Source organism: Bacillus sp. SD088, from assembly GCF_017355205.1.
GTDB lineage: Bacteria > Bacillota > Bacilli > Bacillales > Bacillaceae_C > Lederbergia.
This window is the reverse complement of record NZ_JADIJK010000004.1, coordinates 115,344-230,686: the sequence shown is the minus strand read 5'-3', so window position 1 is coordinate 230,686 and position 115,343 is coordinate 115,344. Positions and strand designations below refer to the sequence as shown.

109 protein-coding genes, 1 pseudogene, 1 riboswitch and 2 other annotated features (2 of these 113 cut by a window edge) are annotated in these 115,343 nt (G+C 39.6%); of the genes and pseudogenes, 81 read left to right on the top strand and 29 right to left on the bottom strand.

The window, feature by feature from the left end; genetic code table 11:
* A protein-coding gene (locus IPU53_RS05285) for a gamma carbonic anhydrase (RefSeq protein WP_207448622.1) crosses the window boundary here: on the bottom strand, nt 1–33 show its beginning. 492 nt of this gene lie to the left of the window's left edge; only the first 33 of its 525 coding nucleotides appear in the window; the start codon lies at nt 31–33; its stop codon lies beyond the left edge, outside the window.
* Nucleotides 34–208: 175 nt separating this feature from the next.
* On the opposite strand from IPU53_RS05285, the gene IPU53_RS05280 reads away from it, so the two are divergent.
* Together IPU53_RS05280 and IPU53_RS05275 are read left to right on the top strand one after the other, a co-directional pair.
* The gene (locus tag IPU53_RS05280) at nt 209–1,024 is read left to right on the top strand and encodes an alpha/beta hydrolase (protein WP_207448620.1); all 816 of its coding nucleotides are present in this window, start codon (nt 209–211) and stop codon (nt 1,022–1,024) included.
* Between the two features lie 243 nt (nt 1,025–1,267).
* Nucleotides 1,268–2,332, top strand: a complete 1,065-nt coding sequence (locus tag IPU53_RS05275; RefSeq protein WP_207448618.1) for a tetraprenyl-beta-curcumene synthase family protein — start codon at nt 1,268–1,270, stop codon at nt 2,330–2,332.
* Nucleotides 2,333–2,361: 29 nt separating this feature from the next.
* On the opposite strand, the gene IPU53_RS05270 is transcribed toward IPU53_RS05275, so the two are convergent.
* Nucleotides 2,362–2,964: a class I SAM-dependent methyltransferase gene (locus tag IPU53_RS05270; RefSeq protein ID WP_207448615.1), complete on the bottom strand. Its 603-nt coding sequence runs from the start codon at nt 2,962–2,964 to the stop codon at nt 2,362–2,364.
* A 126-nt stretch (nt 2,965–3,090) separates the two neighbouring features.
* Here IPU53_RS05270 and IPU53_RS05265 point away from each other — a divergent pair, with 126 nt between their 5' ends.
* From IPU53_RS05265 to IPU53_RS05245, 5 genes are all read left to right on the top strand, one after another.
* Nucleotides 3,091–3,381: a YtzC family protein gene (locus tag IPU53_RS05265; protein ID WP_207448613.1), complete on the top strand. Its 291-nt coding sequence runs from the start codon at nt 3,091–3,093 to the stop codon at nt 3,379–3,381.
* A 122-nt stretch (nt 3,382–3,503) separates the two neighbouring features.
* Nucleotides 3,504–3,686 (top strand): hypothetical protein, encoded by a 183-nt coding sequence (locus tag IPU53_RS05260; RefSeq protein WP_207448611.1) that lies wholly within the window; start codon nt 3,504–3,506, stop codon nt 3,684–3,686.
* Nucleotides 3,674–3,979, top strand: coding sequence for a type II toxin-antitoxin system RelE/ParE family toxin (locus IPU53_RS05255; RefSeq protein ID WP_207448609.1), 306 nt, complete (start codon nt 3,674–3,676; stop codon nt 3,977–3,979). Before IPU53_RS05260 ends, IPU53_RS05255 begins: the two co-directional genes overlap by 13 nt.
* Nucleotides 3,980–4,591: 612 nt before the next feature.
* Nucleotides 4,592–5,098, top strand: a complete 507-nt coding sequence (locus IPU53_RS05250; protein ID WP_207448607.1) for a class I SAM-dependent methyltransferase — start codon at nt 4,592–4,594, stop codon at nt 5,096–5,098.
* Between the two features lie 111 nt (nt 5,099–5,209).
* The gene (locus tag IPU53_RS05245) at nt 5,210–6,178 is read left to right on the top strand and encodes a ribose-phosphate diphosphokinase (protein WP_207448605.1); all 969 of its coding nucleotides are present in this window, start codon (nt 5,210–5,212) and stop codon (nt 6,176–6,178) included.
* 71 nt (nt 6,179–6,249) lie between these two features.
* On the opposite strand, the gene IPU53_RS05240 is transcribed toward IPU53_RS05245, so the two are convergent.
* A complete protein-coding gene (locus IPU53_RS05240; protein ID WP_207448603.1) occupies nt 6,250–7,281 on the bottom strand; it encodes a Gfo/Idh/MocA family protein in 1,032 nt (343 codons plus the stop codon).
* Nucleotides 7,282–7,585: 304 nt separating this feature from the next.
* Here IPU53_RS05240 and IPU53_RS05235 point away from each other — a divergent pair, with 304 nt between their 5' ends.
* The 5 genes from IPU53_RS05235 (at nt 7,586) to IPU53_RS05215 (ending at nt 13,284) form a co-directional block, all read left to right on the top strand.
* Complete coding sequence (locus tag IPU53_RS05235; protein WP_207448601.1) at nt 7,586–8,767, top strand: MDR family MFS transporter; 1,182 nt, start codon at nt 7,586–7,588, stop codon at nt 8,765–8,767.
* A gap of 76 nt (nt 8,768–8,843) precedes the next feature.
* Nucleotides 8,844–9,056 (top strand) — a binding site (T-box leader).
* A 117-nt stretch (nt 9,057–9,173) separates the two neighbouring features.
* Nucleotides 9,174–11,588, top strand: a complete 2,415-nt coding sequence (gene leuS / locus IPU53_RS05230) for a leucine--tRNA ligase (protein WP_207448599.1) — start codon at nt 9,174–9,176, stop codon at nt 11,586–11,588.
* Between the two features lie 471 nt (nt 11,589–12,059).
* On the top strand, nt 12,060–12,377 hold the full coding sequence (locus tag IPU53_RS05225) for a rhodanese-like domain-containing protein (protein ID WP_207448597.1): 318 nt from the start codon (nt 12,060–12,062) through the stop codon (nt 12,375–12,377).
* 298 nt (nt 12,378–12,675) lie between these two features.
* A complete protein-coding gene (locus IPU53_RS05220; RefSeq protein ID WP_207448594.1) occupies nt 12,676–12,885 on the top strand; it encodes a hypothetical protein in 210 nt (69 codons plus the stop codon).
* A gap of 216 nt (nt 12,886–13,101) precedes the next feature.
* Nucleotides 13,102–13,284 carry a sporulation protein Cse60 gene (locus tag IPU53_RS05215; protein ID WP_207448592.1) on the top strand — a complete coding sequence of 61 codons (183 nt, stop codon included), beginning with the start codon at nt 13,102–13,104 and terminating at the stop codon, nt 13,282–13,284.
* Between the two features lie 1,033 nt (nt 13,285–14,317).
* On the opposite strand, the gene IPU53_RS05210 is transcribed toward IPU53_RS05215, so the two are convergent.
* Nucleotides 14,318–15,598, bottom strand: a complete 1,281-nt coding sequence (locus IPU53_RS05210; protein ID WP_207448590.1) for an NAD(P)/FAD-dependent oxidoreductase — start codon at nt 15,596–15,598, stop codon at nt 14,318–14,320.
* A gap of 223 nt (nt 15,599–15,821) precedes the next feature.
* Between IPU53_RS05210 and IPU53_RS05205 the strand changes: the two genes are divergently transcribed.
* Nucleotides 15,822–17,435 carry a putative polysaccharide biosynthesis protein gene (locus tag IPU53_RS05205; protein ID WP_207448588.1) on the top strand — a complete coding sequence of 538 codons (1,614 nt, stop codon included), beginning with the start codon at nt 15,822–15,824 and terminating at the stop codon, nt 17,433–17,435.
* 166 nt (nt 17,436–17,601) lie between these two features.
* Here IPU53_RS05205 and IPU53_RS05200 read toward each other — a convergent pair whose 3' ends face one another.
* Nucleotides 17,602–17,940, bottom strand: coding sequence for a hypothetical protein (locus IPU53_RS05200; protein WP_207448586.1), 339 nt, complete (start codon nt 17,938–17,940; stop codon nt 17,602–17,604).
* A gap of 120 nt (nt 17,941–18,060) precedes the next feature.
* Here IPU53_RS05200 and IPU53_RS05195 point away from each other — a divergent pair, with 120 nt between their 5' ends.
* Nucleotides 18,061–18,780 (top strand): pseudouridine synthase, encoded by a 720-nt coding sequence (locus tag IPU53_RS05195; protein ID WP_207448584.1) that lies wholly within the window; start codon nt 18,061–18,063, stop codon nt 18,778–18,780.
* A gap of 155 nt (nt 18,781–18,935) precedes the next feature.
* On the opposite strand, the gene IPU53_RS05190 is transcribed toward IPU53_RS05195, so the two are convergent.
* Entirely contained in the window at nt 18,936–19,154 is a 219-nt protein-coding gene (locus IPU53_RS05190) for a DeoR family transcriptional regulator (RefSeq protein ID WP_207448582.1), read from the bottom strand.
* A gap of 403 nt (nt 19,155–19,557) precedes the next feature.
* Here IPU53_RS05190 and IPU53_RS05185 point away from each other — a divergent pair, with 403 nt between their 5' ends.
* The 7 genes from IPU53_RS05185 to IPU53_RS05155 all read left to right on the top strand — a co-directional run bounded on the left by IPU53_RS05185 (nt 19,558) and on the right by IPU53_RS05155 (nt 26,634).
* Nucleotides 19,558–20,289 (top strand): ATP-binding cassette domain-containing protein, encoded by a 732-nt coding sequence (locus IPU53_RS05185; RefSeq protein WP_242698081.1) that lies wholly within the window; start codon nt 19,558–19,560, stop codon nt 20,287–20,289.
* Nucleotides 20,279–21,451: an ABC transporter permease gene (locus IPU53_RS05180; protein WP_207448580.1), complete on the top strand. Its 1,173-nt coding sequence runs from the start codon at nt 20,279–20,281 to the stop codon at nt 21,449–21,451. The genes IPU53_RS05185 and IPU53_RS05180 overlap by 11 nt, the downstream gene beginning before the upstream one ends.
* Nucleotides 21,452–21,511: 60 nt before the next feature.
* Entirely contained in the window at nt 21,512–22,933 is a 1,422-nt protein-coding gene (pepV, locus tag IPU53_RS05175) for a dipeptidase PepV (protein ID WP_207448578.1), read from the top strand.
* Between the two features lie 13 nt (nt 22,934–22,946).
* The gene (gene dat / locus IPU53_RS05170) at nt 22,947–23,804 is read left to right on the top strand and encodes a D-amino-acid transaminase (protein ID WP_207448576.1); all 858 of its coding nucleotides are present in this window, start codon (nt 22,947–22,949) and stop codon (nt 23,802–23,804) included.
* A 122-nt stretch (nt 23,805–23,926) separates the two neighbouring features.
* Nucleotides 23,927–24,472: an RNA 2',3'-cyclic phosphodiesterase gene (gene thpR / locus IPU53_RS05165; RefSeq protein WP_207448574.1), complete on the top strand. Its 546-nt coding sequence runs from the start codon at nt 23,927–23,929 to the stop codon at nt 24,470–24,472.
* A gap of 42 nt (nt 24,473–24,514) precedes the next feature.
* Nucleotides 24,515–25,462: a nuclease-related domain-containing protein gene (locus IPU53_RS05160; RefSeq protein ID WP_207448572.1), complete on the top strand. Its 948-nt coding sequence runs from the start codon at nt 24,515–24,517 to the stop codon at nt 25,460–25,462.
* A 356-nt stretch (nt 25,463–25,818) separates the two neighbouring features.
* Nucleotides 25,819–26,634, top strand: coding sequence for a phosphotransferase family protein (locus tag IPU53_RS05155; RefSeq protein ID WP_207448570.1), 816 nt, complete (start codon nt 25,819–25,821; stop codon nt 26,632–26,634).
* On the opposite strand, the gene IPU53_RS05150 is transcribed toward IPU53_RS05155, so the two are convergent.
* Nucleotides 26,629–26,907: a YtzH-like family protein gene (locus tag IPU53_RS05150; protein ID WP_207448568.1), complete on the bottom strand. Its 279-nt coding sequence runs from the start codon at nt 26,905–26,907 to the stop codon at nt 26,629–26,631. The genes IPU53_RS05155 and IPU53_RS05150 overlap by 6 nt on opposite strands.
* A 139-nt stretch (nt 26,908–27,046) precedes the next feature.
* Between IPU53_RS05150 and trmB the strand changes: the two genes are divergently transcribed.
* Nucleotides 27,047–27,688 carry a tRNA (guanosine(46)-N7)-methyltransferase TrmB gene (gene trmB / locus IPU53_RS05145; RefSeq protein ID WP_207448566.1) on the top strand — a complete coding sequence of 214 codons (642 nt, stop codon included), beginning with the start codon at nt 27,047–27,049 and terminating at the stop codon, nt 27,686–27,688.
* 94 nt (nt 27,689–27,782) lie between these two features.
* On the top strand, nt 27,783–28,667 hold the full coding sequence (locus IPU53_RS05140) for a YtnP family quorum-quenching lactonase (protein ID WP_207448564.1): 885 nt from the start codon (nt 27,783–27,785) through the stop codon (nt 28,665–28,667).
* Nucleotides 28,668–28,761: 94 nt separating this feature from the next.
* Here IPU53_RS05140 and IPU53_RS05135 read toward each other — a convergent pair whose 3' ends face one another.
* Nucleotides 28,762–29,073: a PepSY domain-containing protein gene (locus IPU53_RS05135; protein WP_207448562.1), complete on the bottom strand. Its 312-nt coding sequence runs from the start codon at nt 29,071–29,073 to the stop codon at nt 28,762–28,764.
* A 209-nt stretch (nt 29,074–29,282) separates the two neighbouring features.
* On the opposite strand from IPU53_RS05135, the pseudogene IPU53_RS05130 reads away from it, so the two are divergent.
* The 3 genes and pseudogenes from IPU53_RS05130 to IPU53_RS05120 all read left to right on the top strand — a co-directional run bounded on the left by IPU53_RS05130 (nt 29,283) and on the right by IPU53_RS05120 (nt 32,420).
* Nucleotides 29,283–29,980: pseudogene (locus tag IPU53_RS05130) on the top strand (ABC transporter ATP-binding protein).
* Nucleotides 29,973–31,619: a hypothetical protein gene (locus tag IPU53_RS05125; RefSeq protein ID WP_207448559.1), complete on the top strand. Its 1,647-nt coding sequence runs from the start codon at nt 29,973–29,975 to the stop codon at nt 31,617–31,619. Before IPU53_RS05130 ends, IPU53_RS05125 begins: the two are co-directional and overlap by 8 nt.
* Nucleotides 31,620–31,703: 84 nt before the next feature.
* Complete coding sequence (locus tag IPU53_RS05120) at nt 31,704–32,420, top strand: dihydropteridine reductase (RefSeq protein ID WP_207448714.1); 717 nt, start codon at nt 31,704–31,706, stop codon at nt 32,418–32,420.
* Between the two features lie 356 nt (nt 32,421–32,776).
* Here IPU53_RS05120 and IPU53_RS05115 read toward each other — a convergent pair whose 3' ends face one another.
* The gene (locus IPU53_RS05115; protein WP_207448557.1) at nt 32,777–33,739 is read right to left on the bottom strand and encodes a D-2-hydroxyacid dehydrogenase; all 963 of its coding nucleotides are present in this window, start codon (nt 33,737–33,739) and stop codon (nt 32,777–32,779) included.
* A 186-nt stretch (nt 33,740–33,925) separates the two neighbouring features.
* Between IPU53_RS05115 and IPU53_RS05110 the strand changes: the two genes are divergently transcribed.
* Complete coding sequence (locus tag IPU53_RS05110) at nt 33,926–34,072, top strand: hypothetical protein (RefSeq protein WP_207448555.1); 147 nt, start codon at nt 33,926–33,928, stop codon at nt 34,070–34,072.
* Nucleotides 34,073–34,383: 311 nt separating this feature from the next.
* Here IPU53_RS05110 and IPU53_RS05105 read toward each other — a convergent pair whose 3' ends face one another.
* Nucleotides 34,384–34,626: a hypothetical protein gene (locus IPU53_RS05105; protein ID WP_207448553.1), complete on the bottom strand. Its 243-nt coding sequence runs from the start codon at nt 34,624–34,626 to the stop codon at nt 34,384–34,386.
* Nucleotides 34,627–34,758: 132 nt separating this feature from the next.
* Between IPU53_RS05105 and IPU53_RS05100 the strand changes: the two genes are divergently transcribed.
* The 5 genes from IPU53_RS05100 to IPU53_RS05080 all read left to right on the top strand — a co-directional run bounded on the left by IPU53_RS05100 (nt 34,759) and on the right by IPU53_RS05080 (nt 39,879).
* Nucleotides 34,759–35,829, top strand: a complete 1,071-nt coding sequence (locus IPU53_RS05100; RefSeq protein ID WP_207448551.1) for a M42 family metallopeptidase — start codon at nt 34,759–34,761, stop codon at nt 35,827–35,829.
* 143 nt (nt 35,830–35,972) lie between these two features.
* Complete coding sequence (locus tag IPU53_RS05095; RefSeq protein WP_207448712.1) at nt 35,973–36,461, top strand: GNAT family N-acetyltransferase; 489 nt, start codon at nt 35,973–35,975, stop codon at nt 36,459–36,461.
* A 71-nt stretch (nt 36,462–36,532) separates the two neighbouring features.
* Nucleotides 36,533–37,759 (top strand): MFS transporter, encoded by a 1,227-nt coding sequence (locus tag IPU53_RS05090; protein WP_313886447.1) that lies wholly within the window; start codon nt 36,533–36,535, stop codon nt 37,757–37,759.
* 191 nt (nt 37,760–37,950) lie between these two features.
* A complete protein-coding gene (locus IPU53_RS05085; protein WP_207448548.1) occupies nt 37,951–39,339 on the top strand; it encodes an NAD-dependent succinate-semialdehyde dehydrogenase in 1,389 nt (462 codons plus the stop codon).
* A gap of 27 nt (nt 39,340–39,366) precedes the next feature.
* Nucleotides 39,367–39,879: a DUF84 family protein gene (locus IPU53_RS05080; protein ID WP_207448546.1), complete on the top strand. Its 513-nt coding sequence runs from the start codon at nt 39,367–39,369 to the stop codon at nt 39,877–39,879.
* Between the two features lie 88 nt (nt 39,880–39,967).
* On the opposite strand, the gene ribH is transcribed toward IPU53_RS05080, so the two are convergent.
* The 5 genes from ribH to IPU53_RS05055 all read right to left on the bottom strand — a co-directional run bounded on the left by ribH (nt 39,968) and on the right by IPU53_RS05055 (nt 44,350).
* Complete coding sequence (gene ribH / locus IPU53_RS05075; protein WP_207448545.1) at nt 39,968–40,435, bottom strand: 6,7-dimethyl-8-ribityllumazine synthase; 468 nt, start codon at nt 40,433–40,435, stop codon at nt 39,968–39,970.
* 12 nt (nt 40,436–40,447) lie between these two features.
* Nucleotides 40,448–41,641: a bifunctional 3,4-dihydroxy-2-butanone-4-phosphate synthase/GTP cyclohydrolase II gene (locus tag IPU53_RS05070; protein ID WP_207448543.1), complete on the bottom strand. Its 1,194-nt coding sequence runs from the start codon at nt 41,639–41,641 to the stop codon at nt 40,448–40,450.
* A 15-nt stretch (nt 41,642–41,656) separates the two neighbouring features.
* Nucleotides 41,657–42,301 carry a riboflavin synthase gene (gene ribE / locus IPU53_RS05065; protein ID WP_207448541.1) on the bottom strand — a complete coding sequence of 215 codons (645 nt, stop codon included), beginning with the start codon at nt 42,299–42,301 and terminating at the stop codon, nt 41,657–41,659.
* Complete coding sequence (gene ribD, locus IPU53_RS05060) at nt 42,282–43,397, bottom strand: bifunctional diaminohydroxyphosphoribosylaminopyrimidine deaminase/5-amino-6-(5-phosphoribosylamino)uracil reductase RibD (RefSeq protein ID WP_313886446.1); 1,116 nt, start codon at nt 43,395–43,397, stop codon at nt 42,282–42,284. Before ribD ends, ribE begins: the two co-directional genes overlap by 20 nt.
* Before the next feature lie 252 nt (nt 43,398–43,649).
* A riboswitch (FMN riboswitch) is annotated at nt 43,650–43,798 on the bottom strand.
* Between the two features lie 111 nt (nt 43,799–43,909).
* Nucleotides 43,910–44,350 carry a YtoQ family protein gene (locus IPU53_RS05055; RefSeq protein WP_207448539.1) on the bottom strand — a complete coding sequence of 147 codons (441 nt, stop codon included), beginning with the start codon at nt 44,348–44,350 and terminating at the stop codon, nt 43,910–43,912.
* 149 nt (nt 44,351–44,499) lie between these two features.
* Between IPU53_RS05055 and IPU53_RS05050 the strand changes: the two genes are divergently transcribed.
* The 7 genes from IPU53_RS05050 (at nt 44,500) to IPU53_RS05020 (ending at nt 50,348) form a co-directional block, all read left to right on the top strand.
* A complete protein-coding gene (locus tag IPU53_RS05050; RefSeq protein WP_207448537.1) occupies nt 44,500–45,012 on the top strand; it encodes a hypothetical protein in 513 nt (170 codons plus the stop codon).
* A gap of 135 nt (nt 45,013–45,147) precedes the next feature.
* Entirely contained in the window at nt 45,148–46,164 is a 1,017-nt protein-coding gene (locus IPU53_RS05045; RefSeq protein ID WP_207448535.1) for a PTS transporter subunit IIC, read from the top strand.
* Between the two features lies 1 nt (nt 46,165).
* Nucleotides 46,166–46,483: a thioredoxin family protein gene (locus tag IPU53_RS05040; RefSeq protein WP_207448533.1), complete on the top strand. Its 318-nt coding sequence runs from the start codon at nt 46,166–46,168 to the stop codon at nt 46,481–46,483.
* Nucleotides 46,484–46,698: 215 nt separating this feature from the next.
* On the top strand, nt 46,699–47,520 hold the full coding sequence (locus IPU53_RS05035) for a DUF1444 domain-containing protein (RefSeq protein WP_207448708.1): 822 nt from the start codon (nt 46,699–46,701) through the stop codon (nt 47,518–47,520).
* Nucleotides 47,521–48,123 (top strand): YtpR family tRNA-binding protein, encoded by a 603-nt coding sequence (ytpR, locus tag IPU53_RS05030; protein ID WP_207448531.1) that lies wholly within the window; start codon nt 47,521–47,523, stop codon nt 48,121–48,123. It begins immediately after the preceding gene.
* A gap of 327 nt (nt 48,124–48,450) precedes the next feature.
* A complete protein-coding gene (locus IPU53_RS05025; RefSeq protein WP_207448529.1) occupies nt 48,451–49,902 on the top strand; it encodes a SulP family inorganic anion transporter in 1,452 nt (483 codons plus the stop codon).
* Nucleotides 49,903–49,928: 26 nt separating this feature from the next.
* Entirely contained in the window at nt 49,929–50,348 is a 420-nt protein-coding gene (locus IPU53_RS05020; protein ID WP_207448527.1) for a universal stress protein, read from the top strand.
* Nucleotides 50,349–50,407: 59 nt separating this feature from the next.
* On the opposite strand, the gene IPU53_RS05015 is transcribed toward IPU53_RS05020, so the two are convergent.
* Entirely contained in the window at nt 50,408–50,872 is a 465-nt protein-coding gene (locus IPU53_RS05015) for a DinB family protein (protein WP_207448525.1), read from the bottom strand.
* A gap of 255 nt (nt 50,873–51,127) precedes the next feature.
* On the opposite strand from IPU53_RS05015, the gene IPU53_RS05010 reads away from it, so the two are divergent.
* The 7 genes from IPU53_RS05010 to IPU53_RS04985 all read left to right on the top strand — a co-directional run bounded on the left by IPU53_RS05010 (nt 51,128) and on the right by IPU53_RS04985 (nt 55,403).
* Nucleotides 51,128–51,880 carry an alpha/beta hydrolase gene (locus tag IPU53_RS05010; protein WP_207448523.1) on the top strand — a complete coding sequence of 251 codons (753 nt, stop codon included), beginning with the start codon at nt 51,128–51,130 and terminating at the stop codon, nt 51,878–51,880.
* Between the two features lie 30 nt (nt 51,881–51,910).
* Nucleotides 51,911–52,408: an NUDIX hydrolase gene (locus IPU53_RS05005; protein ID WP_207448521.1), complete on the top strand. Its 498-nt coding sequence runs from the start codon at nt 51,911–51,913 to the stop codon at nt 52,406–52,408.
* 158 nt (nt 52,409–52,566) lie between these two features.
* The gene (locus IPU53_RS25565; protein ID WP_396019906.1) at nt 52,567–52,662 is read left to right on the top strand and encodes a putative holin-like toxin; all 96 of its coding nucleotides are present in this window, start codon (nt 52,567–52,569) and stop codon (nt 52,660–52,662) included.
* A gap of 249 nt (nt 52,663–52,911) precedes the next feature.
* The gene (locus IPU53_RS05000; RefSeq protein ID WP_207448519.1) at nt 52,912–53,073 is read left to right on the top strand and encodes a hypothetical protein; all 162 of its coding nucleotides are present in this window, start codon (nt 52,912–52,914) and stop codon (nt 53,071–53,073) included.
* A 20-nt stretch (nt 53,074–53,093) separates the two neighbouring features.
* The gene (locus tag IPU53_RS04995; RefSeq protein ID WP_207448517.1) at nt 53,094–53,246 is read left to right on the top strand and encodes a hypothetical protein; all 153 of its coding nucleotides are present in this window, start codon (nt 53,094–53,096) and stop codon (nt 53,244–53,246) included.
* Between the two features lie 296 nt (nt 53,247–53,542).
* Complete coding sequence (locus IPU53_RS04990) at nt 53,543–54,730, top strand: RNA-guided endonuclease InsQ/TnpB family protein (protein WP_207448515.1); 1,188 nt, start codon at nt 53,543–53,545, stop codon at nt 54,728–54,730.
* A gap of 436 nt (nt 54,731–55,166) precedes the next feature.
* The gene (locus IPU53_RS04985) at nt 55,167–55,403 is read left to right on the top strand and encodes a hypothetical protein (RefSeq protein WP_207448513.1); all 237 of its coding nucleotides are present in this window, start codon (nt 55,167–55,169) and stop codon (nt 55,401–55,403) included.
* A 53-nt stretch (nt 55,404–55,456) separates the two neighbouring features.
* On the opposite strand, the gene IPU53_RS04980 is transcribed toward IPU53_RS04985, so the two are convergent.
* Nucleotides 55,457–56,062: a YhcN/YlaJ family sporulation lipoprotein gene (locus IPU53_RS04980; protein ID WP_207448511.1), complete on the bottom strand. Its 606-nt coding sequence runs from the start codon at nt 56,060–56,062 to the stop codon at nt 55,457–55,459.
* 482 nt (nt 56,063–56,544) lie between these two features.
* On the opposite strand from IPU53_RS04980, the gene IPU53_RS04975 reads away from it, so the two are divergent.
* The 4 genes from IPU53_RS04975 to IPU53_RS04960 all read left to right on the top strand — a co-directional run bounded on the left by IPU53_RS04975 (nt 56,545) and on the right by IPU53_RS04960 (nt 61,956).
* The gene (locus IPU53_RS04975) at nt 56,545–59,043 is read left to right on the top strand and encodes a DNA translocase FtsK (protein ID WP_207448500.1); all 2,499 of its coding nucleotides are present in this window, start codon (nt 56,545–56,547) and stop codon (nt 59,041–59,043) included.
* 335 nt (nt 59,044–59,378) lie between these two features.
* Nucleotides 59,379–60,698, top strand: a complete 1,320-nt coding sequence (gene murC / locus IPU53_RS04970) for a UDP-N-acetylmuramate--L-alanine ligase (RefSeq protein WP_207448497.1) — start codon at nt 59,379–59,381, stop codon at nt 60,696–60,698.
* 245 nt (nt 60,699–60,943) lie between these two features.
* Entirely contained in the window at nt 60,944–61,432 is a 489-nt protein-coding gene (locus IPU53_RS04965; protein WP_207448495.1) for a DUF948 domain-containing protein, read from the top strand.
* Nucleotides 61,433–61,452: 20 nt separating this feature from the next.
* Complete coding sequence (locus tag IPU53_RS04960) at nt 61,453–61,956, top strand: YtxH domain-containing protein (protein ID WP_207448493.1); 504 nt, start codon at nt 61,453–61,455, stop codon at nt 61,954–61,956.
* A gap of 282 nt (nt 61,957–62,238) precedes the next feature.
* Here the strand turns inward: IPU53_RS04960 and IPU53_RS04955 are convergent, their stop codons facing one another.
* A complete protein-coding gene (locus IPU53_RS04955) occupies nt 62,239–64,392 on the bottom strand; it encodes a cell division protein FtsA (RefSeq protein ID WP_207448492.1) in 2,154 nt (717 codons plus the stop codon).
* Between the two features lie 364 nt (nt 64,393–64,756).
* On the opposite strand from IPU53_RS04955, the gene ccpA reads away from it, so the two are divergent.
* Nucleotides 64,757–65,755, top strand: coding sequence for a catabolite control protein A (ccpA, locus tag IPU53_RS04950; protein ID WP_207448490.1), 999 nt, complete (start codon nt 64,757–64,759; stop codon nt 65,753–65,755).
* A gap of 175 nt (nt 65,756–65,930) precedes the next feature.
* Here ccpA and IPU53_RS04945 read toward each other — a convergent pair whose 3' ends face one another.
* From IPU53_RS04945 to IPU53_RS04935, 3 genes are all read right to left on the bottom strand, one after another.
* Nucleotides 65,931–67,100, bottom strand: a complete 1,170-nt coding sequence (locus tag IPU53_RS04945; RefSeq protein WP_207448488.1) for an acetoin utilization protein AcuC — start codon at nt 67,098–67,100, stop codon at nt 65,931–65,933.
* A gap of 1 nt (nt 67,101) precedes the next feature.
* Nucleotides 67,102–67,749: an acetoin utilization AcuB family protein gene (locus IPU53_RS04940; RefSeq protein WP_207448486.1), complete on the bottom strand. Its 648-nt coding sequence runs from the start codon at nt 67,747–67,749 to the stop codon at nt 67,102–67,104.
* A 141-nt stretch (nt 67,750–67,890) separates the two neighbouring features.
* The gene (locus IPU53_RS04935) at nt 67,891–68,523 is read right to left on the bottom strand and encodes a GNAT family N-acetyltransferase (RefSeq protein WP_207448484.1); all 633 of its coding nucleotides are present in this window, start codon (nt 68,521–68,523) and stop codon (nt 67,891–67,893) included.
* A 209-nt stretch (nt 68,524–68,732) separates the two neighbouring features.
* Between IPU53_RS04935 and acsA the strand changes: the two genes are divergently transcribed.
* Nucleotides 68,733–70,451: an acetate--CoA ligase gene (gene acsA / locus IPU53_RS04930; RefSeq protein ID WP_207448482.1), complete on the top strand. Its 1,719-nt coding sequence runs from the start codon at nt 68,733–68,735 to the stop codon at nt 70,449–70,451.
* A gap of 506 nt (nt 70,452–70,957) precedes the next feature.
* Here the strand turns inward: acsA and IPU53_RS04925 are convergent.
* Nucleotides 70,958–73,939, bottom strand: a complete 2,982-nt coding sequence (locus IPU53_RS04925; protein WP_207448480.1) for a transglycosylase domain-containing protein — start codon at nt 73,937–73,939, stop codon at nt 70,958–70,960.
* Between the two features lie 133 nt (nt 73,940–74,072).
* Nucleotides 74,073–74,295: a binding site (T-box leader), on the top strand.
* Nucleotides 74,296–74,342: 47 nt separating this feature from the next.
* On the opposite strand from IPU53_RS04925, the gene tyrS reads away from it, so the two are divergent.
* From tyrS to IPU53_RS04910, 3 genes are all read left to right on the top strand, one after another.
* Nucleotides 74,343–75,608 (top strand): tyrosine--tRNA ligase, encoded by a 1,266-nt coding sequence (tyrS, locus tag IPU53_RS04920; RefSeq protein WP_207448478.1) that lies wholly within the window; start codon nt 74,343–74,345, stop codon nt 75,606–75,608.
* Nucleotides 75,609–75,720: 112 nt separating this feature from the next.
* Nucleotides 75,721–76,368: an HD domain-containing protein gene (locus IPU53_RS04915; RefSeq protein WP_207448476.1), complete on the top strand. Its 648-nt coding sequence runs from the start codon at nt 75,721–75,723 to the stop codon at nt 76,366–76,368.
* Between the two features lie 437 nt (nt 76,369–76,805).
* The gene (locus IPU53_RS04910; protein WP_207448474.1) at nt 76,806–77,729 is read left to right on the top strand and encodes a S66 peptidase family protein; all 924 of its coding nucleotides are present in this window, start codon (nt 76,806–76,808) and stop codon (nt 77,727–77,729) included.
* 501 nt (nt 77,730–78,230) lie between these two features.
* Here the strand turns inward: IPU53_RS04910 and IPU53_RS04905 are convergent.
* From IPU53_RS04905 to IPU53_RS04895, 3 genes are all read right to left on the bottom strand, one after another.
* The gene (locus IPU53_RS04905; RefSeq protein WP_207448472.1) at nt 78,231–79,553 is read right to left on the bottom strand and encodes an ABC transporter substrate-binding protein; all 1,323 of its coding nucleotides are present in this window, start codon (nt 79,551–79,553) and stop codon (nt 78,231–78,233) included.
* Nucleotides 79,554–79,817: 264 nt separating this feature from the next.
* Nucleotides 79,818–80,639, bottom strand: coding sequence for a sugar phosphate isomerase/epimerase family protein (locus IPU53_RS04900; protein WP_207448465.1), 822 nt, complete (start codon nt 80,637–80,639; stop codon nt 79,818–79,820).
* A 3-nt stretch (nt 80,640–80,642) separates the two neighbouring features.
* Nucleotides 80,643–81,725 carry an oxidoreductase gene (locus IPU53_RS04895; protein WP_207448463.1) on the bottom strand — a complete coding sequence of 361 codons (1,083 nt, stop codon included), beginning with the start codon at nt 81,723–81,725 and terminating at the stop codon, nt 80,643–80,645.
* 753 nt (nt 81,726–82,478) lie between these two features.
* Here IPU53_RS04895 and IPU53_RS04890 point away from each other — a divergent pair.
* From IPU53_RS04890 to IPU53_RS04820, 15 genes are all read left to right on the top strand, one after another.
* Nucleotides 82,479–83,348, top strand: a complete 870-nt coding sequence (locus tag IPU53_RS04890; protein WP_207448461.1) for a sugar phosphate isomerase/epimerase family protein — start codon at nt 82,479–82,481, stop codon at nt 83,346–83,348.
* Nucleotides 83,349–83,445: 97 nt separating this feature from the next.
* Complete coding sequence (locus IPU53_RS04885; RefSeq protein WP_207448459.1) at nt 83,446–84,426, top strand: Gfo/Idh/MocA family protein; 981 nt, start codon at nt 83,446–83,448, stop codon at nt 84,424–84,426.
* Nucleotides 84,427–84,712: 286 nt separating this feature from the next.
* Nucleotides 84,713–85,795 (top strand): Gfo/Idh/MocA family protein, encoded by a 1,083-nt coding sequence (locus IPU53_RS04880; RefSeq protein WP_207448457.1) that lies wholly within the window; start codon nt 84,713–84,715, stop codon nt 85,793–85,795.
* Between the two features lie 286 nt (nt 85,796–86,081).
* Entirely contained in the window at nt 86,082–87,101 is a 1,020-nt protein-coding gene (locus IPU53_RS04875) for an ABC transporter substrate-binding protein (RefSeq protein ID WP_207448455.1), read from the top strand.
* Nucleotides 87,088–88,122: a FecCD family ABC transporter permease gene (locus tag IPU53_RS04870; protein ID WP_242698079.1), complete on the top strand. Its 1,035-nt coding sequence runs from the start codon at nt 87,088–87,090 to the stop codon at nt 88,120–88,122. The genes IPU53_RS04875 and IPU53_RS04870 overlap by 14 nt, the downstream gene beginning before the upstream one ends.
* Nucleotides 88,122–88,904 (top strand): ABC transporter ATP-binding protein, encoded by a 783-nt coding sequence (locus IPU53_RS04865; RefSeq protein ID WP_207448453.1) that lies wholly within the window; start codon nt 88,122–88,124, stop codon nt 88,902–88,904. Before IPU53_RS04870 ends, IPU53_RS04865 begins: the two co-directional genes overlap by 1 nt.
* A gap of 51 nt (nt 88,905–88,955) precedes the next feature.
* On the top strand, nt 88,956–89,879 hold the full coding sequence (locus tag IPU53_RS04860; protein WP_242698078.1) for an ATP-binding protein: 924 nt from the start codon (nt 88,956–88,958) through the stop codon (nt 89,877–89,879).
* Nucleotides 89,880–89,895: 16 nt separating this feature from the next.
* Nucleotides 89,896–91,812, top strand: coding sequence for an AAA family ATPase (locus tag IPU53_RS04855; protein WP_207448449.1), 1,917 nt, complete (start codon nt 89,896–89,898; stop codon nt 91,810–91,812).
* 222 nt (nt 91,813–92,034) lie between these two features.
* Entirely contained in the window at nt 92,035–95,718 is a 3,684-nt protein-coding gene (locus tag IPU53_RS04850) for a cobaltochelatase subunit CobN (RefSeq protein WP_207448447.1), read from the top strand.
* 361 nt (nt 95,719–96,079) lie between these two features.
* Nucleotides 96,080–96,712 (top strand): DUF1232 domain-containing protein, encoded by a 633-nt coding sequence (locus IPU53_RS04845; RefSeq protein WP_207448445.1) that lies wholly within the window; start codon nt 96,080–96,082, stop codon nt 96,710–96,712.
* 12 nt (nt 96,713–96,724) lie between these two features.
* Nucleotides 96,725–97,684 carry an LCP family protein gene (locus tag IPU53_RS04840; protein ID WP_207448443.1) on the top strand — a complete coding sequence of 320 codons (960 nt, stop codon included), beginning with the start codon at nt 96,725–96,727 and terminating at the stop codon, nt 97,682–97,684.
* 178 nt (nt 97,685–97,862) lie between these two features.
* A complete protein-coding gene (locus IPU53_RS04835) occupies nt 97,863–98,126 on the top strand; it encodes a thioredoxin family protein (protein WP_207448441.1) in 264 nt (87 codons plus the stop codon).
* The gene (gene nrdD, locus IPU53_RS04830) at nt 98,119–100,062 is read left to right on the top strand and encodes an anaerobic ribonucleoside-triphosphate reductase (protein WP_207448433.1); all 1,944 of its coding nucleotides are present in this window, start codon (nt 98,119–98,121) and stop codon (nt 100,060–100,062) included. Before IPU53_RS04835 ends, nrdD begins: the two co-directional genes overlap by 8 nt.
* A 21-nt stretch (nt 100,063–100,083) precedes the next feature.
* On the top strand, nt 100,084–100,740 hold the full coding sequence (locus tag IPU53_RS04825) for a 4Fe-4S cluster-binding domain-containing protein (RefSeq protein WP_242698076.1): 657 nt from the start codon (nt 100,084–100,086) through the stop codon (nt 100,738–100,740).
* Between the two features lie 205 nt (nt 100,741–100,945).
* On the top strand, nt 100,946–101,221 hold the full coding sequence (locus IPU53_RS04820; protein WP_207448431.1) for a CotD family spore coat protein: 276 nt from the start codon (nt 100,946–100,948) through the stop codon (nt 101,219–101,221).
* Nucleotides 101,222–101,285: 64 nt separating this feature from the next.
* On the opposite strand, the gene IPU53_RS04815 is transcribed toward IPU53_RS04820, so the two are convergent.
* Complete coding sequence (locus IPU53_RS04815) at nt 101,286–101,732, bottom strand: DinB family protein (RefSeq protein ID WP_207448702.1); 447 nt, start codon at nt 101,730–101,732, stop codon at nt 101,286–101,288.
* Between the two features lie 310 nt (nt 101,733–102,042).
* Between IPU53_RS04815 and IPU53_RS04810 the strand changes: the two genes are divergently transcribed.
* Together IPU53_RS04810 and IPU53_RS04805 are read left to right on the top strand one after the other, a co-directional pair.
* The gene (locus IPU53_RS04810) at nt 102,043–102,228 is read left to right on the top strand and encodes a DUF6440 family protein (RefSeq protein ID WP_207448429.1); all 186 of its coding nucleotides are present in this window, start codon (nt 102,043–102,045) and stop codon (nt 102,226–102,228) included.
* Between the two features lie 58 nt (nt 102,229–102,286).
* Nucleotides 102,287–102,550 carry an RNase adapter RapZ gene (locus tag IPU53_RS04805; RefSeq protein ID WP_278253236.1) on the top strand — a complete coding sequence of 88 codons (264 nt, stop codon included), beginning with the start codon at nt 102,287–102,289 and terminating at the stop codon, nt 102,548–102,550.
* A 317-nt stretch (nt 102,551–102,867) separates the two neighbouring features.
* Here the strand turns inward: IPU53_RS04805 and rpsD are convergent, their stop codons facing one another.
* Nucleotides 102,868–103,470: a 30S ribosomal protein S4 gene (rpsD, locus tag IPU53_RS04800; RefSeq protein WP_207448425.1), complete on the bottom strand. Its 603-nt coding sequence runs from the start codon at nt 103,468–103,470 to the stop codon at nt 102,868–102,870.
* A gap of 710 nt (nt 103,471–104,180) precedes the next feature.
* Between rpsD and IPU53_RS04795 the strand changes: the two genes are divergently transcribed.
* Entirely contained in the window at nt 104,181–105,578 is a 1,398-nt protein-coding gene (locus IPU53_RS04795) for a sensor domain-containing diguanylate cyclase (RefSeq protein ID WP_207448416.1), read from the top strand.
* 154 nt (nt 105,579–105,732) lie between these two features.
* On the opposite strand, the gene IPU53_RS04790 is transcribed toward IPU53_RS04795, so the two are convergent.
* The gene (locus tag IPU53_RS04790; protein WP_242698075.1) at nt 105,733–106,212 is read right to left on the bottom strand and encodes a GAF domain-containing protein; all 480 of its coding nucleotides are present in this window, start codon (nt 106,210–106,212) and stop codon (nt 105,733–105,735) included.
* Between the two features lie 301 nt (nt 106,213–106,513).
* Here IPU53_RS04790 and refZ point away from each other — a divergent pair, with 301 nt between their 5' ends.
* The 5 genes from refZ to IPU53_RS04765 all read left to right on the top strand — a co-directional run bounded on the left by refZ (nt 106,514) and on the right by IPU53_RS04765 (nt 112,381).
* Entirely contained in the window at nt 106,514–107,167 is a 654-nt protein-coding gene (gene refZ / locus IPU53_RS04785) for a forespore capture DNA-binding protein RefZ (RefSeq protein WP_207448412.1), read from the top strand.
* Between the two features lie 553 nt (nt 107,168–107,720).
* On the top strand, nt 107,721–109,436 hold the full coding sequence (gene ezrA / locus IPU53_RS04780; protein ID WP_207448401.1) for a septation ring formation regulator EzrA: 1,716 nt from the start codon (nt 107,721–107,723) through the stop codon (nt 109,434–109,436).
* Nucleotides 109,437–109,691: 255 nt separating this feature from the next.
* A complete protein-coding gene (locus tag IPU53_RS04775) occupies nt 109,692–110,834 on the top strand; it encodes a cysteine desulfurase family protein (RefSeq protein ID WP_207448700.1) in 1,143 nt (380 codons plus the stop codon).
* Between the two features lie 4 nt (nt 110,835–110,838).
* Nucleotides 110,839–112,047 carry a tRNA uracil 4-sulfurtransferase ThiI gene (gene thiI, locus IPU53_RS04770; RefSeq protein ID WP_207448399.1) on the top strand — a complete coding sequence of 403 codons (1,209 nt, stop codon included), beginning with the start codon at nt 110,839–110,841 and terminating at the stop codon, nt 112,045–112,047.
* Nucleotides 112,048–112,183: 136 nt separating this feature from the next.
* The gene (locus IPU53_RS04765) at nt 112,184–112,381 is read left to right on the top strand and encodes an alpha/beta-type small acid-soluble spore protein (protein WP_207448397.1); all 198 of its coding nucleotides are present in this window, start codon (nt 112,184–112,186) and stop codon (nt 112,379–112,381) included.
* A 69-nt stretch (nt 112,382–112,450) separates the two neighbouring features.
* On the opposite strand, the gene IPU53_RS04760 is transcribed toward IPU53_RS04765, so the two are convergent.
* Complete coding sequence (locus tag IPU53_RS04760; protein WP_207448395.1) at nt 112,451–113,254, bottom strand: NAD kinase; 804 nt, start codon at nt 113,252–113,254, stop codon at nt 112,451–112,453.
* Nucleotides 113,255–113,382: 128 nt separating this feature from the next.
* Here IPU53_RS04760 and sppA point away from each other — a divergent pair, with 128 nt between their 5' ends.
* The 3 genes from sppA to IPU53_RS04745 all read left to right on the top strand — a co-directional run.
* Nucleotides 113,383–114,387: a signal peptide peptidase SppA gene (gene sppA, locus IPU53_RS04755; RefSeq protein WP_207448393.1), complete on the top strand. Its 1,005-nt coding sequence runs from the start codon at nt 113,383–113,385 to the stop codon at nt 114,385–114,387.
* A 135-nt stretch (nt 114,388–114,522) separates the two neighbouring features.
* Nucleotides 114,523–115,038 (top strand): RDD family protein, encoded by a 516-nt coding sequence (locus IPU53_RS04750; protein WP_396019901.1) that lies wholly within the window; start codon nt 114,523–114,525, stop codon nt 115,036–115,038.
* A gap of 79 nt (nt 115,039–115,117) precedes the next feature.
* On the top strand, nt 115,118–115,343 hold the start of the coding sequence (locus IPU53_RS04745; RefSeq protein WP_207448389.1) for a DUF2953 domain-containing protein. Its footprint extends 413 nt past the window's final position; only the first 226 of its 639 coding nucleotides appear in the window; it begins with the start codon at nt 115,118–115,120; the stop codon falls past the right edge of the window.

Sequence of the window (115,343 nt, the reverse complement as noted above, 5' to 3'; positions counted from 1 at the left end):
TCCGTTAAATGGATAAATAGACAAAATAATCATCCTTTCTTTTTTCTACTCTCCTTAGTATATCAAAGAATGTATAGAGACAGGGAAGGTGGAGCAAAATTTATGTAACAGCTTGAATAAGTGACGGTAAGCAAAAATCGTTCATAACCTTTTAAAGCGAGTTATAATAATGATAGACAATTTATATGAAAACATGTGGGGAATGAATATGAAAAAAATTGAAACAGAACAACCTGCTGTTGGGGTAATCGTGATTATTCACGGAGCAATGGAACATCATGGGCGATATTGGTGGTTGATTGAGATGTGGAGGTCTGAAGGATTTCACGTTATCACTGGAGACTTACCAGGGCAAGGTTTAACGACAAGAATGCACAGAGGACATATTGATTCTTTTGATGAATATGTAAATGAAGCATTAGACTGGGTGCAAGCAGCTAAGAGCTATGAGCTTCCTGTTTTCGTTATCGGCCATAGCATGGGGGGATTAACAGCGATCCGTATGCTACAAACAACAGATATCACAGTGGATGGATTGATTCTTTCCTCGCCCTGTCTCGGGTTAAAAGATTATCCATCGATTCCTTTAAATGCCCTTACAGTAGGGTTAAACTGGATTGCACCGGGACTAAAAGTGAATCCTGGATTAAATGTAAACCTCACAACAAGGGATGAAGATGTAAAAGAGAGAACTTTAAATGATGGTTTAACGGTTACGAAGGTTTCCGTACGCTGGTATCGTGAGCTTGTGAGTGCAATGAAATTAGCTTTTGCCCAAATGTTAAAATTCCCCGATATCCCTTTATTGGTTCTTCAAGGCGGGGATGATAAAATTGTGGATAAGCTAGAAGTGTTTGAGTGGTTTAATCATGTGAAGATAACGGAGAAAACATATAAGGAATGGCCTGATTGTTATCATGAAATTTTTAATGAACCAGAAAAGGAGCAAGTTTTCCTTTATGCAAAAAACTTTGTTGAGCTGAGACTGCGTTTTTTGGACTATAAGAAAGATGACTTTTCTTAAGAGTGCTTTGGGGCTGACCAAGGCGCCCTGATCTTTATAGGATAGGAAAGTATAAATTTTGGTTAGTGTTTTGATCTAGCTCCGGCGCCCAGCGACGTACAAACTTTCGGTGCCTGCTTGCGTAAGTCAACATCGATTCACCCTTCGGGTTCATCGTGTTTCCTTTATCTCGTCAGTCCCCTAAAGTTTGTACGTCGCTAAACGGACGCCTTGCGCTTTTCTTAAATAATGAGGTGAAATGGCATGACATTACCAGTAAATCCTGTCACATTGTTGAATCAAGTGTTTCGTCAAGTGTTTCCCATTACTCATCAAGAGTTGAAAGCATGGAAAAATAGAGCGGAGATGATCCCGAATGGAGAATTGAGGAATCAAGCTCTGGCAAGTATTGAGCATAAAACCTTTCATTGTGAAGGTGGCTCGATTATGGCGTTAACCGCATTAGACAAGAAGGAAACGGCGATCCAGTTTATCGTCGCATATCAGACGATTAGCGATTATTTAGACAATCTTTGTGATCGTAGCACGTCTTTAGATCCTGACGATTTTGCCGCCTTGCATGAATCGATGATCGATGCACTCACGGTTGGAGCGGAACCCCGTGATTACTACCGGCACCGAGAAGATCAGAATGATGGCGACTATTTAATAGCGCTTGTGCGGGCTTGTCAATCGATGCTAGAAAAACTCCCTTATTATGAAGAGATAAAGCCCTATCTCATAGAATTATGTAATTATTATTGTGATTTGCAAGTACATAAGCATGTCGATGTTGAAGAACGTGAACAAAGGTTACAAAAATGGTTTGCCCAGCATCAAGCAGAGTGTCCAGATATGAGCTGGTATGAATTTTCTGCCTGTACGGGTTCAACACTCGGGATCTTTTGTTTAGTATCCTATGGTCTCCGAGCGGATTTTCAAGCTAAGCATGCAGAAATGATTCGTAATGGCTATTTTCCCTATATTCAAGGACTGCACATTCTTTTGGATTATTTCATTGACCAAGAAGAAGATCGGGAAGAAGGCGACCTTAATTTTTGTTTTTACTATGCTAACGACGAACAGCTATTTTTGCGTCTCATTCATTTCCTCAGAAAAGCGGATGAACATACAAAATTCTTACCCGATACAAAATTTCATAAATTAATCAACCGCGGCCTCCTAGCCATCTACCTCTCCGACCAAAAAGTAAACAAACAAAAAAAAGTTCGCCCACTCGCCAGAAAAATAATGAAACAAAGCGGCCCAACAGGCTACTTCTTCTATTGGAACGGAAGAATCTATCGCCACCTAAAAGGGGCCAATTAACGGGGCCAGTCCCCCGCGCTGTTAACGCGTTACTGTGGTGGGGGACTGGCCCCATTTTCGTTTTTTCTTTTTTCAATTGCAAGGACAAAGGGGGGATGATTCCGCTGGTTTAGGAAGGCGTAATGGAGGACGTTATAGGCTTCTTGATTGAGTGCGGAAACATATTCAAGTAAGGCGTCGCGCTCTTTAGCGCCACCTTCGTGGCCATGGTAGACAACGAGTATAAGGATGCCACCGATTTTCAAAAGCGGTAATAATTGTTCAATCGCCGAAATGGTTGTTTCCGGTTTGGTGACAATGGTTTTATTTCCTCTCGGTAAATAGCCTAAATTAAAAATCGCTGCAGCTAGCTGTCCATGATGTTCAGTGGGCAGCCAGGAAGCGACGTGCTCATGCCCTGTTTGAAAAAGCTGAACAGAGCCTTCTACATTCTCCGCTAACCGCTTTGTTGTTTGTTCAATCGCCTGTGCCTGTATATCAAATCCGTATACCTGGCCAGCTTCACCGACAAGTTTGGCTAAAAAAACCGTATCGTGTCCATTTCCAACCGTAGCATCCACCACAATATCATCCTTCTGTACAGTCCTTGTCAATAAAGAACGGACATAGGTAAGGATCGTTTCAATTCCCAAAAACATTCAACTCCTCTAAAAATAACCAGTTTCACTAAAAAAATTTTATCATAGAGAATCCCTTTTGAGAACAAACTAGACATACCCGCCTTTTGCGGGAACACTCGGTGAAGGAGAGGATCGGGTATGGCAACGCGACAGTCTGTCGAAAATTGTATGAACCGTTGTGAAGACGCTATTCTTTATGCCAATGAACAGCTGGATGAAGCATTGAGACAGGGATTTTATCAAGATGCGGAATTTAGTGAAGCTCAGGCCGATTTGGAACAAGCAGTGATGGAACTGGAAAAACTCAAAGACAGCTCCAACGCGCAACAACGTGAACAATTAGATCGTACTCGACTGAAAGTCCAACAGTTGCAAAACCAAATGATTCTCCAAAACCAAGAACGTCCTCCATATGGGACAATGATGTAAGAATAGCGCCTTGGGCATGGCTCAAGGCGTTTTAAATTATTTGGATCACGAAGATCTGCTTTTGTATGCGTTGTGGAAACAAGGGAGATCCATTATAATGAAAATAGAAGAGGTGATAAAAAATGTCTGCAAAAGAAGAGATTATTGAAATGATAAAAAATCTCCCAGAGAACGTCACTACAGACAATATAATGGAAAAGTTATATGAGAGAATAAAGATAGAGTCTGCTATCCAACAGTTGGATGAAGGAAAAGGGATTGCCCATGAAGAAGTAAAGGAGAAATTTAAAAAGTGGTTAGGATAGTTTGGTCACCTGATGCCGTAACAGATTTAGAAGATATATCCCAATACATCTCCCTTGACTCTAAGGAAAATGCCACCGTAGTAGTAAGAGGGATTTTCGCCACCGCGGAGTCTGTTTCACTTTTTCCTTTGTCTGGACGAATTGTGCCTGAATTTGAAAAGAAAAGCATTAGGGAAAAATTGTATCAAAGTTATCGGATTATTTATAGGATTAAGAGTTCGGACCACATTGATATAGTAAGGATTTTTCATCAAGCACGAGAATTGAACATTAATATGAACAAAACAACATGATCATAACTTCACTAAATCCCCCAGTTATTGTTAGTTGATCTTGATCAACAAGTTAGACACGCAAGAAAAGCAGTGAATCGACTAACCCCTTATATAAAAAAACATCCAGAACGTCCTTATCTATCCAAAAGAAGCAAATCCTTCAATCTTTTACCTAGTTTCTATAAAAAAATTTATACAGCATAAGTGAATATAACGTATTCTTACAAAAGTAAAAATTAATACTTTTATTTTTCGATCTTCAAAAGGTTTATTATAGAAAATGTAGAAATAGATAATAAGAGCGTGAAGAAGATTTCCTAAGCCTATTGAAGGATTGTCAATGAAGCTAAGCTCTTGTGCCCGCTGTTTGCAAAGTATTCTCCTATTTGTGTGATAGCGAGCAGTGCTGTGGTTATTGATTTTATGGCACAAAATTCTACAACTATTGATGCAAATTCTCTAAGTATCATTGCCTTGGTTAATGAAAGGGGAGCATTAGTGCAAAAAGAACAAAGCGAACGAAATAAATTGGCTTGGGAATATAGAATCTTTTAGGCTCTAGTGGGATTAGAGCAGTGAGTCTTTCTGTTCTTGGAGCAGATGTCACGGTGGTAGACATCTCGGAAGAAAATGGGAGAGTATGCTAAGAAATTGTCCAGTGGAGCAAATGTGAAAATAGATTACATAGTTTCTGATATTTTTAATATCTCTATTGAAAAAATGAGAAATAGCTTTGACATTGTTTTTATGGAATTTGGTATATTACATTACATTTCTGATTTAGATAAATTTGCAAAAAATTCATTTGATTTACTGAAAAATAATGGGAAGTTACTATTGAGAGATTTTCATCCTTTCAACAAAATTGTAGAGATAAACCAAACGGATGGAACTTTAATGTTTAAAGGGAATTATTTTGATAAGGATTTACAAGAAAATCCGATTGCATATGAAAAGTTTTTTTCTGAAAAAGATCGTGAACAATTTCCTAAAACCTATTTACGGAAATGGACATTCTCCGAAATTATTACGTCCTTTGCACAACAAGGTTTTGTAATAAAAAAGATGTATGAAGAGCCTAATCAGAAACACCCATATATACCTGCTAACTATATGATTGTAGCGAAAAAATATTAGTGAGGAGGTTTTCAAATCATACGACCGTTAGGACATACTATATCGCAATGATTTCCAAAAAGGATTGTAAATGTACGAAAATAACTAAATTATAGAGGTAGGCGACGTCAATTGACAAATGCAGACATTAAGATATTTGGTGGTAGTACAGGAACATCTTTTGCGCAAAAAATGTGTGACTACATCGGGAGTGAGTTAGGGAAATCAGAGGTCTTGACATTTTCTGATGGTAATATTTTTGTGAAAATTAATGAAACGGTTCGGGATCATGATGTTTATCTTGTTCAACCCATTGGTCTAAAGCCCAATGATGAGTTTACCGAAATTCTCTTTTGGATGGATGCTTTTAAAAGAGCTAGTGCGAACTCTGTCACGGCGATTATCCCTTATTTTGGTTATGCCAAAGGAGATAAAAAGGATGAGCCTCGAGTTTCGATCAGAGCAAGAGTTTGTGCTGAGTGTATGGAATTGGCGGGAGCGGATCGAATTTTGACAATGGACCTACATAGCCCACAAATTCAAGGTTTTTTCAAAAAGCCTGTGGATCATTTATTTGCCCTTCCAATCCTTTGTGAAGAGATTGAAAGCATGGGGATAGAAGATCTTGTTGTCGTTTCACCTGATGTCGGATTTGCGAAAGAGGCAAGGAACTTTGCCACTACCTTACAAATACCTGTGGCGATTGGTGATAAAATGAGAAAGTCGCATGATGAGAATGCAAAGGTGCTGGAAATTATTGGTGATGTAAAAGGCAAAAATACACTGATTGTCGATGATTTCAGTATCTCAGGCGGAACCTTAGTCGATTTAGCTAAAGGATTGAAGGGAAGAGGAGCCAATAAGATTTATGCCGCATTATCCCATCTAATGCTTAGTGAGACAGCAATTGAAAGAATAGAAAATAGTCCAATTGAATTGGTGATTAGTACAGATTCCGTTGAAAATCCAGCAATCCATTCGCAGAAAATAAAAAGGGTTTCGGTGGCGCCCTTATTTGCAGAAGCAGTTGTAAGAATTCATAACCACGAATCCATTAGCTCCTTGTTTGATAATGACCAACATAAATTTTTAAATCTATAAAAAAGAATTCCTAGCGCTTTTTCAAAGATAATACAATAAAAGGACAGGCCGAAACCTGTCCTTCTCATCAACTACTCGAATGTTACTCGTTCCTTCTTTTTCCCAGAATCATAAATGGCTACGATCATTTTTTGAGTTTTCAATGCTTCTTCGCCTGTAATGTCTGGTTGTGTACCTTCCTTGAGGGCCTCATAGTAATTATTGACTTGTTTAATATGACTTACGCCCCAATAGCTTTTCGCACCACTATTGTAATCAAATGTCTCATTTGGATTATTATCGGCGATAAATTCCCTACCATCATTCAAAGTAACAGTTGCACGGTCACCGACCATTTTGGCGGTACCGTTTTCACAGTGGAGCTCAATTTCAACAGGTGCATCATACGTGTAATAGTTAATCGCATGAAACGCGGTGACCACACCATTCTTATATTTAATGACACCCTCGGCTGAATCTTCTACATCAATAAATTCATGGGCACGGTTACTAATTGCTGCATCTACGTATTGAATGTCATCATCTACAAACCATCTCATTAAATCCATTGTATGGATCGCTTGATCAATAATGACGCCACCGCCTTCTTTATCCCATGTCCCTTTCCAATCACTCTGCTTATAATAGTCATCAGAACGATCCCAAGTGACGGACAATTTTCCAGCTTGAATGGCACCTAATTCACCATTTTCAAGCATGTCCTTAACCAGCTTGGCACCAGGATTATAGCGGTTTTGGAAAATAACCCCTAATGTTACCTCATTCTTTTTGGCTGTTTCCACCATGTCTACCGCATCTTCATAAGCAATCGACATTGGTTTTTCCGTCAAAATATGAATATTTCGTTTTGCTGCTGCAATCGCGACAGGGGCATGTAAGTGATGTGGAAGGCAAATATGAATGACATCTAATTCTTCAGTATCCAACATCTTCTCATAATCCGTATAATAGGCACACTGAAAAATTTCTGCCTTTTCCTTTGCACGATCCCCCTTATTATCACAAACTGCGACAATTTCCGTATCCTCGCGAGCATTGACTGGATACGCATGCATTGGGAAAATTCGCCCACAACCAATAATTCCAACTTTGAATTTAGACATTTTCTGGTTCCCCTTCCTTGTCTGATGAGAACTAGGAATATTATCCTATCTCTTATCAACAATATACCTATAAAAATGTATAAAATCCAATGTTAACTGTAAGATTTTCTAACTTTTTGTCGACTAAGAGAAGTTTGGCAAAATCAAGATTGTTCTGGATATTCTCTTCCTACTTGCTTCTTCAGATTGAATGGAATAGAATGGCTTAGGCACAAAGGGGAAGAGCTTCGGGAACGGCTCTTATAAGCTGGCTTCTGAGCACTGTGTCAGGTAATAAAACAGGATGAAGGAGATGCAACAGGAAATGCCTAAGGCAGTGTGGTTATTAGTTATTGGCATGCTAGTCAGTGTGACAGGGAATTCGTTTTTATGGCCGCTGAATGCCATTTATATACATGATTATTTAGGAAAATCTTTATTTATTGCCGGTTTAGTATTGATGTTGAACTCTGCTGCTAGTGTGATAGGAAATCTAGTAGGAGGGATTTTTTTTGATAAAATTGGCGGATACAAATCGATTCTATTAGGAATCATCATTTCCATCTTATCACTACTTGGAATGACGTTTTGGCATGGATGGCCTTATTATGTAATTTTTCTCACCATTTTAGGACTTGGGGGAGGCATTATTTTTCCTTCCATGTTTGCGATGGCGGGTTCGGTTTGGAAAGAGGGAGGAAGACGGGCGTTTAATGCTGTCTATGTGGCACAAAATGCCGGAGTTGCGATTGGTTCTGCACTGGGAGGAGTTGTCGCCAATTTTTCTTTCGATTATATTTTCCTTGCGAATTTATCGATGTATGTGCTCTTTCTTTTCATCGCCCTATTCAGCTATAAAAATATGGCAGAAGGACAGCTTGGTCAATCTAATGTATTGCAAGAAAGAAGGACAATTCGGGATAAAAGTAAATTTTACGCATTAGGGATTATATGTGTAGCCTACTTTTTAGGCTGGGTCTGTTATGTTCAATGGCAAGCGACGATCTCTTCCTACACCCAGGAAGTCAATATGTCCTTAAACCAATATAGCTTTCTGTGGACGATAAATGGGGCGATTATTGTGCTAGGACAGCCTGTTTTGCAAAAAATATTAAGAAAGGCCGGCAGCCAAAACTTGAAGGGGCAAATGCTCGTTGGATTTGCAATTTTTATGGTTTCCTATGGTGTGGCTGGTATGGCCGACGGATTTAAAGGATTTTTATCGGCAATGATCATTTTGAGTGTAGGGGAAATGTTAGTTTGGCCCGTTGTTCCAACAGTCGCCAATCAATTAGCCCCAAAAGGAAGGGAAGGCTTTTATCAAGGAATTGTCAATAGTACGGCAACAGGGGGACGCATGGTCGGTCCTGTCCTTGGTGGAATGCTTGTCGACTTGTGGGGAATGTCCGTACTATTTATGATCTTGATCTTCTTATTGCTTGTCTCATTTGTTTTATCTTATTTTTATGATCGTCCATTAAAAAAGCAATCTTCACTTGCAGCCTAATGGAACATATCTTTAAAAACTACGCTTGCTATTATGTATATTTTTGATTACAATTGGACATATCTGATTAAAAATACTTGAAACGTGAATAAAGGAATAGTAATGATATCAAACTGTGCAGAGAGTTGGCGGGTGGTGGAAGTCAATCAGGATGAATCATGAACTCACCTTTTAGTTGTATAAGTGAAAGAAGTAGTTTATGCCGTTTTCCGCGTTAAGGATGTATGAGTGAATGCGAAAGCATTAATGTGGGTGGTACCGCGGGAGTTAACAGTCTCTCGTCCCAAGAGGTTTCTTTGGGATGGGGGGCTTTTTCTATTTATCTCGCATTAAAGGGCAGTAGTATACTGATTGAAGTTTCACCTTATCATTAATCGCGTTTTACAAAATGAACGGAGGAAGAAAGATGAGTTTTAACCATAGAGAATTGGAACAAAAATGGCAAGCTTATTGGGAAAATAAGCAAACATTTAAAACAGATGCAAGTCGTGAAGGTGAAAAATTTTATGCATTAGATATGTTTCCATATCCATCTGGTTCCGGTCTTCATGTTGGCCATCCAGAAGGGTATACAGCAACTGATATTTTATCTAGAATGAAGCGAATGCAAGGCTATAATGTATTGCATCCGATGGGCTGGGATGCCTTTGGACTTCCAGCGGAGCAATATGCCCTTGACACAGGAAACGATCCTGCTGAATTTACCAAACATAATATTGAAACATTTAAAAGACAAATCCAAGAGCTTGGTTTTTCCTATGATTGGGATCGGGAAATCAATACAACTGATCCGCATTATTACAAATGGACGCAATGGATTTTTCTAAAGCTATTTGAAAAAGGGCTAGCCTATGTTGATGAAATTCCTGTCAACTGGTGTCCAGCACTGGGGACAGTTTTAGCGAATGAAGAAGTAATTGATGGAAAAAGTGAGCGTGGAGGCCATCCGGTTGAACGCCGTCCAATGAAACAATGGATCTTGAAAATTACCGAATATGCGGATCGCTTGTTGGATGATCTAGAAGAGCTAGACTGGCCAGAAAGCATTAAAGATATGCAGCGCAACTGGATCGGACGATCTGAGGGAGCGGAAGTGACCTTCTCAATTGCTGATTTCGATGAGACGTTTACTGTGTTTACGACTCGTCCAGATACATTGTTTGGTGCAACTTATGCTGTATTAGCGCCTGAACATCCATTCGTTGAAAAAATTACAACTACAGCGCAAAAAGAGCAAGTAGAAGCCTATATTCAAAAAATCAAAGCAAAAAGTGATCTAGAAAGAACGGATTTGGCCAAAGAAAAAACTGGTGTGTTTACAGGGGCCTATGCAGTTAACCCTGTCAATGGAAAACAAATTCCGATTTGGATCGCGGATTATGTTTTGATGTCTTACGGAACTGGTGCAATTATGGCTGTGCCAGCACATGATGAACGGGACTATGAATTTGCTAAAACATTCGCTTTGGAGATTATCGAAGTCGTTTCAGGCGGCGATATTGCCAAAGAAGCATACACAGGCGATGGTCCCCATGTGAATTCTGATTTCCTTGATGGGCTGGGAAAAGATGAAGCAATTTCCACGATGATTAATTGGTTGGAAAAAGAAGAGCTCGGCACGAAGAAGATTACCTACCGTTTACGAGATTGGCTCTTTAGCCGTCAACGTTACTGGGGAGAACCGATTCCGGTTATTCATTGGGAAGATGGTACAATGACAGGTGTACCTGAGGAAGAATTACCACTGATTTTGCCAAAAACCGCTGAGATCAAACCGTCCGGAACAGGCGAATCACCGTTAGCTAATATTTCCGACTGGCTTCATGTGGTGGATCCAGAAACGGGCAAAAAAGGTCGAAGAGAAACAAATACAATGCCGCAATGGGCAGGTAGCTGTTGGTATTATCTTCGTTATATTGATCCTTATAACGATGAGTTCCTAGCTGATCCAGAATTGTTGAAAAAGTGGCTTCCTGTTGATATGTATATCGGTGGCGCAGAGCATGCTGTTCTTCATTTATTGTACGCGCGCTTCTGGCATAAATTTTTATATGATCTAGGGATTGTCCCAACAAAGGAACCGTTCCAAAAATTATTCAATCAAGGGATGATTCTTGGCGAAAATCATGAAAAAATGAGTAAATCAAAAGGCAATGTCGTTAATCCTGATGAAGTGATAGAAAGCCACGGAGCAGACACATTGCGCCTCTATGAAATGTTTATGGGGCCATTGGATGCATCGATTTCTTGGTCAACAACAGGGCTTGATGGATCACGTCGTTTCCTAGACCGAGTTTGGCGTCTATTGATCCAGGATGATGGTGCACTTTCTGAGAAGATTCAGGATACAACTGGCGGCGACCTTGAAAAAGTCTATCATCAAACCGTTAAAAAAGTAACAAGTGATTATGAGCAATTGCATTTTAATACAGGAATTTCTCAATTAATGGTATTCATTAATGAAGGCTATAAAGCAGAAATTTTACCAAAAGCGTATGTAGAAGGCTTCATCAAAATGTTAGCACCGATTTGCCCGCATATCGCCGAGGAAATTTGGGAGAAGCTAGGCTATACAGATACGATCACCTATGAAAAATGGCCAGAATATGACGAAAACAAACTAGTCGATAATGAAGTCGAAGTCGTCGTCCAAATCAACGGAAAAGTCCGCGCCAAACTAAAAGTGTCCCGTGACGCCTCCCGGGAAGAACTTGAGCAAATTGCTCAAGACGATGAAAAAGTTAAACAACAACTAGAAGGTAAAACGATTCGTAAGGTCATTGCCATTCCAGGTAAGTTGGTTAATATCGTCGCAAATTAAGGAAGAAGAGTCTGGGACATAATTAAAACATTAAGCACCAGGGACGAACAATGTATTCCTTTAGCGGAGGAAATATACGTAGACTCCTGTGGGAAGTGAGAGTTCGGCAAGACCCCGGAAGGCGAAGCCTGAGGAAACTTGCCACTCGCCCGCAGAAAGCAAAGTATATTTCCGGAGCGGAGGTATATGCCCTCTAGTAGTACGTCTTTTTCCTTGGTAAAAATCTTGTATTCCACCCTTTTTCTGAAGGTCGAATAGTGAGAAGTTGCGCAAAGTGCATAGGAGCTGCAATGAGCATAGGGAGCGTCACCCCGGCATTGAACCTGCGCAATCTGCTTCACTGACTTGATATTTCATGGAAAATCTGTCTCCCTTCAAGCTAAGTTCCTGAACATGGACTCGTTTGTTTGACTATCCAATCACAAGCACAGATAATAATGGTAGAAACATTTCAATTGAAAGGAAGATTAGATGAGCGAAATCAAGACCATCACCCCAGAAGAGCTACAGAAAGAGCTGGAAGCAGGGAAACAATATAATTTAATCGATGTACGGGAAGAGGAAGAAGTGGCAGAAGGTATGATCTCAAAAGCTGTTCATATTCCAATGGGCCAAATTCCTGAGCATCTTGATGAGCTAGATCCGAACAAAGAATATATAATGATTTGCCGTTCCGGTGGACGTAGTGGCAGAACCTGTGAATATTTGAATGAACAAGGCTACAAGGTCACGAATATGGTTGGCGGCATGCTCAAATGGCAGGGAGAAACAACGCCAAAGGAAAAGTAATATAGGACATGTGAGGGAAATCTCTAAGACTATAGTAGTCTCGGGGATTTCCCTTTTTCGTTCCCTCAAAAAGTGAAACTATTTTGCAATATTTACGTCATTATTAATGAATGTGTTAGGCAAAATTTAAAAGCTAAAGAAGTAGGGATGAAATGATTATAAAGGTACTATTTTGGGGCACGGAGTATGAGGTAAATGAGACCGGCAATTAGCATTAGATGATAAGAGGATTCTATATTGCCTACCGATTGATGGGAGGGGAAATACTTTAGGAATTCTTTCATTAGGAAAAGAACCAATGTTTGAACCACTGGGAGATGAAATATCTCAGCCTGGAAATACATATAGACTGCTTTATCAAGATAAGGCAAACGAGGAAATCTACATAATTGAAAGGAATGATAAAGAAGAGAATATGATTGTTTTGGATAGCAAAAATCTTCATATAAAATCAAAGTTCCCAGTTGAAAATGCTCATTTGTTAGACTTTATCATAAAAATTAATTGATATGTAAAGGAAAGGGTAGCATGCGAAAAACAATCATCTGCTATATAAATGTTTTTCTTTTAGCTGATGTTATGATTATTTGAAGTTCGAAAGATAATCTTGTCCAAATAATATCTGTTGGAATTGTTCTAGGCTATGGTTGTAACCAAAAAATATTTTCTGAATAGTATAAAATCCACTAATATTGGCAAACATGCTAAAAAGGGGTGGAGATAATTGGTACAAGTTAAACTATTTGATTGTGATCATGAACAGGATTTAGAGGAAGAAATGAATGAATTCCTCGAAGAAATTTCTCCTAGGGATGTAGTGGATATTAAATATAACGTCGCGCTGATTGGCGATGCCTCTGGAGAACAAGTCTTTTGTTTCAGTGCATTAATTATTTATAACTCATAAAGCAGGTACTATTGCAGCAGAATAGTCCTGCTTTTTTTTGCCGTTTTAACGAGGACAGAGCTTAAAAGCAGAAGAACTTTAAAAATTCAGCGTGGCCGTGACAAAAAAGAAGGGAATTGCAAAAAAGGGTAACGGCGCCAGCCCCCGCCGTGCCCGAAAAGCAAAGAACGCCGGAAAAGGGTAACGGCGCGAGCCTCCGCCGTGCCCGAAAAGCGAAGAACGCAGCAAAAGGGTAACGGCGCCAGCCCCCGCCGTGCCCGAAAAGCAAAGAACGTCGGAAAAGGGTAACGGCGCCAGCCCCCGCCGTGCCCGAAAAGCAAAGAACGCCGGAAAAGGGTAACGGCGCCAGCCTCCGCCGTGCCCGAAAAGCGAAGAACGCAGCAAAAGTGTAACGGCGCCAGCCTCCGCCGTGCCCGAAAAGCGAAGAACGCAGCAAAAGTGTAACGGCGCCAGCCTCCGCCGTGCCCGAAAAGCGAAGAACGCAGCAAAAGGGTAACGGCGTCAGCCCCCGCCGTGCCCGAAAAGCGAAGAACGCCGCCAAAGGGTAACGGCGCGAGCCCCCGCCGTGCCCAAAAAGCGAAGAACGCCGCCAAAGGGTAACGGCGCGAGCCCCCGCCGTGCCCAAAAAGCGAAGAACGCCGCCAAAGGGTAACGGCGCGAGCCCCCGCCGTGCCCGAAAAGCGAAGAACGCCGCCAAAGGGTAACGGCGCGAGCCCCCGCCGTGCCCGAAAAGCGAAGAACGCCGCCAAAGGGTAACGGCGCGAGCCCCCGCCGTGCCCGAAAAGCGAAGAACACTGCAAAAGGGTAACGGCGCGAGCCCCCGCCGTGCCCGAAAAACGAAGATCCCGGAAAAGGGTAACGGCGTCAACCCTCGCCGTTACCAAAAAGCGAAGAACGCAGCAAAAGGGTAAGGGCGTGCGAGCTCACCGTAACGAAAAAGGGAGAACGCCGCAAAATCGTAAGGGCAAATCTGATCTGTCCTCAGTTCATAAATTGAAAAAGAACAGCTGAACAAACAGCTATTCCTCTATAATCACAGTACTCCTTGCTCACTTCTTTTTCCATAAAGGGCGGCATTCATCCCTGCCAGTCTTCCTGTCACAAGTGCAGCCGTGATGTTATAGCCGCCTGTGTAGCCATAGATATCTAAAATCTCCCCACAGAAATGCAGGCCGGGCGTGAGTTTGGAGGCCATTGTCTTAGGTTCGATTTCTTTTACGGAAACCCCGCCGCCTGTGACAAAAGCTTTTTCCAATGGAAGGGTGCCATTTACTTGGAACGTGAATTGCTTACAGGCTTTGGCGAAGGCGCGCAATTTTTCGGTTGAAAGACTCCCGCAAATCTCCGATGGATCGATTTCACATTGTGTGAATAAAAACAATAAATAACGCTCAGGTAACAAGCCTTTCAGTGCATTTTTAATGCTCTTTTTTGGTTCGTCCTTTTTTACTTTTTGGAGTTGTTGAAAAAGTGCTTCCTCACTTTGGCTAGGCAGTGCGTCAATCGCCATTGTCACTTCAGGCCGCTTTGATTTTTTTAATTGTTTTACAACAAATTGGCTACAACGCAAGGCAGCGGGACCGGAAATGCCAAAATGGGTAAAAATCATGTCCATTTTATGGGTAATCAATGGTTTTCCATTTGGCTTCAGCACACTGAGTGCTACTTCGCGCAGCGACAATCCTTGTAATTGTTTTTCTTTGATGAATCGCTCATTAGAAGTAATCGGCACTTCTGTTGGGAATAACTCTGAAATCGTGTGGCCGGCCGCTTTTGCCCATGGATAGCCATCTCCCGTTGATCCAGTTTGCGGGACAGATGCGCCGCCAGTGGCAATTACCACGGCGGAGGCCACAAGTTTCTTTCCGGATTTTAACAGAACTCCTGCTGTTTTTCCCTGTTCATAAAGTACTTTTTGAACAGGGGTATCTGGCAGCACTTCAACTTCTAATTCACTCATTCGCGATAAAAGCGCATCGACGACGGACTGTGCCCGATTAGAAGCAGGGAACATGCGCCCATGGTCTTCTTCCTTTAATTCAATCCCGAGATTTTCGAAAAAACGAATGATATCTTCGTTATTAAAAACAGAGAAGGCACTATATAGAAAGCGGCCATTGCCGGGAATATGGCGAATAATTTCATCCAAGGGCAAGCGATTTGTCACATTACAGCGTCCTCCTCCTGAGATCGCTAATTTCTTGCCTAGCTTATGACCTTTATCTATTAATAAAACCTTTGCTTTATATTCGGCGGCAGCGATGGAGGCCATTAATCCTGACGGGCCGCCACCGATGACTATAACATCATACATTTTTATCGGCTCACTTTCATGTTCAATTTCTGTCTATATAGGGAATATTCGATCCTTCATTATTTTTGATGACTTTGTGCTTTCTTAAAATACTATGAACAATTTCCAAACGCAACGCTGAACTCATTGTCAAATTCCGTCGATAGCTGTAAACTAAATGGAGAGTGTAGTGATTAAAATTAAAAAAACAAATGAAAATTAAAAATGGAGAGTTCGAGAATGTATGTCATCTAAATTAATTCGTGGAACATTTATATTAACGCTCGGTACAATTTTATCAAAGATATTAGGTCTTTTCTATGTTATCCCTTTTAAAGCGATTATTGGTGGGGAAAGTGCCTATGCGCTATATTCATATGGGTATAATCCTTATACGATCTTTATTAGTATTGCCACAGCTGGTGTTCCAATGGCTGTATCCAAATATATTGCGAAATATAATGCATTAGGTGAATATGAGGTGGGGCATCGGCTATTCCGCTCAGGTTTGATTGTAATGACGCTGACTGGAGTTGTTTCTTTTTTCGTGATGTACGGGTTAGCGACACCGATCGCGGAAATGGTCTTAAAAGGAGCAGAAACGGATTTTACCACTGAAGACGTGGCCTCTGTTGTTAGAGCTGTCAGCTTTGCTTTACTTGTGATCCCAGCGATGAGCTTAATTCGTGGCTTTTTCCAAGGTAACCAATCAATGGGCCCATCTGCTGTATCCACTGTGATTGAACAATTAGCGAGAATTATTTTCTTATTAGCAGGAAGTTTTATGGTCATCTATATCCTGAAGGGGAGTGTTGTGACAGCGATTGGGACGGCGACCTTTGCCGCCTTTATCGGCGGGATTGCCAGTCTTATTGTCCTGCTATGGTATTGGAAAAAACGCAAACCGAAATTAGACGAGCAACGTCTGCAAAGTAAAGGTGACCTCACTGTTTCTCTGGGGAGTATGTATAAGGAAATTCTTATTTACGCTTTTCCTTTTGTGATGGTCGGTATTGCCAATCCATTGTATACCTTAATAGATCAATTTACATTTAACCGAGCGATGGCGGCTGGAAACCAAGTCGTTAATTACTTAGATGCCTACGGAACTTTAACCTTAAACCATAAATTGGTCATTATCCCGGTATCTTTAGCCACAGCTTTTGCCATGACGCTGGTTCCTTTAATTACGGAATCCTTCGTCAATTCAGACCGAAAGATTCTTTTTCGCCAGCTGGATCAGACGCTGCAAGTTTTATTATTTATTACATTGCCTGCATCATTGGGCTTGATGATTTTGGCGGAACCCTTTTATACCGTATTTTATGGCTATTCAGATCTAGGGACAGAGGTGCTAAAAACCTATGCGCCTGTCGCGATTTTATTTGCTTTATATTCCGTAACCGCGGCGATCCTGCAAGGCATTAATGAACAACGTTTCACGATCTTAAGTCTGTTAACAGGAATTCTAATAAAATTAAGCTTAAATATCCCGCTTATCGAAGCCTTTGGTACAGAAGGAGCAATTTATGCAACAACGCTTGGTTATTTCGTTTCGATTGCGATTAACTTAGTTGTGATTAAAATCTTTTCAAAGTATCCATTAAGACTTGTCTATAGAAGAGTGCTGTTAATTATTATTTTTAATGTTGCGATGTTAGTGCCTGTATACTTTGTGTACCTTGGACTTCATTCTATTATGAATCCAGAATCAAGGCTGCAAGGATTATTGCTGATCTTTATTTGCGCCGCAGTTGGAGCGATGATTTATGGCTATCTAGGCTTAAAATCTGGATTGGCTGATCGGTTATTTGGGGAGCGATTGACAAGGTTTAAGAAGAAGCTGGGAATGAATTAAAATCCCTATAACATAGCATAAACGGGCAGTGCTTTACACCTAAAGAACAAGGTGGGCAACTGCCCATAACGATACATATGTGATCAGGATGGGCGTCATCCTTGGGATGAATAGACGAAGAAATAGGATCAATCCGAGTGGATACACTTCCAAAACCTTTTAAGAATTAATAATATCCAGTTTCTTCATATTCTGGTCGACCTGGATGACCTGGAAACCCTGGATGGCCTCCTTGACCTTCCAAGCGCGATACTCTGCGGTCAAGCCGATTAATTTGCCGCTCTAGTCTTCTGACCTGATTTTCTAATTGATCGACTCTCCGATCAAGAGAGGAATGATTTGGCATCCCAGGAAAGAATTTTGCTTGCATTTCATCTTGAGGGTTTTGTGAAAATTCCTCATATGAGGGCTGTTGCGGCATATTCCCTTGAAATTGTGGCATCATTTGGCCTGGAAACGGCATTTGATTAGAAAACGGCATAGGCATTTGTTGGCGAAAACTCATTTATACGTCACTCCATTTCATTATCTCTTCCACCATCAGCCTATGTAGGAGTTTATAAAGCGTATGGGCATGGGCCTAAAGAAATGAAATATTGTATTTTCACAGAAAGGAGGTTTTTTGATGAGAATTGATAAGCTTTTGGCAAATACGGGCTATGGTAGCCGGAAAGAAGTAAAAAAGCTTTTGAAAAGTGGAAGTGTCACAGTGGAAGGGGATATTGTAAAAGATCCGAAAACACAAGTGATTCCTGAACAACAATCGATTTATGTCAATGGAGAAGAAGTTCATTACCGTGAATATATTTATTTAATGATGAATAAACCCGCTGATGTGATTTCGGCAACCGAGGATGTACGTGAAAAAACCGTGATCGATTTATTGCATCCAGATGATGCGGTGATGTCCCCGTTCCCAGTGGGCCGATTGGATAAGGATACGGAAGGGCTATTGCTATTAACCAATGACGGAAAGCTAGCCCATCAACTTCTATCGCCTAAAAAAGATGTGCCGAAAACCTATTTTGCTGTAGTTAAAGGGCTTGTCAGTGAAGACGATAAACATGCCTTTCAACAGGGTGTTATCTTAGATGACGGGTACGAGACAAAGCCTGGGTTTTTAGAAATCTTAAAAGCTGGTGAAAGATCAGATATTGAATTAACGATTACAGAGGGGAAATTCCATCAAGTCAAAAGAATGTTTGCGGCTGTAGGAAAACAAGTCATCTATTTGAAGCGCATTTCCATGGGACGATTGCAGTTGGATGAAGAATTGGCGCTTGGAGAATATCGTGCATTAACAGAAGAAGAAGTAATGCAATTGCAAAATATCGCAATAAAATAACTGCCCTCCATCTATGATGGGCAGTCTTTATTATTTTATAAAGAATAATCAAGAATCTGACAAACATGACACTTTGAATGCTTTCATTTGCTTGGTCAATTGCCCTTAATAACCTGCGAAAGGTCACTGCTTCATAAGCAGACTGGTCGTGGGCGTTATGTTACTTTCACTTTTTTCTTTGTTGTTGTCCATTTTCCGCGTCTCGGGCTACTGATTAGGTCATTGTACTCTAACACATTCAAATCCCTTTGAATGGTGCGAGGAGTGCTTCCAAATTCATTCACAATTTCTCGTGTTGTGACAGTACCATTTTCTAAGATGTATAAGTAAATGGATTTGACCCTGGTAAGCATTCTATTCGTTGACGGTTTCAATAAAACCACTCCCTCATCTTTAATCCCATGGCAGTCGGTTGACATCTTGCCTAGTTAAAGAGATGGTAATTTCCCGCAGACAACTCCTTTTAAATGATGTTCAAAAATGAGGAGCAAAGGCTAAATTCACGACATTCTGTCGCTTCCCTTACACCAGTACTTCCTGTACGTCGCAACGCCTCTATGAGCTACGTCCTGCAGGTCTCCGATAAAAATGACACTCGATGTTTGTTTCTCTAGTCGACGAGCCATTTTAATCCTCTTTGAACAACCACTTTAAGTATATTCTATTTTCAGACACTTACATTTTAACGTATTTATCAAAAAATGAAAAGGGGAAAGTGCTCTTTTTAGTATATTGCGGAACTTTTTAGACATTTATTCGTAGATGTAGAGATAGATCATGATGATAGTAGGGAGTGAGCTTGTGGCGTTATTAGAGGTAAACATACAACAAGCAGGTTATCAACTAAACAAGGGAACAATTACCAATATAGACTTTTCCATTGGACAAGGTGAGTTGCTCGGAATGATTGGAGCAAATGGTGCGGGGAAAAGTACAACGATTAAAGCGATTCTGGATGAATTACCTTTTGTAGAAGGAGAGATTTTAAAAGAGCAAGGGAGGAAGCTTTCCTATATTCCTGAACGCCCTTTATATTATCAAGAACTCACTCTTTGGGAGCATTTCGAATTTGTGGCAGCTGTCGAAGAGTTGGAAGAAGAGACGCTCCACTATGCGAAGGACATATTAAGAAAATTTCGCTTATCCGCCCATCTTCATGAATTTCCTGGGAATTTTTCTAAGGGAATGCAGCAAAAAGGGATGCTGGCGCTGGCCTTATTTACAAAACCAGATTTACTAATCATTGATGAGCCATTTATGGGACTTGATCCTGGATCAACTAAGCTCCTCTTAGATCTTCTAGAAGAAGAACGAAGCAAAGGCAAGGGGATTCTAATGTGTACCCATATTTTGGATACAGCGCAAAGAATGTGTGATTCCTTTATCATTATTGAAAATGGAAGGATGAAAGCGAAAGGGGATTTAAGCGAGGTTTTACAACAATGTGGTGCGGCCGACGGCAGTCTTTATTCATGTTTGGATCTAGAGGATGAAGAAGATGAAGAGTAAAAAGCTGTTTTGGATGAGATTGAAGCAAGGCTGGGAGTATCGGTTTGGTACGATTAAATCGATTATTGATTGGACTGTGTTTGTTTATTTTATCCTGCCGGCAACTGTTATTTCTTTTTTCATTTATCGTTCCTGGTGGATAGAACTGCCCGGCTGGATAGACGGAATGTCGATCCACATGCTCGCATTGTTTTTCTTGCTATTATGGGGGGAACACTTCCACACATATGTGCGGGAAGCCGATCGAATCTTTCTCAGGAAAAATAAAAAGCTGTTCTTGCAATTAAAACAGTGGGGGATTTTCTATTCTTATTGCTTCCAATGTTTGTCTGCTGTGGGACTTGGGATTGCAATTGCCCCATTTTGGTATCAGCATTTCCATCTACATACAAACGATTTTTTTCTTTTTGCTGGACTTTGGGTATCTTTAAAATGGTTGATTATGTCGATAAAAGGGAAATTGAATGTGCAAGTGCGTGGATGGCGAAGTCTGTTTAGAGGCATTCCACTTGTGATGGGAGCCTTGATTATCTGGGAGCTTGGTTTTTGGTTATTTACAAATCAGAATATTGTCTGGCTTTTCCTCCTGATTTTACTTAATACAGGGAGTTCGTTTTTCTTTGTACGCCGACGTTTTTCTTCCGTTCATAATTTTGAACAAGACTTAGCCATTGATGAACTCGAGAAAAATAAATATACGGAAACAATTTTTCAACTTTCAATGGACATTGAAAAACCGAGGTTTTCGAGTAATCGAGCGAAGCCACGACTATACGCACAATCGAACCGATTGTTTAAGAGGCGTAATCAGAAAACGGGCTATTTGGAATTATTTATCAAAGCCTTTACCCGCGATTCACAATATATTTTGCAATACTTTCAGATTATCAGTGTAACTGGAGCAGCGATTGTCCTCTTACCACCCTTATGGTTAAAAATAACGGTCATGATTGCCGGTGTGCTTTTTCTAATCACATGGATTGGGAACGCGTGGCGAAGAACAGTTGAAGAACATCCTTTTGCCAGAAAATATCCTCAGGAAGTCGGCTATTTTCAGGCAAAGAAACTTGTCGCATCAGTATTGCTTATTCCATTTATTATCATTGTTGTCCTGCTCGTGATTGTAAGGTTTTTTCTTCTTACACAAATTCCAAATTTATGAAATACAAAAAAAGGTATATAATAGGGAAAGACAATTTTTAATAAAGGAGTCATGATCAGAATGGCGAAAATAGATTGGAAAGCAGAAGTGGAAAAAAGAAAAGATACCATTCTCGCGGATTTACAAGGACTTCTTCAAATTCCAAGTGTGCTAGACGAGACGAAAGCAACAGCAGAAGCTCCCTTTGGGGAAGCGGTTAAAAGAGCGCTGGACTATATGCTTGAGCTTGGTCAACGAGATGGTTTTTCAACGAAAAATACAGGTGATGTGGCCGGGCATGTGGAGGCTGGTGAAGGACAGGGCTTAATTGGTGTTCTAGGTCATGTTGATGTTGTTCCAGCAGGAGACGGTTGGTCGGATGATCCTTTTTCTGGGGTTGTGAAGGATGGGAGAATCTACGCTAGGGGCGCAATTGATGACAAAGGGCCAACGATGGCCGCTTATTATGGCATGAAAATTGCGAAAGAACTAGGCTTGCCTCTTGAAAAAAGGGTACGTCTGATTATTGGTACCGACGAGGAAAGTGATTGGCGTTGTGTGGATCACTATTTTAAAGAGGAAGAAATGCCAGAAATGGGCTTTGCTCCTGACGCAGATTTCCCCATTATTATCGCTGAAAAGGGAATTGCTGACTTTGATCTTGTTCAAGATGTAAAGGATACGAAAGAGACTAGCGCGCCGATTACCTTGCTATCCTATATTTCTGGTTTACGCTATAATATGGTCCCTGATCATGCTAAAGCGATTCTCGATATTAAAGATGGCAATACAGATATTATTCAAATGTTTGAAGATTTTTTGGATACCCAGGAGCTAACTGGAAAATATTATGTAGAAAGCGGTTATTCGATAATGGAGCTCCATGGTGCAAGTGCCCATGGTTCAGAACCGGATAAAGGCAAAAATGCTGGATTATTATTAGCCAATTTTTTATCTACCCTTACGCTTGATGCGAGAGGAACGGAATATATAAAAGCAGCTGTGGATTTCTTTTTTGGCGATTCACGCGGACGTGCACTTGGTGTTGCGTATGAAGATGATGTTTCAGGTGAACTGACGATCAATGTAGGGAAAATGTCTTATAACGAACATGAAGGCGGACAGTTTGGCATTACGATGCGCTATCCGGTTACTTTTAACCATGAGCAAGGGAAGGAATCGATTCAGAAGGTGTGCAAAGAATCAGGCTTTCAGCTCGGACAGTATACAGATTCTAAACCCCATCATGTGCCAAAGGATTCTCCTCTTATCCAAACATTACAGGCTGTCTATGAAGAACAAACCGGAGAAAATGCGGAGCTATTAGCGATTGGTGGGGGAACCTATGCAAGATCGCTTGATTCCGGAGTGGCTTTTGGGGCATTATTTCCAGGACAACCAGATGTTGCTCACCAAAAGGATGAATATATGGAATTAGATGATCTTTGGCAAGCTACAGCTATTTACGCACAAGCCATATATGAATTAGCAAAAGAAAAGTAAAGGGGATGGTTATATGGGAAAAGTATTGGTGAATGATCAATTAATCGAGCGTACAGAGGCTGTTGTTGACATAGAAGACCGCGGCTATCAATTTGGCGATGGCGTATATGAAGTTATCCGGGTTTATGGTGGTGAGGCTTTTACAGCTGACGAGCATATGGAACGTTTTTTTCAAAGCGCTGAAAAAATCAAAATGGAAATGCCATTCGATAAGCAGCAAATGCTTGATTTCATTGAGCAGTTGATCATGAAGAATCAACTTCAAGATGGATCAATTTACATGCAGGTGACTAGAGGCGCATCAGCTAGAAATCATCTATTCCCAGGGAGTGATATCAAGCCTGTGTTAACGGCTTATACAAAGGAAGTGCCTAGGCCAGAAGATGTGCTTGAGAATGGTGTAAAAGCGATGGTTGCAGAGGATATTCGTTGGCTGCGCTGTGACATCAAAAGCTTGAATCTTTTACCAAATGTTTTAGCCAAACAAGAAGCAACCGAGCAAGGCTGTTATGAAGCGATTCTCCATCGTGACGGAACGGTAACAGAAGGTTCTTCGTCCAATGCTTATATTGTAAAAGATGGTAAAATCACCACACATCCAGCAACCAATTTTATTTTAAATGGGATCACTCGCCAAGTGATTCTGAAACTTTGCCAATCTCATCAAATTCCGATCACTGAAGAGACCTTCCGATTAGAAGATCTAAAAACAGCAGATGAAATCTTTATTTCCAGCACTACCTCTGAAGTAATGCCGATTGTCCAGCTTGACGGTCAATCCATAGGAGATGGGAAACCAGGCCCACTGACAAAAAAATTACAGTCCTTGTTTTTAGAAGAAATTAAAGCAGTAAAAACTCAAAAAATGTAAATGCAACCCGATGTTTAGGAAGAGACTACTAAACATCGGATTTTTCTAAGAAAAGCGCAAACGCCTGTTCAGCGAATGAAAGGATGAACAGCTAATAGACACAAAGCGAAAAGAGGATGATCATGATGGCGGAACATTATTTTTTTGCATTGGCATTGCCAGATCCAATGAAAGAAGAGTTAGCTATATTAAGTAAAAAATTGAAAATTGCTTTTCCTTTTAAAAAGTGGGTCCATCCTGCAGATTATCATATTACATTAGCTTTTCTAGGAGCAGCAGATAAAGGAAAACGGGAGAGAGCGATAGGGGATATTGAGAAGAATCTTTTCGAATTCAGAGCCTTTTCTCTAGAAATAACACATTTGGATACGTTTGGTCAGCGGATTTTTTGGGCAGGGGTAAATAATTCAAAAAATTTATTGGATGTGCAAAAACAGATATATACATCTTGCCAAAATGCTGGTTTTTCCTTAGAAGAACGTCGTTTTCATCCTCATATTACCTTGGCGCGTAAGTGGCCTGGTGAACAGAGGTTAAAGAAGGAAATGTTTAGTGTGTATGATCCTTCCCTCTCATTTTTAGCGAATGAAGTGGTTTTATATCGAACACATCCAGAAAAAACACCAAAATACGAAAAAGTAAAGACATTCTCCCTCTCTCATTCATAATGGGGTATAATGGATGTAATAAGTAAGGAAGGTTATAGATAAATGGCTCAATTATTAAAACTGCAAGACTATGTTTCACGTTATGAAACAGACCTATCGCGTTATCCTTCTCAATTCATTCGTCTAAAAAAACAACAATGGCTCAAAATCAAACAAGCCTGGGAAACCGGGGTGCCTTCTCAAGCAAATTCGGTGGAAATAGACAGTGTTCCTGAAGAGGAGAAAAAATTTCGATCGCTGAAAAAGTTGTTTAAAAGAAAGACAAATGCCATTGAAATTCCAATAGAAGCTTATGATGAAAATAAGACTCCACAAGATAAAGAGGAAGATTTTGATTTTTCAACCCCTCTACATGTACAAACAGAAACGGAATTAAAGCAAAGCTTTCTTGATCATTTATTGCTTTTTCAGTTAAAATGGGCAAGCTCAACCGTAATGGAAAAATCATTTGTTGATCGACGGTTTTATATAGATGAACGATTAAAACATTTCCTCCAACGCTTTCCGGATAATTACTTTCTATTTTATGAACCGATTTTTTTATTGAAAAAAGCACCAGTTGAGCTGGACGTTCTATTGCTCACACCAACTGAAATATGGTGTTTGACGTTTATTGAGCAGTCGAATCAGGCTGCCTATCTTGGGGAAAATCAACATTTTTGGAAGATGAAGGTGAGAGATAAAGAAAAGAAGGTTTTGAATCCTGTGATGTCAGTGAACAGAATGGAGAAAATTGTTAAGAAGATTTTTCAATTGTATGAAGTGGCATTACCGATACGTAAAGCGATTGTATCTCGGAATGGTTTTATTGATTATCCAGATGTTGCAGGGGACATAGCGATTTTAGACCAGCGTACATATGGGGAATGGTTCGAAAGGGCAAGAAAAACACCATCTCCCATTAAGATGATGCAAATCCGAGCGGCAAAGTCGTTATTAGAATATGGGCAAACGACTTCTTTTCAAAGACCAAACTGGGAATCTGAATGAATCACTATTCTAAAGTGAAAAAAGACAAGTTAAAATCAAACTTTCAGCAATTGCCACTTGACGAAAAATGACGATTAACGATAAAATTGGATAATACAGATGGCTATTCTAAAAGATAAGAAAGTATAATTTTGGCTAGTGTTTGGATCTAGCTCCAGACGCCATCGGCTCGAGGTCAAATAACCCGAGACAATGAAAGGCAAAGAACGCCTTTCTTTTTCTCAGAACATTTGCTTGTCGCCGATAAGCAGACGCCTTGCGCTTTTCTTATGAGTCAATAGCGATCTTTTTTTCTTCTAATCAAAAGTTACAGATACGATACTACTATTTGTTGATATAATTGAAGGTGAAATTAGGTGGAACAATTATTGGGGCAGGATTGGGAAATTATACCTGCCGGTGGAGCAACCGGTGAAGCTTTTTTTGCAATCAAAGATAATCAGAAACTGTTTCTCAAACGAAATTCGTCCCCGTTTTTGGCTGTTTTATCAGCAGAGGGGATCGTCCCGAAGTTGGTCTGGACAAGAAGGTTGGAAAACGGTGATGTCGTAACGGCCCAGCAATGTTTAGCCGGTAGAGAATTTTCAGCGGGAGAAATGGCAGGAGAAGAAGCGCCAAAGCTCTTAAGAAAAATACATGAATCAAAGCCACTTTTAAGTATGATGGCGCGGATGGAGAAAAAACCCTATGGACCCAATGTAATGCTTGAGGATATTAAGTTGACATTGGATCAAGAGTTATATGCCAATTCTACGATCAATAGGGCTCTTGCTTTTCTTGAAAAAGAGTGGACAACTATACAATGCAATGATTGGGCTGTTTGCCATGGGGATGTGAATCATAATAATTGGTTGTTTTCCGACAAAGGAGAGACCTTTCTAATTGATTGGGATGGCGCCACGATCGCCGATCCCGCTTTCGATTTAGGAGTGCTTCTACATTGGTATGTCCCGAAAAATAAGTGGTCTCACTGGTTACGTCATTATGGAAGTCCTCTTACCGCGAATCTTGAATGGCGGATGAAATGGTATACGATCGCCCATACTTTATTATCGATTCAATGGCATCAAACAAGAGGGCATTTGTTTGAAGTGAACTATTGGACAAAGGATTTAGACAATTATATGAGAAATGATTATGCTTGTTCTTATCCTCTCACTAAACCTTTATGATAATGTATTGATAACATGCACCCACTGGGAAAGCTGGTCCTGGTGGGCATTTATATGTTGATCAAGATGGCTTGAATTTTTCCCTGTTTGAGAATAGCTATATATATCATGCAAAAGAGGTTCCATTTCCTGGGGCACAGATTGATTCGCAAGTAAGGATTGGATTAACCGTTCTACTTGCTCATATTCTGAGACAGAGCCACAGCAGTCCTCTAAATGATTATTTAAAATATCTTGTAATAAATTGACTTGGTCTTGGTGATTTAAAGACATGCTTCTTCTTCCTTTCCAATGAGTTGCTTGTAGTTTGCGCAGATGAAAAGCCTTTATGCGTTGCTTGATTTTGGGAAAGGACGGGATCAAGTTATTAGTGTTATTTTTAACCATACGAAAATCAGAGGTGTTTAGAAACATGCGTGTAAGGTATAAACCGTGGGCAAAGGAAAAAATTGAACAATATCCTCAATTTGTCATTCCCAACCCACATGATTTTGCAGGCAAATGGGACGAGCTATTCGGGAATAATCAGCCGCTCCATATCGAAGTGGGGACAGGGAAAGGACAGTTTATTTCGGAAATGGCACGCGCACATCCAGATATAAACTATATTGGAATCGAACTGCAACAAAGTGTGATTGTGACAGCACTAGATAAAGTATTGGCAGTGGATGTACCGAATGTAAAATTATTACATACGGATGGTGCTGATCTGCGTAGCTTCTTTGCAGAAGGGGATGTTGGACGGGTTTATCTGAATTTTTCCGATCCCTGGCCGAAAAACCGCCATGAAAAAAGACGTTTAACCCATGAGTCCTTTTTAAAAATCTATGAAGATATCCTTGTGGACGAAGGCGAAATTCACTTCAAAACCGATAACCGTGGATTATTTGAATATTCCCTTGTGAGCTTTTCTCATTACGGGATGAAGCTAAATGATGTATGGCTAGATTTACATGACAGCGATTATAAAGGCAACATAATGACCGAATATGAAGAGAAATTCACGGCCAAAGGCCATCCCATCTATCGCTGTGAAGTACAGTATATGAAATAAACGATTTAAACACATGAAACCATTTAAATGTTCATGTGTTTTTTACTATAAAAAAGCACAAAACATGTTCGGAAGCAAAGGAGGAAAGAATGAGATGGAAAGATTACAAATCGGAGATATCACATTGAGGTGGTTAAATGGTGGAGATACGACTATGGATGGGGGCGCGATGTTTGGAGTTGTTCCCAAGCCTTTATGGTCACGGAAATACCCTGTAAATGAGAAGAATCAAATTGAGTTACGGTGTGATCCGATATTTTTGCAGGTGAATGGGAAAAATATTTTAATTGAAGCGGGCATTAGCAATGGAAAGTTAACGGATAAGCAGAAACGAAATTATGGAGTGTCAGAGGAATCGAAGGTAGAAGAGGAACTAGAAAAGTTTGCTCTCACAGCGGCAGATATTGATCTTGTGCTCATGACCCATCTTCATTTTGATCACGCTTGCGGATTAACGAAACCAACTGCTCATGGGTTTGTTTCAACATTTCCCAATGCAAAAATTTATACCTCGCAAATAGAGTGGGATGAAATGCTCAACCCAAATATTCGCTCGCGTAATACATATTGGCCCGAGAATTGGCAAGCGATCGCCAATCAGGTGATTACCTTTCAAAACGACATTATCTTAGAAGATTGTATCCATATGATTCATACAGGAGGTCATAGCGCTGGCCACTCCATCATTATGATGGAAAGCGCTGGGGAAAGGCTTGTCCATATGGCTGATCTTATGCCAACCCATGCCCATCAAAATCCCTTATGGGTTCTTGCTTATGATGATTATCCGATGGATTCGATCCGTGAAAAGCAAAACTGGATTCCCAAAGCGATTGACTCAGGTGCCTGGTTTAGTTTTTACCATGATGCTTATTATCGTGCCTTGAAGTGGAATAAAACTGGAGACATTATGGCTACATTCGAGCGAGAGCGAGCAGATCAAGGAAAATTACTAAAGGATTTACACAAAAAATCATAAATATCAGTGAAACTTCAATCAGTGAAGGTCTTACTGCTAGTTAATGTGGGAGAAAATGCAGGAAGCACCATCCATTGGTGCCTCCTACCCCTCCTTAAAGAGGATACACGTCCAAAACACTTCCTGTAAAGGCGTCCGCAATAAATTCAAACTGCTGCCGTTCTCCGTCCCGGGTACGCATAATGCCACCACGATATACCTTCGTTTTGATCGCATGTTTTTGATAATCTTCAGGTTTCATCTGCATCCACGATCCGTCAATACTTCCTTCTTGTTTAAAAGCATGCTTAATATCGGCAAGTACCTTTTCACCAGATAAGGGGACTTGTTCTTCCATTATTTTTCGTAAACAATAGCCACCGATTAAGCCAGTAAGAGTTCCAGCAATAAACGATTTCCAATTCATTTTCTGCACCTCCACCTATCTATTTTTTCAGTATACAGGAATCAAGCAAATTCTTCGAGAATTTAATGGGGACTTTTTCTACACAAGAAAAAACTGAGATGTTACCATAGAATTAAGAGATGACGGCTGTTGATGCTGAAATATAAAAATAGAGGGTGAGAATCATTTCCAATTCAACTGAAAAAGTTTTATCTTTAAAAAATTTGACGATGAGTTTTCTTGATAACCATGTCCTTAATGGTATTGATCTAGATGTCTATCGGGGGCAAATTATCGGTTATATTGGACCCAATGGAGCCGGCAAAAGTACGACATTAAAAATTATGCTCGGTTTGGTGGAAGGCTACGGGGGAACGGTTGAAATTTTTGGTGAAGATATTTCTTCAACAGGTCCAGATTATAAAAGAAAAATTGGCTATGTGCCAGAAAGTGCGGATGTTTATGAAAATTTGACAGCTAGTGAATATCTCACTTTTATTGGTGAATTGTACGGAATGGAAGAAAGCCAAGCAGAAAATAAAGCATTGAAACTGATGAAATCCTTTGATTTAGAAGAGGTTTTTCATAAAAGAATATCCTCTTTTTCGAAAGGGATGCGACAAAAAGTATTGATTATTTCTAGCTTGCTGCATGATCCTGACCTTATCTTTCTGGATGAACCATTAAATGGGTTGGATGCGAATAGCGTGATTATGGCAAAGGATATTTTGGAGAAATTGGCATCGAGAGGTAAGACTATTTTCTATTCTTCCCACATGCCGCTGATGGTACTTTTGAAGAATTAAAGGAGCAAAGTAAAGAAGGATCTTTAGAAGGGATTTTCAATCAATTAACAGGGTATAACCAACATCAGGATACAGCAAAACTTTTTGTGGACACTGTGTTGGAAGGGGATAGGGATGACTAAATTTCGTTCCTTAAAAATATTGGATTGGTTTCAACCCCTGTTTACATGGATGAAGATCGACTATAAAATGATGCGAAAAATCCTTGAAATGAAACTAATCATGGATCAAAGGCGGACTCCGACAATTTTTCAAGGAAATCAGAAGGCGAAAGGCAACCAATTTCTCAAAACCTTGGGCATATATGCCTTATATGGCTTATTACTCGTCTTGTTTGTTTTTCTGGATCAATATATGTTCCAGATGAGTATTATCTTTGGGCTAACGATGTTTTTAATGATGACTTCATTGATTGCTGATTTTTCTTCTGTTCTATTAGATATAAGAGATAAGGCGATTTTCCATACAAAGCCACTTGATTCCCGAACGATTAACGCAGCAAAGATGATTCATATCGCGTATTATATGGCTTTTATTACGGGGGCATTTATTTCGGTTCCTGCGATCGTCATGCTCTTTAAGCAAGGAATTGTATTTTTTCTCTTATTTTTAGCAGAAGTCGTGCTGCTAGTTTTATTGATCATTGCGATTACCGCGCTTGTCTATCTCGTGATTTTAAAATTCTTTGGCAGTGATCAGCTAAAAAACCTGATTAATTATGTGCAAATTATTTTATCCGTTGCCGTTGTGATTGGATATCAGATCTTTATCCGGGCCTTTAATATAGTCGATATAAATATATCTTATATGTTTGAATGGTGGCATGTTTTGCTTCCACCAATTTGGTTTGCGGCACCGTTTGAACTAATACTCGGGCACAATCACTCCTTCATATATATCCTTTTGTCAAGTTTGGCCCTAGTGATCCCGTTCATCGCATTAGCGGTTTATATATGGCTAATGCCTAGCTTCGAAAGGAATTTGCAAAAGCTGATGGACGAAACGGGTGAGATAAAAAGATGGAAATTTTCGCTTACACGTTTTTGGTCATCATTGATTTGTTTCGATCAAGAAGAGAAAATGTTCTTTCGTTTCTCCTCAATTATGATGAGTCGGGAAAGGGAATTTAAATTAAAAGTCTATCCTATACTAGGAATGGGGCTAGTATTTCCATTTATCTTTATTATGAATACCCTCATGACTGAGACTGTTGACAGTCTAGCGGATAGTAAAACCTATTTAAATATTTACTTCAGTACAATTATGATAGGCTCAATGGTGCAAATGCTGAAATTCTCGAAAAATGATAAGGGCGGATGGATATTCAAAACTAGTCCCGTGCAGCAGACAAAGAAATTTTATAGCGCAGCACTTAAGACTTTACTTGTAAAACTTTATTTGCCTGTTTATTTACTTATTTCAGTTGTTTTTCTCTATCTATTTTCTTGGGATATTTGGTTAGATTTACTCATTGTATTCGTTACAGCCATTTTGCAAACGGTGCTTGCATATAAACTAATAAATAATGAATATTTTCCCTTTACAAAACCATTTGAATCAGCTCAACAATCGGTGAATACAGCCATGTTCTTCTTGTTAATGTTTCTTGTAGGTGGATTTGTTCTCCTTCATTTTATTGCTCTGCTCATTCCTTTTGGAAAGATCGGTTATTTAATCCTGCTTTTGATAGGAACGATCCTGTACTGGAAAAAAGTTTTTAAGGTGAGCAAAGAGGGGAAAAAGGGACTGAGGATCTCATAATATTCAATATTTAATTGAGAAATATTATCATTTAGTGTATAGTAGATAGTAACAATAAATATGATGGAGTAAGGAGAAGATATGATGCAAATATACTGGAGCAAAATAAATAAGATTGTTGATGAAACTCCTGAGGTTAAAACGTATTTTGTTGACCTTCCGGAAGGCCTTACATGGGAAGAAGGGGCCCACATCCATTTGGCACTGGAAGGCTTTAACGCCGGTGATAAGCCAAACCGCAGCCTGATTCGCCATATGTCCATCTCCACTTTACCGCATGAAAATTCAATCGGGATCACGACACGGATCAGAGAGCAGTGCTCCGAGTTTAAGTCGATTTTAAGAAATCTTGAAGTTGGCCAAGAGGTTGCCATATTTAAAATTCATTCAAATGTGCCGCTTAAAAGAGAAGACAAAAATGTTTATCTGCTGTCATCCGGTGTCGGCCTGGCAACTTTAAGACCACTTGTCCTTGATTATTTCGAACGTGCTGACAACGTCAATCAAATTCATTCCCTGAACATTGATTCGTCAAAAGATTTCTTATTCCCGAATATTTTTAAGTCTGCACCTGATAAGAAGTTCACCTCACAGTTCGTCGATAATCGTCAAGAATACTATGAAGAAGTGAAAAAGCTGGCTGCAGACAAGGATGGTCTCTTCTACATTATCGGCAGTGACGAATTCCTTGTGCAGAATATTGAAGTACTTCGTGAGCAGGGCATCAAGCCGGAACAAATTATGCTTGATAAACATCAACGACAACTGGCTGAGTTCTTACCAGTGGATTTGTCAATTTAATCGAAGTGAAAATCTCCTGATAGTTGTTCCATTGCTTAGGAAATTATAAAAATGTCGCTTGTGGATAACTGTTTACATTGCGGTTGGTGTCTAGCTCCAGGCGCCATCGGCTCGAGGCTCGCAGGAGCGAGTCCATCGGCGTTGCCACAGGACGTGGCGACCTTAGCCGATGTTCCACGAAAATAACCTGAGCTAATGAAAGGCAAAGAACGCCTTTCTTTGTCTCAGAACATTTGCTTGTCGCCGATAGGCGGGCGCCTTGCGCTTTTCTTGCTAATTGAATAAGAAAAGGCACTAACTACCTATTCGTAACTTACGAATAGGTAGTTAGTGCCTTTTCATTATCTAGAAGATTATTAATACCCCTTTTTATAATCAACGACATTTAGATGAGGGGCTTGATGGGTAAGATAATGTTTTAGATTAGGAATAAATATATCCCGGACAACACGCTCGGTATAATGTTCGGTTGCCCCTGCAGTATGGGGGGTGATGACCACATTATCCAGTTCCCATAATGGATTATCTTCCGGTAATGGCTCTACTTCAAATACATCGAGACCTGCACCTGCAATCTCCTTATCTCTCAATGCTTGAAGCAATGCAGTCTGATCGATAATTTGTCCTCTGCCAATATTGATAAGGAGGGCACTGTTTTTCATTTGCTGAAATTGTTTCTCCCCAAACATATGAGTAGTTTCCTTTGTTAGTGGAAGCGTGATTACGACAAAGTCAGATTGTTTGAGCACGTCTTCCAATTGATCAGGTTTATACATGGTATCAATATATTTGTTAGGTTTTCCTGAGTGCCTTACACCTAGCACCTTCATACCAAAGGCTTTGGCAATTTTAGCTGTTTCTTGACCAATGGCACCGACCCCGATTACTCCAACTGTTTTCTCGTGAATTTCTAATGCAAGCCCACCATTCTGCCATTTCTTTTCTTGCTGTTGCCTTACATACGTATCAATCTTTCTCGTTAAGCCCAGCATCAGCGCAAAGATCGTCTCGGAGATAGGATAGGCATGGACACCATTCGCACTAGTTAGCACAACCTCTTTTTGTTGTAGCTTTTGCAATGGTAAACTATTCACACCTGCGCTCCAAGTTTGAATCCATTTGACCTGGTTATTTCTTTCAAGCAAAGTTGATTCCACTGCTTTTTTCCAATGTAATACAACTTCCGCCTTTTCTAAGTCCTCTTGAATACGCTCACTGTCTTTACTTGCAACAATTTTCCAATCAGGCACTACTTGTTTGATTTCTTCTAAAAGGTGGTGTGCTAATTCTAAGTTGATCACCAAGGTTTTTGTCGTCATCGGATCCCTCCTTATATGCTAGTAATAATATTTAATTCTAACTAAAATCGCTTATAAAGAAAAGAAACTGATTCATATGCCATGCGAGGGGCACCGGCTTTGTAAAAATTTTACATAGAACACTTGTTCTTGATAGCTTGTTTTGCTATAATTTAAATATAACCTCCCTGAAAGGAGGTGAGATGAATGGAAAGGTATGTGCTTCTTTTCGTTGCCATTGTGAATGTAGTGGTTGCGGGCATTAACCTTGTAACCGCGCTCATGAATTATCGCAACAGAAAAGAGCCTTCTTCGTCGGCAGCGAAGAAAGGCTCCAGTAACCTTGAGGAATAGGGGGAAACCCCTTTCCTACTCCATCATCTTATGTCTATCATACCTGATTTATGCTGTTTAGACAATGGTAAGATCTAATAAAATGATCAAATTCTAGGATATGGTTTTTATCCTAAAAGTCGGCTCAAATGTACTAAGAACTTCCAAAACATCATTGGAAGTGATATAAATATGGTGCTCTAGCTTGGGATAGTCTTTACTTGTAAAAGGAGAAACGTGATCATGCCATTATATATATTCCGAGTTTTCCATCTTGAATGCATAATAATAGTCTTTGTTTATATTCGCTGTTTCCTTGCGGTTGACATAGGCTAGACATTGCGTGTCCCTTCAGTACCATACCGGAACGACCATACATAATATTCAACTGGAATCGAAAGGTCTATTTGCTTATAGATGATTTCCAGGTGTTGGGCGCCATTTTCTAAGGTAATGTTTAACTCATCTGCTCCAATATTTACATCAACTAATCCAATACTAGAGAGACGTTTTTCTGCCAGGTTGAATTGTAAGAAAGCTTCTGGTTGCCATTCATGTAAAATTTCTTTTGACACTGGGGCTATCCCTCCTATGCTAATTATATTGATTATAAATTATTTTATGCTGAATAAACAAATGAATAGCCAACGAGAAAAAATCGGTTAAAATAGAACTATACATACATTTTTGAAATGGGAGGAAGATTTATGAATCAAGAAACCCTTACGATGTTTAAAACTTTAACAGAGTTACCAGGGATTGCAGGCAATGAACATGCTGTTCGCGATTATATGCGGGGAGAATTAGAACAATATACGGATGGGATTATCCAAGATCGCTTAGGTGGAATTTTCGGTTTCAAACGTGGGGATGAACAAGGGCCGACGATTATGGTCGCCGGTCATATGGATGAAGTGGGCTTTATGGTCACACAAATTACCGATAATGGAATGATCCGTTTTCAAACGATTGGTGGCTGGTGGAATCAGGTTTTACTTGCACAACGAGTTCAGATTGTGACGGCTACGGAAAAGGTGGATGGTGTGATTGGCTCGATTCCACCACATCTTTTAACAGAGGCCCAACGCAGTAAACCGATGGATGTTAAAAATATGCTGATTGATATTGGAGCGGATGATCGCAAGGATGCGGAGCAAATGGGCATTAAGCCTGGGCAAATGATTGTCCCTGTTTGTCCGTTTACCCCAATGGCCAATCCGAAGAAGATTATGGCAAAAGCTTGGGATAATCGCTATGGTTGTGGGTTAGCGATTGAGCTTCTGAAAGAATTACAAGGTGAATCCTTGCCGAATAGACTTTATTCTGGTGCAACTGTGCAAGAAGAAGTTGGTTTGCGCGGGGCGGCAACAGCAGCCAGTATGATTCAACCAGATCTTTTCTTTGCATTAGACGCGAGCCCAGCCAATGATGCTTCCGGTGATAAAAATGAATTTGGCCAGCTAGGAAATGGAGCCCTACTCCGAATTTTGGACCGTTCGATGGTCACCCATAAAGGTATGCGTGAATTTGTGCTCGATACGGCGGAATCAAACAAGATTGCTTATCAATATTTTGTGTCACAAGGCGGCACAGATGCAGGGCGTGTTCATACAGCCAATGAGGGCATTCCGAGTGCTGTTGTGGGAATATGCTCACGCTATATTCACACATCTTCATCCATTGTTCATGTAGATGACTATGCAGCGGCTAAAGAACTACTTATCAAACTTGTCAAAGCCTGTGATCGCACAACTGTAGATGCAATTAAGCAACAATAATTTGTATAACTACACTGATAAGCTCGATTGTGACAATTCAACAATCGGGCTATTTAGTTAGGAAATCGGTATTATACCAACTAGCTTGCTTAGAAGCGCAATCATCATAACACGAAAAAAGAGGGGATTTGGAAGTGGCAATTATGATTAGAAAATATACAGAAGCGGACATACCATATATGATGTCTATATGGAATGAGATTGTCGAGGAAGGTCTGGCTTTTCCGCAAGAGGAGCCATTGACACTGGAGGAAGCAAGGTCTTTTTTTGCAGAACAATCCTATACAGGTGTGGCCGAAGAAAAAGGCGAGATCCTTGGTCTATATATTGTACACCCGAATAACGTGGGGCGTTGCGGACATATTGCTAATGCCTCCTATGGTGTTAAGTCTGGACAAAGAGGGAAACGTATTGGCGAAAAATTAGTTGTTGATTCGTTGGAGGTAGCAGGATCACTGGGCTTTCGAATCATGCAATTTAATGCGGTGGTGGCTGCCAACAAAGGGGCAATTCACCTATACAAGAAACTAGGATTCTCCTCATTAGGCGTAATTCCAAATGGATTTAAACAGAAAGACGGGCGTTATGTTGATATTGTCCCTTTTTATATTGAAATTGAGGCATTGGGATAAAGCCCTTCTTACATTTAAAAATATAGTTTTGTAGAATGATGATGTTTATGATTCTTAGGAGATGGTATTCAGTGGAACAGGCACTTACAACTCGGCAAATTCGTTTGTGGCGTATGGCCATCTATTTTTATTTTGGTCTTTCTGGATTTGCCATGGCATCCTGGGTGGCCCAGACACCAAATATTCGTGATTCATTAGGTGTTTCAACAGCACAGATGGGCTGGATCATTTTTGGTCTTTCTACTGGTTCGATTATTGGCCTTCTTTGTGCAAGTCGTTTAATCACACGCTTTGGCGGTCGTGTCATTATGTTAGTAGGACTAGGGCTTAGTTCCACTGGGTTGATCACTGTGGGAATCGGTAGTTCATGGTTTCCTCATGTATTGATTGTTTTTGGTGGCTTAGCGCTTTTTGGGTTTGGTATTGGGATTTGTGATGTGTCGATGAATGTTGAAGGCACGGCGATTGAACAAACGGTAAAAAAGCCAATTTTGACGAGTTTTCATGCGGTATACAGTTTAGGGACGTTTTTTGGTGCGATGATTGGTTCCGTTGTCAATAATCTTCATGTGCCAATTATCATGCATTTATTGGTTATTGCTTTTACTGTATTCATCTTAATCATTTATTTCTTTCGCTTTATACCGGGAGGATCTGGTCAAGTTAAAAATGAGGATACCAATGGAACGACAGCGAAAGAGAGTCTCTCTGTTTGGAAAGAGCAACGGACGTTTTTGCTTGGCATCATCGTACTAGGAATGGCTTTTGCAGAAGGTTCTGCCGGGGATTGGTTGCCATTAGTCATTGTGGATGGGTATGACAAAACCGCCGCAGCTGGCTCTTTAATGTTTAGTTTATTTGTCGCGACCATGACGATTAGTCGCGCAGTGGGCGATATTCTCTTAGCTAAGTTTGGCAGGGTAGCAATTCTTAGAATCTCCGCCATTTCGGCAGCACTCGGGCTCATGATCGTCATTTTTAGTGGGAATTATTATGCGGCAGCTGTTGGAATTGTTCTTTGGGGATTTGGCTCAGCTTACGGTTTTCCGATTGGTTTATCTGCAGCTGGTGATAATCCACATGGTGTGGCGGCTCGAGTAGGAGCTGTCACAACGGTCGGTTATATGGCCTTTCTTGTTGGTCCTCCCATCTTAGGGGCTATCGCTGAATCAGTCGGTTTACTGCGGTCATTAATTTTTGTACTGATTGGTGTGACAGTTGCTGGATTGCTGGCACAGGCTGCGAAACCAGTTACATCAGATGTGAAGAAAATAGAAGAAAACACATTAGAGCAATAGAATTTTTAAAAATTGGTGTCTGACCCTAGTAGGCAAAATTGGGGATTTGGGCACTTTTTTTATGTAATGATAATGAAACCAGAGTGTCAGTCGCAAATAAATAAAGAGCTCTGATTTCCTTTCGATACGATAATTTTGTTAAAATTAGGGAATATAGAAATAGATGAAACGATTGAAAGGAGTTTTGATTTATGTCAAACATAGATGTCACAAATCCTGCGACTGGTGATGTAATCGAAACACTCAATATGCAAACAAATGATGAGATCGAAGCAGCGATTGCCCGAGGGCATCAGGCCTTTCAAGAATGGGCAAAAGTAGATGCACATGAAAGGGCTAGGCTCATTCTAGCTTGGAGTGCGAAAATACAAGAGAATAAAGAAGAATTAGCGAAATTAATGACTGCAGAAAACGGGAAGCCATTAAATGAAGCAAGAGGTGAAGTTGATTATTCTACCGCGTACTTAGATTGGTATGCGGAGGAAGCGAAACGAGTCTATGGCCGGACCATTCCAGCTAATACTGGCTCAAAACGAATCATTGTGACAAGAGAACCGATTGGCCTTGTAGCAGCCATTACCCCTTGGAATTTCCCAACAGCGATGATGGCAAGAAAGGCCGCACCTGCCTTAGCGGCTGGTTGTACTTTTATTGTTAAGCCAGCATCAGAAACCCCCTTGTCAGGTATGAAATTTATTGATTATGCGCACGAAGTCGGGATTCCGAAAGCAGCGATTCAATACGTCGTAGGAGAAGGAAAGGTCGTTGGTGAAATTTTTACGAGTAGTGAACTGATCCGTAAAATCACGTTCACAGGGTCGACTGCAGTTGGAAAGCAATTGATTGAGAATAGTTCCAAAAATATCCAGCATGTGACGATGGAGCTTGGTGGACATGCGCCCTTAATTGTGGCAGAAGATGCGGATATTGAACTGGCTGTTCAACAAACCGTTGCCGCTAAATTCCGAAATGCGGGGCAAACCTGTGTATGTGCAAATCGAATCATTGTTCATGAAAGGATTTTGGATGAGTTTACGGAAAAGTTTGTGTCGGAAGTGAAAAAACTTGAGGTTGGCAATGGTTTGCAAGAAGGCATTGATATTGGTCCGATTATTAATGAAAAAGGTTATACCAAAATCGTCGAACAAATTGAAGATGCAATTGCAGGAGGAGCTGAGGTGCTAGTTGGCAATCAGTTCCAAGTAAATGAAGAAAAAGGCTGTTTCTTTGTCGAGCCGACCGTTCTAAAGAATGTGACAACAGAGATGACAATTATGCATGAAGAAACATTTGGACCTGTTGCGCCTATTATTGGCTATAAAACATTAGATGAAGCGGTGGAATTAGCGAACGGTACGCCATATGGCTTAGCGGCATATTTCTTCACAAATGATTACCGAGTGGGAAATTATTTACATGATCATTTGCAATTTGGGATTATTGGTTGGAATGACGGTGGTCCATCTGCTGCTCATGCTCCTTTTGGGGGGATGAAGGAAAGTGGACTAGGCCGAGAAGGTGGAATTGAAGGGATTGAACCATATCTAGAGACGAAATATCTGTCGATTGGTGGTCTATAACATTTTGAGCAAGGAAGGTTTATGGGAATGAAAATAGCGGTAGGATCTAGAAACAAAGCAAAATTAACAGCGGTTGAGAATGTTTTACAAGCAACAGAAATAGAGTTTGATATTTATCCAATCGATGCCCTATCTGAAGTAAGTAGTATGCCTTTTTCAGATGAAGAAACAATGAAGGGGGCGATGAATCGCGCGGAATACTGTGCCCGCCAACAAGATATTGAGCTCGGCATTGGCTTAGAGGGAGGTGTAACGGAAACACCGGCAGGCCTCTTTCTAATCAATTGGGGTGCTCTGGCGGCAAGGGATCAGGAAACACTTGTAGCAGGAGGAGCCCGGATTAAGCTCCCAGAGGAAATTGCCGTAAGACTCAGAAATGGCGAAGAACTTGGTCTTGTGATGGATGATTTCTGTCAACGTGAAAACATCCGTCATGGCGAAGGAGCAATTGGTGTCTTTACCAATGGAATGGTCACGCGCGATTTAATGTTTACACATATTATGAAATTATTAGTTGGGCAGTATCAATATCAGTTATAAAGTATGTGAATTAACAAGAAGCCATTTTGCTTCATTGGCAAAATGGCTTCTTACTTGACCAATATATTACGGAACATTTTACTCTGTTTTAGCTAAGTTGTTTCGTCAAATTCGCCATCTCAATGGCAGCTACTGCAGTATCCCAACCTTTATTACCGGCTTTTGTTCCAGCACGCTCAATCGCTTGTTCAATTGTATTAGTCGTGAGAATACCAAAGATCACAGGAATACCAGACTGCAACCCTGTCTGTGAAATACCTTTTGCGGCTTCATTACATACATAATCGAAATGAGGAGTATCCCCGCGGATCACAGTTCCGAGGGTGATAATCGCATCATAATTGCCTGAATCTGCTAGTTTTTTTGCAATAAGCGAAATTTCAAAAGCTCCTGGGACCCAAGCGATATCCACATTTTCTTCTTTGACTCCATGCCGTTTGAATGCATCTTTAGCACCTGATAAAAGTTTGCCTGTAATAAATTCATTAAATCGACCTACGACAATCCCAATCTTTAGATCTGTTCCAATAACATGACCTTCAAATACATTTCCCATACATAATTCCTCCTAAAATATGAATAAATGTCCTAGTTTTTCTTTTTTTGTTTGTAAGTATCGACGATTTTCTTCCTTTATTGGCATTTGGATTGGAACACGTTCGATAATCTTTACTCCACAGTCTTCTATACTCGCAATCTTTTTCGGATTATTTGTTAGCAATCGTATATTTTGAACACCTAATTCTTTTAAAATTTCTGCACTTAGTCGATAATCACGTAAATCTGCTGCAAAGCCTAATTTTTCATTGGCTTCCACTGTATCGAATCCTTGCTCTTGTAAATTGTATGCTTTTAATTTATTGATCAAGCCAATTCCACGTCCCTCTTGCCGCATATACAGCAGTATCCCGCGCCCTTCTTTTTCTATTTGCTCAAGGGCAGCATGAAGTTGGGGGCCACAATCACAACGATGGGAACCGAGGATATCACCTGTCAAACATTCGGAATGAATACGTGCCAATATCGGTTCATCTGTATGCAGGTCACCTTTTATAAGGGCAAGATGTTCCTGTCCTGTTATCTTCTCCGAATAACCAACTAGTCGAAAATGACCATATTCTGTTGGCAGATTAATTTCAGTTTCGCGAATGATTAAAGATTCTTGTTGTTCCCGGTAATCTACCAAATCTTGAATTGTAATCAGTTTAAGGTCTAATTCCTTTGCTATAAGCTGTAAATCTGGTGTGCGTGCCATCGTCCCATCATCATTCATAATTTCACAAATCACTCCGGCTGGTGAATGTCCTGCTAATTTAGCAAGATCGACGGCAGCCTCCGTATGCCCTTTACGTTGTAATACACCGCCATTTTTCGCAATAAGAGGAAAAATGTGCCCTGGTCGAACAAAGTCTTGTGCCCCAGCTTCCTTTTTCATCATTGCTTCGATCGTTTTTGCTCGTTCAAACGCACTAATACCTGTACGGGTAGAACAATGATCAATACTAATCGTAAAGGCTGTTCCATAACCTTCTGTAGGTTGATCAGTCATTAATTTTAATTCGAGCTGTTGCGCTTTTTCCTCTATAATAGGGACGCAGATAAGTCCTCTTCCGAACTTTGCCATTACATTTATCATCTCGGGGGTGACTAGATCAGCTAGACCAATAAAGTCGCCTTCATTTTCTCGATCCTCATCATCCACAACAATCACAACTTTGCCTTTTTGTAAGTCGCTTATGGCATCTTCTATTGAATCAAACATGTTTGTCACCTTTCCTTAAAAGAATCCGTTACGTTGCAAGAAATCTTTTGTCAAACTTTGCTGTTTTTCCTTGGTTTGAAATACCATCTGTTCTACGTATTTTCCCAATACATCACATTCCAAATTGACTACATCCCCGATTTCTTTGTTCACTAATCCTGTTTTTTCTTGGGTATGGGGAATCAGAGAAATGGTCACCTGATTGTCTTCCACTTTAAAAATCGTTAACGAAGTCCCATCCAATGCGATGGAGCCTTTCGGTAATAAATACATCCTCCATTCATCAGGAACAGAGAGTGTCATGTATAAAGCATTTTCCACTTTGGACTTTGAATGCACAACCGCAATTCCGTCCACATGGCCTGTAACAAAATGGCCGCCAAGCCGATCTTGAAGTGAAAGAGCACGTTCTAAATTGACAACACTACCAGTTTTTAATCTTTGTAAAGAGGTGGTGTGAAACGTTTCTGGCATCACATCTACGCTAAAATGATCAGAGGAAAAATGAGTGACCGTCAAGCAGACACCGTTCACAGCAATACTGTGCCCTAGCTCCATATCTTGCAAAATAGTATGAGCTGTAATCTCCAACTTTAGAGATTGTGGTCGGGTTTGAATCTGTGCAATGATGCCAATTTCTTCAATGATCCCTGTAAACATTTTGTTCACTTCCTTTTGGTAAAGCTGTGATTTTGATATCAGGGCCAATCATTTCTACGTTTTCAAATGTGAAAGAACGAGCTTCTGACATGGAAAGTAGATTTTCACCTGTAATCGATGAGAGGGATTGTTTTCCTCCTAATAATTTGGGGGCAACATAGACAATAACCTTTTGGATTTTTTGTAATTTTAAAAAGGCAGCATGTATCGTTGCTCCACCTTCAACCAACAACGTCATAATATTGTGCTTCGCTAATTCATTTAAAATCTCAGGAACAGAAATTCTCTCAGTTGCCAAGCGGACGACTTTAACCTGGCTTCCTTGTTCAAGCTGTTGTTGTCTTTTGCTTGCCGCTTGCTGTCCGCAAAAAATTAGCGTTGTTGCTTCATCGTTTTGCACGATTTGGCTATTGATTGGTGTCCGCAAATGTGTATCTAAAATAACTCGAATAGAATTTTTTCCACCTTGGGGCAATCTGGTGGTGAGAAGAGGGTCATCGTGAAGAATCGTCTGCACACCGACTAAAATCGCATCATGTGCAGCTCGAAGTAAATGAACATCAAGTCGTGCTTGGTCACTTGTGATCCATCTACTATCTCCAGTTGCTGTAGCTATTTTTCCGTCTAATGTCATTGCTATTTTCATCGTAACGTAAGGTTGTTTTGTTTGAATATAGTGAAAAAATGGTGCATATAGTTGGGCAGCTTCTTGCCTGCAGAGACCAACATCCACTTGAATCATGGCCTCTTCCATGCGTTGAATCCCCTTACCTGCAACAAGGGGATTGGGATCTTGGGCTGCAATCCATACATGTTTAATTCCATAAGCTATTACGGCATCTGCACATGGAGGAGTTTTTCCCATATGGGCGCAAGGCTCTAAAGTAACGTAAAGATCTGCGTCACGAGCCTCGTCTCCAGCCATTTGCAGGGCTATCTGTTCTGCATGAGCCTCACCAGCCTTTAAGTGTGCGCCCATGCCGATGACTTGGCCGTTCTTCACGACAACCGCCCCTACAGGGGGATTGGGTGATGTCTGACCCGCAACTGTGCGCGCTAAGGATAAGGCTAACTCCATATAATTTTCCTTTAACACAACCTGTCAACACTCCATTATCAGTATTCCTTACGAACGAATGAAAATAAAAAAGCCCCGCAAACATAGTAACGGGGCTTTTAGACACACTTAAATAAACATAGGTCTACAAATGACTTTCAGCGTTTCTGAATAGCAGCCGTTCAAAAAATAGAGTAAACTTTTTAACTTCCATTTTGAACATGTACTAATAAAACAGAAAACAACTGAATAAATGCTTAAAAAAACGCATAGAAAAATAGACTTTGTTAGATTCTCCTTCTCCCATCCAGACTTTCACTGTCGGTTTTGGAATTTCACCAAATCCACCTTCTGCTTATAAAAAGCATCCGGGTCACGGACTAAGAGCATGATTGCCCATCACCGCCGGTAGGGAATTTCACCCTGCCCCGAAGGAATATATTCGATTACAAAACAGGTTATCATACTGCTTAACAAAGAATCAAGAGGAAAAATAACAAATTTTCCTCGAACTTCTGATTTCTCCCCAAAGGAGATCATGGAATATTCGTTTATTCAAAAATGTAAGACAAAGCTTTTACAGCTTGATCCACATTTTCCACGGTTATATTGGCTTTTTCTGATAACTCTTTTAAAGGATGATGTAATCCTTCTGGCCGAACTAGAATAAGGGGTTTATTCATCGCTATCGCGGTACTTGCATCCATTGCTGTATTCCATTGTCGATATTTCTCTCCGAAAAGAGCGACTACGATATCTGCTTTTTTCAATAAGACCTCTGTGCGCAGGTTATTAAAACTTGAAGCAGCGGCATCACGAAACACGGCATTTGGTTGCTCGCCAAGAATTTCTTCACCAATCCCATCTGAGCGATCATGATCTTCCATGGGTCCAACAAAATCAATGGGGAGATCTAAAGTTTCCGCCTTTTTCTTAATGTCTGACCGCCATTCACTATGAATTTCACCAGCTAGATAAACGATTAATCTCAAACTGATTCCCTCCTTATATGATATAACTTCCATTTTAGCAGTTTCTTGACAGATATGCCTACAAAAGGAATTTCTTGTGAAAGGCTTGTCAATGTATTTTTGTTAATAGTATGATGGAACTAGATTTTTTAGGTCTAGGGGGAAACAAAATGTTTAAAAAAGCGATGACCTGTGCAATGATGCTATGTAGTATGCTACTCATTGCTGCTTGTGAAGCATCCATTGATAAAGAACAGAGAAAAGCTGTAGAACAAGCCGAAAAGGCTTTTGATAAAGAGCCGGAAGAAGCAAATCAAGAGATACAATCGATTGCGTTCTATTTACCTTCTGGCATGTCGATAAAAGATGATAAACCCAATAATATTATACTTGATAAGCAAGACCATCCTTATATCCTTTTTTATAACCCAAACGAAGAGGAAGATAGTCAAGCTTTATATAATTTGTTAATCGATACTGACGATTCCTTAATTATCAATCAGACATTTACTAAAGATGATCGTTTTGGCTATCTCGTCATTACAGAAATCGAAGAAGAAGAGACTTATGAAGTAACTGCTGGAATTGGTGGAACAAAAGCAACGACTGAATCAGCTGTACAGAATGTATCCGAAGATGCAAAACTTCTAATGGATATTGTTCGTTCAAGCCGGGTAGAATAGAGATGTTTACGGGGAGGGCCTTAGTAGGTGGCCCTCTTTTTGCATTCTGGAGATGTTTTTTTAAAAAAAGGATAGACAAAAACGATAACTGTCTTTACACTAGTTAATTATAATGGTTGACAAGGGGGCAGGGAGATGGGGTTTTTAGAAAAGAAGGGTGTACGGGTTTCAGTTAAAACTTATTTAGTCGATGCCTTGAGTTATATGGCGTTAGGGTTATTTTCCTCTCTAATTATTGGCTTAATTATAAAAACAGTTGGTGAGCAACTGGGTTGGCCGCTTTTTGTAGAAATGGGCCAAGTGGCAATGGAGTTAATGGGACCGGCAATCGGAGCTGCGATTGCGGTTGGGCTTGGCGCACCACCACTTGTGATCTTTGCAGCGGTCGCCACTGGTGCAGCAGGAGATGCCCTTGGAGGAGGACCAGTGGGGAGTTATCTTGCGGCCCTCATCTCGGTTGAAATTGGGAAGCTTGTCAGTAAGGAAACGAAAATAGATATTATTGTGACTCCTTTTGTGACAATTTTCACAGGTTTTCTGGTCGCAAAATTTATTGGGCCAACGATCGGACAATTCTTAACCGTGTTCGGCAGCTGGATTGTCTGGGCAACAGAGCAAAAGCCAATTTTAATGGGAATCCTTGTGGCGACTTTAATGGGACTTGCATTAACAGCGCCAATATCAAGCGCAGCTATCGCGCTTATGCTTGATTTAAGTGGATTGGCAGCTGGGGCAGCAACGATTGGGTGTTGCGCACAAATGGTTGGTTTTGCGGTGTCTAGCTTTCGTGAGAACAAGATGGGTGGATTGTTAGCGATTGGGATTGGTACATCTATGCTACAAGTGCCGAATATTATCCGCTATCCCTTGATTTTAATTCCACCAACAGTTGCGGGGATTGTGATCGCACCGTTTGCTACGACCATTTGGCCGATGACAAGTAATGCAGCAGGAGCTGGCATGGGAACGAGTGGATTTGTCGGCCAAATCATGACCTTTCAAACAATGGGTTTTTCCATCACAGTGCTAGTCCAAGTCATTGTATTACATCTTTTGGCTCCAGCTGTGATAAGCTTATGTTTATCAGAATTTATGAGGAAAATGGGCTGGATCAAACCAGGTCAAATGCTAATCAATACTGGAGGGAAATAAAATGGAAAAACTACAATCCATAGAAGAATTTGAACAATTGAAAAAGGAAGAACGGGCGATCTTTATGTTTTCTGCTGATTGGTGCCCAGATTGTACCTTTATTGAGCCGTTCTTGCCAAGATTAGAGGCGGATTACCCAGAGTATATATTCAAGTATGTGGATCGTGATCAATTTATTGATCTCTGTAGTCAATTGGATATCTTTGGGATCCCAAGCTTTGTTGCCTTCCATAATGGTGAGGAAGCAGGTCGCTTCGTGAGCAAGGACCGGAAGACCTTAGAAGAAATCGAAGACTTTATCAATGAACTTGCGGAATAATGAAGTAAGAAGACCCCTTACTCCCTGAATAATTTAAAACAGGGAGGCATGATATGGAAATATCTACGATGAATCAAAGAATCCAGTCTTATATATCGCAGGACTGGATTTTTGTGTGGAGAAAGAAAATCTTCATTCCCAAACTTTGAGACTCTGGCCTATTTTGTGTAAAATAAACATAATGTAATGTCCCAAAGGAGGGGAGTGGTATGAAAATGGATGAAAAGAAAATGAGAAGAGCACTGGAACAGCGCCTTAAACAGCCGGGGCGTTTGTTCAAATATGATCGAGAAACGGAAACAGTGCGTGTTGAAAATGAAGAAACGGGCAAAGGACTGGATATTGCCTTGTCTCCTCTGGTTGCCAAGTGGCATGTGCGTAACGACAAGGCGATTGATGAAGTGGAGTATTACGTGGAAGAGGCGCTCAAAGTGATGGGCAAAGATCAAGAAGTCGCTGGTCAGGAGAAGAAAATCTATCCTGTTATTCGTTCAACGTCATTCCCGAAAGAAACTGGGGAGGGTGTACCGTTTTTTACAGATGATCATACCGCAGAAACAAGAATTTATTATGCGCTTGATCTTGGGAAGACGTATCGCCTGTTGGATGAGCACATTATAAAAAAAGAAAGGCTTGATCCCCAAAAAGTGCGGGAAATGGCGCGCTTTAATGTTCGTTCCCTTCCTGTGAAACTGAAAAAAGATACATTGCGTGGAAATGATTTTTACTTCTTAAATACCAATGATGGCTATGATGCCAGCCGGATTTTAAATGAAAAGTTTTTGCAAGAAAAAGCAGAAACCATTGAGGGAGACATGATTGTCGCCGTCCCTCATCAGGATGTACTAATCATTGGGGATATTCGCAATACAACCGGTTATGATATTTTATCCGAATTAACGATGAGTTTTTTTACAACTGGAAAAGTGCCTATTACGGCGTTATCCTTTACATATGAAGAGGGAAAGCTGGAGCCAATTTTTATCCTGGCACAAGATCAAAAAAAGTCCAAGAAGAAGGAGAAGGAGAAGGAATAAATGAATGTTTTCTATAACTTAAAAGGGGTTGGCGATACTTTATTAATCGCTATTCAAGAAACGGACCATCCGACCTTTGAACGTAAAGGCGATGTGGCGCGGATTTTTGATGAAAAGACCAAGCAAACGAGCGGCTTCAATCTTTTTCAGGCTTCCGGGTATCTGCAAGTGGAAGCCAATGGACAAGTGGAATTAACGGAAGAGCTTGTGGAAAAAATCAATACCGCAATCATGAAAAATGGCTTTGACGAGCAACTTGAAGCAGATTTCACTCCAAAATTTGTTGTCGGGTTTGTAAAAACAAAAGAGAAACATCCAAATGCAGATAAATTAAATATTTGCAAGGTCGATGTAGGGACAGAGGAACTGCAAATTGTTTGTGGCGCACCGAATGTCGATGCAGGACAAAAAGTAGTTGTGGCAAAAGTGGGTGCTGTCATGCCAAGTGGAATGATGATTAAAGATGCAGAGCTTCGAGGGGTTCCATCAAGCGGAATGATTTGTTCTGCCAAGGAATTAGACTTGCCGAATGCCCCTAAGGAAAAGGGGATTTTGGTACTAGAGGCAGCTGCCTATGAAGTTGGACAAGCGTTTCAATCATAACGAATCAAGAGAGGCAGAAAGAGCCTCTCTTTTTTATAAGGTAAGAAAGTATAAATTTTGGCTAATGCTTGATCCAGCTCCAGCGCCCATCGACTAGCAAACTTTCGGTGCCTTCCTACGATAAGTCAACATCAGCTCGCCTTATCAGGCTCACTGTGTTTCCTTTATCTCGTCAGGCCCCTAAAAAGTTTGTACGTCGCTAAACGGGCGCTTGCGCTTTTCTTAATTCAGAAATGGCTTGCGAAAGTCCTTTATTATGGTAAAATTTTGAGTGGCTTGACTTTGATGAGAGTTCAAGGTCGAATACAATATAATAGAGGTGTTCGTTTGAAAACTTATTCACTAAAAGAACAATGGTTTGGGAATGTGAAGGGGGATATTTTATCAGGCATTGTGGTGGCTCTCGCCCTGATCCCAGAAGCCATTGCCTTTTCCATTATTGCTGGTGTGGATCCGATGGTGGGGCTATATGCATCCTTTACCATGGCGGTTGTAATTTCGTTTGCCGGTGGTCGGCCAGCGATGATTTCGGCTGCTACAGGGGCGATGGCCTTGGTGGCGGTTTCACTAGTGGCAGATCATGGATTACAGTATTTACTCGCGGCTACGATTTTAACAGGTGTGCTGCAAATTGTATTTGGTGTTTTTAAATTGGCAAGATTTATGAAGTATGTCCCGCGCTCTGTTATGATTGGCTTTGTTAATGCCCTAGCCATTCTTATTTTTATGGCACAACTAGAACATTTTGTTGGTGAAAAATGGTCTATGTATCTTATGGTCGCAGGCGCTTTAGCGATTATCTATTTATTTCCTAAACTAACAAAAGCCGTACCTTCCCCCTTGATTGCGATCATCGTCATTACGATCATTGCGATTTTAACGAATAGTGGTGTGCGGACGGTAGGTGATATGGGGAATTTGACATCTGCTTTGCCTACTTTTCTAATCCCGGATATTCCTTTTAATTTTGAAACATTGAAAATTATCTTTCCTTATTCTCTTTCGCTCGCATTAGTGGGTTTATTGGAATCCTTATTAACTGCTTCGATTGTCGATGATATGACAGATACATCAAGCAATAAACATCGTGAGACACGGGGACAGGGAATTGCAAATATTGTAACAGGATTTTTCGGTGGAATGGCTGGATGTGCCATGATAGGGCAGTCTGTCATTAATGTAAAATCTGGTGGAAGAGGAAGACTCTCAACCTTTGTGGCGGGTGCCTTTCTGCTATTTTTAATTCTTGTACTTGGAAATGTGGTTGTGCAAATCCCGATGGCTGCACTCGTTGGGGTTATGTTCATGGTTTCTATTGGAACATTTGATTGGGCAGCCTTGAAAAATCTACGCAAAACCCCAATCACAGATTCAATTGTGATGATCGTAACCGTCATTACGGTTGTCGCTACGGGCGATCTTTCCAAAGGTGTATTAGCCGGCGTAATTCTAAGTGCTGTTTTCTTTGTTGTTAAGATTTCGAAATTAAAAATCAGCTCAACGCAGAAAGACAATAAGCGAATTTATACAGTCAACGGACAAGTCTTCTTCGCTTCTGTAGAGGAGTTGATTGATTCGATTGACGTGCATACTCCTGAGAAAGAAATTGTGATTGACTTTAGTCAAGCACATGTATGGGATGACTCTGGGGTTGCAGCAATTGATAAAATTGTTTTAAAATTGGAAGAAAGTGGTAAAAGTATTCAGTTAACTGGTTTCGACAAGCTGAGTTCAAATCTAGTTAAACGCTTGGCCATTCATAGTAAAGTGGACGTTTGAGTTTCACTTTAGAGGAGGAGTAGTACGTGTATAAAAGAATTTTATTAGCCGCAGATGGATCCGAATACTCATTGCGAGCGGCGGGAGAAACTGTAAAAATCGCGATGCTATCAAATGAAGTAGAAGTAGAAATTGTCTTTGTGATGGATTATTCTAAAGCGAAATCCGATATCCTTCACAGTAAAGACCCTGAAGTTTTAGAATTTGAAAGACGTCAAAAGTTACTTCCAATAGAAGAATATTTTAAGCGAGAGGGCGTTAAGTATAAAACAACCATGTTGCATGGAGATCCAGGACCTGTCATTGTCGAATACGCCAACAAGCAATCCTGTGACCTAGTAGTTGTTGGAAGTCGGGGGTTAAATAGCTTACAAGAAATGGTGCTTGGTAGTGTCAGTCATAAAATTGCTAAGCGAGTTGAATGTCCTGTATTGATTGTGAAGTAGTAAGATTAGTAGATTGACGATAAAAAACTCTTCAGGCAGAAGCTTGAAGAGTTTGTTTTTTATGCGTCTTCTATCACTTTATCAAGCGATTGAATGATCCCGAGATGTGTTCCTTCATGCCATGTGGCAAATTGGATCAAGCTAGAAGATGTATCCATCAAATGAGAGCCAATCGAAAAGGGCTCTGCAGCGGGTTGGCTTGTTTTTCCAAAAAAGTCTTCTCTTATTCTCGATTTCTGATTCCTTAGAGAATCGAGAACAGTATTGGGGCTAGCCGGGGGTTCAAACCAATCTGCTGGACGAGTACCAGAGGCAAAAAATTCGGACCATTTGGGATTTTGAATGACATAGCTCGCATCCGATTTGCCTAATAAAGTTTCCGTCACGACAAAGATATGACCAGCATTCCAAAGGATTGTATTGGAAAATCCTTCAGGTTGTTGCCCCCATTTGTTTTCAGAAATTTGTTCTAATGTTCGAATTGTACTCGAGCGTGCAAAAGCAAATTGTCTTAAGGTACCCAAATCCCATTACCTCCCATAAATTTACTTATATTTCCATCATAGGACATATTTCGATATTTTGCTATAATTATTAAATTACAGAATGGTTACATATGAAATAAACGCGTAAATAAAATAAATATGGTAAAATATTCATAAAACATATAAAGCGAAGCTACTATTATTATGGCCTTCATCCTCCAATGATGGTTATCGTGGGAGAGCGTCTGTCATCCCCAATTAACGGGGGAAAATGAAAAGAAGGGGAGTTATTAGATGCAAAAAGCTATAAGCATTACCCATAACGGGATGCAATTAAGAGGAATGGAACATATTCCAGAAGGAGAGAAATTGCCAGCTGTTATGTTATTCCATGGGTTTACAGGTAATAAATTAGAGCCTCATCGTTTGTTTTTAAAAATTTCCCGAGCGTTAGAAAAGAAAGGGTTTGCCAGCTTTCGCTTTGATTTTCTCGGAAGTGGGGAAAGCGACGGAGATTTTGAAAATATGACAGTAAGTAAGGAAGTAGATGAAGCGAGAACGATTTTTAATTATGTGAAAACGCATCCGAAGATTGACGAAAATCGGATTGTGGTTTTGGGCTTAAGTATGGGCGGACTCGTTGCCAGTTTATTAGCAGGAGAATTACAGAAGCAAGTGGAGAGATTGATCCTAATGGCTCCCGCTGGAACCATTAAAGCTTCCATGGAGGCGAGAAGAGAATCAACACCTTATATTGAGAGTAAGGATGCTTATGATCACGCGGGAAACCTCGTTGGTTCTGCTTTTAACGATGATCTCAAGACGATTGATGTATGGAATCGAGCTGCATCCTATCAAGGAAAAGTTCTGCTTATACACGGAACAAAGGACCAGGCAGTTCCGTATGAAGTGTCAAATTTATATATCGAGAAATGTTATGGTGACCAAGCTACATTACATACTATCCATGAGGGAGATCATACGTTTAATTCCTATTATTGGGAAAAAGAAGTGATTGAGACCATTGTCGATTTTGTGAAGCTATAATTTCTTAGGCAACTTGGAAGGAGGAGGCATATGACAGTTTCCTATGTCGATTGGGGAGGAAGAGTAAAACTTACCTGGTTTCCTACTACCGAACTTCCTGAAAGAAAGTTAATCACAAGTGTTCATGCTTTCTGCTTTGATCATGAGCAACTCCTGATAGTTGATCTGAAGGAGAGGGGCTGGGATTTTCCAGGCGGGCATATCGAAGCGGGAGAAACCCCAGAAGATTGTGTGAAACGTGAAGTGTTGGAAGAAGCCTATGTAAAAGGATTATGCACCTTTCTTGGAGCAATAGAGGTGAATCATTCTGAGAATGAGCAATGGAATGCACAAAGTCCTTATCCACTAGTTGGCTACCAGGTGTTTTACCGAATGGATCTTACAGAGTTGCTTCCATTTGAGGGGAAGTATGAATCGAATCAAAGAATCCTTATCAATCCAATTGATGTGGCTGACTATTATAAAGGTTGGAATAAGACACATGAGGCAATTATGAAAACAGCTCTAAATTGTTCAGTTTTGAAGTAGATTGGGGAGTACCTTTTCAACCGATGAAGAGCCTTGCCCTTTATATTGATAATAATATCTTTTCTTATGTCATACTAAAAACTAGCAGAACCATAGGGCGGTCGGCACATCTATGCCTCCAGATATGAGGGGAAGTAATGCCCTATGCCAGTGTATGAATCAATTCTTTAATGCTTGCATTTGGAACTTTGATCATTGCTATCCTGTCATTCCATAAAAAACTAAAACCGCCCTTTGAGTTTTGGCGGTTTTAGTGTGCTGACCCCCAAATGGGAATCTGCTAATTAGAACCATTTCGATGTACCAGCATTGAAATGGCTTCTTTAGTTTATGTTATGTTACGTATAGTAAACCCTGAAAGAATGGATGTGCAAACCAGTGAAGTTTCAAAATAGCGACCGGGTCTTTTCATAGTGACTTTAAGTCCTAAATCCAATGTTTTGAATCCTTTTTCTTCTAAAACCGTATATTTAACAAAGGCTTTTAACGAGAGGGAGAAAAAGATGGCTGCAGAAAATAAAAAGAATAAATTCCGTGGAAGTGGTATTGCTATAGGGATAGCGATTGGTTTGGCAATTGGAACGGCCATGGACAATATTGCTATAGGGATCGCTATTGGTGTTGGGATCGGCTTGGCTTTTGAAGGATCCAATAATCAGAAGTAATTTGGAAAGGGGAGAGAAGGATGGAAGGTTATTTTGTTGGCTGGGGAACATTAGCATTAATTAATGCAGGGTTAGCACAAGGCAAGAATAGAAGTGGATTAGGCTGGTTTTTACTTTCACTGTTATTAGGACCAGTCGCGACCTTTCTGATCGTTGTATTAGGGAAAAACTAACCATATATATAAGATTTTAGATAGACTCTCGGAATTTCAAGGTGTAAATCCGCCGAATGACCAAAAGTTTACTGGGAATCAAGGGTTTATTGAAGTTTCGGTATGCGTTTTTCAAAACCTTTTCAAAAAAGCGTCACAAATGTAATTTTTTAACGGTCCTAGACAGAAGTCTCCTTCCTCAACACCTGAAAGATGTAGGTGGGAGATGAATACTTGCTCTTATATTTTATATTTTTGCGAACGCCTGTTTCTAAATGTGGTATAATAAAAGTATATCATCACATGGAGGGATAGAAATGATTCGCTGTATGAAGACAGCGTTCCGAGCCAGCAAGGGAACCATTGACCGTCTGTTCCAGTGTAACCGAATTTCGGGAGAAGTTTGGAATCGATGTCTAGAACTTGCGAAAGAAACCCATTTGAAAACGGGAAAGTGGATCACCAAAAGTGCGCTACAGAAAGGGACAAAGGGGATTTTCTCACTTCATTCTCAATCCGTACAGGCCGTTTGCCATAAATATCTGTTTGCACGTGATGCGGCATTAAAAGCCAGGAAAGCGGGACATAAAAATAAATACCCGTACAAACGGAAAAGCCATTTCAATACGAAGTGGGCAAACAATGGTTTCAAAGTCTTTGAAAATGGAAAAATCCAATTATCAATGGGTGACTTTGAAGGCAAAAGACAAGCACCACTTATTCTTTGGATAAAAGAATTACCAAAAGGCCCAATCAAAGAAATCGAACTGATTTTTGACCGACAACTGCAATTATCCATTACTTATAAAGATGGACAAGAAGTGAAAGAAAATTCCTTTGTGAACCGTTCAGCTATTGATGTTGGGGAGGTTCATACGATAGCGGCCGTTGCGGAGAATGGTGAAAATGTCCTCATCACAGGTCGTAAAATCCGTTCCATTCATCGGCTGCGTAATAAAAAACTGGCAGAACTGCAACGAAAAATGAGTAAGTGCACAAAAGGTTCGAAGCAGTGGAAAAAATACAATCGAGCGAAACGCTATGTTCTCTCGAAAAGCAACCAACAACTTCAAGATGCCCTTCACAAAACGACGAAGCAATTTGTCGATTGGTGCATTGAAAATGAAATAAAAGAAGTTGCTTTCGGCCATGTTGACGGGGTTCAACGCAACGCATTCCGCCGTAAAAAGAAAAGAGTTCGTCGTAGAACAACAAATCAAAAACTATCCAATTGGTCTTTTGGAAAAGTCTATGCCTATCTTACCTATAAATTAGAGGCAGTAGGAATGTCAATCGACAAATATGATGAAAGCTTTACAACGCAACAATGTCCTTGTTGTTCGAAGAGACGAAAAGTATCTTCAAGAATTTATACATGTACTTGCGGATATTCGAACCATCGCGATATTCACGGGGCATCCAATTTCTTCGCCAAAACATTTTACGGAGAAATCAAAGTGCTTGATTTCAGTCTGAAAAGTACAAAGTATCTACGGATTGCCTAATGGCAGGAAGTAGTAGATGGTCAGTTCCGACCCTGCTTATCTTTAGATAAGTAGTTGCCTAATGTAGATAATGAAAACGACTCCTACGAGAGCTCGTAAAAAGAGAGTGTCACCCACTTTCTTTGTTGGAGCGTTTCCATTAATTTGTTAGGAAACCCCCACTTCAAAAACGGAATGTTTTAAGTGGCGGGAGGTTCATAAGAATGCTTTGGTAAACTTGTCTACCAAGATAGTGCCTGGTTGATTTCCGCTACAGTTGCTCGCTTTCCGTGGGGCCGGTGAGATACTCCCGGAAAGCGTCCGCTAGGAACGGACATCAACGGTGATACAAAAAAGTGACATATCCAAGAAGTAAAAAATAGTACAAGAAAACCTTGTACCATCTAACACGGCGATTGCCAAGAATCTATTTTAGTTAGAAAGAGGGAAGGCATGGATGGAAGAAAAGAATGAAATTGCAACAAAGGAAGAGGGAGTGGTTTCAGCAACTCAGGAAAATGAACTATTGAAAGAAATAAGATCTCTACAAGAAACCGTCAAAAAATTAGAGACAGATATTGAGGATATTAAGTACTTTACACCTCAGCCACAAAAGATTTTGGACAAAGAAGTAATTGGGACAATTGGAGGACTTATTTTAGGAGCATTAGTCATCATTGGTATTTTCTTTTGAACCAAATAGCCGACCGTCGCAATGGTGCCATTACTTTGGTCGGCTATTCTTTCTTATCTTGATGAAGGGAAAACGCGTTCTACTGTATCAGAAAATTGATCAAAGAAACCACTAACAGGGTTGCCATTATTTAGTTCGTCACGGTATCCGCGCATTTGCCCAAAGAAATCCGGGTTTTCGGAAACAAATACATTATCTAGATTATCATCTGCCTTGCGCGCACGATCGGCAATTTTATTTTTGACATCATCGCTTAATTTATCATTTTGATCGTTCGTTAGTTTTACCGCTACATAAGCATTTTTGCCTGTTTTCAGTACATACGCACGATCGACTTCTTTCAAGTCAGATACTTCATCAGCAATGTCGTCAGCCACATCAACTTGGCGATCATTATTCATGTTGTTTCCATCATTTCGGTCATTATTGCCAACATGATCGCGATTATCGCCAACATTTGTTGTGCCATATCCATCTCTGGTCCCATTATTTCTATAAGTTAGATCGTCTCTTGTGTTATTCCGATTACGTGTATCGTAGTTAACATCAAGAGGGCCATTATTATCCGCGACTTGATCTTTATTATTATCATTTGCACCACAGCCCATAAGCATCATAGAAGCGATACCGGCAACAGCAATCGATTTGACAATCTTCACTAAAAAACCTCCTTATTAATGTGATTCTTTTATAATGTTCCTTTTTCCTCAATTTTTATGCGTGAGATTTGTTATAATGGTACAAGCGGATTTTTTAAAAAAAGAGGAATTTGCTTAGTGTAGGATTTTGCTCTAGCGGCAAGCACCAATATTTATGAATATTTGCTTGTCGGAGGCCCACAGGATTAGGGCCAGAACGGTGTTGTGACGTACAGGATGTTACTAGTACAGACGAAGTGACAGGATGTCGCGCAGTTAGCCGTTCATCTATATTAGGCGCCTTGCGCTTTTCTTAAAAGATAAGAAAGTATAAAATTTTGGCTAGTGTTTTGATCTAGCTCCAGCGCCTAGCCCCTCGAGGTCAAATAACCTGAGCCAATAAAAGTCAAAACCGGACTTTTCTTGTCTCAGAACATTTGCTTGTCGGGGCTGAGCAAGGCGCCTTGCGCTTTTCTTATAAATGACAGTGAAAGAGGGATAGGATGTCCTGGCTTAAAAGATTTATCTCAAAATTTGTGAATGAAGAGATTGATGAACAAGAACAACCTAGAGAAATGGACAATACGCGTCGCACCTCATCCACTATGGAGACGAGAATGACGTATCAATATCCAAAAGGTAATTTTCGTTTTCCATTGATGCAAGACCCACCTGACAAACAAGTTCCACCTAACAAAGGAACACCAAAAAGTGACTATAGAGAGCGAAATGAGAGAAAATACGAAAGATCTTCCATGCAGAAGACAGAAATGGAACATTCAAAGAATAAAGTACAACATGAAAAAGTGGAAAAACCAAAAAATAAAAAAGTTGAAAGCCAATTAAAACAACCTTTTCGTCCAAGCCATATACCATCGCCGATTTTTGGTTATCAACGGCCGAAAAAGAATAGTACGGAGTATGAGCTACAGGATTCTTTTTTAAAGAATAACGAAAATAAAATAAAACCAGAGAACTCTTTAAATACAGAAGAGCAGGAGACGGTTCTCCCTTTAACCTTTTTAACTCCGGAAACTGAAACGGAATTACAGTTGGATGAGAAGACAACGAGGGAGCCTGAGCTATTTTTGCATCCTGTAATAGAAGAAGCAGACGAAGAATTAGAGCCTATATCGGATGAAATCGAGATGGAAGCTGAAGAGGGGATCGCGTCTTCAGAGCCCATCATCGAAGGAGAACCAGTCGAGGAGCCAAGTTTTGCGGAAATAGAGGATGAAAAGCCGGAAGAGTCAATAGAACTTGAACAGGAGCAGACATCAGTTGAGCAGGATTCAAGTTGTGCCGAAGAGGAGCCTAGTAGACCTGCCAAAAGAGAAACGACTCGTGCGGCTATGCCGTTTAATGTACTTATGTTAAAAAACGACCGGAAAAGTTTGCGTGAAAGACAAGAAAAAAAGCGAGAACAGCCACTAATTAAAAAGGAATACAGCCAACCCGCTTTACAGGAGAGAGCTGAAGAGTTGGAAAGCCGTGCAATCGAGACTGTGAAGCATACAAAGGAGAGAGAGACGCCCCAACGTCCTCCCATATTTTTGGAGGATGAACAAGAAGAAGCGTTAGAAACGTATAATCATCCTGCGTTATCTCTCTTGCAACCCCCTGTTTCAAAAGTTAATAATAAGGAATGGCTTGAGGAACAGAAGGTTTTGTTAAGCGAAACACTTGCCAATTTCAATGTTCAAGCACAGGTCGTTCAAGTTAGTCAAGGGCCCTCTGTGACGAGATTTGAAGTGCAACCCGAACGAGGTGTAAAAGTTAATAAAATCACTAATCTAAGTGATGATATTAAGCTAAGTATGGCGGCTCGAGATATTCGGATGGAGGCGCCTATACCCGGGAAAAGAACGATCGGTATTGAAATTCCCAACCAAGATAGTAGACCTGTGCAGTTAAGTGAAATCATTGGGGACCCTAGCTTTTTAGAGTCTGAATCTCCGTTAACAGCTGCGCTTGGACTGGATATTTCGGGGAATTCAATTGTCACGGATTTACAAAAAATGCCTCATGGTCTTATTGCAGGGGCTACAGGTTCTGGAAAAAGTGTGTGCATTAACTCCATTTTGGTAAGCTTGCTGTATAAAGCTAGTCCAGATGAACTAAAATTGCTACTTATTGATCCGAAAATGGTTGAACTAGCACCATATAACCATATTCCTCATTTGGTCAGTCCTGTTATTACAGATGTAAAGGCTGCGACCGCTTCTCTTAAGTGGGCAGTCGAAGAAATGGAACGTAGGTATGAGCTATTTGCCCATGCTTCAGTTCGGAATATTGGTCGTTTTAATGAATTGGCTGAGGAAAATCGGCGCTTTAATGAAAAATTACCTTATATCGTTATTATTATTGACGAACTTGCAGATTTAATGATGATGGCACCACATGATGTAGAAGAATCGATTTGTCGGATCGCTCAAAAAGCTAGAGCTTGTGGGATCCATTTAATTATTGCGACCCAAAGACCATCTGTTGATGTGATTACTGGTCTCATTAAAGCAAATGTCCCTACAAGGATTGCTTTTTCTGTTTCATCTCAAGTGGACTCAAGGACGATTATTGATATTAGCGGCGCTGAAAAATTACTGGGTCGCGGCGATATGTTGTTTTTAGGAAGTGGTTCCTCAAAACCTGTTCGTTTACAAGGAACCTTTGTTTCTGATGGAGAAATCGATCGTGTGATTGAACATGTGCGCGCCCAAGGTGAACCCGACTATCTGTTTGAGCAGGAAGAACTATTAAAGAAAACTCAAGTTCAAGAGGAAGAAGATGAATTATACTTTGCCTCATGTGAATTTGTGATGAAACAAGGTAGTGCATCCACCTCCATGATACAACGACAATTTCGGATCGGTTATAATCGAGCCGCAAGATTGATCGATATGATGGAACAACAAGGTGTGATCTCCGCTGCAAAGGGGAGTAAGCCTCGGGATGTTTTAATGACAGAAAGTGAATGGGAGTCCTTACAAGAAACGATTTCATGATTCCAAATGATCTGCCTGAGTAGAAGAGAGAAGGGCTTGTTACTCTCTTTTACTCGGCTTGATTTCTAGGACCGGCTTGCATCAATTTTTGTGTGATAGTCATGTAAGATGAATAATGCTATAATATTGGAATGGAAATGAAATTCCTGATTTTTTTTTACATACAACCTGATAAATGGTTGGATATTAATAAATACATGAGTATGTAATGAATGGTGAAAAGGAATTGAAAAGTCTGTCTCGTTGGCTAATGAGAAGCATGTTGAAAGATTTTAGCCAATTTAGGTTTTAATTCATATGATAAGAATAGAGATACGTATGTTGGAGGTTCTAAAATGACGATATACCATTTTGTAGGTATTAAAGGCTCAGGTATGAGCGCACTTGCACAAATTCTTCATGATAAGGGATATCATGTACAGGGTTCGGATGTGGAGAAGTATTTCTTTACTCAAGCATCTTTGGAAAAATCAAATATTACTATTTTACCTTTTGATCGTGAAAATATTAAATCGAATATGAGAGTGATTGCAGGAAATGCTTTTCCGGACACGCATGAAGAAATTGAAGAAGCGGAGAGATTAGGGATTCCCGTGATTCGTTATCATGCGTTTTTAGGAGAGCTATTGGAAAAGTTTACAAGCATTGCAGTGACAGGGTCACATGGAAAAACATCGACAACAGGATTGATGGCTCATGTGATCGGCGGCGCTAAACCAACGTCGTTTTTGATTGGTGATGGAACAGGTTCTGGAGTGAAGGATGCGGAGTATTTTGTATTCGAAGCATGCGAATATCGCAGACATTTTTTAGCCTATCATCCGGATTATGCGATTATGACGAATATTGATTTCGACCATCCTGACTATTTCACGAATATCGATGATGTGTTCTCAGCATTTCAGGATATGGCTATGCAAGTGAACAAAGCCATTATTGCATATGGTGATGATGATTACTTGCAAAAAATCCAAGCGAAAGCACCGGTTGTATATTACGGATTTAGAGAAGAAAATGATTTTCAAGCTCGTAATGTTCAAACGTCTTCGAATGGAACATCCTTTGATGTGTATGTGAGAAACAATTTTCATGCAACTTTTGAAATTCCTTTGTTTGGCGAACATAATGTTTTAAATGCCTTATCTGTTATTGCTTTATGTCAATATGAAGATATTGATGTGAACATTTTAAAAGAACAATTCAAAAGCTTTAATGGTGTGAAAAGGCGGTTTACAGAAACAAAAGTAGGGAATCAAATTTTGGTGGATGATTATGCACATCATCCGGCAGAAATAAGGGCAACGATTCACGCTGCTAGGCAAAAATACCCTGAGCGAGAGGTTGTTGCTGTATTTCAACCACATACTTTTACCAGAACCCAAACTTTCTTACAAGAGTTTGCCGAAAGCTTAAGTGAAGCAGATAAAGTTTATTTATGTGATATTTTTGGCTCTGCCCGAGAAAATCATGGGAAATTAACCATCGAGGATTTACAGACGCAAATTAACGGGGCTGAAATCCTCGATGAGCATGACACTTCTTCATTGAGTTTACATGATCAAGCGGTGATTTTATTTATGGGCGCTGGTGATATTCAAAAGTTTCAATTGGAATATGAGAATTTTTTAGCCAAACAGTTGAGGAAGGCACAATAATTGAGAAGAAAAAGCCTGGAAAATGCTCCAGGCTTTTTCTTACTAGTTCAAGGCGCTTGCGCTTTTGTTCTTTTCTTGAATAGATCATTTGAAATAGCATAAATTAAACAATATATGACCTTTTTCACAAATTTTAAGGAAAAGGAAGGAATTATATCTATTTATGACGAAGTTTATTTAGTGAAGGAAGTTTAGATTTTTACTTCAAAGGGTATAGACAAATGAACATAGGAGGTGTTGGACACGTGATCATAATTTTATATTTAAGTGTGGCTGTTATAGCGATTGCCTTTGTTTTCCTCGTAATCAGTTTGATGAGAACATTGAATGAACTAAAGGGGACGATGGCAAGCGTATCTCACACATTGGACAGTCTAAACAAACAGCTTGAAGGTGTAACAGGTGAAACCACGATGCTACTACATAAGACAAATAGTCTTGCGGAAGATATTCAGGGCAAAGTAGAGAGGTTGGATACTGTTGTCAATGCAGTACAAGAGGTAGGTGGAACGGTCCAAGAGTTGAACCATTCTCTAAAAAAGGTTACAACCTCGATTTCATCATCAATGAATAGAAATCAGGAGAAAATAGCCCAAGTCGTACAATGGGGAGCAGCATTTAAAGAAATAAAAGATAAATGGTTTGGTGAAAAAGGCAAGCATGAGTCTTCGCGAAAACAAAAATCGACTGCTCCAAAAGCAATCCCTGCACCGAAATGGGAGCGAAGTCACTAATAATAAGGAGGAAGAGTAAAATGACAAATGAGCAAAAAGATACAAATACAACGAGTAATTTTATGATTGGAATTGTGGTAGGTAGTATTGTAGGAGCAGCAACTGCGCTTCTAATGGCACCAAAATCGGGGAAAGAATTAAGAACAGACATTGGAACCCAAGTGGAAACATTAAAGGACAAGTCTGGAGAATGGAAAGAAACAGTGATGGAAAAAGGAACAGAATTAACTGCTACAGCGAAAGAAAAGACCGATCAACTTCGTCAAGCTGCTGTAGAAAAAAGCAGTAATGTTGCAGATACGGTGAAAGAAACAACGGAAAAGCTACGTGGAACTGTAAAGGATAAAACAGAGCAAGTAGCTGAATCTGTGAAAGATACGGCAGATGAATGGAAAGAAACGGTTAACGAAAATGTAGAACAGACTGCTGATCAAGTAGAAAAAGGTGTCGACCAAGCAGATTCGGCAGTCCAAGCAAAAAGCGATGAAATTGAGAGAAAAGAAGAAGAAATGGCTAAAAAGTAATTTCTTCTATCAGCAAAAAGATGAAGAGCGGAAAGCTCTTCGTCTTTTTTATTGTTAAGGAAACTATAAAATTCTTGGCCTGTGGATAACTGTTTACGTTGCGGCTTGACATCCAGCTCCAGCGCCCAGCGACTAGCAAACTTTCGGTTTCTTCCTACGATAAGTCAACATCCATTCGCTTTCCAAGCTCATGGTGTTTCCTTTATCTCGTCAGAACCCTAAAAAGTTTGTACGTCGCTAAACGGGCGCTTGCGCTTTTGTTCTATACTTGCGTCATTGTTATCAATTTGCCCTGATCGGCCAAACAATTTCTAAATGGTCTCCATCACGAATCGGTGAGTAAAAAGTAGCCTCATTGCTATTAATTTTTAAGGAAAAGTTGCCTTTTGCCTCTTCTGGTTTATGGACTTCTACATATTGAAAGATAACTTGAAATATAAAACCATCATTCGGATTCTCTTTGTATTCAATCTGATCTCCATCATTTATGGTGGTGTCAGGATCTAAGTGGATACCATTCCTCATATACTCAACGGCTGTTTTCTGAACCGTAATTGGTTGCTCCTCATAGAAAACAGTAATAGAACGATGAATGGAGTGTTGAAGAAGTAAGCTTAGATTTTGAATGGTTGGGATCATCTTTTGTACAATGGTTAGTTCGATATGATTGGGCAGTTTCTCATGACTTGTTACTTCATTTCCATTGAGCAATATTTGCCCGGAAAAATAGGGAAAAAACATTTCCTTTCCATTCATTTTTATTCTGAAAGGACGGAGCAGAGAGTACAGTTCATCCAATTGCAGGATGTGGATAAGTTCATCAATAGTTTCAGGATATTTTGTGTGAATCACATCTCCATCTTGAATCACAGCATGTAGATCGGTCTCTTGGCCGTTTCGGCTGATCCGCATGTGAACAGGATATTTTTGCCCATTAATCATTGCCAATTTCTCTGGAACATCATCAAGTAAGTCTTTGATCTTTACTGAAGTTCGAATACCATCTGCTCCTTTTTCCACCGTAAGTTGATCGCCATCGTGCACAATATCATCCAATTGACATTCTAGCCCATTTTTTAGAATGATCGGTTCTTTCCCATAGGTACCTGGTAAGGTTAATGATTGCCCATTTAATGTTATAAAGCTAGCTAGACCAGGTTTTCCATAAAGATTCTTTATCGCTAGACCAGAGGCGAGGAGACAATCGGAAACCGTTAGTTCTTTCACCGCAAACATATGACTAGATTGTTCGTTAATCGTGAAAGATACATATTTAATTGGCATATTACGAGCCGAAATGGCAATCCCAATCGGGGTAATATTCTCTGGTCCATTGGAAATATGCTCGGAAAAGGTTAACCCTTGAATGGCATCGGCGCCTCTAATCGCCACTCGATTTTCCGGTAATCCTAGAAGCAGAGCAATTTGTTTAGGCAGTTCAGGCGTCATACTCCCGCCCCCAACAAGCATGACGGCTTTGGGAGGAAGCCCATTGTTTAATGATTTTACTTCATTGCTAATTTCTGTTGCTAACTTGTCAACAGCTGGTAAAATTTGTCCGACCACTTCATCTTTTGAAATTTCTGTTTCAAAGCCCAAAATATCTTTCACTTGAACATAATCCTGATCCGATAATTGTCGTTTTACTTTTTCTGCAACAGGGAAGTCTAAAAGTAGCTGTTCACTAACGGCTTCTGTGATTTCATCTCCAGCATTTGGAACCATCCCATAAGCGACAACCGTGCCTTCATTTGTAATGGCTATATCTGAAGTACCTGCGCCGATATCAACGAGGGCGACATTAAGTCTTCGCATGGAGACAGGTACAAGCACATTGATGGCCGCAATCGGTTCAAGTGTGAGTGCATCTAATTTCAGATTTGCACGGTTTAATGCTTTAATTAATGAATCGACAACCGTTCTTGGTAAAAAGGTTGCAATAATGTCAACCGAGGCAAGCTCACCCTGTTGGTCAATCAGGTTACCGATTACCTCTTGATCAATGGAATAATGAAGAACAGAATACCCTACACAATAATAGGAATGCATATGGTCAGTCTGTTGCTCTTCTGCCACAATTGCTTGAGACGCTTGGACAGCAGAGAGCTCCAAATACAGGATATCTTCTTTCGTAAGCATCGGCTTACCAGTGATATTCACTTCTGCTTTGGCCCTTTCGGTTTTTAATGAGCGACCAGCGGCTGCGACACATACCTTTGTTAAATTTCCATGTTTTTCTTCTAAATGTCTTTTTACTTCTGTAATTATTTCTGCCACAGCGACGATATCATGTATTTGCCCATCGTGCATCGCCCTTGCTTTATGTTCTTTCATAAATAAGTCTAGTACTGTATATTGATCATCGGTTTGTTCAAGAATAAGCCCGACAACCGAACGTGTACCAATATCTAAAGCGAAAATTCGCTCCTTTTTCACTGAAAAATCACCTGCTTCTTTTTAAAAAAAATGACTTTAATACCAAAATAGTGGAAAAAGTAAAGATGTTTTCATTCATAACTCACTTTTCATTACTCAATTGAGTGATTTTCTGCTATTATAAGAAATGTACCATAATAGGCTGAAGATGAGAAGAATGTTAAACAGATTGATGCTATTTTTTGTTAAGTATAATTTTTGTTGTGAAATAGTTCACTTGGGTGACAAAATCTGACAAAAATAAATGCTTTCATTTGCTTGATAGCGAATCATTAGCGTATGATAATAAAAATGGGATATTTTGTTTAAAAATGGTTAGTTTTTCGTTTTTTTGTTGACAATAAATAAGAGGAGTGTGAGACCAATGAATATCACAATATATGATGTCGCAAGAGAAGCCAATGTCTCCATGGCAACTGTCTCTAGAGTTGTAAATGGTAATCCAAATGTGAAACCTGCGACTCGCAAAAAAGTAATGGAAGTAATCCAACGCCTAGAATATCGTCCAAATGCTGTAGCAAGGGGTCTTGCAAGTAAAAAGACGACAACGGTTGGAGTGATTATCCCTGATATTTCGAGTATTTTCTATGCAGAATTAGCTCGAGGAATTGAAGATATTGCCACAATGTATAAATACAACATTATTCTAAGTAACTCTGATCAAAATTTGGATAAAGAAATGCACTTGCTGAATACAATGTTAGGAAAACAAGTGGATGGGATTGTCTTTATGGGTGGACATATTACGCAAACTCATATCGATGAATTTAAACGTTCCCCTGTTCCCATTGTTCTAGCGGGATCTGTAGATCCATCTGGAGGAGTTCCTTCGATTAATATTGATTATCGTCAAGCAACCTATGATGCAGTTTCTTCTCTCATTGAACAAGGTCATAAAAACATTGGTTTTGTGATCGGACCTTTAAATAATCCAATTAATCAGGAACAAAAATTAGTGGGCTATAAGGACGCGCTAGAAGCATCAGGCATTGAATACCAAGAGGACTATGTCATTGAAGGCGATGAAACGTATGAATCTGGCCTTGAGGTTTGGAGTAAATTCAATGAGATCGAAGACCGTCCGACAGCTATTATCGCCGGAAATGATGATATGGCCATTGGCATTATGAATGGGGCACAAGATCAGGGAATTTCCATTCCAAATGAACTAGAAATTATTTCTTCTGACGATACGAAATTAGCTACCATGGTACGACCACAACTTTCTTCAATTTCTCAACCTCTTTATGATATTGGTGCAGTCGCCATGCGATTACTAACAAAATATATGAACAAAGAGGAAATCGATGAAGGAACTGTTTTACTCCCACATCGAATTGAATATCGTGACACAACGAAATAAACAGCAACACGTTTAAAGACCATTTTCTTTTCATATGTTACAGACAGATCCAAATCATTGCGATTTGGATCTTTTTCTGAAATTTAAATAGTGTAGGGAGTGCCGGAAACCGCAGGATGCGGGGCAGAACAGCATTGCGAGCAGGTTATCGTATCTTTAGCTGTTCCATCTTAAATCATGGCTTGCGTTTCTGTTCTTGTCTAACAAAATATAATGCCCGTTCTACTGTCTGTTCGTTTTTTTCTTCGATATCTAAGCGGCGAGGGATGGGATCGTACATGTCGTCTGGGTCATCCCACTCCTTAAGTAAAGGGACAGGGGCCTTCTCTTGCCAGTTTTCAATCCACTCTTTGGGCAGGGGACCAGAGACCTCTGCATGTTCCGTCATTTCTAGCCAAATAAACGACCAAGCTCTTGGAACGACTCTCCATATGTCATAGCCGCCACCACCAACAGCTATCCATTTTCCATTACAGTATTGATGAGCAAGCTTATGAGCGAGCTTAGGAATGTTGCGATATGTTCTCATCGTCGTAGAGAGATGGGTTAATGGATCGTGATAGTGTGCATCCACTCCATTTTGCGTTAGGATAATATCAGGTTTAAAGTATTCAGCTATTTCCGTAATAGAAGTCGAGTAAGCGTTTAAAAAAGAATCATCTTCAGTAAAAGCATCTAGCGGAATATTGAAAGAATAACCATATCCACGGTCCTGTCCCCATTCATTGACATTTCCTGTTCCCGGGAAAAGATAACGACCTGTTTCATGTAAGGACAATGTACAGACAGCATCATCATCATAAAAAGAGGCTTGAACACCATCCCCATGATGGGCATCTGTATCAATATACATCACTCGTGCATTATATTTTTCGCGTAAATATTTTATGGCCACTGCACTATCATTATAGATACAAAAGCCAGAAGCCTTTCCACTAAAACCATGATGAAGTCCGCCGCCAAGATGAAGGGCATGAAGAGCTTTCCCCTGCATAACCTGATCGACTGCTGTTAAAGTGCCTCCTACCAGCCTGCTACTTGCTTTATGCATATCTTGAAAAATGGGCGTATCCTCTGTACCAAGCCCATAGCTTTCCGCTTGATGATTAGGAAGCTCTCCAACACTAGCCATTTTGACCGCTTCAATATAAGGTTTCTGGTGGTTGAGAAGTAATTCTTCCTCGGTTGCCATACGTGGAGCTACAATATCTTCTGGACTAATCGCGTTTATTTTTTTTAGTAAATCTAACGTTAACAATAATCTCTGCTGGTTAAAGGGATGATGCTTGGAAAAACGATAGGCGAGTAATTCATCAGAATAAATAAAAACAGCATCTTTTTTCATGTCACTCATCCAAACCAGCGATATTTGGCCAAATCACATCAAGTCCAAACTCTTTCAAAGTCTGCACAAGCTTAAGGGGATTCATAGTAGCGACCCTAAATACCAGCACTTTATGGTCCATATTATGAGAATCAGGATAAACCAGAACACTTAAGACATTGATTTGGTTATTTTTAAAAATAGACGTAACTTCATGTAAGATACCCGCACGATTGGGAACTCTAATTTCGATTTGTGAGCCAGGTTGATCTGCGCCAGTTAACTTTACAAGCGTATGTAATAAATCAGTACTTGTTAAAATGCCAATAAGTTTATTGTTTTGGACAATCGGAAGGCACCCAATGCGATGGATGTAGCATAAAGAAGCAACCTCTTCAACAAAATCTAGCGGATGCCCCGTGATTACCTCTGTGATCATGATAGTTGATAATGGTTGTTCTAATAACTCCTGCGCCTTATCACCTTCCAATAAAACAGGTGTAGCGGCTTTAATATCTCTTTCTGTTACAAGTCCAGCAATTTCTTGTTTATTGTTCAATAATGGCAAATGGCGAATTTTAGCATCATGCATCAGCTCAATCGCTGATCTTAGAGAATGATCGGGAGTAAGGGTTATAACATTTTTTTTCATTATTTCTTCTACAATCAATCCAGTCAACTCCTATTCTAGTATATGTAAAAATGGCCAAGTCAGCTTAAATGTGCTGACATCAATTACTAACGTCCGCCACTGAAGGTTTAATACGTAGTCGATTTCCTTTATCACGAAGCGTCTGTTTATAGAAAATCGTTAATACATAAAACGATTGATAAACCGGATATTATCAAATTTTTGGACAGATTCTGGAGGCACTCTTTTACCAACACGGACCATTAAGCAATTGGCTGGATGAGAGGTAATCTCGGGATCATCTGTTGCATACCATACAAGGCCGCCTGAGCTCATCATTTTCTCCATTACTTTTCGGTATTCCCACACATTTAATCCAGTCCCTTTAAGATCCCAGTGCCAATAATATTCTGTTGTGATAATAATATAATCCTCCATTGCATCATCCATCATGGATACATTTAGCAATGCCTTCCCAACACCGGCACCGCGAAATTTGGGGACTACTTCTATCGCACCTAGCTCAATTAAATTTTCAAGATTTCCTTGCGACCAGCGTTCAAGTGGATCAGGATATAAGAAGGTGACATAGCCAACAACTTGATTTTCTTCGCGAGCGATAATAATACGTCCTTCAGGGAGATCAGCAATTTCAACTAGCGCTTCCTGTTGCTGTTTAGCAGGCCTAAAAGCGACTAAGTCCTCATGAAACGCTAAATTTGCCAGCGTATCTCCTGATATGGGACCTTCAATCAGCAAAGTTCCATTATTGCTCTTAAGCTGTCTAGCATTATATGTTTTTTTGTGATCCATTTAAACCCCTCCTTTCAGATCGATTAACATTAAAAAATGATTAAATATATTGTGAAAAAATTGTGAATGAGTTAGTCTTATATTATAATAGTATACACCATTTATAGTAAGCGTATACAGTGAAAGCTATTTTAAAATAAGAGAATGATAGCTTATACGCTACTATAAGAGTGGTGAATGTAAATCGAACAAAAGGGAGTTGTCAAGAAATGAACTTGGAAGCGTTACCGGTTGTTCAAGGTAAATACAATCTAGTAAACTACAAGGATACTTGCGCAAATTTTGATTGGGCTGATACTGAGAAGCAGTTCTCATGGTATGAAACAGGTCGAGTCAATATGGCTTATGAAGCCATTGATCGTCATGCGGAAACGTTTAGGAAAAATAAGGTTGCTCTTTATTTTCGTGATGATAATAGGGAGGAAAAATATACATTTCGTGATATGAAATTATTGACGAATAAGGCTGCTAACGTTTTGAAAACGCATGGAAATGTTGAAAAAGGAGATCGAGTCTTTATCTTCATGCCTCGTTCCCCTGAATTATATTTTGCCACATTGGGAACGATTAAGCTTGGTGCGATCGTCGGTCCTTTATTCGAGGCTTTTATGGAAGGGGCCGTGAAAGATAGATTAGAAGACAGTAAAGCGAAAGTGCTTGTGACGACTCCAGAATTACTTGAAAGAGTTCCAGTCGAAGAATTACCTGATTTGAAGACTGTTTTCCTGGTAGGAGAAGATGTTGAAGAAACAGAAACGCTTATTGATTTTCAAAAACGTATGCATGAAGCAGATCGCGATTTAGATATTGAATGGGTGGATCGGGAAGATGGCTTAATTTTACACTATACTTCTGGTTCAACTGGTCGCCCTAAAGGGGTCCTTCATGTTCATAATGCCATGGTTCAGCAATATCAGACAGCCCGTTGGGTATTAGACTTGCAAGAAGAAGATGTCTATTGGTGTACAGCTGATCCAGGCTGGGTAACAGGTACATCGTACGGGATTTTTGGCCCGTGGCTAGCAGGTGCATCAAATGTGATTGTAGGAGGACGGTTTAAGCCAGAAACATGGTATCAAACCTTAGAGGATTTTGGTGTGACTGTGTGGTATAGCGCTCCAACGGCATTTAGAATGTTAATGAGTGCTGGTGATGAGCTAGTAAAACAATTTGATCTTTCAGAGCTTCGCCATGTGTTGAGTGTAGGTGAACCGCTTAATCCGGAAGTGATTCGCTGGGGATCAAAAGTGTTCAACAAACGGATCCATGATACGTGGTGGATGACGGAAACAGGGGCACAATTGATTGTGAATTTCCCTTGCTTAGAAATTAAACCAGGCTCAATGGGGAAACCAATCCCAGGCGTAGAAGCCGCGATTGTAGATGATCAAGGAAATATCTTACCGCCTAATCGGATGGGGAACTTAGCGATTAAGAAAGGTTGGCCTTCTATGATGCGTGCGGTCTGGAACAACCAGGCAAAGTATGATTCATATTTTCTACCAGGAGGCTGGTATGTTTCAGGTGATTCTGCCTATGTGGACGAAGATGGCTATTTCTTCTTTCAAGGGAGAGTCGATGATGTCATCATGACATCTGGTGAACGAGTAGGTCCATTTGAAGTAGAGAGTAAAATTCTTGAGCACCCAGCTGTAGCAGAAGCAGGGGTAATTGGAAAACCTGATCCTGTTCGCGGTGAAATCATTAAGGCATTCGTTGCTCTACTTGAAGGAAACGAACCAACAGACGAATTAAAAGAGGATATTAGACAATTTGTGAAAAAAGGTCTTGCTGCACACGCAGCACCCCGTGAAATTGAATTCCGCGACAAGCTGCCGAAAACACGAAGCGGGAAAATTATGCGCCGGGTCCTAAAAGCCTGGGAGCTTGATTTACCAACAGGCGACCTATCCACAATGGAAGACTAGACTAGAAAAGCGCAAGCGCCTGTTTAGCGACGTACAAATTTAAAGACTTTCGACGAGATAAAGGAAACACGAGGAGTCCGCAGGACGAGTCGATGTTGACTTATCGTAGGAGGAAGACGTAAATTTGCTAGTCGCTAGGCGCGGTAGCTAGCCAAAGAAAAGCGGAAGGCGGTTGCAATAAGGGACATCCGACTGTGAAAAAAGTGGTTACTCTTTTATCAAGGGTAACCACTTTTTTGTATTCCGTTTGGCTAAATAAAAACGAGGCTGGGACAAAAGTGCTTTCACCAAAGAAAAAAACGAACTAGTATGGTGTATATACTCGCTCCGGAAATATACTTCGCTTTCCGCGGGCGAGTGGCAAGCCTCCTCAGGCTTCGCCTGGACTCTCACTTCCCGCAGGAGTCTACGTATATTTCCTTCGCTAAGTAATACATTGTTCGCCTTTGGAGCTTAACATTTTAGTTATGTCCAGCCTCGTTGACTCGTAGATAAAGATGGTCGGTCTATTCTTCTTCGTCCTGTTTTGGTGGATCTTTTTCCTCCTCTTTCTCTTTCTTCTTGTTTGCTTCATCTTGCTTTTGCTCTTGTTCCTTTTGTTTTGCTTCATCTGCTTTCTTTTGCTCATCTTTTACTTTTTGCTGCTCTTCTTTTTTTTTATTTGCCTCTTCTGCTTTTTTTGCTACTTCTTTAGCTTTGTCTTCTTCTTCCTTCTTCTTTTTTTCCTCTTCCTTTTTCTTCTCTTCTTCCTTATCTTTGCCAACATGATTGGACGGTTTAGATTCTCTACCAGCTACATCGACTGCGACAACATAGAATTTTCCATTTCCGACTTTTTGAGAGAGTGTACCATCGGAAAGAACAGAAGCGACTTTTTTACCACCTTCATTATATACACGATATCCAATAACATCGTGGCTGTCAGATTTACTCCAAGTAATTGTTTGGCCATCCATTTTTGCAGAAACAGTTGCTGGTGCTTTCCCATCATCCTCTAGTTTAGCATCGGCTACAACCAGTTTTTCCCATTGGGAATTTGCTGGAACGAGTTGGGAATAGTCACTCACAAAACCATAGGTGATTCGATTTAGAAAACTTTGATTGATGATCAATCCTGATTTTGTAAATTCTTTCGGTGTAGAAGATAAAGCAGCATATTTTTTTCCATTGGCTAAAATATAGCGGCCACCAGCACCTAGGCTATCATCTGTTTTATCTGGCACATATTTCGCATTATAGATATCTGAACGAACAAGTCCTGCTTTTTGACAGGCTTCAGATGGAGCCATTCCAGAAACGGCACAGTAAGAACGGTTCACAATTCCACCAGGGGCTTTAAAACGTTCTTTTGGCGCAATTAATTCTGGATCGACATCATAAGCCGCATTCATCAGGTTGGCCCAAATTCGATAATTCCGTTGACCATTATCTGTGTTGGATGTTCTATTAGAAGCATAACCAAGCCATGTTCCAAATGTAATATTTGGATTTGATCCGATTAACCAAGTATCTTTATAATCATTTGTTGTTCCCGTTTTGCCTGCCCAATCTGTAGAAAACTTTAACATTCCGGGAACAGAGGAGGCTGTTGCCCCTGGACGATTAAAGACACCGCGCATCATATCAGTCATTAAGTAGGCTGTTTGCGGGCTAAATACTTCAACAGGCTTTTTCTTATGCTCATAGACAATCTCGCCATCATGGTCTGTGATCTTGTCAACCATGTAAGCATCAACGAATTCTCCTCCATTGGCAAAGGTTGTATAGGCATTGGTATTCTCTTCAACCGTTACCCCATTGCTGATTCCGCCGAGTGCGGAGGAGAGATAACTTCCTTCTTCTTTACTAACGCTGGTGATCCCCATCTTACGTAAATATTTCGCAGGTTCCTTATCGCGAATTTTATAGTAAGTACTAACGGCTGCAGCATTATAGGAATTAGCTAAAGCTTCTCGTGCTGACACAAGACCATAGTATCTCCAAGAAGAATAGTTTTTTGGTGTATACGTTTTTCCTGATCCATCAGGAAAACTATACGGTAAATCCGCAATTACAGCACCTGGAGCACTTTCTCCCATTTCGATCGCTGGTCCATATACAAGCAAAGGTTTCATACTTGACCCATTTTGTCTGGGTACACTTGTTGCGTAATTCCATTGATCCTGTTTGAAATCTCGACCTCCAACAAAACTTAAGATTTTCCCTGTTTTATTATCAATTAAAATCGCCCCGACTTGCATTGGATCGTCGACTTCTTCCATTTTGCCTGTCTCCAAATTTTTTCGTTCTCTTTTAAAGGTAGGTCCAAAGTTCTGGTATTCACTCGTTGTCTTTTCAAAAGCTTCATATAACTTTTTATTAATGGTTGAATGAATTTGATAACCATTTTGTCGAATATCTCGGTCAGCTAAAGTTACGTACTTCTGTTTTAAGTCTTTATCTTTATCTAAATCTTTCTTTTTATGGCCATCCTGTTTCGCGAGTACTTCTGCTAATATGTCAATCGATCTTTCTTCAATTTCCGCCATTAAAGCAGGGTACTTGTCATAAGATCGTGGCTGCTTAGGAATGAAATCCTTTGTGATGTCATAAGCGATGGCATCTTGATATTCTTTTTCCTTAATATAGCCTTCTTTTTTCATTCTGTTTAAAACGGTCTTCATTCGATTTATCCCTGGTTCTAGTAGCTCAGGCTCTTTTATCTCTCCCTGGTTTGTAAAAGGAGTATACCTGAATGGACTTTGTGGTAAACCAGCAATGAAGGCTGCTTGGGGGAGGGTAAGATCCTTTGCATCCACACCAAAAATTCCCATTGCGGCTGCTTGTACACCGCCAATATTTTGTCCAGTAGAATTCCGCCCAAATGTCGTGACATTCAAATAGGCTTCTAAAATTTCATCCTTATCCATAAAACGTTCAATCCGTAGGGCAAGCAAAACTTCTTTTGCCTTTCGATCGAAAGAAACTTCATTTGTAAGAATTTGGTTTTTTATCAATTGCTGTGTGAGTGTACTTCCTCCTGATTGCACAGAGGAATTCGTAAATTCTTGGAATACGGCCCTAAATAGAGCTTTTGGTACGACTCCTTTATGCTCGTAAAAATATTCATCTTCCGTTGCAACTACAGCTTTCTTTAGGTTATCGGAAATTTCGTCAATTTTAATTTCTTCCCGGTCAATATCAGCCCGTAATTTCCCTAATTCTTTATTTCCTGCAAAATAAACCGTGGAAGTTTCCTCATACTGGTGAACACTTTTCACCATCTCTTCTTTTGCTAACACCTTTTGGTCTTTAACAAGTGAGGCAAAATAACCTAATCCAATACCACCTGCAAAAGCTCCCCCAATAATAAAGACAATGATAAACAGCAGTAGAAGATTCCAAGTTACACCATAAGTGACCCTTGCTCCTCTTAAGATCGATTTATAATGAATTTTGGAAGCAAATTCTTTGATACTCTCCCAAATTTTATGCACTTGGTCTTTCATTTTTCATCCCTCCCAAAATCATTCCTATTATAGCATAATTCATGGATAGGAATGGTAGAGTAAACGAAATTTTTGTGGGAATTTGACATTCTTGTTGGAATATGGTTAAAATACGTTAAGTTCATTAAAAAACATACTTGCTTTGATAGGAATAAGTAGTGGGCTGTCCCTGTGATTAGAGAATCGATGGTTGGTGCAAATCGATACAAACAGTCGAACGAATTACCTCCTTGAGCATTTGTCGTGAAGAATGATTAATAGCGACAAACGGTTTAATGCCGTTATATATGGAGAGCGGGGAAGCGAGCAATCGTTTCTCAAGTTGGGTGGTACCACGATAATAATTCGTCCCTTCGTTTTTACGAAGGGGCGTTTTTTATTTTTTTGAAAGAGAGGACAGAAGATGAGTACATTATTAGATGATTTAAAATGGAGAGGTCTCATTTATCAAGAAACGGATGGGGAAGGTTTAGCAGATACATTAAATAAAGAAAAAATATCTTTATATTGTGGTGTGGACCCAACCGCGGATAGCATGCATATCGGCCACTTGCTGCCATTTCTTACCCTTAGAAGATTTCAGACGCATGGACATCGTCCTATTGTTTTGGTTGGTGGGGCGACAGGATTGATTGGCGACCCTAGTGGGAAAAAGGAAGAAAGAAAGTTGCAAACGATGGAACAGGTCGAGCAAAATGTGCAAGGGCTTAAAAAGCAGCTCGAGCAAATCTTTGATTTTCAAGGGGAAAATGGGGCAGTCCTAACAAACAACTTTGATTGGGTAGGACCAATGGATTTGATTACTTTCTTAAGAGATTATGGGAAAAATATTGGTGTTAACTACATGCTGGCCAAGGATACGATTTCATCACGATTGGAGACCGGAATCTCATTCACCGAATTTACGTATACCATTCTTCAAGCGATTGATTTCTATCAATTGTACGAAAACTGGAACTGTAAAATGCAAATTGGTGGTAGTGATCAATGGGGAAATATTACAACTGGCTTAGAAATGATTCGAAAAATGGCTGGAGAAGGTGCGAAAGCATTTGGGATGACGATTCCTTTGGTAACAAAGGCAGATGGGACGAAATTTGGTAAAACAGAGAGTGGGGCCATTTGGCTTGATCCAGACAAAACGACGCCTTATGAATTTTATCAATTTTGGATTAATACATCTGATGCCGACGTGATCAAATATTTAAAGCTATTTACCTTTTTGGATAGACCGGAAATTGAAGAGCTAGAGAAATCAGTACAATCAGAAGCCCATTTAAGGAAAGCGCAACGGACATTAGCAGAAGAAATGACGCGATTAATCCATGGGGAAGAGGCCTTACAGCAAGCTATTCGCATAACGGAAGCTTTATTTAGTGGAAATTTCGCTTCTTTAAATGCAAAGGAAATAGCCCAAGGTATGAAGGATGTCCCTACATTTGAACATGAAAAAGGAATGGAAACTGGACTAGTCGAAATTTTAGTGCAGGCAAAAATTTCACCTTCCAAACGTCAAGCAAGAGAAGATATTCAAAATGGTGCAGTCTCCATTAATGGGGAGAAAATGACGGATGTGCATTATATAATAGAAGAAAGCGACAAATTGGATGGGAAGTTCACTGTCATCCGACGAGGAAAGAAAAAGTATTATTTGCTTCAATATAAATAAGAAAAACAGAAGGGATATGGAGAACGGCGTAAAGCATAATAATGGCTGTGCCGTTCTAATCCCACATAAGAAGTTTGAGCCTTCAAAAAAGATATAGGTGGAGCGAAGACACATGGATAAAGCCGTTATTTTAGATAAAACACGGGACTGGGTCTATCAAAAATTGAAAGCGGATGCAAGTGGACATGATTGGTGGCATATTGTTCGAGTTACTCAAACAGCCAAAATCATTGCAGAAGAGGAAAAGGCAGATATATTTATTTGTGAATTAGCAGCCTTATTGCATGATATAGCTGATACCAAATTATATGAGAATGAGACAGAACAAATTGAGCAAATAAAAAATTGGTTAAAGGACCTAATAGTAGAAGATCATACGATAGCAAGCGTTATTGAGATCATTCGGACAATGTCATACAGAGGGGGCGGGCGTCCACCAATGAAGACAAAGGAAGGGAAAATCGTTCAAGATGCTGATCGACTTGATGCAATTGGAGCTATTGGAATTGCACGTACATTCGCTTTTTCAGGAGCTATGGATCGATTAATTTATGATCCTACAGAAGAATGCGAACCTCCTCATCCATCTCAACACCTTCAAATTGAAAATGCTAGCACCATTCAACACTTTTATGATAAATTAATACATTTAAAAGATTTAATGAATACGGAATATGCAAGGAGAATGGCGGAAACCAGACATAATTATATGGAAGGATATTTAAAGCAGTTTTTTAAAGAGTGGAGTGGTGAGCTTTAAACTTAAGGAAGTGGATGTTTGCGAAGCAAAGATAAAGGGAAAACCATCAATAAGTTAAGATAAACTGAATAGATCACTAAGCTTGATAGAAATGGATCAGGCTTTTTTTATTTTAATGAGATAGAAATTTTTATAAAAAAGGAGAGGAAAAACATCTTAAATCATCACGATAAAAACGCCTTTGTGAATGAACTGGGTTGGTTACTTCGTGAGTACTGGCAGGCCCCTGCCCATTTGCGTGCCGTTATACTTGAAGATATATTGCTATTATGTAATGCCATTCGTTCGACAGAAACGTAGAAGGACTTCACATATGCATCCTTTTCGCTTATCCGCCCCTGATTCATACCTTATTAAAATTTTCAGATCATAAATATCTCCCTTCCTTAATATACTGTTCCTTAGAGGGTATATGCACTGCTCTGGAGGGAGAAACGATGGCGACAAGACCACCTATTTTGCGACCAGGTGATACGATTGGAATTGTGACATTGGGGAGTCCGTTAGACCGGAGTGTAATTGATGCGCGAATAAATACGCTCCTAGATATGGGGTTTACAGTCGTATTGGGTCAATTTGTCTATGCTCAAGATGGCTTCCTTGCTGGCACAGATCAGGAACGTGCGTCTGACTTGATGGCTATGTTTGAAAATGATCAAGTCAAGCTAATTTTGCCTACTCGAGGTGGTGTTGGCGTTGCGGGCATTCTTCCATATCTTGATTATGAAATCATTCGCCGTCACCCAAAAATTATAACAGGCTATAGTGATATGACGATATTATTGAATGTCCTTTATCAATATGCCGATTTAATCACATTTCAAAGTCTAATGCTGATCGACTTTCAACTGGCTACACCAGCTTATAATTTCGACCAGTTTTTTATAGATACGTCAACCCTCACGGCCCCTCGGCTCATTGTTAATCCACCCGATATTCCACTTATAAGCCGTGTTCCCGGGAATGTCACAGGTCCCATTGTTGGAGGGAACTTAGCCTCCTTTGTTGATAACTTAGGAACCCCTTTTGAAATAGACACACGAAATAAAATCTTATTTTTGGAAGAGACGCATGAACCCATTAATAAAGTCTATCGATATATGAATCATTTGAAGCTTGCTGGAAAATTTGCCGACTGTATCGGCATTGTTTTAGGCGAGTGTACAAATTGTCCAATTGCATACGGCCAGACTTACGAAGATTTAATTAATGAATTCGTTGTGCCACTAGGTAAACCGCTTATGACGAATCTCATGTCTGCCCACGGCTATTATAAAGCGTCCATTCCAATTGGTGCAATCGCCAATCTGGATACAATCAATAATACATTAACGATACTTGAGCCGACTGTTAGCCTTTAGGCTTTATCATATCTAAAAAAGAAGAGGCCATTCTCCTATAAATATCCATTCAAGAATCAAATCCTGAAGGCAATGTCCTTCAGGATTTGAATTTTTATTGTTTAGCGTACTATAAAATTGTCGGTTGTTGATAAGTTATAATTTTTAGTTTCGTCGTCTAGCTCCAACGCCCAGCGACTAGCAAACTTTCAGCTTCTGCTTGCGTAAGTCAACATCGGCTCATGTTTCGCCGTGCTGTCTAGCTACAGACGGCAGGAGCGAGAGACTCGCAGGATGCGAGTCCATCGGTGTTTCGACAGGACGTCGAGCCTTTAACCGATGTTCCGCAAAATAACCCTAAATCGCAGAAGGGGGGGAATTCACCCTTCTTCGTTTCAGAAACATTTGCAGCCGTCTTTCGCATTTCATGTATCTTTTATCTCAGGCCAACAGGATGTTGTGAATTTAGCCTTTTAACATTCAGTGGGGGGATGGAACCCCCCCACTGAATGAACTTTCACTTTATTGTGCGTTCTTGGCATCTTGGATCTTTGCGGCAGATTCATCTTCAATTACACGAAGGTACTCATTGCTATCCATACCTGATTCTGAGTATCTTCTAAGATCTAAATCAACATATTGGTCCCACTGACTAATTTGCTCAGGTGGTGTTGCTGGCGGATGGGTAAAAATGGAAGCTACATTTTTATCGTGTGTTGATTCATAATCTTGGAAAAATGAATCTAGGACACTTTCGTTCGTACTTGAAGGTCCGATTCCATTGCGAGAAGCCCATTCTTGGTATTTATCCTCTGTAAAATAAGTGATCACGTCAAAGGCAGCATCCTTATGTTCACTCTCTGGGTTGATGCTTAAACCGATAATACCGCCATCTGGCCGGTGACTTACCGCCGGACCATTATCCCAAACTGGTATGGGAGCGACATCCATATTTAAACCTTCGACATCTTTCCACCAGTTTAATCCTTGCACAAATGCCGTAACCATGGCTGTTGTTTGATCCCCGTCAAACTTGCCTTGATCGAAAGCCTCCACATCACTTTTTCCTTGAATATCTAATATTTGATCAATTAGATCAAAATATTGGCCGAATTCTGGTTGATCAAATAGTACTTCACCAGTTTCCGGATCTGTTTTATTCACTGATAACTGTTTAAGAGGCGTCTCTGCATCGCCTAAATCAAGTCCTCGATATTGGACGCCATTTCGTTCGCCAGTTAAATTACGGGCAAGATCTAATGTTTGGCTCCATGTCATATCATCGGTTGGGTAAGGCTGCCCAAATAGATCAAAAATATCTTTATTATAGAACAATACATGGTAAATTATTTCATAAGGCAAGGCTAGTAATCTACCTTCTTTATCCTTCGAGCGGATCGAATCAAGAAAAACTGGGTTAATATGACTTACATCATATGAACGCTTTTCAATCATTTCACTTAAATCATAATCAAGCTCTAAATATTCCATCGTTTGTTGAGAAAGCTCAAAGAAAATATCGGGTGAAGTCCCACTTGCGAATATTTCTTCTAAATCTTGTTGTCCAGATCCTGCTCTCACTTGTTCTAAAGTAATGTAAGGGAACTGCTCCTCGATCGGATCTTTAAAACGTTCATTAAACATATCCTCTTCCCAATGGACGAGTACTGAGATTGTAACAGGTTCTTTTTCATCCGCTTCCTCCGTTCCCTCAGTTTCCGCTTCCCCGGAGTCAGAAGAATCTGTTGAACCTGTTGCCTCATTTTTGCTAGAACAAGCTACGCACAGTAACCCTGCACATAAGATCAATAGAAAAAGAATCGATAGTTTAGAAATCGCTTTCATTATTGTGATACCCCCAATACGATAATTTTATATTTTTCATACCCCTCCAAAAGTCAGCATTGGGCTTGTTATCTGTGCTGAAAAGGGAGGTTGTATGTATAATTAATATATGCACGTATATATGCACTTATCACTATCCTATCAATAAGTGTTCTGAATGTTTGTTGAATTAGATAGTTGTAATTCAATGAGACTGAGCAAGCTTAAAATTGATTTTCTCTACAATAAAATATTCGAAGAATAACGAAAATGATTTATCCTCGGTCAGGTGTAAGCTTTTTTTAATGTATTTAAGCCGTGTTGAGCGACTTCAAGGGCTGACTTATTTTCATAATCAGTGATAAATAATTCTAACGACAAATAGTCTTTATACCCTATTTCGGTCAGTGTATTTCCAATTGCAAACGTATCGGACATACCTTCACCAGGAAAAACTCGATCTGCGTCCTCTATTTCCTCCTTTGATGGAGAGGAAGGATAATCATTCACATGGACAATACCAATTTGATTCGCCTGTAATGACTGTAAGTTTGCAAAATTACTCCCGCCAACATACATATGGAAAGGATCAATCAGCAATTTTCCATTTGTCACCTGGAGCTTTTTTAACACCAATTGGGCTTGCTCTAATGTAGAAAGCTGCTGAGATCTTCCCCAAAATTCAAGCAGTGGTTCAACGCCTATTTTGCGCCCAAGTGTGACTAAGCGATCAAAGGATTGAGCCATTTTATCCAATGTAACTGATTTTACTTCACCGAAGGGAGGCGCAGCGATTGAAAGACAGTCTATGGATGCTAAAAGTTCCATTTCTTCTTTCGCTTGTTTGAAGGCTGCTTCACGAGTCTCTTGGTCCTCATCTGCCCATTTAAAAAAAGCAATTGCATTGATTAGTTCAAGATCATTTTTCTTTAATGCTGTTTGAATTGTTTGAATGCTTCCACCATTCTCCAAATAGGAGTCAATATCACGCATCCATAGCTCGATGCCATCGTAGCCCGCTTGTTTTGTTACTTCTATTTGTTGAATAACATCAAGTTCAAAAGGGAATAAGGTTGAGGCATTAAGGGACGTTTTAAATGGAAACATGATTCATTCCCTCCCTTTCAGCGCGTTTTTTTCATGGACGAATAGCATGCGTCCTTCTTGATTGCTTTGTAAGGCTCGTTCAATCAATTGAATATTCATTCGGGCTTCTTCTGGTTTAACCTCAAGTTCGGCGCTCTCCATAATATGCTCATAAACATTTTGATAATAATCTTGATATGCACCAGGAAGTGTTTCGATTTTCCCTTTTAAGGTTAATTGCCCAATTGATGTATAAATATCTCCCCATCGTTCTTCCGCTTCCTTTCCCCATTGCCCATTGCTAGCAGGGGATTGCCCATTGATTAATGCCCTTTCCTGAGGATCGACTCCAAATTTAATAAAGGACCCATTTTCCCCATATAAAATATAGCGGGGACTTTCAATGCGCACAAAGGGGGAAGACCTCAATCGTACTTGTAAATTGTCTTCATAACCAAGGGTGACATCAAAATAATCATGAGTCACACTATTGTTACGTTGACTCTCAATCTTGGCTGAAATGGTGTCAGGCATCCCAAAAAGACAAACAGCTTGATCAAGTAAATGGACACCTAAATCATAAAAAACGCCCGTTCCTGTTCCAGCTTGATCTCGCCAATTATTTCCTGAAGCAATTGGGTTAAAACGGTTCCATTGAAACTCACACTCTCTGATTCTTCCGAGAACATTTTTTTGTAACAATTCTTTAATAGTCATGAAGTCGCCGTCCCAACGACGATTATGAAAGACGCTAAGCATCCTATTCTTTTCCTTTGCTAATTGTATTAATTCATCTGCTTCAGCAGTTGTTGCTGTAAACGGTTTCTCTACAACGACATGTTTTCCAGCATTCAATGCATTGCGGACGAATTCTACATGATGCGTACTTGGTGTTGTTACAATAATTAAATCGATCTCGGGATCAGCATATAGCGCTTCAGCGGATTTGACAACGTCTACCCACGGATAGCGCTCCTTTGAATGCTCATTTCTTCGTTCCACCACTTTCCTTAGACGTAAACCAGGAACAGATGTAATAACAGGGGCATGAAACGTTCGGCCTGCAAATCCATATCCAATCAAACCAACCTGAAGCTGGGGCTTCACAGCGAATCACTCCTAATTTTTGTAAATTGAACATTCGGTCTTTTCGAAAAATTCCTATCAAGCTCATCTTCTTATTCCAGGTCTCTCAATAACTCACCTGCTTTCTAAAAATGACTTTTTGAAAGTGTTCGAAGCTCACAGCTGATTATGTATCATGATGTTAAAAATAATATAGCACAGAATGAAAGATTTATGTACAAAAAATAATATTAATATATATATTTAAAGTTTCGAATGAATATTCATGATTGTTAAAGCTGATATACTTTAGTATAGAACGTTCTTAAAGTGGTTGATCATGAAGGATTTTTATACGGAACTATATATGAAAATGACTTTAATCGAATGAATGCTGATGTTTCAAAATGTGATAAAGGTCCTATGTGTAGAGGGTTGATAGGGTAGTGACATTCAACCATTGAAAATTTAATTAAGAAAGATCACGAATAAAAAAAACGCTGAAAAGTAATTCGAAAATGACTGGATATAGGTGTTATTAAATTGAATATTCCTATTGACATATCAATATAGTTGATATAGTCTATCAGAAAGAAAACGCATACTTTTTTCTGTGGTATGAAGACGTTATATTGAATGGATGGTGATGCTAGAGTAGTATATTCAAAGTTTCTTATCATTGTAGACACGTTGATACTGGAATAAAGTAAAAAGCATCGTCATATATTTATTTTTGATGTTTTTGGTTTGGAAATTAGCATACTACGATCTTTAATATAATTGGAGGATGGTTATATGAATTATCAAATTGGGATGCGTATTCCCCCAAATATTGGTAAACAAGGAATAGAAAAGGTAGCTCATTGGGCAGCTGAGATAGGGCTAGATGTGATTGATGTACCGAATTATAACGCAGAAGTAAAAAAAGCCTTACAGGATGCTGGGCTTCAAGTTGGTTCAGTAGATCTAAAGAACACATCTGCTTTGCTTAACCCAGATGAATCAGTCCGAAGAGATGCAATCGAGTCAATTAAGCAACAAATGACAGAGGTAGCCGAGCGAGGAGGGAAAATTCTCTTCATGGTGCTTATTCCTCAAGATGCGAATCAGTCACGTGAGACCAGCTTTTCCATTTGGAAAGAGTCTTTTCCGGAGGTGGTAAAACAGGCTGAAGAGACGGGACTTTACATGGCTTTGGAAGGGTGGCCAGGCCCAGCTCCACAATATCCTGCGCTAGGATGTACGCCTGAAACCTTAAGAGCGATGTTTCAACATATTCCATCCAAACATTTTGGGCTCAATTATGACCCATCTCACTTAGTTCGTCTCGGTGTCGATCATTTGCGCCTTCTAAGTGAATTTGCGGATCGGATTCATTATTGCCATGGGAAAGATACTGAAATTTTACCGGAGGAACAATATGAGTATGGAACGCTGCCGTCGACTTTTGGTGCAAAATACGGCTTTTCTGACGGCTCATGGCGTTATACGATTCCTGGGCAAGGTGATGTTGATTGGGGGAAGGTAGCTGTTCGTCTAGAAACGATTGGATACCATGGGGCGATCAGCATCGAATTAGAAGATCAACGGTTTTGGGGATCATTAGAAGCGGAACAGCAGGGGATTATAAAAGCAAAGGATCATCTTTCTTTGTATTTTAAATAAAAACTTTTAAAATGAGTGGTCAAAAAGTTGAATGTTTTGGGCCTGTCTGTAGTAACTATAGAATGATCAATCTATTTATGAGGGGAAGAAGAATAATATGGATAAAATTCGCGTTGGTTTTATTGGAACAGGTGGTATTTCGAATCTGCATGGAAATCATATAGCAGCACTTGATTATGTAGACATTGTGGCGGTTACAGATCCAAATCCCAAAAATAGAGAGAATTTTCTTAAGAAGTATCAACTGGCTAATGCAAAAGAATTTGTCCATCATAAAGACATGCTGCAAGATATAGCATTGGATGCGGTTATTATTTGTTCCCCGCATACACTGCACTTTGAACAGGCTATGGATGTCATGAATCACGGGTGTCATGTACTGATCGAAAAGCCGATGGCTTGCTCGAAAAAGGAAGCGGAGGAACTGATCGACACGGCCGAAAAACTAGGAAGAGTATTACAGGTATCGTATCAACGTCATTTTGACCCAGAGTTTATGTATATCCGTGACGCCATCGCCAATGGAGAAATTGGCAAGCTAACCTCTGTTACGGCTTCCTTGTATCAGCAATGGGGACATGGATCCAATAATGTATGGCGTAAGAATCCCGCCTTATCTGGCGGCGGAATGTTAATGGATTCAGGAAGCCATATTTGTGATGTGCTGCTTTGGACAACGGGGTTATCGCCAATAGAGGTATCTACACAAATGGAAAATCATAATTCTCCTGTAGAACTAGACTCTTTTACCTCAATTCGCTTTGAAAATAATGTGATTGCTGGTTTGAACATTGTTGGCTATGCCCCAATTTGGCATGAGACTTATGCATATTGTGGTGATAAAGGTGGGATCTTCTTGGATAATGGAAAGATTACCCTCCATCGATTAGGCGAAGAGCCGATCACACCAGAGCTTCCTAAAAAGGAAACAAACCAAGACCAAAGCTTTTTTGATGCAATCCTAGGAAAGCATGAGGTTAAAGTACCAGGAAAATTTGCTAAAGAAGTTGTCAATCTAACAGAAATGATCTACGAGGCAGCAGGATATCGTCCATTAGAAGATGGAGTAGTAAAGTAGACAAAGAGATTGTTCGTATAATTAAAAAACCATGGCCTTTTATGTTCTAGTCTTTTCAAAGGCTATGGTTTTTTTGCAATTAGGCAGGATATTTTCTAGAAAGATAGAATTTATAGTATGGTGTGAGAAATCACACAAACAAGGGTGCGTTGTCTGTGTACAAGCGAGGAATGGATTGAAAGATTGCGAGCCATCAGTGGTTAGTGGCTGAGGCAAGCACGAATATACTCCTGGACATTGTAATAGGGCAAGGCTTTTAAAAAAACTGATTAAAGGGTGGAAACATATGGATAGGAAAGTAAAAATTGGTATTATTGGCAGTGGAGGCATTGCTGGCGCACATGTTCGTGCATACAAACAAATGCCTGATGTAGAGATTTTGGGGGTTGCAGATGTTATTCCAGGCAAGGCAGAGGAATTTGTACATAGGCATGAATTGACGGATACCCAGGCTTTTGATAGCCATTTAGAATTGTTGGAGTTAGACCTAGACGGTGTGAGTGTTTGTACTCCTAACATTGCCCATCATCAAACGAGCGTTGATGCTCTTCAAGCTGGAAAACATGTTTTAGTAGAAAAACCGCTTGCGATTACTCTTGAACAAGGACTTGAAATGGTGCGAGCAGGTAAGAAAGCGGATAAAATGTTAACGGTTGGATTTCAACCGCGCTATGATCCAAATATGCAAGCTGTGAAAAAAATCGTTCAATCTGAATTAGGAAACGTCTATTATATCCAAACCGGTGGTGGTCGGAGGAGAGGAATGCCTGGTGGCACTTTTGTCAATAAGTCACTGGCTGGTGCTGGAGCAATGGCTGATATTGGCTGTTATTCTCTTGATTTGGCTTTGAACGCACTAGATTATCCAAAACCACTTAGTGTTTCTGCTTTCACCTCTAATCATTTTGGGACAAATCCTGCACATCATCCAGAAGCTGAGAAATTTGAGGTTGAGGATTTTGGTGTCGCACTTGTTAGGTTGGAAGGTGGAAAAGTGCTTAATTTTAAAGTCTCATGGGCGATGCATGCAGATTCGTTAGGCCCAACACTCTTCCTTGGAACAGATGCTGGTCTGAAGCTCACTCCAGCGGGAAGTGGACCGTGGAGCGGTGTTTGGGATGGAGGCATTGGCTCCATTACGATGTTCCATGATGTCCAAGGTCATCATACAGAAAGCACCATTCCAGTCCAACAACATAATTACAACATCTTCTATGAAAAAGTTCGTGACTTTGTTGTTTCGATTAAGGAGGATAAGCCTGCACCAATTCCTGGTGAAGAAATTCTTATCAATCAAGCGATTATTGATGGGATTCTAAGATCTTCAGAACTGGGCAAGGAAGTGGATATTGCCATACCCGAGTTGTAGGAAGAAACACTTAAGAAAAATAAAATCCTTAAATCAACCCCGCCGTGTGAATGGTGGGGTTTGTTTAATGCTAGAAAAAGACATTCCAAGAAATGGTTGACATAAATCGAATAGCTGTTTAATATATTAATCGTAATTGTTACGATTTACATTTGACCGAAGAGAGTTGTGTAACGAACTCTTTCAATAAAAAATTTTACTTAACAAATCGTAATTATTACGATTTAAAGATAGATAGGAGGATAAAAAGATCATGGCAGGTATAACAAACAAGGGGGAAAGAATCTTGAAAAGCAAGATATGGATCAATGGTTTGCTCGTTATCATTTTCTTAGCCGGTTGTGCTACAAAGGAGGAAGTAGATGGGCAAGCGAATGTTGAAAAAGATGAAAAGCAAACAGAAGCAAATAATGTAGAGAAGGAAGCTGACAGCGAGCTAACAGTCACAGATGATTTAGGAAATGAGGTGACCATAGAGAAAACGCCTGAAAGAATTGTGGTTTTGTCACCATCCCATTTAAATTTATTGTATGACCTAGGTGGCGAGGCTGTTGGAAGAACGACGCTTAGTCCGGATCGCATTCCTGAAGGGGCTGAAGATATAACAGATATTGGCCACCATACGAATGTGAATGTCGAAGAAGTTCTAGCTTTAGAGCCTGATTTAGTCATCGGAAACACTACTTTACATAAAAAATTAATTCCGATTTTAGAAGATAGTAATATTCCATTTATAAACCTAGATATGATATTACTAGAGGATGTTAAACGAAATGCGAAGCTTGTTGGAGAGGTTTTAGGCGATCATGAGCAAGCTGAAGAACAAATTGCGGAACTAGAACAAAAAATAACGGCGATTCAAGAAAAAATCAATCAATATCGTGGTAAAGAAGAACCAAAAAAGGTAGCGATTTTTAATATCACTCCTAGTAATGTCACAGTCAATAGAGAAAATACCATTCCTGGTGAAATTTCCCAAATGTTAGGATTAACCAATATTGCAGAAGGTGTGCCTGCGCTTGAGGAAAATCAGACGCAAACAGCATTTAGTTTGGAAAAGGTGGTTGAGGAGGATCCAGATATGATTTTCGTTGTCCATCATGGTGAAAAATCCAAGGCAGAAGAAAGAATGGACATTGATATGAAAAATAGTCCTGCATGGTCTACCTTAACCGCTGTTCAAAATGATCAAGTGCACTTCTTACCAGGCAATTTATTCTTATCAAACAGCGGATTAAACTATGATGAATCCATTCAATATTTAGCAAAGCTTGTATATCCTGAGGCTTTTGATGATGTTGAGTGATACAGCGATGAAAAAACCAGCTTTTAAGTTGGGAAATATTAGGGAACGCCGAACATGGCGTTTCTTCATTTTATTCATCTTCTTTATTCTTGCCTGTGTAAGTATCCTATTCAGCCTATCCAAAGGGGCTGTTGACATTTCTTGGTCTACGATTTGGACATCGCTGACTTCACTTCATATGGAATCCAAACAGCAAATATTATGGAATATACGTCTTCCTAGAGTGATTATTGGTGCATTGGTTGGGGTGAATTTGGCTTTAGCTGGAGCTGTTTTACAAGGGATTATGCGCAATCCTCTAGCTGATCCGGGTATTATTGGCATTAACTCTGGTGCAGGATTAGTGGGAGTCGTCATTTTACTTTTATTTCCACATTTAGAATTCATCGTTCCAATAGGGGCTTTTTTTGGTGCAATGGGCGCTGCGGTACTTATTTATGTTTTAGCCTGGAAAAGAGGCATTCAGCCGGTCAGAATTGTATTGGCTGGTGTAGCAGTTTCCGCATTTTTAGGATCTTGGATTTCTACACTGATGATCTTTTACAGTGATCGTGTTCAAGGAGCTCTTATGTTTATGGTGGGAGGATTGTCTGCAAGAAGCTGGAATCATGTCGAGATGATTTGGATTTACAGCTTACTAGGTCTACTTTTTACTATTTTCGGTACAAGATGGATGAATATATTGCTTTTGGGGGATGAAACAGCACGAGGATTAGGTCTTTCAGTAGAACGGACGAGAATCATCATGACGGCTGTGGCATCTCTGCTTGCAGCAAGTGCTGTCAGTGTTGTGGGCTTATTAGGCTTTGTTGGACTGATTGTTCCACATGCGGCTAGATTACTAATCGGAAATGATTATCGTCTACTTATCCCTGCTTCTTGTTTTCTAGGGATTGCGGTTGTAACTTTTAGTGATACGGTTGGACGGTTGATCTTGGCACCAGTTGAAATCCCAGTTGGCGTAATTATGGGGATTTTTGGGGCGCCATTCTTTCTTTATTTGTTAAGGAGGGAAACATAATGAGCATATTAGAAGCAAAAAAGATTGATTTACGTTATGAGGAGAAATTCATTGTTCAATCCCTTGACCTTTCAATTCAAAAAGGAAAGATTTATTCCCTGCTAGGACCAAATGGATCGGGAAAAAGCACAATTTTAAAGGCTTTATCAAGGAATTTAAAAATAGAACAAGGTGCAGTGTATTTGAATGGACGGATGATTTGTGAATTGAAGGCTAAAGAGGTCGCCCAAAAAATGGGGATTCTTTCTCAGTCACCATACACACCACCTCATTTAACGGTAAGAGACCTAGTGGAATATGGTCGTTTCCCGCATAAAAAATTTTGGGAGAGACTCTCAAAGGAAGATCTTGATATTGTGAATTGGGGGATTGAGCAGACAGGATTAACGACTTTTGCCAATCGAGTTGTTAATACACTATCAGGGGGAGAGCGGCAAAGAGCATGGATTGCGATGGCGCTTGTTCAAAAACCTTCCATTCTGCTTCTTGATGAACCAACCACCTTTTTAGATATTGCTCATCAATTGGAAATTATGGAACTTGTAACATCTATTAATAAAGAATTTGGCATCACTATAGTGATGGTGTTACATGATATGAATCATGCTTCTAAATATTCTGATGAACTGATTGTATTGAAAAACGGCAGGATTTTTGCACAAGACTCTCCTACTAAAGTATTGAATAAACATACGATTCGAGAGGTTTTCGGGGTGGAGGCAGATATATGGATCGATCCGCTCCACCAGAAACCCATTTGTATTGCACAAGCATTAGCGTAACATCTTAGATTAACGATAAAGACATCATCAATCTAATGGGAGATGAAAAAATTGAAGAGTGATAGAGTGTATTATCCTTTTACCGCGATTGTCGGGCAAGAAAATATGAAATTAGCGCTTTTATTAAATAATATTAATCCTGCTATTGGCGGTGTTTTAATTAAAGGGGAGAAGGGAACGGCGAAATCGACAGCTGTTCGCTCTTTAGCCGATTTATTCGGCCAGCTTAAGGTTGTTGAATTACCATTAAACGCTACAGAGGACCGAGTGATCGGCACATTAGATATAGAACAGGCGATAAAACATGGGGAGAAAAAATTCGAACCAGGTATTTTATATGAAGCACATAAGCAAATTTTATATATCGATGAAATTAATTTATTAGATGATCATATTGTGGATGTATTATTAGATGTTTCCGCAATGGGTGTCAATACAATCGAAAGGGAAGGGATATCGTACGCACATCCTGCACAGTTTATCTTAATTGGGACAATGAATCCTGAAGAAGGTGATCTCCGTCCACAGTTATTGGATCGCTTTGGATTATCTGTGGAGGTAACTGGTGAGCAGCAAATAGATAGGCGAGTACAGGTGCTTCAAAGAAGATTAGCCTTTGAAGAAAATCAAAAGGAGTTTCAAGAGAAATACTGTTATGAGCAAGAACGATTAGTCAAAAGGATTGAGCAGGCGAAAAATATTTTACCTGAGGTGAACGTGTCGGATGAAATCTATCAATTAATTGCTAGACTATCAATCCACCTAAAAGTAGATGGGCATCGATCAGATTTAACTGTTTTAAAAGCAGGAGTGGCTCTCGCGGCATTTGAAGGGAGAACAGCTGTCACGCCAAAGGATATTCAGACTGTCACTAAATTTGTCTATCCTCACCGACTGAAAACCACACCATTTCAGGACGAAGGAGCTGATCTGTCACAGCTAGATACATTCTTTAATGAGCTTGAGATTGTTTAAAGGGGAGGAGACAGCGGTGGATTTTCTTCATACATACCCATTTACAGCGATCGTCGGTCAGGGTCCTGTCAAGCAAGCTATCCTACTAAACTTAGTGAATCCAAAAATCGGTGGCATTCTGTTAACCGGGGAGAAAGGCACAGCAAAAACGACGATGGTACGGAGTATTTCCCAACTAAAATTGGGAAAACAAGTTATTGAACTACCACTTAGTGTGACGGAGGATCAATTAGTTGGTGAAATTGATCTTGAGAAAACCATACAAACTGGCAAGAAACAATTTAAACCAGGAATTCTTCAACGCGCCCATCAACATATTTTATATATTGACGAGGTGAATCTATTACCCTTGCATCTGACGAAAATGATCATTGATTCTCATTCATCAGGCACGACTGTGGTAGAAAGAGAAGGGATATCGACCTCTTATGCCTCTCAAACTATTTTAATCGGATCTATGAATCCTGAAGAGGGTGAATTAACCCCACAAATTCTCGATCGCTTTGGATTATACGTAAATGTAAAAAGCGAACAAGATATCGATACGAGAATGAATATTATCAAGAGCAGGGTAGCCTTTGAAGAAGATCAGGTATCCTTTATCCAAAAGCATCAAGAGGAGGCAGAAACGTTAAAAAGCTGGGTTCGAGAGAGTCAGACCCGTTGTGCTTCTATTATCGTAAATGCAGCAATGATCAGGAATGTAGCAATGATTGCTCAAGAAGCTAATTGTGAAGGACATCGAGCTGAGTATATTTTGCTTGAAACAGCGAAAGCAATCGCCGCTTTGGATGGAAGAGAAACAATCATTGCGGAGGACTTTCAAAAAGCAGCTGCCTATGTGCTTCCCCACCGTCAAAGAGAAAATCTAGCCTCTCCATCAAAGTCAAAACAGGAGCAACAACAGGAGAATATTCAAGAAGAAAAAACAAAAAATAATCATCAAGATAAACAAGAAACACACGAAAATACAAAGTCAGTAGAAAGCAATCCAACGTTAAAGGATCCCCATTCGCAGCAACCTAATTCTGATTATAATGAGGAAAAACCAACCAATGAATCTAGTTTAAATCAAGAAGAGTGGACAGCAGATATTGGAAATGAAATGGATATCAAGATTTTACAAGAACTCAAAGCATTTATCAGGGAGCAAAAACATGGAAAAGGTGGAAAACGCTCCGTTGTAAAGACTGAATGGAACAAAGGACGATATACCCGTGCCACTATTCCTCCTCACGGAAAAGTAACAGATTTAGCCTTAGCCCCAACCCTTCGAGCCGCCGCGCCTTATCAATCGAGCCGAAAGAGGAATGGGGGTTCACTTATAGCGATTGAACAACAAGACTTACGCCAAAAGGTAAGGGAAAAAGTGGTGGGCACGACCTTATTATTTTTAGTGGATGCAAGTGGATCTATGGGTGTAAGAAAACGCATAGAGGCAGTGAAGGGAGCGATCTTTTCTTTGCTACAGGATGCTTACCGAAAACGAGATGAGGTCGGAATGATATCCTTTCATCAGAAGCGCGCGGATGTTGTGTTAGAGGTTACCCGAAGTGTGGAAATGGCTTATCAACGATTAAAGGACCTACCAACAGGTGGAAAAACACCACTGGCATCAGCACTCGTAAAAGGCTATGAGAAATGGCTGCAGCTACGGAAAAAAGATACAGATGCCATCCCTTTTCTCATTCTCATTACAGATGGAAGAGCGAACCAATGCTATGAGGGCAAAGGTTCTCCATTAGAAGAAGCTTTTCAAATAGCAGAGATGATGAAAAATGAAGGTGTTTTGTCTTTAGTTATTGACACAGAGCAAAGTAAGGTCCCTTTAGGTCTAGCCAAAAAACTAGCCGATCACCTTGGCGGGATGTACACAAAATTAGATCAAATCACCTCATCGCAAATTTATGGAGCCATTAAAGAACATATTTGAAGTAAATAAAAATGCAAGTTGAAAAAGAGGATAAAAAAGGACCAGGTCGGCTAAATATGCTGGCGTGAATCGCAAACGTTCGACACTAGTATATTCTATACGACGAAAATTCTCGATGTCATTTTTTTCGGAGGCATACAGGTCGCTGGTTACAAAGGCGTGACGGTCGTGAATTTAGTTTTTGATCCTCACTTTTGAATATCCCTAAAAGGAGGGAAAGTTGTGAACATAACTATTGTCACCACATCGACAACAGCTATTAATGATCTTATTCATGCCTATGAAAGCAAATTATCGTCTGCTATAAAAATGATGGTAGATGTACAGCTTTTTGATATTGGCAGTGATAAGGAGGAGCAATTTGCTAGGAGAAAGTCGAGTGTCAGCAAATCTGACATTCTATTACTTGACTTACATGGCTCATCTCAACGATTAAACCAAATAATCATGGAGAGCATCCCGTCCACCCGCTCTTTTATTGTGCCAATCAATGGGTTTGGAGATGGGCTCCGCTCTTTTTTTAAGTTAGGAAGTCTTTCAGCAAAGGATTTTGATCAAGAACATCATGGTAGGCCATCCCAAATAAGAGAAGACAACCAATCAAGTGAAAAGCATACAGATTTACAAAACTATAGCAAAATTGTTACGTATTGGAGGCTGGCAGGAGTAGAAAATATGCACAACTTGCTTTGCTTTCTTTTGAAAGAATATGGTCAGTCGTTTGATCTGACATCCCAGGAGTTATTAAAAGTTCCTCAAGCTGATCCACCTGCGGGTATACAGGAGACAACCATATATGATCCGATCGTCGATTTGACTTTTTCCTCCTATGAAGAGTACGTACAACATACTGATTTTAATGATACAAGGCCGACGGTCGGTTTTCTATTTACAAACATTCATTATCCAGTTCGAACAAGTGAAGCCATTGCGGAGATCATGGCACAGGTAAAGGAATTTGCAAATATTCTTCCAGTCACCTATAAAAGGGGAAGCGAACAGGAAATAAAGAAGTTGCGACAATATTTTCTGGATGATCGGCAACCAAGAATCGATCTCATCTTAAACTTTGTCCCTTTTCGTTTAGGAGCTGGACCTGTCGGCGGAAATCCAGAATTAGGAAAACAATTACTAGAGGAATTAAGCGTGCCGGTTTTACATCCGTTTTTTATTACGAGAAGGATGAGGAAAGATTGGGAAGACTCCTCACAAGGAGTAACAGCTGCTGAATTTTCAGTTTCCGTTATGTTGCCGGAGTTGGATGGAAATATTGAAACATTTCCAGTCGGGGTTATGGATACAATCGAACAGAATCAGATGTTTGATGTCGACATTAAGCAATTAACATTGATTGAAGACCGCGGAGAAAAAGTAGTCTCTCGAGTAGCACAATGGCTTAAGTTGAGAAAGGAAGCAAACAAACAAAAGAAAGTTGCTATTATTGGTTATAATTATCCGCCAGGTGAAGCGAATATTTTTGGGGGGGCTTTCCTCGACACCTTTGCTTCTTTAGAGACAATCATAGAGCGTCTTCACAGAGAAGGCTATCATACACCACTGCTTACAAAAGCTGCACTACAAGAAAAGTTCATTGAGGGAAAAAGGATCAATTCACCCGAATGGGTAACAGATAATCAGCAAATTGATTTTATTCGCTATAAAGCGAATGAAGAGGTAGTGGAATGGGGACAAACCTCTGATACCATGATGACAGACGAGGGTGAATTTTACATTCCGGGGATTGTAGAGGGGAATCTATTTATTGGATTACAGCCCGCTCGCGATCTTCAGGGAGAAATAGAGAAGTCCTATCATGATAAAACTCTGCCACCCCACCAGCAGTATATCGCTTATTACCAATGGTTAAAAGAAGAATTTCAAGCAGATGTCATTATCCATGTAGGTACACATGGAACATTGGAATTTTTAGCCGGGAAAGAATGTGGGATGTCGAGTGGTTGTTATCCAGATCGATTAATCCAAGATTTACCTCATCTTTATCTTTACTATGCAGGAAATCCAGCCGAAGCAATGATTGCAAAACGCCGCTCACATGCAACATTAATTAGTTACCAGTCTCCTCCGTTCCAGGAAAGCGAATTGTATGGAGAATTCCTGCCGTTAGAGCTTTTGATCAATGAGTATCATGAAGTGGAAAGAACCAACCCTATACAAGCCAAGGAATTACAACATAAATTATTAAAAATGGCTAAAGAGCTGCAGTTTTCTGTTACAGAGGTAGAGGAACTAGAAATGGAACTATATCGAATCAAAACATCGCTTATTCCTATGGGACTTCATGTGTTTGGAACGGCCTATACAAATAAACAAGCAATGGAATATGTAAAAGCCGTGTTAAGGTTTGATCGTGGTAACTTAAAATCACTCCCAAGATTAGTCGCTGAATCTAAGCGGTTAAACTATGATCAAGTCATGGCAGATAAAAATCGCGATGAGAGAACAAAATTATATGAAGAAGCCGATCAGCTTATTGAAGCCTATTTGCTAGACCAATCACTTCTAAGTTCTTTTTCGGATGAATGGAGAGAAAAATTTTTTGAAAGCTTAGAGTTTGGGATGACGGCTTATACAGCCAGTCAACAAAATCAAAAATTAGATCATCTCATCAAAGCTTTAAACGGAGAATTTATTCCTGTTCGTCTAGCTGGGGATATGATTCGCGATCCAGCTGTTTTCCCAACAGGTTATAATCTATATCAATTTGATCCCAATCTTGTTCCAAGCGAGAGTGCGTATGAACGAGGAAAAATAGTGGCAGAAAAGACAATTGAGAAATATTTAGATAAAACGGGAAAATACCCGGATAAAATTGGGGTTGTCCTCTGGGGATTGGAAACCTCTCGTACCCAAGGAGAAACATTAGGACAAATTCTGCACTATCTTGGGATTAAAGTGACTTACCGACCAGGTATGCTAAAACAAACATATGAAATCATTTCGATCGAGGAATTAGGGCGTCCGAGAATAGATGTTGTGTTGAACATCAGTGGAATGTTTCGAGCAATGTTTGCGAATGTAATCGAAGATCTCAGTGACCTGTTTATGCGGATAAGTTCCCAGGATGAAACAGATGATGAAAATTTTATGAAAAGACATACAAAGCAAATTCTCGAACAATTACAGAGTGAAGGGATCGATCATAATTCAGCCATCGAGCTATCCTCTGCCCGCATGTTTGGTCCATCAGAAAATGAATATGGAACAAAAGTTACAAAGTTAATTGAAACAAAAAATTGGGAAGATGAAGCACAAATTGGTCAATCCTTTTTTGATAGCATGCAATATATCTATACGAAAAATTATTATGGTAAACCAATGAAAGAATTATTAACCACACATTTAGAAAAAGTAGAGCTCATTTCCCAAATACGGAGTACAGTTGAACATGAAGTTGTTGACTTAGATCATTTCTATGAATTTTTTGGTGGTCTTTCCAAATCTGTGGAAAATGTAAAAGGAAAAAAAGCGGACATTTATATCAGTGATACGACAACGAGTCAAATTGAAACAGAGGATGTTGAGCATGCGATCGCAAGAGGAATTCGAACACGAATTACGAATCCAAAATGGATTGAGGCGATGTTAGAGCATGACCATCACGGTGTACAAAAGATAAAAGATCGATTTGAGAATATCTTAGGACTGGCGGCTACAACGAATAAAGTAGAAGACTGGATCTTTCATCACCTTCATGCCACCTATATGGAGAATGAAGAACTCAAAACAAAATGCATAGAAAATAACCGTTGGGCCTTCCACCACATGGTGGAAACCTTACTAGAAAGCTCTCAAAGAGGGTATTGGGAGCCTACAGAACAAGAACTAAATACATTAAGAGATCTATATTTAGAATTGGAAGGAGATATGGAAGAAACAACGATATAGGATAAAGAGGCTGGGACATAACTAAATTGCTAACCTTCAAAGACGAACAATGTATTGCGGGGTATATGAACCTAGTAGTTCGGTTTTGGCTTGTTTGAAAACACTTTTGTCTCAGCCTCCACTTTTTTATTGGCAAAATGTCAACGGAAAAGTTGTGTATAGACAATGCGTAAAGTCGAAGAGACCTACTCTTCGGCTTTTTAATATTGGAAATATACTAGATTTAAGGTGCTTTTTTATAAAATGAAGAATAATAGAGCATTTGAAAGTCTATTAATTTCGTTGACAAATTGTCAACGAAAATGTATAGTTTATTGCAAATGAAAGCTGTGTTTTTAGTTGCGCCTGAAAGGAGATTAATATGAAAATAGAGAGCGGAGATCAACTCGGTTTTATTTTAAAGAATTTATTGGATAAACATTCCTTATCAATGAGAAAATTAAGTGAAAGAACAGATATTGATACAGCTACTATATCCCGTATTATAAGTGGAAAACGTAGACCAACACTTGAACATTTACATCTGTTTTCCCAACATTTGGATATTCCAATGAACGAACTTTTGGGGGCTGCTGGATATCCACTTGAACAAGAAGCGAATGATCAATCAGAACTGAATCAGTATGTCAAAGAGATTCAAAGCTTGCTCGATTCATCTGCTGCCAGTGGATTTTCTGTTGAGAACATTGACCGAAAATTAAAAGAGTATGCGAGTTATGCGCAAACAGAGGATGGAAAGGAAGCGATCTCTTCAGGGTTTGATGAGAAAATTAAGAAGGTTGATAGTGTAGGGCCATTTATTAACTTTCTAAAGGATTTTTTTAAGAAGTTTCAGCTGCAAAATGGTTCATCAAAAGAACTTATTTTGATAGGAAGTGCACTGTTGTATTTTATTATTCCTGTTGATGTGATTCCAGATTATATTTTTCCAATTGGTTTTATAGATGATGCCATAGCTGTGCAATTGATTACAAAAAGAATAGCAGAGAGATGAGGGAGAATAAACTTGAGAACTAAAAGACATAGATCATCATTAAAAAAAGTACTTATAGGATTCTTCCTCCTTATTAGTTTTTTAGTTGTTTTCCTTGTTATTTATAGTGTTAGCGAGTATCAAAAAGGGCTAGCAAGTAATGCTGATGAAAAGGAAACGAGCGACATAGAAGAAACAACACAAGAACCATTTGAAGGAGAAGAAGTCCAATTTGGGGAAGTAAAGATACTACTGATCGGGAGTGATGCAAGGAAAGGAGAACAAGGACGATCTGATACGTTGATGATTGCTTACTATAATCAAAATACCCACCGGATAAAACTTGCTTCTCTTATGCGAGATACGTATGTAGAGGTTCCAGGATATGGCATGCAAAAATTAAATGCAGCTTATTCTTTTGGAGGGCCCGAATTAGTTAGAAAAACGATCAAGCATAATTTTGATCTAGATATTAATTATTATGCCCTTGTTAATTTTACCGGATTTCCAAAATTAGTGGATTTAGTTGCTCCGAATGGCATAGAGGTTGAGGTAGAAAATGAAATGTCAACAGGTATTGGGATGACGTTACATCCTGGAAAGCAGACATTAAGCGGAGAGAAGCTATTGGGCTATGTTCGCTTTAGAAAAGATAATTTGAATGATTTTGGCCGTGTTGCAAGGCAACAGGAAGCACTAGAGAAGGTTTTAGCAGAAGCCGTTACCGTTCATAATATCGTTCAGCTTCCGAAAATATTAGGTACTGCTTCATCCTATATTGAGACCAATATTGATAATCGCATTTTACTTACAATGGGAAAAGACATCGTATCAAACAAGACAAATGAATTGGAGAAACTGCGCATCCCCATTCAAGATTCATTTACCGATCAAAATGTCGACGTAGGGGCTGTATTAAGCATTGATCTTGAAGAAAATAAACAAGCATTGAAAGAATTTTTCTCAGAAGAAAATATTGCGATAAAAGAATAGAGTAAAGTTAAGCTTAGTGATAACAAACAAAAGAACTTGATGGGGGCATTTCCTTTCAAGTTCTTTTGTTTTTCCTAGTGTAAAATATAAAACTATATGTAGTGATTTTTATCACTTATAAACACTATATATTGTGTTATTGTGAAATGGATTAGATTAGAAAGAGAGGTTCATTTGTATGAAATTAGTAATGTTTAAAACCGCGATATGCCCAAAATGTGCAGTTATTTCCAAGTTTTTACAGGACCAGGGCGTGACTTTTTCTGTGGTTGAGGCAGAAAAACAACAAAAGCTAGTTGAGAACTTTCAAATTATGTCAGTGCCTACAACTATATTGCTAGCTGATGACGAAACAGAAATAGCACGAACTACTGGAGTGAATCCTGTTGAACTAATGGAATTGGTACATCAATTGCAAGAAGGAGAGATGAGCAATGTTTGAGAATACAGAACAAATTATCCGGAAATTCACATCGACTGCTGATGATAAACAATCTGATTATCTAAAACATGAAAATAGCAACTATGTCTATTCACTACCATTATTACGCCATAATTTGAATAATCATGCTGAGGAGGAATTTTTGTTTAACCATGTGCTTCCTCCAGAAATTAAAAGATTGTATGACGAAGGGGTTATCTATGTTCACGATAAACAGCTGGCACCATACTGTGTGTCGATCAGCTGTCTCGATATTGCTTCAAAAGGGATTCCATCACTTGCTAAAAATATGATTTCATCAAAACCAACGACACGCCTATCCACTTTGATAAGACATTTTAGTAATGTGGTTACTCTAATTTCCCAGCAAGTTTCTGGTGCAGTCATGCTGGCACAGCTTTCTACCGTTGCTGCTTCCTATTTATACGATGAAGAACAGAGAGGCCAGTTTTATACGGACGATGCCCTGAAACAGTTATTCCAAAGTTTAATTTGGGAATTAAATATGCCGCTTCGTTCCGGGGCGCAAAGTAGCTTTTCAAATATTACACTAGAGTTCGGTAAGCCTTCCGAAGAAATCAAACAGGAGTATATCGTGATTGGAGGAGAGTTACGTTTCATCGAGTATCAAGATATCCCACATACTTATTTCGATCGCATCAATCAGGCAATTATTGATGTGATGAGCGAAGGAACAGGGAATGATGGGATTCCATTTACATTTCCACTTTTGACTGTACAAATTGACGATCAGTTTCATTATGAAAATCCGCTGTTTCTCGAACTTTTGGATAAAATGTATGATTGGGGCGGAGTATATTTTGAAAATTTTAAAACAAAGCCATTTGAAAATCCTTATTATCAGCAATTAAATCCATTTATTCAAGCGAAAGATCCGCAAGTTAGCCGTAGTTTATGCTGTCGTCTGCAAATTAATCTAGAAACTCTCGCAAAGGCTGGTGGAGGGGTGTTCGGCTCATCGTCTGGTTCTACCGGAGCTGTACAGGTATTAAATTTGAATATGAACCGTCTATTACTAGAATTCGGTTATGATATGGATTTATTGAAGGAAAAAATGCGGGGCTACTTGGAAATCATGCAACAAGCCCATATGGCAAAACGGAGCTGGATCGAAAATAATAAAGAACTCTATCCAACGTTTTTTGCCTACAATCATGATCTGAAAAATTACTTTAATGTGTTTGCAGTCACCGGCATGAATGAAGGGATCGTTAATTTAGGCTACCCTAATGGGATTAAAGATGAAAAAGGAAAGTTGATTGCACATGAATTGATGCAATATATGACCAATGTGATCAATGAGTTCATTGTTAGAGATAAGGTGGCTTGTGGTATTGAGTATGCACCAGCTGAAAATGCCGCCATAAAACTAGCCCGCCATGATCTTAAATGGGCAGGGGAGAATGGCCATGATATTTTTGTGCAAGGTGAGGGGGAGAACCCATACTTAACAAGTGGTTGCATGACACCTTTTTCTGAGGAGGATTTCTTGGAACAATTGGAGAATAGTGCCGAATTTCAAGGCTATGCCACCTCAGGAAGTGTACTCCATCATTTTCTAGAATCAAAAGTGTCTCCTGCAAGATTAGCTCGTTATATAGATAAGATTTTTGAAAAACCAATCAACTATATCACCTTAACGCCAACGATTACATCTTGTATGAGCTGTGGTCAAAAAATCATTGCGGAGGATGGGAAAAATATTGAGCAATGTCCAACTTGTGCCTCAACGGACATCGCTACCTTTAGTAGGGTGATTGGTTATCTGAAAATGATTTCCCGCCATACTATTCATGTTGATGAAAAAGGGTACTATGAGGGAAAATATAATTTTTGGTCAAAAGCGAGAAGACATGATTGGAATGGGCGCAAGCGACTCAAAGAAGATACGCTGAAGGGGGTCAGCCATCCGTAAAGGGCCCTTTACGGATAATACATGATGAAATTCTATCAGAACTTTATTCGGACCTTTACTGATGTGCCAAACCACACGACCTTACTGGTCCATTCTTTATCAGGGTGCCCATTACATTGCTTCGGATGTCATAATTATGATGAAATCATTGCTCAAACACCTGCAAAGTATAAAACGGCTGATGATTTGTTTCTATATTTGGAAAAAAGCGGATTTTTATTTGATGCCATTATGTTTAGCGGAGGAGAATTTTTAATTGATCCTTTTATTGACATACGAGCTGTCCTTCAAAGAACACGGGAGCTGTTTGCTGGCAAGATCATAGTTACAACCAGTGGATTGTACCATAGAAAAGTACAACAGCTATATAAAGAAAAGCTTGTGGATGGGATCCATATTGATATGAAATTACCCTATCATGTACTCGATCCCGAAGCAGATCAATCAATCTTTCAAGATATCATGGGTATAAAGCCATCCAGAAAGATGGTAGAAAATTTACTTGCAAGTATTGATCAGGTCATTACCCATAATTCGCCACTGGATCAAGTCCGCACAGTGAAATATCCGATCCTTGATGAAGGTTTTTTTGAAGAGATTCAACGTTATATTGATCAACGGAAAGCAGAACATCAGAGTGAAGTAGACTATTTTTTAAACGACTTCTTATACACTTAATTTTTTAAAAAAGCGCAGGAATTTTTAAATACAAAACTCTAGAAACGTTGGTGTAACGTTGTTTCTAGAGTTTTTAAATATAGTTCATCCATTGATTGTAGGAGTATGATCGTGGAATTTCAAAAAAATCGGCAGAAACCTAGGACAAACTCTCTTTTTTCGACATAAGATGTATTACATCTTTTATGAAGGGAGGGATAGGTAAATGAGCAAAGAACATGATAAACATGGTAACAATAATGATGTAGAAACTATATTCTATCCCACAAAAAATATTGTAAACACGACTACAAACAGAAAAACAATTAGACGTGTCCATCCAACCCACGTAAAAAATGTTAATAAGAACATCACCAGGATTGAAAACTTTTTCCCAGTAACAGAATCTGAAAAAGATGTGAATATTGTAGAGAATTACAATTGTGGAAGTGATTTAGATAATCCACGTTGTAAACCTGTTAATGATGACAGTAATTGTTAATGGGGTAAATTTGTAAAAAGCATCCTAACGGGTGCTTTTTCTTGGATATCGCTTGCGCTTTTGTTTATACTCTTTGTTTAATGAAGTTAATTTGTCCTCGATGATTAATCTCATCTTCAAAAACATGAAACCACTTAAAAAAACGGTTGATAGGAGTATCTTGATAATATTCGTCGATCGTATGTAACCATTCATCGTCAACTTTCTTGAAGTGGCGAAGGGTATTTGTTCTTACATCATCTAACTTATCAATATAGTACTTCAACGTATTCCCTCTAATCTTGTCTCTTCCTTCTTGACCTAGTCGAATTGCAGGCCCCCATTGATCCATTTCCTGATCAGTCATTTCCCTTTCTTCAAACGTGTTGACAAAATAGGCATATTCAATCGCAGCAATGTGGAGTAATAATGCCCCAATTGAATTGCTATTAGCATCAATCAATGTATCCAATTCTTTTTCAGTTAATCCCTCTACACTGTTAAGAGTTATATTACGAGTGTAATTCATCATACAAATCAAGTAACTAATTTGCTCTGTGTAACTATCATCAATTTTTGTAATAATCAATTCATCATCCTCCTTTTAATATTGAACCTCTTTATACCATTCGATACTCTGCTATTGATTTCCTTTTTTATTATTCAGATAATTACAGCTGTATAAATCTGCACATCAATTGAATAAAGTTCGATAATTTATAAAAAAGTTTGTTACAATTAAGTTGACGGGCTAGATCGAGACAGTTCAACAAATAGGCCTGCTCTATAATCTCGTTAGCTTTGGTTGTTTACTTGAAAATCATAAAGAGGAGTGAAACTGGATGGCTGATAATGATAAGCGTTTTGAAGAGATTTATACGCAAGGAAAACTAAAAGTGACTAAAGTTATTCGTGATAATGAAACTGGGGTCATGTATATGTTGCATCAGGAAGGGTATGGTGCAGGGCTGACTGTCATGCTTGATCAAGAAGGAAAGCCCTTAATAGACAAGGATTTTAAAAAGTAATAAATATAGTTAAATTTATGCGGTTTTGAGCAGGCCTGATCTTGAACCAGCCGCTTTTATGGAGGGTTGTTATTCAAATCAAAGCAAATTTTATAAACACTTTGATTATGTGGTTCTATTAACGGCAGAGCAGGATGCAATGATTAAAAGAATAGATGATAGGACTACTAATTATTATGGGAAAAGACCAAGGGAAAAAGAAGAGATAATAGATAGTCTTAGTCGTGTACTACCGTTATTAAAAGATAGTTCAGATGTAATTATTGATACAACAAATATGGACGTAGACGTAATTTGCGAAAAACTTAAAGATTTATTATAGATAATACTTATGGTGTATTCAGTTGTTAAAGCATACTGCTACACTAAGCGCCAGTTTAGGACATTTATGTTATTTATCAGCTGGAAAGGAGGCAGTATGATTGATGTAATTGCAGGTGTGGAATTTTCTGTATATAAGCACCCCTGTCATTTAGTTGACAGGACTTATTAAGTCAGCTATCCACGTATTATTTTTAGCTCCAACCTAGATCAAATCGATTATTTCTAATGCGTATCTTGCCCAAACAAAAAAGCCCCGAAACCTTGATTAACAAGGGTTCTAAGGCTTTTAATGTTACTCTTTGCAAAGTATAAAACTTAACGTGAGTAGAACTCAACGATAAAGGCTTCATTGATTTCAGCTGGAAGTTCAGAACGTTCAGGTAAACGAGTGAAACTTCCTTCAAGCTTGTCTGCATCAAAAGAAACATATTCAGGTACAAAATTTGTTGCTTCAATAGCTTCTTTGACAACAGTAAGATTACGAGATTTTTCACGTAGGCTGATTGTTTGCCCAGGTGCTACTTTGTAAGAAGGAATGTCGACACGACGTCCATCTACAAGGATATGACCATGGTTTACAAGTTGACGAGCCTGACGACGCGTACGAGCAAGGCCAAGACGATAAACAATATTATCAAGACGCTGTTCTAGAAGGATCATGAAGTTTTCACCATGTTTCCCTTTCATTTTAGCAGCTTTGATAAATGTGTTATGGAATTGACGCTCATTTACTCCGTACATATGGCGAAGTTTTTGCTTCTCTTGAAGCTGTAAGCCATATTCAGAAAGTTTTTTACGTTGGTTTGGACCATGTTGTCCAGGCGCATAAGGGCGCTTTTCGAGTTCTTTCCCAGTTCCGCTCAAGGAAATGCCAAGGCGACGGGAAATTTTCCAGCTTGGGCCGGTATAACGAGACATAGAAGTCTCCTCCTTAGGTTTTATTTTTGTAAAATAAAAACCGATGATACAGCAATAATGGGTATTTTATTTTCATGTACCTTCGCCCTAGCAGCAGCGGGTTACAAGATACACCTCATGAAGAGGAATAAAATACAAAAACATTACGTGTTCATTTAGGCTGCATTATTTTACACAACGACCATTATATAATTATATAGCGATGAAGTCAATAAGAGAAAGCTCAAAAAGTCCGGTAAAAATGCCACTACGAGATAAATGATCTTCGACTAAGTATCGACACGTCCTGTGTCGAACGTCGAAGTCACCACAACACGCGCAAGTTCGTTGGCTTACTTCTCCTCTCCTCGGAAAAGAAAACCACTTTTCCTTCGTGCGATGCGGATTCGGGGGAAGATTTCCTTATGCTTATGTATCTAAATGCATACATTCCACTGCTCGAAACGGCGCCGGCTCGAACTTTCGACGTACAAGATATACTAGTGTCGGTGTTGCTGACAGGACGTCAGCGCATTTAACCGACTTGGTCCTTTTTCGCCACCTTTTTGCATACTCACGTTATAAATAAATATTTTTATAATTACATAGGTAAAAAGTTCTATTTATGGTATAGTTATATATATAATTTTTTACAAAATACAAACTTAAGTGAGTACAAAAGCTTAACCCAGAGAAAAGTCTGCTGCGGGATTGCAAGGGGGCAGGTTCAAATGAGGCGTGAACAAAAAAATACCGAGTCTTTAGAGGAAATGATGTATAGAGAGTTATTCAGAGTAACAGATAAATGCCACTCATCAATGGATACGAACTTAGTGCTTGGTGAAATTATCGAAACATTGAAAAGGGTTTTTAATGAAAACGATTACTATCTCCTGCTTGCAAATGATGAAGAAGTGGATGAGGAGTTGCCGGTGAAAAGCCTTGGATTTGATTCTGCACATGATCGGGCGATAGCTGCTTATGTACATTCAACAATTGAAATCGAGACAATGGACTACCCATCCATTTATGCGCCACTGCAGGGAAAGCAAGGAGTGTATGGGGTTTTGCAAGTAACCTCTCAATTGCACTCTATATTTGAAGATATTGAAATAGATTTTATTCGCCTATTAGCGAATACCGCAGGGAATGCCATTGAAAATGCAAAGCTCTATCAACAATCGCAAAAGCTAATTGAAAATTTGCGTTTAATTGACGAAATTGTGCAAGCTTTAAATTCAATTTCAACATACAAAGAGGCCATTCGTTATTTGCATAGACAAATTACACAAATATTTCAAAGCTCTGAAGTAGGGTATGTAATTTTAAAGGATACAGGACCAATAGTTCTACAAGAAAGTTCTACATTCTTTAAAAGGAAGGCAGGAAAGCACATAGTCCATTTTATCTATGAACAGATTGGAAATGATGAAGAAAGCTTATTTATGGGAAAAACGGAAAATTTACCAAACATGCTTGAAAAAAGTGTAGGTTCTTTAATGGCTGCGTATTTTCATAGTCAGTCATGGAAGGGGTTTGTAATCCTGGTTGGAGAGGCACCTTATATGTTCACGTTTGACATGTTTCGCTTATTTCAAACGCTTGTACAACGCTCTTCTTTAAGCGTTATAAATATGTTTCTACGTGAACAGCTGGAAAAAATGGTGATTACGGATCAACTGACACAGCTATTTTCTCGAGGGTATTTAGATGAGCGGATAAAAGCCTCGATGCAACATGACCGAGAGGGAACATTTATTTTGATTGATTTAGATGACTTTAAACAGGTGAATGATACATATGGTCATCAAACAGGTGATAAAGTATTGATCCAAGTAGCAGAATTGATTCAATCAAGTCTTCGTGCATCAGATACAGCCGCTCGTTGGGGCGGCGAAGAGCTTGCTGTTTACCTTCCTGGTATTTCCTTGAAAAGTGGATTAATTGTTGCTGAACGATTGCGTAAGTATATTTCAGAAAAGACTAATCCTAGAGTAACCATATCCTGTGGGATTGCCTGTTGGGGAAAAACTCAAGCGGGTAATGTATCTGACTTGTTCAGTCGTGCCGATACAGCATTATATGAAGCGAAGAACTCTGGGAAAAATCAAATTAAAATTTCGTCTTAGGAAAAGAAGAGCCTGGACATAACTAAAATGCTATGAATTAAAGAAGAACAATATATCATAGCGAGGTATATTTCCGAAGCGAATTTTATGCATGATAGTAATTCGTTTTTTCTTTAATGAAAACACTTATGTCCCATTCTCTTCTTTTTTGACCTTATAGAAACCTCTCCAGCTCTCGAACGAACTCTTCCAAAATGGTTTGGTCGGTATGATCAAACCGCTTTTTTTCAGGACTATCAATGTCTAGTACACCAAATAATTCTCCATTTTTAAAAATGGGGATCACGATTTCTGATTGTGATGCTGCATCACAGGCGATATGTCCAGGGAAGGCATTGACATCCTCTACCACGATCGTTTTTTCTGTTGCGGCTGCCGTTCCACAGACTCCTTTCTTGAAAGGAATTCGAATACAGGCTGGTAATCCCTGAAATGGTCCTAAAACAAGTTCATTATTTTCCACTAAATAAAAACCAACCCAATTAATTCGTTCTAAAAATTGATTTAAGAGAGCAGAAGCATTACTCAAGTTTGCAATTGTGTTCGGCTCCCCCTCTAAAAGAGACTTAAGCTGTTTTATGAGAAGTTTAGATTGGTCTTTCGCGTTGCCATCATAGGCTTGTGCTTTAAACAAAATTCTTCCTCCTTTTCTCCCTTTCGACATACCCTAAAGAAACTGTCGATAAGTATTGAAAGGGATTCTTCTTTTCTTACCGAAATGGTTTGTATAGGATGTTCAAAATAAAAATGATACTGCGATTTTTCGACATACAGGATGTACTATTGTCAGGCGTTTGCAATTGACGTCAGCGTAATCGTCGACTTTTTTCTTTTTGAACACGTATTTGAATAAGTAGAATTTCGATCAGAGTCCTAAAATGCATATTATTTTCTCATATTCGCTTAAATTGTTCAAGAGATTGGGGGACGGATGAATGGCAAATCGGCAAGGAACAACAAAAGAGGCAATTGTAGAAGCTGCTATTGAATTATTTTACGCAAAAGGATATAAGGGGACGACGATCCGTGATATCGCTACTGAGGCGCAGATCAATGCTGCTAATATTTCCTATTATTTTAAGGGGAAACAGGGGCTATTAGAAGAATGTCTGATCCGATTTTTTGAGCCCTATTTAACCTGTTTGGAAGAAGAAACAGGAAAATTGGATAAAGATCAAGCAGATCATTGTCTAAAAAGAGCGATAAAACGAATTTTAGTTTTTCAAAGTGAACATAAGTTACTTGCGCGTTTTGTATGGAGGGAAATCAGTATTGATTCGCAAACGTCCCGTGAAATCATCTCCACTTATTTAATGAAAGAGCGCTTCTTTCTGAAGAATTTGATCCAGGCCACTTTGAAAGAGCAAAAAATGGCGTTTCCAATTAGTATGTTAATTATTCAATTAAAAGGAATTCTCATGATGCCTTATGTCAATAGTTTATATGTATCAGAAGTTTGGGGGATGGGCCCGCATGAACCCTATTTTATTGATAAATATTATGGAATGATTAGTAAATGGCTAGAATCGTGGTCAGGTCAACAAAACATTGTAAAGTCAATTGAATCAGCTGCTTCAAACGGTTTTTAAGGAAGGGCTGGAATTAGAGACTACATTGGACAAGTTTCTCCCAAGTTCTATTAGCTGTTGCGTTCATTTTATTAGCCGTTGGAAGCTGTCTATTAGCCATTGGGCGTGTTCTATTAGCCGTTGAAAGCACTCTACTCGCTGTTAAAGTCGTTCTATTAGCTGTTGCATTCATTTTATTAGCCGTTGGCCTTTTTCAACGGCGTTTTTGCCCCTATGATAGCCGGTTTGCTTAATTTGATGGTTTGTTTGCCTGCAAGGCGTGATAATCGTTGTCACGCCTTTAGCCTTTTGTGCTTTTGTCTTTTTTTCTCTTATTTATCTCCTTTTTCTACTACAAATTCATAACAATACCCGGATATCTTTGTCAGTATGACTTACATCCTATACGTCTAAATCCCCACTAATTAAAGTTTCACCGTATTTTCTCGTAAAAAAATGCTTTTAATAGTCAAAAATTGTCGTTGACATGGTATTATAGAGGAATATAACACAAAATTTAATTTCATTTACATATAAATGCATACAGGAATGACTGAGAAACAGGGGGCTTACAATGAATTACGGTGTGGAGATTTTAATATCTGCAATATTGATCATACTAGTTTTATTCGTAGTGGGATACATAATAAGGAAAAAATATTATAAAGAGGTTGATCAGCTAGATTCTCAAAAATTAGAATTGATGAACCGTCCTATTGCAGAAGAAATGGCGAAAGTGAAGCAATTGAACATGACGGGAGAAACGGAGGAAATGTTTGAACGGTGGCGAAGCGATTGGGATGACATTCTGACTGTGCGCCTACCTAAGGTTGATGAAATGATTTTTGCTTCCGAAGAATTTGCCGATAAATATCGATTTAAGCAGGCGAAAGAGAGTAATCGAAAGGTAAAAGAATTATTAGGCGTGATCGAAAAGGATATGGATGCCATTCTGAAGGAATTAAACGAGGTTGTGGGCAGTGAAGAGGAAAATAGAAAAGAAATGACTGATGTGTTCAAACAATATCAGGAAAATAAAAAATATCTTTTGGCCCATCGCCATTTGTTTGGCATAGCAGGTGAAAAATTAGAAGCCTTATTAAAATCAGTTGAGGAGAAGATCAATCATTATCAAGAATTAACAGATCAGGGCAATTATTTACAGGCTCGTGAGGTTGTTTTAGTTCTTACCTCAGAGATGGAGGAATTAGGGGCGAAAATGGAAAAAGTTCCTGATCTGCTCACTGAATGTCAGTCCATTCTTCCATCACAAGTCGATGATCTGAAAAGCGGCTATAAGGAAATGAGCCAGCAAGGCTTTATACTTGAACATCTGCAAATGGAGAAACAACTAGAAGAATTATCGAAGCAAATTGACCATTATTTGAAAGCTTTACAACAAGCGGAGGTACTGCCTGTTGAAGAAGGACTTCAAGAGGTGAAGGACAAAATAGAGACACTTTACGATTTGCTAGAAAAAGAAGTGTATGGGAAGCATTATATTTTACAAGAGGGAGAGAAAGTAGAAGATACCCTCGAACAATTGCTGGAAAAGAATAATGAAATGAACCACGAAACAAAGATTGTGCAAAATAGTTATCAGTTACAAGAGAAAGAACTTGAAATACCGAAGAAGGTAGACAAATCCTTTCATCAATTGGTGAAAAGATACGAGCTTTTACAGGCGAAATTAACTGATCAGCTGACCCCTTATTCACAATTGGAAGAAGAATTGAAGGACATTGATGAACAATTGAAACAGGTAAAACAAGAGCAAGAAAAATTTACAGAACGTCTTCATAATTTGCGCAAGGATGAATTAGACGCAAAAGAAAGTGCTCATGCATGTCAGAGAAGGATTAAAGAAATGATCCGGCTTGTTCATAATAGTCATATGCCTGGACTTCCGCCGGATTGCGAATCTCTATATGATCGTGCAGAAGAGCAAATTGGAAAGGTATATACAAGCTTAAATGAAAAACCTTTGAATATGAGTTTAGTTCAGAAATACCTTGATGAAGCAAAGGATACCGTTGATCATCTTTATGAGAAAACGGAAGAGCATATTGAAACGGCTATGCTTGCAGAACGCGTGATTCAATATGCAAACCGTTATCGTACACAAAGTTCCGAGTTAGCCGTCAATTTAGAAGAGGCAGAACAAGCCTTTCGAAGTTATGAATATACAGCTGCACTCGAACAAGCAGCAACTGCAGTAGAAAAAATCGAACCAGGTGCCCTAAAACGCATCGAGGAAATCTACGAGAGTCATGAATATTCTCGTTCCTAGCTAAAATTCGTTATCATGGGAAGAATCGAATAAAATAAGAGGAGCTCACCAAAGCTCTTCTTATTTTTTTTGAAAAAATATGATATGATTATTAACTGTGCGTGTTCAAAAAGAAAGTTAAAAAGGACCCAAGTCGCCTAAAGGGACTGGCGTCAATTGCAAACGTCCGACATTTGTACAGTCTGTGCAAGTTTTTACCGGACTTTTTGAACATCCTAACTGGAAAAATAACTAAAAAATATAGAAGGTGTCATGTTGATATACTTTGATAACAGTGCAACAACGAAGCCATATGAAGAGGTTCTAGATTCTTTTCTAAAAGTGAACCAAAATTTTTATGGGAATCCTTCATCCTTGCATAATTATGGTGGAAAAGCTGAGCAGTTGATCACAGGAGCAAGGCAACAAATCGCAGATGGAATAGGGGTAAAGCCAGCAGAGATTATTTTTACTTCAGGAGGCACGGAAGGAAATAATCTGGCTATTAAAGGAGCGGCCTTAGAATATCAAGGCAGAGGAAATCACTTGATTACAAGTGAGATTGAACATGCCTCTGTTGAAAATACATTGAAACAATTAGAAGAAAAATTCGATTTCCAAGTGACAAGATTGCCTGTGCGGGCGAATGGGCTTGTGCATCCTGACGACATCGAACAAGCGATTACGGACAAGACCATTCTTGTCTCTTTGATTCATGTGAATAATGAAGTAGGAACCGTTCAACCAATCCGAGAAATTGGCGAAAGACTAAAAGAATATTCGAAAATCCTCTTTCATGTTGATCATGTTCAAGGCGCCGGAAAATTAGCTTTGCCGCTCCGCGATTCAGGGATTGATTTATGTACATTTTCAGCTCATAAATTTCATGGTTTAAAAGGGACAGGCTTTCTTTATAAACGAAACGGAGTTAAACTTGTTCCGCTTTTAACTGGAGGGAATCAAGAGCAAACATGGAGAAGTGGGACTGAAAATACAGGCGGCATTGTGGCGATGGCCAAAGCATTCCGGTTAGTGGAGCAGAACCGCCTTCATAAAGCAGCCTCGCTTTTGCAGGTAAGAGACTATTTATTTGCTGAATTAAAAAAGCAGTCGGAAGCCATCATTCATACACCTGAGTCTGCGGCACCGCATATTATCAACTTCTCTGTAGTTGGATTGAAAGGAGAAGTACTTGTCCATGCCTTAGAAGAAGCTGGCTTTATGATTTCAACGACAAGTGCCTGTTCTTCTAAAGATAAAACATCAAGTCCAACGTTACAATCGATGGGTGTTTCGAATGAGATCGCGTTAGGCGCTGTTCGAATAAGCCTTACCTACGAGAATACCATGCAGGAAGCGATTCAGTTTATAGAGGCATTAACAGACATCATCGTAAGATTAAAAAAGGTAGTGGGGTGATTCAATGAATTATGATAGAATCATGATTCGTTATGGCGAAATGTCCCTTAAAGGGCGGAACCGAAAGCATTTTGTCCATAAATTAAAGAAAAATATCCAATTTATATTACAAGATTTTAAGAACACACAAATTGAATCTGGTTGGGATCGCATGTACGTAGTCCTGAACGGTGAATCTGTAGAACCAATTATAGAGCAATTAAAGAATGTATTTGGAATTCAATCTTTTAGTCCAGTTATTAAAACAGAAAAGAATATAGAAGCGATTCGAGCAGCTGCCCTCCATATCGCTAGGGAAGTCCATTCCCCAGGAAATACGTTTAAAATCTCTGCACGTCGGACAGATAAGACCTTTGAATATGATACGAATGGATTAAATCATGCGGTTGGTGCACATATTTTGATTCATCTGGATGAAATTAAAGTGGATGTGAAGCAACCTGATTTAAATCTTATTGTAGAAATTAGACAGGATGCTGCCTATATTTCAGGTCAAATCATTCTAGGAGCTGGAGGATTTCCAGTCGCATCCTCTGGAAAAGCGATGCTAATGCTTTCAGGAGGAATCGATAGCCCTGTGGCAGGCTATTTAACGATGAAAAGGGGAGTGGGAATCGAAGCTGTGCATTTTCATAGTCCCCCTTTTACAAGTGAGCGTGCTAAGCAAAAAGTGTTGGATTTAGCACAGAAACTTGCTCAATATTCGGGAAGTGTAAAAGTTCATATTGTCCCCTTCGCTGGGATTCAGCAAGTTATCCATAAAGAAATTCCATCTGGTTTCTCTATGACGGCTACAAGAAGAATGATGCTTCGAATTACAGAAGAAATTAGAAAAAAACAAGGTGGACTTGCGATTGTAACAGGGGAAAGTTTAGGTCAAGTAGCAAGTCAAACAATGGAAAGCATGCTTGCGATTAATGCAGTTACGAACACTCCGATTATTCGCCCATTGATCGCGATGGATAAATTAGAGATTATTCAGATCGCGGAAAAGATTGATACAATCGAGATTTCGAATCGACCATATGAAGATTGTTGCACGATTTTCACTCCACCGTCGCCGAAAACAAAACCGAAATTGGAGAAGATGGAGCAGTTTGAAGAAAAAGTCGATTGGAATCCTCTACTTGAAGAAGCGGTGGGTAAGACTGAAACGATTATGATTAGTGCGCGGAAGCAATCAGCCACTGCAGATCTAGATAGTCTTTTATAGTGGTTTGTCATATTCTTGATAAGCCTAAAAAACAACGAGAAAAGTCACTATTTAAAGAATAACAATAATTACCAATCGAATGATGAATGATGGCATGTGTTTTTGCACATTCTACACTTACAGGGAGGTGAGACACATGCCAAGCAATAACAGCAACCAACTTGTAGTACCTGGAGCTGAACAAGCTCTAAACCAAATGAAAACCGAAATTGCTCAAGAATTTGGTGTGAATCTTGGAGCTGATACAACTTCTCGTGCTAACGGATCTGTTGGTGGAGAAATCACAAAGCGTCTTGTCCAAATGGCACAACAACAAATGGGCGGACATCAATAATCACATATAGTAACTGGATTGAGAGGCGGTTTTTTCCGCCTCTCTTTACTTTGGTCAACAAACGATACCTTATAAAAATGTCCTTTTTACTTTTTCCCAGAATGAATTATTTTTTAATTTGATCGTTTTAATGCGCTGCTCACTTAATTGAATATCGACTTTCTCCACATGCTGAACACTTAAAGCTTCATTATCCATGCCCATGGATGGATAATCATTGCCATCCTGAACCACTTTAAGTTGGAGGCTGCGCTCAGCACTTAAAATAAACGGAGAGCCTAAAGTACGATAGGTGTTATTGTTTAAGGAAGCTAACTCTGTCACTTGTAGACAAGGCAATAATGGATCAACAACTGCTCCACTCACTGACTTATTATAAGCTGTACTTCCAGTTGGTGTGGCAATCACAAGCCCATCACCACGGAATGTTTCAAAGTGAAGTCCATCAATAAATACTTCCATTACAAATGTTTTAATGATGCCTGAGCGAATGGTAAACTCATTTAGACACTGAAAAGAACCCTCCCCATCAATATTCACTTGGATAGTCGGATAACGTCTCACTTCCACTTTCTCCATTGTCGCCGCATCGATAATGTCATGAATATTATCAATATGAAAATCGCAATAAAGCCCTTGGTTGCTTCCAACCGCAACCCCAGCATACAAGCAATCCTGTCTAAATCCAGTTTTCCGAACAGCTTGGAGAAACATTCCATCTCCGCCAATACTTGCAATTACATTGGCTTCACGGTAATCATTTACAATATTAAATCCATAACGTTCTGCAGCTTCTTGCAAATTCATTATTTTTTCAGCTAGTTCTGAATCATTTTGATGAAAAAGATAGATGTTATTTCTCTGGTCTTTCATGTTGAAGGCCTCCTAAATGGGATTCAATAATTGAAAATCAGTATCTACTTAGTTTATCATGGCAGTGAAACTTTTTAAAAGAATAGAACGTAAGAAGAATAGGCACAAGTTAGAAGGAGGAATTTTATATGAATGGGAAAAGGTGGATTGCACTTGGTGTAGCGGCATTTGTATTTTTTGTTTCCACCATTGTGAATCTTGCAAGCAGCTTTCTTTTTGCAGACTTCTCAAAGCTTGTCAATGAGGGGGTCGGGATAAATGAGGCTTTTGCAGAGGAAGTAGTTGAATCTGGAAGCCCGGCTGAGAAAATAGCGGTATTGGAAGTAGATGGAGTGATCCAAGATACGGGAGAAGCGTCCATCTTTCAAGCTGCAGGCTATGTACATAAGGAGTTTATGAAACAGCTGAATCATGTGAAGGATGATAGCTCGGTAAAAGGAATTATCCTCCACGTAAATTCTCCTGGCGGGGGAACCAATGAATCAGCAGAAATTCACCATAAGCTCGTACAAATTCAAGAGGAAACGGATAAACCAATCTATGTTTCCATGGGATCAATGGCAGCATCTGGGGGCTATTATATTTCGGCTCCGGCTACGAAGATATTTGCTAGCCCTGAGACAATGACAGGTTCGCTCGGTGTTATCATGCAAGGGGTAAATATTGGAGAACTGGCTGACAAATTAGGGATTGATTTTACAACGATTAAAAGTGGTCCATACAAGGATATAATGAGTCAATATCGGGATATGACAGAAGAAGAGAAAGATATTCTTGATTCCATGTTGAAAAATTCTTACGATGAATTTGTGCGGATTATTTCAGAAGGTCGAGATATGTCAGAAACAGAAGTAAGAAAGATTGCAGATGGAAGAGTATATGATGGACGGCAGGCAAAAGAAGTTGGCCTAATTGACGATTTTGGCTATCAAGAAGATGTCATTGAACAACTGAAAAACGATTATAAACTACAAGGTGCTCAAGTCATTCGTTATACTGCTGGTGTTGGTTTTGGTTCATTCTTCGGTGTCATTGCTCAACAATTCGGTGGAAAAGATGCAGAAATGCAGGGCATTACAAAATTGTTAACTCAGCCGAATGCGCCAAGGTTAATGTATCTTTATTCTGAATAATAAAGCGAGACTTATCGGGGTGTTAGCGTCCGTTATCCCCCATTTAGACTTCTTTGAAATCTCCTAGTCTTGAAGTGGGGTTTTTACGGACGGTTGCACCGGGATAGGGGATGTTAATAGGGAGGTGTCATGTTCATGACAGAGAATTACGAGGAATATACAACCGAAGCGAATGATGAGCGAATGATTGAGACAGCAGAAATCAGGAAAAAATCTTTCGTTTATGCTGGGTTTTGGATGCGATTTTGGGCTTATCTCTTAGATTTGCTGATGATCTTTAGTCTAAATGCCATGATCATTAAGCCACTATTTCGCGGGCTAGGAATTTCTCTTTCAGATACAGGGGTTTTCTCCGCATATGGGATTGTATCAGGAATTGTTTTCTATGCCTATTTCATATTGATGACGAAATTTTTTCAACAAACTGTCGGGAAAATGGTCTTTGGCTTAAAAGTTATTCCCTTGAAACAAGAATCACCAAGCTGGGGAACGATTATCTTTAGAGAGGGAATTGGACGTTATATTTCAGCGACAATCATTGTGCTTTACGCAGTTGTTGCATTTACACCGAAAAAACAAGGATTGCATGATTTATTTGCTGATACTTCCGTGATCCATGAACAAAGAAACAATGTAGAACCCGCTTATTAAAAAGCGGGTTTATTTTTTTGCCAACTGGAAATAATGAATCTTTAGTTCGAATGTGTTATTTCATGCGGAGGGGTAGACTATGCTATGGTTCATTTTTATTTTAGTCTTGGTTGTTTTCATTTTAATAATGATTCCATTATTGAGCGTCCAAATCGCTTTTTCAACCATTCTGAGTTCCTCTGCGATAAACATCAATATTAAAGGTACGACTTTTTTCGGATTGCTTCATTTTCAAAAGGAATGGAGTTTAGCCGATATTTTATCCATAGAAAGGGAGGAAATCGAGGAACTGGAAGAGGATCCTG

Bases quoted from the DNA above. Each gene is read 5' to 3' on its own strand.
- IPU53_RS05035 (WP_207448708.1), top strand. From the start codon at position 46,699: ATGGATGAAAAGAAAATGAGAAGAGCACTGGAACAGCGCCTTAAACAG.
- IPU53_RS04985 (WP_207448513.1), top strand. From the start codon at position 55,167: ATGGAAGAAAAGAATGAAATTGCAACAAAGGAAGAGGGAGTGGTTTCA.
- IPU53_RS05085 (WP_207448548.1), top strand. From the start codon at position 37,951: ATGTCAAACATAGATGTCACAAATCCTGCGACTGGTGATGTAATCGAA.
- IPU53_RS05205 (WP_207448588.1), top strand. From the start codon at position 15,822: ATGTCATCTAAATTAATTCGTGGAACATTTATATTAACGCTCGGTACA.
- sppA (WP_207448393.1), top strand. From the start codon at position 113,383: ATGAATGGGAAAAGGTGGATTGCACTTGGTGTAGCGGCATTTGTATTT.
- IPU53_RS04870 (WP_242698079.1), top strand. From the start codon at position 87,088: ATGATGTTGAGTGATACAGCGATGAAAAAACCAGCTTTTAAGTTGGGA.
- IPU53_RS04995 (WP_207448517.1), top strand. From the start codon at position 53,094: ATGGAAGGTTATTTTGTTGGCTGGGGAACATTAGCATTAATTAATGCA.
- IPU53_RS04765 (WP_207448397.1), top strand. From the start codon at position 112,184: ATGCCAAGCAATAACAGCAACCAACTTGTAGTACCTGGAGCTGAACAA.
- IPU53_RS05260 (WP_207448611.1), top strand. From the start codon at position 3,504: ATGTCTGCAAAAGAAGAGATTATTGAAATGATAAAAAATCTCCCAGAG.
- dat (WP_207448576.1), top strand. From the start codon at position 22,947: ATGGGAAAAGTATTGGTGAATGATCAATTAATCGAGCGTACAGAGGCT.
- IPU53_RS04910 (WP_207448474.1), top strand. From the start codon at position 76,806: ATGGCGACAAGACCACCTATTTTGCGACCAGGTGATACGATTGGAATT.
- IPU53_RS05220 (WP_207448594.1), top strand. From the start codon at position 12,676: ATGTTTGAACCACTGGGAGATGAAATATCTCAGCCTGGAAATACATAT.
- thiI (WP_207448399.1), top strand. From the start codon at position 110,839: ATGAATTATGATAGAATCATGATTCGTTATGGCGAAATGTCCCTTAAA.
- IPU53_RS05140 (WP_207448564.1), top strand. From the start codon at position 27,783: ATGGAAAGATTACAAATCGGAGATATCACATTGAGGTGGTTAAATGGT.
- trmB (WP_207448566.1), top strand. From the start codon at position 27,047: ATGCGTGTAAGGTATAAACCGTGGGCAAAGGAAAAAATTGAACAATAT.
- IPU53_RS04815 (WP_207448702.1), bottom strand. From the start codon at position 101,732: ATGATGAATTACACTCGTAATATAACTCTTAACAGTGTAGAGGGATTA.
- IPU53_RS05095 (WP_207448712.1), top strand. From the start codon at position 35,973: ATGATTAGAAAATATACAGAAGCGGACATACCATATATGATGTCTATA.
- refZ (WP_207448412.1), top strand. From the start codon at position 106,514: ATGGCAAATCGGCAAGGAACAACAAAAGAGGCAATTGTAGAAGCTGCT.
- IPU53_RS04925 (WP_207448480.1), bottom strand. From the start codon at position 73,939: ATGAAAGACCAAGTGCATAAAATTTGGGAGAGTATCAAAGAATTTGCT.
- IPU53_RS05225 (WP_207448597.1), top strand. From the start codon at position 12,060: ATGAGCGAAATCAAGACCATCACCCCAGAAGAGCTACAGAAAGAGCTG.
- IPU53_RS05050 (WP_207448537.1), top strand. From the start codon at position 44,500: ATGTTTAAAAAAGCGATGACCTGTGCAATGATGCTATGTAGTATGCTA.
- IPU53_RS05010 (WP_207448523.1), top strand. From the start codon at position 51,128: ATGCAAAAAGCTATAAGCATTACCCATAACGGGATGCAATTAAGAGGA.
- IPU53_RS05040 (WP_207448533.1), top strand. From the start codon at position 46,166: ATGGAAAAACTACAATCCATAGAAGAATTTGAACAATTGAAAAAGGAA.
- ribH (WP_207448545.1), bottom strand. From the start codon at position 40,435: ATGGGAAATGTATTTGAAGGTCATGTTATTGGAACAGATCTAAAGATT.
- IPU53_RS05160 (WP_207448572.1), top strand. From the start codon at position 24,515: ATGGCTCAATTATTAAAACTGCAAGACTATGTTTCACGTTATGAAACA.
- thpR (WP_207448574.1), top strand. From the start codon at position 23,927: ATGATGGCGGAACATTATTTTTTTGCATTGGCATTGCCAGATCCAATG.
- IPU53_RS05185 (WP_242698081.1), top strand. From the start codon at position 19,558: ATGATGATAGTAGGGAGTGAGCTTGTGGCGTTATTAGAGGTAAACATA.
- IPU53_RS04825 (WP_242698076.1), top strand. From the start codon at position 100,084: ATGATGAAATTCTATCAGAACTTTATTCGGACCTTTACTGATGTGCCA.
- ribE (WP_207448541.1), bottom strand. From the start codon at position 42,301: ATGTTTACAGGGATCATTGAAGAAATTGGCATCATTGCACAGATTCAA.
- IPU53_RS05195 (WP_207448584.1), top strand. From the start codon at position 18,061: ATGAGAATTGATAAGCTTTTGGCAAATACGGGCTATGGTAGCCGGAAA.
- IPU53_RS04890 (WP_207448461.1), top strand. From the start codon at position 82,479: ATGAATTATCAAATTGGGATGCGTATTCCCCCAAATATTGGTAAACAA.
- IPU53_RS05125 (WP_207448559.1), top strand. From the start codon at position 29,973: ATGACTAAATTTCGTTCCTTAAAAATATTGGATTGGTTTCAACCCCTG.
- IPU53_RS04990 (WP_207448515.1), top strand. From the start codon at position 53,543: ATGATTCGCTGTATGAAGACAGCGTTCCGAGCCAGCAAGGGAACCATT.
- IPU53_RS05210 (WP_207448590.1), bottom strand. From the start codon at position 15,598: ATGTATGATGTTATAGTCATCGGTGGCGGCCCGTCAGGATTAATGGCC.
- tyrS (WP_207448478.1), top strand. From the start codon at position 74,343: ATGAGTACATTATTAGATGATTTAAAATGGAGAGGTCTCATTTATCAA.
- IPU53_RS04885 (WP_207448459.1), top strand. From the start codon at position 83,446: ATGGATAAAATTCGCGTTGGTTTTATTGGAACAGGTGGTATTTCGAAT.
- ezrA (WP_207448401.1), top strand. From the start codon at position 107,721: ATGAATTACGGTGTGGAGATTTTAATATCTGCAATATTGATCATACTA.
- IPU53_RS04880 (WP_207448457.1), top strand. From the start codon at position 84,713: ATGGATAGGAAAGTAAAAATTGGTATTATTGGCAGTGGAGGCATTGCT.
- IPU53_RS05180 (WP_207448580.1), top strand. From the start codon at position 20,279: ATGAAGAGTAAAAAGCTGTTTTGGATGAGATTGAAGCAAGGCTGGGAG.
- IPU53_RS05005 (WP_207448521.1), top strand. From the start codon at position 51,911: ATGACAGTTTCCTATGTCGATTGGGGAGGAAGAGTAAAACTTACCTGG.
- IPU53_RS04900 (WP_207448465.1), bottom strand. From the start codon at position 80,639: ATGTTTCCATTTAAAACGTCCCTTAATGCCTCAACCTTATTCCCTTTT.
- IPU53_RS05135 (WP_207448562.1), bottom strand. From the start codon at position 29,073: ATGAATTGGAAATCGTTTATTGCTGGAACTCTTACTGGCTTAATCGGT.
- IPU53_RS04915 (WP_207448476.1), top strand. From the start codon at position 75,721: ATGGATAAAGCCGTTATTTTAGATAAAACACGGGACTGGGTCTATCAA.
- IPU53_RS04865 (WP_207448453.1), top strand. From the start codon at position 88,122: ATGAGCATATTAGAAGCAAAAAAGATTGATTTACGTTATGAGGAGAAA.
- IPU53_RS04750 (WP_396019901.1), top strand. From the start codon at position 114,523: ATGACAGAGAATTACGAGGAATATACAACCGAAGCGAATGATGAGCGA.
- IPU53_RS05280 (WP_207448620.1), top strand. From the start codon at position 209: ATGAAAAAAATTGAAACAGAACAACCTGCTGTTGGGGTAATCGTGATT.
- murC (WP_207448497.1), top strand. From the start codon at position 59,379: ATGACGATATACCATTTTGTAGGTATTAAAGGCTCAGGTATGAGCGCA.
- IPU53_RS04960 (WP_207448493.1), top strand. From the start codon at position 61,453: ATGACAAATGAGCAAAAAGATACAAATACAACGAGTAATTTTATGATT.
- IPU53_RS04835 (WP_207448441.1), top strand. From the start codon at position 97,863: ATGAAATTAGTAATGTTTAAAACCGCGATATGCCCAAAATGTGCAGTT.
- IPU53_RS05120 (WP_207448714.1), top strand. From the start codon at position 31,704: ATGCAAATATACTGGAGCAAAATAAATAAGATTGTTGATGAAACTCCT.
- IPU53_RS05045 (WP_207448535.1), top strand. From the start codon at position 45,148: ATGGGGTTTTTAGAAAAGAAGGGTGTACGGGTTTCAGTTAAAACTTAT.
- IPU53_RS04795 (WP_207448416.1), top strand. From the start codon at position 104,181: ATGAGGCGTGAACAAAAAAATACCGAGTCTTTAGAGGAAATGATGTAT.
- rpsD (WP_207448425.1), bottom strand. From the start codon at position 103,470: ATGTCTCGTTATACCGGCCCAAGCTGGAAAATTTCCCGTCGCCTTGGC.
- IPU53_RS05070 (WP_207448543.1), bottom strand. From the start codon at position 41,641: ATGTTTGATTCAATAGAAGATGCCATAAGCGACTTACAAAAAGGCAAA.
- ytpR (WP_207448531.1), top strand. From the start codon at position 47,521: ATGAATGTTTTCTATAACTTAAAAGGGGTTGGCGATACTTTATTAATC.
- IPU53_RS05000 (WP_207448519.1), top strand. From the start codon at position 52,912: ATGGCTGCAGAAAATAAAAAGAATAAATTCCGTGGAAGTGGTATTGCT.
- IPU53_RS05235 (WP_207448601.1), top strand. From the start codon at position 7,586: ATGCCTAAGGCAGTGTGGTTATTAGTTATTGGCATGCTAGTCAGTGTG.
- IPU53_RS04905 (WP_207448472.1), bottom strand. From the start codon at position 79,553: ATGAAAGCGATTTCTAAACTATCGATTCTTTTTCTATTGATCTTATGT.
- IPU53_RS05150 (WP_207448568.1), bottom strand. From the start codon at position 26,907: ATGTCTTTAAATCACCAAGACCAAGTCAATTTATTACAAGATATTTTA.
- nrdD (WP_207448433.1), top strand. From the start codon at position 98,119: ATGTTTGAGAATACAGAACAAATTATCCGGAAATTCACATCGACTGCT.
- IPU53_RS05275 (WP_207448618.1), top strand. From the start codon at position 1,268: ATGACATTACCAGTAAATCCTGTCACATTGTTGAATCAAGTGTTTCGT.
- IPU53_RS04945 (WP_207448488.1), bottom strand. From the start codon at position 67,100: ATGAAAAAAGATGCTGTTTTTATTTATTCTGATGAATTACTCGCCTAT.
- acsA (WP_207448482.1), top strand. From the start codon at position 68,733: ATGAACTTGGAAGCGTTACCGGTTGTTCAAGGTAAATACAATCTAGTA.
- IPU53_RS05110 (WP_207448555.1), top strand. From the start codon at position 33,926: ATGGAAAGGTATGTGCTTCTTTTCGTTGCCATTGTGAATGTAGTGGTT.
- pepV (WP_207448578.1), top strand. From the start codon at position 21,512: ATGGCGAAAATAGATTGGAAAGCAGAAGTGGAAAAAAGAAAAGATACC.
- IPU53_RS04760 (WP_207448395.1), bottom strand. From the start codon at position 113,254: ATGAAAGACCAGAGAAATAACATCTATCTTTTTCATCAAAATGATTCA.
- IPU53_RS04805 (WP_278253236.1), top strand. From the start codon at position 102,287: ATGGAGGGTTGTTATTCAAATCAAAGCAAATTTTATAAACACTTTGAT.
- IPU53_RS04810 (WP_207448429.1), top strand. From the start codon at position 102,043: ATGGCTGATAATGATAAGCGTTTTGAAGAGATTTATACGCAAGGAAAA.
- IPU53_RS05250 (WP_207448607.1), top strand. From the start codon at position 4,592: ATGGGAGAGTATGCTAAGAAATTGTCCAGTGGAGCAAATGTGAAAATA.
- IPU53_RS05115 (WP_207448557.1), bottom strand. From the start codon at position 33,739: ATGACGACAAAAACCTTGGTGATCAACTTAGAATTAGCACACCACCTT.
- IPU53_RS04975 (WP_207448500.1), top strand. From the start codon at position 56,545: ATGTCCTGGCTTAAAAGATTTATCTCAAAATTTGTGAATGAAGAGATT.
- IPU53_RS04820 (WP_207448431.1), top strand. From the start codon at position 100,946: ATGAGCAAAGAACATGATAAACATGGTAACAATAATGATGTAGAAACT.
- IPU53_RS04845 (WP_207448445.1), top strand. From the start codon at position 96,080: ATGAAAATAGAGAGCGGAGATCAACTCGGTTTTATTTTAAAGAATTTA.
- ccpA (WP_207448490.1), top strand. From the start codon at position 64,757: ATGAATATCACAATATATGATGTCGCAAGAGAAGCCAATGTCTCCATG.
- IPU53_RS05240 (WP_207448603.1), bottom strand. From the start codon at position 7,281: ATGTCTAAATTCAAAGTTGGAATTATTGGTTGTGGGCGAATTTTCCCA.
- leuS (WP_207448599.1), top strand. From the start codon at position 9,174: ATGAGTTTTAACCATAGAGAATTGGAACAAAAATGGCAAGCTTATTGG.
- IPU53_RS05100 (WP_207448551.1), top strand. From the start codon at position 34,759: ATGAATCAAGAAACCCTTACGATGTTTAAAACTTTAACAGAGTTACCA.
- IPU53_RS05080 (WP_207448546.1), top strand. From the start codon at position 39,367: ATGAAAATAGCGGTAGGATCTAGAAACAAAGCAAAATTAACAGCGGTT.
- IPU53_RS05265 (WP_207448613.1), top strand. From the start codon at position 3,091: ATGGCAACGCGACAGTCTGTCGAAAATTGTATGAACCGTTGTGAAGAC.
- IPU53_RS05200 (WP_207448586.1), bottom strand. From the start codon at position 17,940: ATGAGTTTTCGCCAACAAATGCCTATGCCGTTTTCTAATCAAATGCCG.
- IPU53_RS04935 (WP_207448484.1), bottom strand. From the start codon at position 68,523: ATGGATCACAAAAAAACATATAATGCTAGACAGCTTAAGAGCAATAAT.